Source organism: Streptomyces kronopolitis, assembly GCF_014646275.1.
In the GTDB taxonomy this organism is placed as follows: domain Bacteria; phylum Actinomycetota; class Actinomycetes; order Streptomycetales; family Streptomycetaceae; genus Streptomyces; species Streptomyces kronopolitis.
The window spans coordinates 56343-169424 of the sequence record NZ_BMND01000007.1 but is presented as its reverse complement, the minus strand read 5'-3'; the positions used below and the strand labels follow the sequence as shown (position 1 = coordinate 169424).

General features: G+C 72.0%; 99 protein-coding genes, 3 tRNA genes and 3 pseudogenes (2 of these 105 running past the window's edge). 59 read left to right on the top strand and 46 right to left on the bottom strand.

The window, feature by feature from the left end; genetic code table 11:
• Positions 1 to 861: the 5' portion of an aldo/keto reductase gene (locus IEY78_RS11330; RefSeq protein WP_189097529.1), read on the bottom strand. Its footprint begins 156 nt before the window's first position; the window shows 861 of its 1017 coding nt (coding positions 1–861); its start codon is at positions 859 to 861; the stop codon falls past the left edge of the window.
• A 7-nt stretch (positions 862 to 868) separates the two neighbouring features.
• A complete protein-coding gene (locus IEY78_RS11325) occupies positions 869 to 1357 on the bottom strand; it encodes a MerR family transcriptional regulator (protein WP_189097528.1) in 489 nt (162 codons plus the stop codon).
• A gap of 181 nt (positions 1358 to 1538) precedes the next feature.
• Here IEY78_RS11325 and IEY78_RS11320 point away from each other — a divergent pair, with 181 nt between their 5' ends.
• Positions 1539 to 2360, top strand: coding sequence for a serine hydrolase domain-containing protein (locus IEY78_RS11320; protein WP_189097527.1), 822 nt, complete (start codon positions 1539 to 1541; stop codon positions 2358 to 2360).
• A 53-nt stretch (positions 2361 to 2413) separates the two neighbouring features.
• Here IEY78_RS11320 and IEY78_RS11315 read toward each other — a convergent pair whose 3' ends face one another.
• Complete coding sequence (locus tag IEY78_RS11315; RefSeq protein ID WP_189097526.1) at positions 2414 to 3091, bottom strand: pirin family protein; 678 nt, start codon at positions 3089 to 3091, stop codon at positions 2414 to 2416.
• A 57-nt stretch (positions 3092 to 3148) separates the two neighbouring features.
• On the opposite strand from IEY78_RS11315, the gene IEY78_RS11310 reads away from it, so the two are divergent.
• The 5 genes from IEY78_RS11310 to IEY78_RS11290 all read left to right on the top strand — a co-directional run bounded on the left by IEY78_RS11310 (position 3149) and on the right by IEY78_RS11290 (position 8145).
• The gene (locus IEY78_RS11310) at positions 3149 to 4333 is read left to right on the top strand and encodes a PucR family transcriptional regulator (RefSeq protein ID WP_189097525.1); all 1185 of its coding nucleotides are present in this window, start codon (positions 3149 to 3151) and stop codon (positions 4331 to 4333) included.
• An 89-nt stretch (positions 4334 to 4422) separates the two neighbouring features.
• Positions 4423 to 5388: an ACP S-malonyltransferase gene (locus IEY78_RS11305; protein WP_189097524.1), complete on the top strand. Its 966-nt coding sequence runs from the start codon at positions 4423 to 4425 to the stop codon at positions 5386 to 5388.
• Positions 5389 to 5401: 13 nt separating this feature from the next.
• Positions 5402 to 6448 carry a ketoacyl-ACP synthase III gene (locus IEY78_RS11300; RefSeq protein ID WP_189097523.1) on the top strand — a complete coding sequence of 349 codons (1047 nt, stop codon included), beginning with the start codon at positions 5402 to 5404 and terminating at the stop codon, positions 6446 to 6448.
• Between the two features lie 105 nt (positions 6449 to 6553).
• A complete protein-coding gene (locus IEY78_RS11295) occupies positions 6554 to 6802 on the top strand; it encodes an acyl carrier protein (protein WP_006605825.1) in 249 nt (82 codons plus the stop codon).
• A gap of 77 nt (positions 6803 to 6879) precedes the next feature.
• Positions 6880 to 8145: a beta-ketoacyl-[acyl-carrier-protein] synthase family protein gene (locus tag IEY78_RS11290; RefSeq protein ID WP_189097522.1), complete on the top strand. Its 1266-nt coding sequence runs from the start codon at positions 6880 to 6882 to the stop codon at positions 8143 to 8145.
• 102 nt (positions 8146 to 8247) lie between these two features.
• Here IEY78_RS11290 and IEY78_RS11285 read toward each other — a convergent pair whose 3' ends face one another.
• Together IEY78_RS11285 and IEY78_RS11280 are read right to left on the bottom strand one after the other, a co-directional pair.
• Positions 8248 to 9138, bottom strand: a complete 891-nt coding sequence (locus IEY78_RS11285; protein ID WP_189097521.1) for an NAD(P)-dependent oxidoreductase — start codon at positions 9136 to 9138, stop codon at positions 8248 to 8250.
• Positions 9139 to 9249: 111 nt separating this feature from the next.
• The gene (locus tag IEY78_RS11280) at positions 9250 to 9744 is read right to left on the bottom strand and encodes a DUF3145 domain-containing protein (RefSeq protein ID WP_189097520.1); all 495 of its coding nucleotides are present in this window, start codon (positions 9742 to 9744) and stop codon (positions 9250 to 9252) included.
• A gap of 321 nt (positions 9745 to 10065) precedes the next feature.
• Between IEY78_RS11280 and IEY78_RS11275 the strand changes: the two genes are divergently transcribed.
• From IEY78_RS11275 to IEY78_RS11265, 3 genes are all read left to right on the top strand, one after another.
• A complete protein-coding gene (locus IEY78_RS11275) occupies positions 10066 to 10974 on the top strand; it encodes a GDSL-type esterase/lipase family protein (RefSeq protein WP_189097519.1) in 909 nt (302 codons plus the stop codon).
• Between the two features lie 83 nt (positions 10975 to 11057).
• Positions 11058 to 12104, top strand: coding sequence for an aldose epimerase family protein (locus tag IEY78_RS11270; protein ID WP_189097518.1), 1047 nt, complete (start codon positions 11058 to 11060; stop codon positions 12102 to 12104).
• Between the two features lie 115 nt (positions 12105 to 12219).
• A complete protein-coding gene (locus IEY78_RS11265) occupies positions 12220 to 12921 on the top strand; it encodes a DUF4097 family beta strand repeat-containing protein (RefSeq protein ID WP_189097517.1) in 702 nt (233 codons plus the stop codon).
• A 50-nt stretch (positions 12922 to 12971) separates the two neighbouring features.
• On the opposite strand, the gene IEY78_RS11260 is transcribed toward IEY78_RS11265, so the two are convergent.
• Entirely contained in the window at positions 12972 to 15551 is a 2580-nt protein-coding gene (locus IEY78_RS11260) for a beta-glucosidase family protein (protein WP_189097516.1), read from the bottom strand.
• A gap of 140 nt (positions 15552 to 15691) precedes the next feature.
• On the opposite strand from IEY78_RS11260, the gene IEY78_RS11255 reads away from it, so the two are divergent.
• From IEY78_RS11255 to IEY78_RS11245, 3 genes are all read left to right on the top strand, one after another.
• The gene (locus IEY78_RS11255) at positions 15692 to 16423 is read left to right on the top strand and encodes a TetR/AcrR family transcriptional regulator (protein WP_189097515.1); all 732 of its coding nucleotides are present in this window, start codon (positions 15692 to 15694) and stop codon (positions 16421 to 16423) included.
• A gap of 235 nt (positions 16424 to 16658) precedes the next feature.
• Positions 16659 to 17933, top strand: coding sequence for a PA0049 C-terminal domain-containing protein (locus tag IEY78_RS11250; protein WP_189097514.1), 1275 nt, complete (start codon positions 16659 to 16661; stop codon positions 17931 to 17933).
• Between the two features lie 183 nt (positions 17934 to 18116).
• Positions 18117 to 19520 carry a nitrilase-related carbon-nitrogen hydrolase gene (locus IEY78_RS11245; RefSeq protein WP_189097513.1) on the top strand — a complete coding sequence of 468 codons (1404 nt, stop codon included), beginning with the start codon at positions 18117 to 18119 and terminating at the stop codon, positions 19518 to 19520.
• Positions 19521 to 19705: 185 nt separating this feature from the next.
• On the opposite strand, the gene IEY78_RS11240 is transcribed toward IEY78_RS11245, so the two are convergent.
• The 7 genes and pseudogenes from IEY78_RS11240 to IEY78_RS11210 form a co-directional block, all read right to left on the bottom strand.
• On the bottom strand, positions 19706 to 20632 hold the full coding sequence (locus IEY78_RS11240) for a ribokinase (protein ID WP_189097512.1): 927 nt from the start codon (positions 20630 to 20632) through the stop codon (positions 19706 to 19708).
• A gap of 144 nt (positions 20633 to 20776) precedes the next feature.
• A pseudogene (locus tag IEY78_RS35120) lies at positions 20777 to 22767 on the bottom strand (ABC transporter permease/substrate-binding protein).
• The gene (locus IEY78_RS11225) at positions 22757 to 24376 is read right to left on the bottom strand and encodes a sugar ABC transporter ATP-binding protein (protein ID WP_189097510.1); all 1620 of its coding nucleotides are present in this window, start codon (positions 24374 to 24376) and stop codon (positions 22757 to 22759) included. Before IEY78_RS11225 ends, IEY78_RS35120 begins: the two are co-directional and overlap by 11 nt.
• A gap of 77 nt (positions 24377 to 24453) precedes the next feature.
• Positions 24454 to 25455 carry a LacI family DNA-binding transcriptional regulator gene (locus IEY78_RS11220; RefSeq protein ID WP_189097509.1) on the bottom strand — a complete coding sequence of 334 codons (1002 nt, stop codon included), beginning with the start codon at positions 25453 to 25455 and terminating at the stop codon, positions 24454 to 24456.
• A gap of 914 nt (positions 25456 to 26369) precedes the next feature.
• Positions 26370 to 26495, bottom strand: coding sequence for a hypothetical protein (locus IEY78_RS34815; protein ID WP_268240263.1), 126 nt, complete (start codon positions 26493 to 26495; stop codon positions 26370 to 26372).
• A 480-nt stretch (positions 26496 to 26975) separates the two neighbouring features.
• The gene (locus IEY78_RS11215; RefSeq protein ID WP_189097508.1) at positions 26976 to 27404 is read right to left on the bottom strand and encodes an organic hydroperoxide resistance protein; all 429 of its coding nucleotides are present in this window, start codon (positions 27402 to 27404) and stop codon (positions 26976 to 26978) included.
• A gap of 877 nt (positions 27405 to 28281) precedes the next feature.
• Entirely contained in the window at positions 28282 to 29301 is a 1020-nt protein-coding gene (locus IEY78_RS11210; RefSeq protein WP_189097507.1) for an NADP-dependent oxidoreductase, read from the bottom strand.
• Between the two features lie 87 nt (positions 29302 to 29388).
• Here IEY78_RS11210 and IEY78_RS11205 point away from each other — a divergent pair, with 87 nt between their 5' ends.
• The 5 genes from IEY78_RS11205 to IEY78_RS11185 all read left to right on the top strand — a co-directional run bounded on the left by IEY78_RS11205 (position 29389) and on the right by IEY78_RS11185 (position 33608).
• Complete coding sequence (locus IEY78_RS11205) at positions 29389 to 29820, top strand: MarR family winged helix-turn-helix transcriptional regulator (protein ID WP_189097506.1); 432 nt, start codon at positions 29389 to 29391, stop codon at positions 29818 to 29820.
• 166 nt (positions 29821 to 29986) lie between these two features.
• A complete protein-coding gene (locus IEY78_RS11200) occupies positions 29987 to 30613 on the top strand; it encodes a hypothetical protein (RefSeq protein ID WP_373294114.1) in 627 nt (208 codons plus the stop codon).
• 186 nt (positions 30614 to 30799) lie between these two features.
• The gene (locus tag IEY78_RS11195; RefSeq protein WP_189097504.1) at positions 30800 to 31831 is read left to right on the top strand and encodes a rod shape-determining protein; all 1032 of its coding nucleotides are present in this window, start codon (positions 30800 to 30802) and stop codon (positions 31829 to 31831) included.
• A 176-nt stretch (positions 31832 to 32007) separates the two neighbouring features.
• Positions 32008 to 32415 carry a YciI family protein gene (locus IEY78_RS11190; protein WP_189097503.1) on the top strand — a complete coding sequence of 136 codons (408 nt, stop codon included), beginning with the start codon at positions 32008 to 32010 and terminating at the stop codon, positions 32413 to 32415.
• 8 nt (positions 32416 to 32423) lie between these two features.
• Positions 32424 to 33608: an RNA polymerase sigma factor gene (locus IEY78_RS11185; RefSeq protein ID WP_189097591.1), complete on the top strand. Its 1185-nt coding sequence runs from the start codon at positions 32424 to 32426 to the stop codon at positions 33606 to 33608.
• Between the two features lie 39 nt (positions 33609 to 33647).
• On the opposite strand, the gene IEY78_RS11180 is transcribed toward IEY78_RS11185, so the two are convergent.
• The 3 genes from IEY78_RS11180 to IEY78_RS11170 form a co-directional block, all read right to left on the bottom strand.
• A complete protein-coding gene (locus tag IEY78_RS11180; RefSeq protein WP_189097502.1) occupies positions 33648 to 34244 on the bottom strand; it encodes a histidine phosphatase family protein in 597 nt (198 codons plus the stop codon).
• On the bottom strand, positions 34241 to 34648 hold the full coding sequence (gene trxA / locus IEY78_RS11175; protein ID WP_189097501.1) for a thioredoxin: 408 nt from the start codon (positions 34646 to 34648) through the stop codon (positions 34241 to 34243). Before trxA ends, IEY78_RS11180 begins: the two co-directional genes overlap by 4 nt.
• Positions 34649 to 34992: 344 nt before the next feature.
• On the bottom strand, positions 34993 to 35355 hold the full coding sequence (locus IEY78_RS11170; protein ID WP_189097500.1) for a cupin domain-containing protein: 363 nt from the start codon (positions 35353 to 35355) through the stop codon (positions 34993 to 34995).
• A gap of 218 nt (positions 35356 to 35573) precedes the next feature.
• On the opposite strand from IEY78_RS11170, the gene IEY78_RS11165 reads away from it, so the two are divergent.
• From IEY78_RS11165 to IEY78_RS11155, 3 genes are all read left to right on the top strand, one after another.
• Positions 35574 to 36449, top strand: coding sequence for a glycosyltransferase family 2 protein (locus tag IEY78_RS11165; protein ID WP_189097499.1), 876 nt, complete (start codon positions 35574 to 35576; stop codon positions 36447 to 36449).
• A gap of 203 nt (positions 36450 to 36652) precedes the next feature.
• A complete protein-coding gene (locus tag IEY78_RS11160) occupies positions 36653 to 38389 on the top strand; it encodes a sensor histidine kinase (RefSeq protein ID WP_189097590.1) in 1737 nt (578 codons plus the stop codon).
• A 96-nt stretch (positions 38390 to 38485) separates the two neighbouring features.
• Positions 38486 to 39139 carry a response regulator transcription factor gene (locus IEY78_RS11155; RefSeq protein ID WP_189097498.1) on the top strand — a complete coding sequence of 218 codons (654 nt, stop codon included), beginning with the start codon at positions 38486 to 38488 and terminating at the stop codon, positions 39137 to 39139.
• 972 nt (positions 39140 to 40111) lie between these two features.
• Here the strand turns inward: IEY78_RS11155 and IEY78_RS11150 are convergent.
• Positions 40112 to 40447 (bottom strand): ArsR/SmtB family transcription factor, encoded by a 336-nt coding sequence (locus tag IEY78_RS11150; protein WP_189097497.1) that lies wholly within the window; start codon positions 40445 to 40447, stop codon positions 40112 to 40114.
• Positions 40448 to 40769: 322 nt separating this feature from the next.
• Between IEY78_RS11150 and IEY78_RS11145 the strand changes: the two genes are divergently transcribed.
• Positions 40770 to 41687, top strand: a complete 918-nt coding sequence (locus tag IEY78_RS11145) for an EamA family transporter (protein WP_229699854.1) — start codon at positions 40770 to 40772, stop codon at positions 41685 to 41687.
• A gap of 491 nt (positions 41688 to 42178) precedes the next feature.
• Here IEY78_RS11145 and IEY78_RS11140 read toward each other — a convergent pair whose 3' ends face one another.
• From IEY78_RS11140 to IEY78_RS11125, 4 genes are all read right to left on the bottom strand, one after another.
• On the bottom strand, positions 42179 to 42379 hold the full coding sequence (locus IEY78_RS11140; RefSeq protein ID WP_189097597.1) for a hypothetical protein: 201 nt from the start codon (positions 42377 to 42379) through the stop codon (positions 42179 to 42181).
• Positions 42380 to 42666: 287 nt separating this feature from the next.
• The gene (locus IEY78_RS11135; protein WP_189097496.1) at positions 42667 to 43269 is read right to left on the bottom strand and encodes a hypothetical protein; all 603 of its coding nucleotides are present in this window, start codon (positions 43267 to 43269) and stop codon (positions 42667 to 42669) included.
• A 664-nt stretch (positions 43270 to 43933) separates the two neighbouring features.
• Positions 43934 to 44296 (bottom strand): hypothetical protein, encoded by a 363-nt coding sequence (locus IEY78_RS11130; RefSeq protein WP_189097495.1) that lies wholly within the window; start codon positions 44294 to 44296, stop codon positions 43934 to 43936.
• Positions 44297 to 44523: 227 nt separating this feature from the next.
• The gene (locus IEY78_RS11125; protein WP_229699853.1) at positions 44524 to 45306 is read right to left on the bottom strand and encodes a TIGR03084 family metal-binding protein; all 783 of its coding nucleotides are present in this window, start codon (positions 45304 to 45306) and stop codon (positions 44524 to 44526) included.
• Positions 45307 to 45482: 176 nt separating this feature from the next.
• On the opposite strand from IEY78_RS11125, the gene IEY78_RS11120 reads away from it, so the two are divergent.
• A complete protein-coding gene (locus tag IEY78_RS11120) occupies positions 45483 to 46196 on the top strand; it encodes an alpha/beta fold hydrolase (RefSeq protein WP_189097493.1) in 714 nt (237 codons plus the stop codon).
• A gap of 146 nt (positions 46197 to 46342) precedes the next feature.
• On the opposite strand, the gene IEY78_RS11115 is transcribed toward IEY78_RS11120, so the two are convergent.
• Positions 46343 to 46804: a pyridoxamine 5'-phosphate oxidase family protein gene (locus IEY78_RS11115; RefSeq protein WP_189097492.1), complete on the bottom strand. Its 462-nt coding sequence runs from the start codon at positions 46802 to 46804 to the stop codon at positions 46343 to 46345.
• Positions 46805 to 47178: 374 nt separating this feature from the next.
• Here IEY78_RS11115 and IEY78_RS11110 point away from each other — a divergent pair, with 374 nt between their 5' ends.
• A complete protein-coding gene (locus IEY78_RS11110; protein ID WP_189097491.1) occupies positions 47179 to 47637 on the top strand; it encodes a hypothetical protein in 459 nt (152 codons plus the stop codon).
• A gap of 724 nt (positions 47638 to 48361) precedes the next feature.
• Positions 48362 to 48592, top strand: a pseudogene (locus IEY78_RS35115) (amidohydrolase family protein); the annotation flags it as partial.
• 688 nt (positions 48593 to 49280) lie between these two features.
• Here the strand turns inward: IEY78_RS35115 and IEY78_RS11100 are convergent.
• Both IEY78_RS11100 and IEY78_RS11095 read right to left on the bottom strand, forming a co-directional pair.
• Positions 49281 to 49703, bottom strand: a complete 423-nt coding sequence (locus IEY78_RS11100; protein ID WP_189097490.1) for a Rid family hydrolase — start codon at positions 49701 to 49703, stop codon at positions 49281 to 49283.
• Positions 49704 to 49773: 70 nt separating this feature from the next.
• Entirely contained in the window at positions 49774 to 50448 is a 675-nt protein-coding gene (locus IEY78_RS11095; RefSeq protein ID WP_189097489.1) for an HD domain-containing protein, read from the bottom strand.
• Positions 50449 to 50519: 71 nt separating this feature from the next.
• Here IEY78_RS11095 and IEY78_RS11090 point away from each other — a divergent pair, with 71 nt between their 5' ends.
• On the top strand, positions 50520 to 51500 hold the full coding sequence (locus tag IEY78_RS11090; protein ID WP_189097488.1) for a GlxA family transcriptional regulator: 981 nt from the start codon (positions 50520 to 50522) through the stop codon (positions 51498 to 51500).
• Between the two features lie 898 nt (positions 51501 to 52398).
• Here the strand turns inward: IEY78_RS11090 and IEY78_RS11085 are convergent.
• The 3 genes from IEY78_RS11085 to IEY78_RS11075 all read right to left on the bottom strand — a co-directional run bounded on the left by IEY78_RS11085 (position 52399) and on the right by IEY78_RS11075 (position 52802).
• Positions 52399 to 52472, bottom strand: a tRNA-Ile gene (locus IEY78_RS11085).
• Positions 52473 to 52651: 179 nt separating this feature from the next.
• A tRNA-Asn gene (locus tag IEY78_RS11080) sits at positions 52652 to 52724 on the bottom strand.
• 5 nt (positions 52725 to 52729) lie between these two features.
• Positions 52730 to 52802 (bottom strand) — tRNA-Asn (locus tag IEY78_RS11075).
• Positions 52803 to 53023: 221 nt separating this feature from the next.
• On the opposite strand from IEY78_RS11075, the gene IEY78_RS11070 reads away from it, so the two are divergent.
• A complete protein-coding gene (locus IEY78_RS11070; protein ID WP_189097487.1) occupies positions 53024 to 53323 on the top strand; it encodes a YtxH domain-containing protein in 300 nt (99 codons plus the stop codon).
• Positions 53324 to 53424: 101 nt separating this feature from the next.
• Positions 53425 to 54906, top strand: coding sequence for an FGGY family carbohydrate kinase (locus IEY78_RS11065; protein ID WP_189097486.1), 1482 nt, complete (start codon positions 53425 to 53427; stop codon positions 54904 to 54906).
• A gap of 129 nt (positions 54907 to 55035) precedes the next feature.
• Here the strand turns inward: IEY78_RS11065 and IEY78_RS11060 are convergent, their stop codons facing one another.
• From IEY78_RS11060 to IEY78_RS11025, 8 genes are all read right to left on the bottom strand, one after another.
• A complete protein-coding gene (locus IEY78_RS11060; RefSeq protein WP_308426871.1) occupies positions 55036 to 56190 on the bottom strand; it encodes an RNA polymerase sigma factor in 1155 nt (384 codons plus the stop codon).
• 195 nt (positions 56191 to 56385) lie between these two features.
• Positions 56386 to 58302, bottom strand: coding sequence for a DNA primase (dnaG, locus tag IEY78_RS11055; RefSeq protein ID WP_189097485.1), 1917 nt, complete (start codon positions 58300 to 58302; stop codon positions 56386 to 56388).
• A 73-nt stretch (positions 58303 to 58375) separates the two neighbouring features.
• Complete coding sequence (locus IEY78_RS11050; protein ID WP_189097484.1) at positions 58376 to 59395, bottom strand: threo-3-hydroxy-L-aspartate ammonia-lyase; 1020 nt, start codon at positions 59393 to 59395, stop codon at positions 58376 to 58378.
• 9 nt (positions 59396 to 59404) lie between these two features.
• Positions 59405 to 60691 carry an NAD(P)/FAD-dependent oxidoreductase gene (locus IEY78_RS11045; protein WP_189097483.1) on the bottom strand — a complete coding sequence of 429 codons (1287 nt, stop codon included), beginning with the start codon at positions 60689 to 60691 and terminating at the stop codon, positions 59405 to 59407.
• Between the two features lie 251 nt (positions 60692 to 60942).
• Positions 60943 to 62256, bottom strand: coding sequence for a deoxyguanosinetriphosphate triphosphohydrolase (locus IEY78_RS11040; RefSeq protein WP_189097482.1), 1314 nt, complete (start codon positions 62254 to 62256; stop codon positions 60943 to 60945).
• Positions 62253 to 63140 (bottom strand): sirohydrochlorin chelatase, encoded by an 888-nt coding sequence (locus IEY78_RS11035; RefSeq protein ID WP_189097481.1) that lies wholly within the window; start codon positions 63138 to 63140, stop codon positions 62253 to 62255. The genes IEY78_RS11040 and IEY78_RS11035 overlap by 4 nt, the downstream gene beginning before the upstream one ends.
• Positions 63141 to 63292: 152 nt before the next feature.
• Complete coding sequence (locus tag IEY78_RS11030; RefSeq protein WP_373294112.1) at positions 63293 to 64306, bottom strand: adenosine deaminase; 1014 nt, start codon at positions 64304 to 64306, stop codon at positions 63293 to 63295.
• A gap of 134 nt (positions 64307 to 64440) precedes the next feature.
• On the bottom strand, positions 64441 to 64932 hold the full coding sequence (locus IEY78_RS11025; protein ID WP_189097479.1) for a gamma-glutamylcyclotransferase family protein: 492 nt from the start codon (positions 64930 to 64932) through the stop codon (positions 64441 to 64443).
• Between the two features lie 150 nt (positions 64933 to 65082).
• Between IEY78_RS11025 and IEY78_RS11020 the strand changes: the two genes are divergently transcribed.
• Entirely contained in the window at positions 65083 to 65805 is a 723-nt protein-coding gene (locus tag IEY78_RS11020) for a SanA/YdcF family protein (RefSeq protein ID WP_373294111.1), read from the top strand.
• 27 nt (positions 65806 to 65832) lie between these two features.
• Here IEY78_RS11020 and IEY78_RS11015 read toward each other — a convergent pair whose 3' ends face one another.
• Positions 65833 to 66831, bottom strand: a complete 999-nt coding sequence (locus IEY78_RS11015; protein WP_229699851.1) for a trypsin-like serine peptidase — start codon at positions 66829 to 66831, stop codon at positions 65833 to 65835.
• 1 nt (position 66832) lies between these two features.
• Complete coding sequence (gene cutA, locus IEY78_RS11010) at positions 66833 to 67198, bottom strand: divalent-cation tolerance protein CutA (protein ID WP_189097478.1); 366 nt, start codon at positions 67196 to 67198, stop codon at positions 66833 to 66835.
• Positions 67199 to 67475: 277 nt separating this feature from the next.
• Between cutA and IEY78_RS11005 the strand changes: the two genes are divergently transcribed.
• On the top strand, positions 67476 to 67841 hold the full coding sequence (locus IEY78_RS11005) for a cupin domain-containing protein (RefSeq protein ID WP_189097477.1): 366 nt from the start codon (positions 67476 to 67478) through the stop codon (positions 67839 to 67841).
• 105 nt (positions 67842 to 67946) lie between these two features.
• On the opposite strand, the gene IEY78_RS11000 is transcribed toward IEY78_RS11005, so the two are convergent.
• Positions 67947 to 68735 carry a sulfite exporter TauE/SafE family protein gene (locus IEY78_RS11000; protein WP_189097476.1) on the bottom strand — a complete coding sequence of 263 codons (789 nt, stop codon included), beginning with the start codon at positions 68733 to 68735 and terminating at the stop codon, positions 67947 to 67949.
• Positions 68736 to 69111: 376 nt separating this feature from the next.
• Between IEY78_RS11000 and IEY78_RS34810 the strand changes: the two genes are divergently transcribed.
• The 3 genes from IEY78_RS34810 to IEY78_RS10985 all read left to right on the top strand — a co-directional run bounded on the left by IEY78_RS34810 (position 69112) and on the right by IEY78_RS10985 (position 73128).
• Positions 69112 to 72315 carry a beta strand repeat-containing protein gene (locus IEY78_RS34810; RefSeq protein ID WP_189097475.1) on the top strand — a complete coding sequence of 1068 codons (3204 nt, stop codon included), beginning with the start codon at positions 69112 to 69114 and terminating at the stop codon, positions 72313 to 72315.
• A gap of 248 nt (positions 72316 to 72563) precedes the next feature.
• Positions 72564 to 72719 (top strand): DUF7196 family protein, encoded by a 156-nt coding sequence (locus IEY78_RS10990; protein WP_189097474.1) that lies wholly within the window; start codon positions 72564 to 72566, stop codon positions 72717 to 72719.
• A 121-nt stretch (positions 72720 to 72840) separates the two neighbouring features.
• The gene (locus IEY78_RS10985; RefSeq protein WP_189097473.1) at positions 72841 to 73128 is read left to right on the top strand and encodes a hypothetical protein; all 288 of its coding nucleotides are present in this window, start codon (positions 72841 to 72843) and stop codon (positions 73126 to 73128) included.
• On the opposite strand, the gene IEY78_RS10980 is transcribed toward IEY78_RS10985, so the two are convergent.
• Complete coding sequence (locus IEY78_RS10980; RefSeq protein WP_189097472.1) at positions 73092 to 73406, bottom strand: hypothetical protein; 315 nt, start codon at positions 73404 to 73406, stop codon at positions 73092 to 73094. The genes IEY78_RS10985 and IEY78_RS10980 overlap by 37 nt on opposite strands.
• 154 nt (positions 73407 to 73560) lie before the next feature.
• Here IEY78_RS10980 and IEY78_RS10975 point away from each other — a divergent pair, with 154 nt between their 5' ends.
• The 17 genes and pseudogenes from IEY78_RS10975 to IEY78_RS10900 all read left to right on the top strand — a co-directional run bounded on the left by IEY78_RS10975 (position 73561) and on the right by IEY78_RS10900 (position 91821).
• The gene (locus tag IEY78_RS10975; protein WP_189097471.1) at positions 73561 to 74391 is read left to right on the top strand and encodes a helix-turn-helix domain-containing protein; all 831 of its coding nucleotides are present in this window, start codon (positions 73561 to 73563) and stop codon (positions 74389 to 74391) included.
• Positions 74388 to 74471, top strand: a pseudogene (locus tag IEY78_RS35110) (DUF397 domain-containing protein); the annotation flags it as partial. The gene IEY78_RS10975 and the pseudogene IEY78_RS35110, both read left to right, overlap by 4 nt.
• A gap of 57 nt (positions 74472 to 74528) precedes the next feature.
• Positions 74529 to 74807, top strand: coding sequence for a DUF397 domain-containing protein (locus IEY78_RS10970; protein ID WP_373294121.1), 279 nt, complete (start codon positions 74529 to 74531; stop codon positions 74805 to 74807).
• Positions 74808 to 74835: 28 nt separating this feature from the next.
• Positions 74836 to 75795 carry an NAD-dependent epimerase/dehydratase family protein gene (locus IEY78_RS10965; RefSeq protein ID WP_189097469.1) on the top strand — a complete coding sequence of 320 codons (960 nt, stop codon included), beginning with the start codon at positions 74836 to 74838 and terminating at the stop codon, positions 75793 to 75795.
• Positions 75796 to 75883: 88 nt separating this feature from the next.
• On the top strand, positions 75884 to 77551 hold the full coding sequence (locus tag IEY78_RS10960) for an NAD-dependent malic enzyme (RefSeq protein WP_189097468.1): 1668 nt from the start codon (positions 75884 to 75886) through the stop codon (positions 77549 to 77551).
• Complete coding sequence (fumC, locus tag IEY78_RS10955) at positions 77548 to 79005, top strand: class II fumarate hydratase (RefSeq protein WP_189097467.1); 1458 nt, start codon at positions 77548 to 77550, stop codon at positions 79003 to 79005. Before IEY78_RS10960 ends, fumC begins: the two co-directional genes overlap by 4 nt.
• 105 nt (positions 79006 to 79110) lie before the next feature.
• The gene (locus tag IEY78_RS10950; protein ID WP_189097466.1) at positions 79111 to 81120 is read left to right on the top strand and encodes a glycoside hydrolase; all 2010 of its coding nucleotides are present in this window, start codon (positions 79111 to 79113) and stop codon (positions 81118 to 81120) included.
• A gap of 146 nt (positions 81121 to 81266) precedes the next feature.
• Positions 81267 to 83921, top strand: coding sequence for a nitrite reductase large subunit NirB (gene nirB, locus IEY78_RS10945; RefSeq protein ID WP_189097465.1), 2655 nt, complete (start codon positions 81267 to 81269; stop codon positions 83919 to 83921).
• A complete protein-coding gene (nirD, locus tag IEY78_RS10940; RefSeq protein ID WP_189097464.1) occupies positions 83918 to 84346 on the top strand; it encodes a nitrite reductase small subunit NirD in 429 nt (142 codons plus the stop codon). Before nirB ends, nirD begins: the two co-directional genes overlap by 4 nt.
• 180 nt (positions 84347 to 84526) lie before the next feature.
• A complete protein-coding gene (locus IEY78_RS10935) occupies positions 84527 to 85471 on the top strand; it encodes an oxidoreductase (RefSeq protein ID WP_189097463.1) in 945 nt (314 codons plus the stop codon).
• A gap of 212 nt (positions 85472 to 85683) precedes the next feature.
• A complete protein-coding gene (locus IEY78_RS10930) occupies positions 85684 to 86484 on the top strand; it encodes a maleylpyruvate isomerase family mycothiol-dependent enzyme (RefSeq protein WP_189097462.1) in 801 nt (266 codons plus the stop codon).
• Between the two features lie 465 nt (positions 86485 to 86949).
• Positions 86950 to 87114: a hypothetical protein gene (locus IEY78_RS10925; RefSeq protein WP_189097461.1), complete on the top strand. Its 165-nt coding sequence runs from the start codon at positions 86950 to 86952 to the stop codon at positions 87112 to 87114.
• A gap of 270 nt (positions 87115 to 87384) precedes the next feature.
• Positions 87385 to 88644, top strand: coding sequence for an ABC transporter substrate-binding protein (locus tag IEY78_RS10920; RefSeq protein WP_189097460.1), 1260 nt, complete (start codon positions 87385 to 87387; stop codon positions 88642 to 88644).
• A complete protein-coding gene (locus tag IEY78_RS10915; protein WP_189097459.1) occupies positions 88641 to 89651 on the top strand; it encodes a carbohydrate ABC transporter permease in 1011 nt (336 codons plus the stop codon). The genes IEY78_RS10920 and IEY78_RS10915 overlap by 4 nt, the downstream gene beginning before the upstream one ends.
• Positions 89652 to 89678: 27 nt before the next feature.
• Positions 89679 to 90515 (top strand): carbohydrate ABC transporter permease, encoded by an 837-nt coding sequence (locus tag IEY78_RS10910; RefSeq protein WP_189097458.1) that lies wholly within the window; start codon positions 89679 to 89681, stop codon positions 90513 to 90515.
• 36 nt (positions 90516 to 90551) lie between these two features.
• Positions 90552 to 90692: a hypothetical protein gene (locus IEY78_RS10905; protein ID WP_189097457.1), complete on the top strand. Its 141-nt coding sequence runs from the start codon at positions 90552 to 90554 to the stop codon at positions 90690 to 90692.
• Positions 90693 to 90870: 178 nt separating this feature from the next.
• Complete coding sequence (locus tag IEY78_RS10900) at positions 90871 to 91821, top strand: TauD/TfdA dioxygenase family protein (protein ID WP_189097456.1); 951 nt, start codon at positions 90871 to 90873, stop codon at positions 91819 to 91821.
• A 56-nt stretch (positions 91822 to 91877) separates the two neighbouring features.
• Here the strand turns inward: IEY78_RS10900 and IEY78_RS10895 are convergent, their stop codons facing one another.
• The 5 genes from IEY78_RS10895 to dusB all read right to left on the bottom strand — a co-directional run bounded on the left by IEY78_RS10895 (position 91878) and on the right by dusB (position 100567).
• The gene (locus tag IEY78_RS10895) at positions 91878 to 92723 is read right to left on the bottom strand and encodes an ArsR/SmtB family transcription factor (RefSeq protein WP_189097455.1); all 846 of its coding nucleotides are present in this window, start codon (positions 92721 to 92723) and stop codon (positions 91878 to 91880) included.
• A gap of 567 nt (positions 92724 to 93290) precedes the next feature.
• Positions 93291 to 94559 (bottom strand): hypothetical protein, encoded by a 1269-nt coding sequence (locus IEY78_RS10890; protein WP_189097454.1) that lies wholly within the window; start codon positions 94557 to 94559, stop codon positions 93291 to 93293.
• A 417-nt stretch (positions 94560 to 94976) separates the two neighbouring features.
• Complete coding sequence (ppdK, locus tag IEY78_RS10885; RefSeq protein WP_373294120.1) at positions 94977 to 97757, bottom strand: pyruvate, phosphate dikinase; 2781 nt, start codon at positions 97755 to 97757, stop codon at positions 94977 to 94979.
• Between the two features lie 527 nt (positions 97758 to 98284).
• Positions 98285 to 98869, bottom strand: coding sequence for a MarR family winged helix-turn-helix transcriptional regulator (locus IEY78_RS10880; protein WP_189097452.1), 585 nt, complete (start codon positions 98867 to 98869; stop codon positions 98285 to 98287).
• A 570-nt stretch (positions 98870 to 99439) separates the two neighbouring features.
• The gene (gene dusB, locus IEY78_RS10875) at positions 99440 to 100567 is read right to left on the bottom strand and encodes a tRNA dihydrouridine synthase DusB (protein ID WP_189097451.1); all 1128 of its coding nucleotides are present in this window, start codon (positions 100565 to 100567) and stop codon (positions 99440 to 99442) included.
• Between the two features lie 150 nt (positions 100568 to 100717).
• Between dusB and IEY78_RS10870 the strand changes: the two genes are divergently transcribed.
• A complete protein-coding gene (locus IEY78_RS10870; protein ID WP_189097450.1) occupies positions 100718 to 102172 on the top strand; it encodes an MFS transporter in 1455 nt (484 codons plus the stop codon).
• A gap of 42 nt (positions 102173 to 102214) precedes the next feature.
• Here the strand turns inward: IEY78_RS10870 and IEY78_RS10865 are convergent, their stop codons facing one another.
• On the bottom strand, positions 102215 to 103117 hold the full coding sequence (locus tag IEY78_RS10865; RefSeq protein ID WP_189097449.1) for a helix-turn-helix transcriptional regulator: 903 nt from the start codon (positions 103115 to 103117) through the stop codon (positions 102215 to 102217).
• 101 nt (positions 103118 to 103218) lie between these two features.
• Here IEY78_RS10865 and IEY78_RS10860 point away from each other — a divergent pair, with 101 nt between their 5' ends.
• From IEY78_RS10860 to IEY78_RS10850, 3 genes are all read left to right on the top strand, one after another.
• The gene (locus tag IEY78_RS10860; protein ID WP_189097448.1) at positions 103219 to 104745 is read left to right on the top strand and encodes an MFS transporter; all 1527 of its coding nucleotides are present in this window, start codon (positions 103219 to 103221) and stop codon (positions 104743 to 104745) included.
• 167 nt (positions 104746 to 104912) lie between these two features.
• Positions 104913 to 105917: an aldo/keto reductase gene (locus tag IEY78_RS10855; protein ID WP_189097447.1), complete on the top strand. Its 1005-nt coding sequence runs from the start codon at positions 104913 to 104915 to the stop codon at positions 105915 to 105917.
• 284 nt (positions 105918 to 106201) lie between these two features.
• Positions 106202 to 106783 carry a TetR/AcrR family transcriptional regulator gene (locus IEY78_RS10850; RefSeq protein WP_189097446.1) on the top strand — a complete coding sequence of 194 codons (582 nt, stop codon included), beginning with the start codon at positions 106202 to 106204 and terminating at the stop codon, positions 106781 to 106783.
• Positions 106784 to 107011: 228 nt separating this feature from the next.
• Here IEY78_RS10850 and IEY78_RS10845 read toward each other — a convergent pair whose 3' ends face one another.
• A complete protein-coding gene (locus IEY78_RS10845; protein ID WP_189097445.1) occupies positions 107012 to 108394 on the bottom strand; it encodes a glycine--tRNA ligase in 1383 nt (460 codons plus the stop codon).
• Positions 108395 to 108606: 212 nt separating this feature from the next.
• Here IEY78_RS10845 and IEY78_RS10840 point away from each other — a divergent pair, with 212 nt between their 5' ends.
• From IEY78_RS10840 to IEY78_RS10815, 6 genes are all read left to right on the top strand, one after another.
• Complete coding sequence (locus tag IEY78_RS10840) at positions 108607 to 109569, top strand: metal ABC transporter substrate-binding protein (protein WP_189097444.1); 963 nt, start codon at positions 108607 to 108609, stop codon at positions 109567 to 109569.
• A 31-nt stretch (positions 109570 to 109600) separates the two neighbouring features.
• Positions 109601 to 110380: a metal ABC transporter ATP-binding protein gene (locus tag IEY78_RS10835; protein WP_189097443.1), complete on the top strand. Its 780-nt coding sequence runs from the start codon at positions 109601 to 109603 to the stop codon at positions 110378 to 110380.
• A complete protein-coding gene (locus IEY78_RS10830) occupies positions 110380 to 111279 on the top strand; it encodes a metal ABC transporter permease (RefSeq protein WP_189097442.1) in 900 nt (299 codons plus the stop codon). The genes IEY78_RS10835 and IEY78_RS10830 overlap by 1 nt, the downstream gene beginning before the upstream one ends.
• Before the next feature lie 131 nt (positions 111280 to 111410).
• Positions 111411 to 111839: a Fur family transcriptional regulator gene (locus IEY78_RS10825; protein WP_189097441.1), complete on the top strand. Its 429-nt coding sequence runs from the start codon at positions 111411 to 111413 to the stop codon at positions 111837 to 111839.
• Between the two features lie 329 nt (positions 111840 to 112168).
• Positions 112169 to 112525, top strand: coding sequence for a WXG100 family type VII secretion target (locus IEY78_RS10820; protein ID WP_189097440.1), 357 nt, complete (start codon positions 112169 to 112171; stop codon positions 112523 to 112525).
• A gap of 139 nt (positions 112526 to 112664) precedes the next feature.
• Positions 112665 to 113082, top strand: the beginning of a protein-coding gene (locus tag IEY78_RS10815) for an NlpC/P60 family protein (RefSeq protein ID WP_189097439.1). The gene runs 644 nt beyond the window's last position; the window shows 418 of its 1062 coding nt (coding positions 1–418); its start codon is at positions 112665 to 112667; its stop codon lies beyond the right edge, outside the window.

Genomic DNA, 113082 nt, shown 5'->3' with positions numbered 1-113082 from the left:
GATCGGTACGACGGCCAGACCGTGCGCCGCGGCCTGATGCTGCACCCAGGCCAGGGCGATCTGGCCGGGTGTGGCGCCGTGCGCCCGGGCGATGTCGCGGACCGGCTCCAGCAGCGCGGCGTTGGCGGCCGCGTTGTCGCCGGTGAAACGGGGCTGGGTGCGGCGGAAGTCGTCCGTGGTCAGCTCCTTGTCGGCGCTGACGAACGCGCCGGTGAGGAAGCCCCGGCCGAGCGGGGAGTAGGGGACGAGGGCGACGCCGAGTTCGGCGGCGGCCGGCACCGCGCTCTGCTCCACGTCCCGGCTGAACAGCGACCACTCGGACTGCAGCGCCGTGATCGGGTGCACGGCGTGTGCCGCGCGCAGCTCGGCGCCGGTCACCTCGCTCAGCCCCAGGTGCTTGACCTTGCCCGCGGCCACCAGCTCGGCCATCGCGCCGACCGACTCCTCGATCAGGACATCGGGGTTGCGCCGGTGCATGTAATACAGGTCGATCGCGTCCACGCCCAGGCGCCGCAGGCTGCCCTCGACGGCCTCGCGGATGTAGGCCGGGTCGTTGCGGATGACGCGCTTCGCCGGGTCCTCGGGGTCGGCGGAGATGGCGAACTTGGTGGCGAGCACGACCTCGTCGCGGTGCGCCCGCAGGAACGGGGCGAGGAACTTCTCGTTCTCCCCCATTCCGTACATGTCGGCGGTGTCGTAGAGCGTGACGCCCAGCTCCAGGGCCCGCTCCAGCGTGACCCGCGCCTCGTCCGCGTCCGTCGGGCCGTAGGCGAAGCTCATGCCCATGCAGCCCAGGCCCTGCACCCCGACCCGGGGACCGCCGGTGCCCAGCTCGACCGTTTCGATCTTCTTGCCGCTCATAGGGACCTCAGCACCTCTCGGACGCCCGCCGGGCGTCGCCGTAAATGTCGATCTTGTAGTCGAGGACGTCCAGCGTTCCCCGCAGCTCGGCGATCCGCTGCCGTACGTCTTCGCGGTGCGCGGTCAGCAGCTGCTCCCGCGCGGCGAAGGTGCTCTCCCCGGCCCGCACCAGCTCGGCGTAGCGGACCATGTCCGCCACCGGCATCGCGGTCAGCCGCAGCTTGGCCACCAGGTCCAGCCAGTCCAGATCGCGGTTGCTGAAGCGCCGCTGCCCGGTGTGGGTGCGGTCCACGTGCGGCATCAGGCCGATCCGCTCGTACCAGCGCAGGGTGTGTGCGCTGAGGCCGGTGTGCTCCGCGACCTCGCTGATCGTGTAGCGGTCGCGGCCGGTGGGCCGCGGGTGCGGCGGCGGGTTGTGGCAGCCCCGCGCCGTCGCCGGCCGCCGGCCGGCCGTGCTGGCGCCACTCGTGACCGGTGCGCTCTGCGTGACCGTCATGCCGCGTCTCCCCTGCTCGCCGGATGTCCCCCGGCCTCTCGCCGGGTGCCTCTCGACGTCTTCAACGCTAGAGACTTCGAGTGCACTCCAGGCAAGAGCGATCTTGACCGGGATTTGGGACGGCGCGGGCGGACGGCGGGCGGACGGCGGGGCCGTGCGGGCACCCCCTAGGCTCGTGGGCATGCAGAGCCTGCGGATGATCGAGAACTGGCCGGTGCCCACCGCTGCGGCCGCCGTCGTGCGAGCCGACGGCTCGGTGGCCGGCGCCTGGGGCCCCCTGGAGCAGCGCTTCCCGCTGGCGTCCGTGACCAAGCCACTGGCCGCGTACGCCGCGCTGGTGGCCGTCGAGGAGGGCGCGGTCGAGCTGGACGAGGCGGCCGGGCCCCCGGGCTCGACGGTGCGTCATCTGCTCGCCCACACCTCGGGCCTGGCCTTCGACGAGCCGCGCAGCCTGTCCGAACCGGGCACCCGCCGCCTCTACTCCAACGCCGGTTTCGAGGCGCTGGGGGATCACATAGCCAAGGCGACCGACATCCCCTTCGCGCAGTATCTGCACGAGGCGGTGCTCGCGCCGCTCGGCATGTCCGCGACCGACCTGGCCGGCTCGCCCGCCAAGGACGCCGTCTCCACGGTCGCCGACCTGGTCCATTTCGCCGCCGAGCTCCAGTCGCCGCGGCTGCTCGCACCGGAGACGCTCACGGCGGCGACCCAGGTGGTCTTCCCCGGGCTGACGGGTGTGCTGCCGGGCTTCGGCCACCAGAAGCCCAACGACTGGGGGCTGGGCTTCGAGATCCGCGACGGCAAGTCGCCGCACTGGACCGGCGCCACGTCCTCCTCGCGCACCTTCGGGCACTTCGGGCAGTCCGGGACGTTCCTGTGGGTGGACCCCGACGCCCGCGCGGCCTGTATCGCGCTGACCGACCGGGCCTTCGGGCCGTGGGCGGCGGAGGTGTGGCCGCAGCTGACCGACGCGGTGCTGGCCGAGCTGGCCCGGCCGGCCTGACCCGCACCCGGGCGCGGGCCGGGGCGGCGCCTGACGCGGGCGGCGCCGCGGCCTCACCCGCGCCCCGGCTCCGCCCCCATCTCCCACACCAGGCACTCCGCGCCCGCGCCCGCCAGCCCCTTCAGCTCCAGCCCCGCACCGCCGGTGATCCGCGCCGCGTCCCCGGCCCCGAGGTCCTGGGACCCGAGCCGGACGGCGCCGCGCACCACGTGCACATAGGCCCGTGCGGCGTCCGGGACGGCGGTGCGCTCACCGTCGGCGAGGCGGCGCAGATGCAGCAGCGCACCGGCCCGCGGCACCGCGTACGGGGTGCCGTCGGCGATGCCGCGCACCACCTCGTACGCGGGCTCACCGCCGAATTCGAGCGGCGCCAGCCACATCTGGACGAAGCGCAGCTGCCCGTCGCCGTGGTTGCGCTCCGCGTGCCGGACGCCGTCGGCCGCGCTGAGCCGCTGGAGATCCCCCGGACGCACGGTGGTCTCGTGGCCGGCCGAGTCGCGGTGGGTCAGCTCGCCCTCCACCACCCAGGTCACGATCTCCATCTCGCGGTGCGGATGCTCGTCGAAGCCGGCGCCCGGCGCCAGCCGCTCCTCGTTGCAGGCGATCAGCGCCCCGAAGCGCAGATTGTCCGGGTCGAAGTGGGCGCCGAAGGAGAACGCGTGCCGTGACTCGATCCCCGCCTCCGGCTCGCCGCCGCGATAGCGTTCCTCGGCCCTGCGCACCTGAATCATGGGCCCACCGTAGCCCCGCCCCCGCACCTCCTCGCCCCGATAGTGCAGGCTTGTCCCGTGTCTGAACCCGCATCGCGCGACGCGCACCCGCACTCGGCGACCCTCCGGCGTCTGGAGAATTCGTCCGGCACGCTGGCGGCCGCCGCCATCGCCCGCATGGACGCCACCCTGCCGTGGTACCGCGCGATGCCCCCGGAGAACCGTTCCTGGATCGGGCTGGTGGCGCAGGCCGGCATCGCCGCGTTCACCGAGTGGTTCCGGCATCCGGAGACCCCGCAGGCGATCAGTACCGACGTCTTCGGCACGGCGCCGCGCGAGCTGACCCGGGCGATCACCCTGCGGCAGACCGTGGAGATGGTCCGCACCACGATCGAGGTCATGGAGTCCGCGATCGACGAGGTCGCGGCGCCGGGCGACGAGAACGTGCTGCGCGAGGCGCTGCTGGTCTACGCCCGGGAGATCGCCTTCGCCACCGCCCAGGTCTACGCCCAGGCCGCCGAGGCCCGCGGCGCCTGGGACGCCCGGCTGGAGTCGCTGGTGGTCAACGCGGTGCTGTCGGGCGAGGCCGACGAGGGCGCCGTCTCGCGCGCCGCGGCGCTGGGCTGGAACTCCCCCGAGCACGTGTGCGTGGTGCTGGGCACCGCCCCCGACGGGGACAGCGAACTGACCGTGGAGGCCATCCGGCGGGCCGCCCGGCACGCCAAGCTCCAGGTGCTGACCGGGGTGCTGGGCTCGCGCCTGGTGGTGATCGCGGGCGGCTCGGACAATCCGCTGAAGGCCGCGAAGGCGCTGATCGGCCCGTATGCGGCCGGTCCCGTGGTGGCCGGTCCGGTGGTCTCCGACCTGCTGGCCGCGACCCGCTCGGCGCAGGCCGCGGCGGCCGGGCTGCGGGCGTGTGCCGCCTGGCCGGACGCGCCGCGGCCGGTGCTCGCGGACGATCTGCTGCCGGAGCGCGCGATGGCCTCGGACCCGGTCGCGCGCGACCAGCTGGTGGAGGAGATCTACAGACCGCTGGAGGAAGCGGGCTCGGCGCTGCTGGAGACGCTGAGCGTCTATCTGGAGCAGGCGAGCAGTCTGGAGGGGGCGGCCCGGATGCTCTTCGTGCACCCCAACACCGTGCGCTATCGGCTTCGACGTGTGACCGACGTCACCGGCTGGTCACCCTCCGATGTGCGCTCGGCGTTCACCCTCCGTATCGCGTTGATTCTGGGGCGCCTGGCTGACGGTGAGGCGCAACTCTAGACTTTTGTCGGACACCAACAATTACCCCGATGGTTCTTCGTCCTTGTCCCCACGGGCGGGCGGAACCACCCACAAGAGAGAGTGTGAGGGTGCTCGTACTCGTCGCTCCCGGCCAAGGCGCTCAGACGCCCGGCTTCCTGACTCCCTGGCTCGACCTCCCCGGTGTCGAGGACCGGCTCCGTGCCTGGTCGGACGCCATCGACCTGGACCTGGTCCACTACGGCACGAAGGCCGACGAGGAGGAGATCCGCGACACCGCGGTGGCGCAGCCGCTGCTGGTGGCGTCCGCCCTCCTCTCCACCCGGCAGCTCTTCGCGACGACCGACGCGGTCGCCGCCGAGGTCGGCGCGGTCGCCGGCCACAGCGTCGGTGAACTCGCCGCCGCGGCGCTGGCCGGCACCCTCACCGACGAGACCGCGATGGCGCTGGTGCGCCGGCGCGGCCAGGCGATGGCCGAGGCCGCCGCCGTCACCGAGACCGGCATGGCCGCGCTCCTCGGCGGCGACGAGGCCGTCGTGCTCCCGCATCTGGAGCAGCTGGGCCTGACCGCGGCCAACGTGAACGGCGCGGGCCAGATCGTGGCCGCGGGCACCGCCGAGCAGATCGCCGCCCTGGTCGAGAACAAGCCGGAGGGCACTCGCCGGGTCGTACCGCTGAAGGTGGCCGGCGCGTTCCATACTCACCACATGGCACCTGCCGTCTCGGCCCTGGAATCCGCGACCGCCCAGCTGGCGGTCGCCGATCCGCGCACCCGTTACGTCTCGAACAAGGACGGGCAGGCGGTCTCCTCGGGCCAGGAGCTGGTGCGGCGGCTGGTGGGCCAGGTGGCCAACCCCGTGCGCTGGGACCGGTGCATGGAGACCTTCAAGGAGCTGGGCGTGACCACGCTCATCGAAGCGGCTCCCGGTGGCACTCTCACCGGCCTGGCCAAGCGCGCACTGCCCGGCGTGCGGACCCTCGCCCTCAAGACGCCCGACGACCTCGACGCGGCACGCACGCTGATCACCGAAACGACGTCAGCCGCAGCCGCGGCGGGCTCCGCACCGGCCGAATAGGAGTCCGAAGCGCATGACCTCGAAGATCAAGCCCTCGCAGGGCTCCCCGTACGCACGGATCATGGGCGTGGGCGGCTACCGCCCGACCCGTGTGGTGCCCAACGAGGAGATCCTCAAGCACATCGAGTCGTCCGACGAGTGGATCCGCTCGCGGTCCGGGATCGCGACCCGCCACTGGGCGGGTCCCGAGGAGACCGTCGCGACCATGTCGGTCGAGGCGTCCGGCAAGGCGATCGCCGACGCCGGCATCACGCCCGAGCAGATCGGCGCCGTGATCGTCTCCACGGTCTCGCACTTCAAGCAGACCCCGGCGATCGCGACCGAGATCGCGCACCGTATCGGCGCCGGCAAGCCGGCCGCGTTCGACATCTCGGCGGGCTGCGCCGGCTTCGGCTACGGACTGACCCTGGCCAAGGGCCTGGTGACCGAGGGCTCGGCGGAGTACGTCCTGGTCATCGGCGTGGAGCGGCTCTCGGACCTGACCGATCTGGAGGACCGTGCGACGGCCTTCCTGTTCGGTGACGGCGCCGGCGCGGTGATCGTCGGCCCGGCCAAGGAGCCGGCCATCGGCCCGACGGTCTGGGGCTCGGAGGGCGACAAGGCCGAGACCATCAAGCAGACCCTCGGCTGGGACGTCTACCGCTCCACCCCGGTACCGGGAGGCGACGCCCCCGAGGGCCGCCCGGCCCCGGAGGAGATCCGCTACCCCGCCATCACCCAGGAGGGCCAGGCGGTCTTCCGGTGGGCGGTGTTCGAGATGGCGAAGGTCGCCCAGCAGGCGCTGGACGTCGCCGGCGTCAGCCCGGACGACCTGGACGTCTTCATTCCGCACCAGGCCAACATGCGGATCATCGACTCGATGGTGAAGACTCTGAAGCTGCCGGAGAGCGTGACGGTCGCCCGCGACGTGGAGACCACCGGCAACACCTCGGCCGCCTCCATCCCGCTCGCCATGGAGCGGCTGTTGGCGACCGGTCAGGCCAAGAGCGGCGACACCGCGCTGGTCATCGGCTTCGGGGCGGGTCTCGTCTACGCCGCGACGGTCGTTACCCTCCCCTAGGCAAGATCTGCGCAACGCCGGATGTCCTCGGATGTACCGGTCGTCGCAAGGATCTTCACCGCAAGTAACCCAGTTTCCTCACAAAATGACCGAAGGAGCGCCATCATGGCCGCCACTCAGGAAGAGATCGTCGCCGGTCTCGCCGAGATCGTGAACGAGATCGCCGGGATCCCCACCGAGGACGTCCAGGTGGACAAGTCCTTCACCGACGACCTGGACGTCGACTCGCTGTCCATGGTCGAGGTCGTCGTCGCCGCTGAAGAGCGCTTCGACGTGAAGATCCCGGACGACGACGTCAAGAACCTCAAGACGGTCGGCGACGCGACCGACTACATCCTCAAGCACCAGAGCTGATCCAGCTCCCGCGCATGTCGCCACCCCGCGGTGGCGCCGTCGATTCAGACCCCTCTACCCGTGGAGTAAGAATTCCCGTGAACGCGACCAATCGCACCGTGGTCGTCACCGGTATCGGCGCAACCACACCGCTGGGTGGCGACAGCGCTTCGACCTGGGAGGCCATGCTCGCCGGACAGTCCGGCGTCAGCAGCCTCGACCAGGACTGGGCGGCCGACCTTCCCGTCCGGATCGCCGCACAGGCGGCCGTGGACCCGTCGGAGGTCCTCCCCCGGGCGCAGGCCCGCAAGCTGGACCGCTCGGCGCAGTTCGCGCTGATCGCGGCCCGTGAGGCCTGGGCGGACGCCGGTTTCACCGCCAAGGCCGGCGAGGACACCTCGGTGGACCCCGACCGCCTCGGCACCGTCATCGCCTCCGGCATCGGCGGCGTGACCACCCTGCTCGGCCAGTACGACGTGCTCAAGGAGAAGGGCGTCCGCCGCGTCTCCCCGCACACCGTGCCGATGCTGATGCCCAACGGCCCGTCCGCCAACGTCGGCCTGGACGTGAACGCCCGCGCCGGTGTGCACACCCCGGTCAGCGCCTGCGCGTCCGGCTCCGAGGCCATCGGCTACGCCATCGAGATGATCCGTACGGGCCGTGCCGACATCGTCGTCGCGGGCGGCACGGAGGCGGCCATCCACCCGCTGCCGATCGTGGCCTTCGGCAACATGATGGCGATGTCGAAGTCCAACGACGACCCGCAAGGCGCCTCCCGGCCCTTCGACACCGCGCGCAACGGCTTCGTCATGGGCGAGGGCGCCGGCGTCATCGTCCTGGAGTCGGCCGAGCACGCCGCCAAGCGCGGCGCCCGGGTCTACGCCGAGGCCGTCGGCCAGGGCATCTCCGCCGACAGCCACGACATCGTGCAGCCCGAGCCGTCCGGCAACGGCATCGCGCACGCGCTGCAGAACCTCCTCCAGGCCACCGACCTCGACCCGGCGGAGGTCGTGCACGTCAACGCGCACGCCACTTCCACGCCGCAGGGCGACCTGGCCGAACTGAAGGCGCTGCGCAAGGTCTTCGGCGACGACGTCGACCACATGGCGGTCTCCGCCACGAAGTCGATGACCGGCCACCTCCTGGGCGGCGCGGGCGGTATCGAGACGGTTGCCTCGATCCTCGCGCTGTACCACCGGGTGGCTCCGCCGACGATCAACCTCGACGAGCTCGACCCGGAGGTCGACGGGGACATCGTCCGCGGCGAGCCCCGCAAGCTGCGGGCCGAGGGCCGGATCGCGGCCCTGAACGACTCGTTCGGCTTCGGCGGCCACAACGTGGTCCTGGCCTTCCGCTCCGTCTGAGGCACCCTCAGCACCCGTAGCGGGCCCGCCCGGTGAGCAATCACCGGGCGGGCCCGTCGCGGTTTCTCCGCCGTCTTCTCGGCCGCCTTCTCAGCCGTCTTCTCAGTCGTCGAAGCCGGCGTAGTAGGCGGCCGAGGCGTCCTTGTCGCCGTGGCCCTGCTGCTCGGCGCGGCGCAGGCGCTCCGCGGCCGCCGCCAGCAGGTCCACGTGGACGCCGGCGTCCCGGGCGGCCTCGGTGATGAGCCGGGCGTCCTTGCGGGCTGCGGAGACGGTGAAGCTCGCGGGGTAGTTCTCGGACAGGATCAACTCGGATTTCAGCCGCAGGTACGGCAGATCGAGCGCCCCGCCGGCGACCGCGGCGAGGAAGTCGCGCGGGTCCACCCCGAGCCCCTTGGCGAGCGCCAGAGACTCACCCGTACCGCTGATGACCGTGAGCACCCAGGTGTTGACGACGAGCTTGAGGCGGCTCGCCGCGCCGTCGGCGGCGTCCTCGCCGACCCACCGGGTGCTGCTCCCGACGATGCCGAAGATCCGCTCGGCGCGCTCGCGCACGTCCTGCGGTCCGGCCGCCAGGATCGTCAACTCCCCCTTCTCCGCGGGATCCTTGGTGCCCAGTACGGGAGCGTCCACGAACCGCAGCCCGTGTTCCGCGGCGAACCCGGCGAGCGGGGCGAGCCCTTCGGTTCCCACCGTGCCCATCTGGAGCCACAGCGCACCGGACGGCAGCGCGGGGGCGGCCTGCCGCAGCGCGTCGAGGGCCGCTGGCCCGTCGAGCAGCATCGTGAGGACCGCGTCGGCGCCGTCCACGGCCTCGGCGGGGGTGTCGGTGACGCGGACCCCATCGGCGGCCAGCGGTTCGGCCCGGGCGCGGGTGCGGTTCCAGGCGCGGACGTCCAGACCGGCCCGGGCGAGGTTGCGGGCCATCGCCGCGCCCATGATTCCGGTGCCGAGCACCGCCACGGAGCGGATGTCGGAAGCGTTGTTGTCAGCCATGCCGGCACGCTAGGGCGTGGAGTGCACTCCAAGGCAAAGGCCGGCGCGTGTCGGGCGACACCCGGCGGTGCGCCGGGCGGACCGGGCCCGCGAGAGACCCTGGGACACGCCCTAGACGACCTGGTGCAGCCAGCGGACCGGGGCGCCCTCGCCGGCGTACCGGAACGGCTCCAGTTCGTCGTCCCAGGGCTTGCCGAGGAGCTTGTCGACCTCGGCGGCCAGCTCCGTCTCGCCGCGCGCGGCGCGGGCGACCGCGGCGCGCAGCCGGTCCTCGGGGATCAGGATGTCGCCGTGGATGCCCGTGACAGCATGGAAGATGCCCAGGTCGGGGGTGGAGCTGTAGCGCTCGCCCTCGGCGCCGGGGCAGGGCTCGGCGGTCACCTCGAAGCGCAGCAGATGCCAGCCGCGCAGCGCCGAGGCCAGCTTGGAGGCCGTGCCGGCCTCGCCCTGCCACGAGAACTCGGCTCTCCAGGTGCCCGGGGACGCCGGCTGGCGGATCCAGTCGAGATTGACGCGCACGCCGAGGACGCCCGCCACGGCCCATTCAACGTGCGGGCACAGTGCGCGCGGAGCGGAGTGGACGTACAGAACTCCACGTGTCGTCACCGGGACCTCCAGTGCGGTTCGAGGTTCGCCTTCCCCAGCGGCCTCGTGCCCGTTCCGGTTGCGGCCGGGACAGTTGTCATTCTGCCCCAGTGGTCACTTCGGCACCAGCGTGCTGGTGACCTACAGTAAACACCATTAGGCGGAATTTGCCGCAAATGGGACAGGAAATGACGTGATGTAATTTGTCTGTGCCGACTGCACTTGCCACGTTGGGTCACCGCCCGGCAGGCACGGGGCAAAGCTACCGCGCGGCGCCGGTCGGGTGGTGACGTACCGTCGGTACCCGAAGAGATATCACTCGCACGCCGGAGGGGACAGGGGATGACGCAGATCAATCGGCCCTTGCGCCCCCGCCGTCACTCCCTTTGCCGGTTCCCCTCACGTACCGTCGCCGCGGCCTCCGCGCTCCTGCTCGCCCTCACCGGCTGTAGCGCCGACGGCTCGGGGGCACACTCCGGCGCGTCGGGCAAGCGGCACGGCAGGCACGCACCCGTCTGGCGCACCGACCCCGGCTCGATCGCGGCGCTCGGCGACTCCATCACCGCCGGCTTCGACGCCTGTACGGTGCTCGCCGACTGCCCCCGGGTCTCCTGGGCCACCGGCACCGACCCCGCGGTCGACAGCCTCGCCCGGCGGCTGGTCGACCGGCCCGCCACCCACAGCTGGAACTTCGCCCGGACCGGTGCGCTGATGAGCGACCTGCCCGAGCAGGTCGCCTCGGCCGTCCGCCGCAAGCCCGAGCTGGTCACGGTCCTGATCGGCGCCAATGACGCCTGCCGCGTCAACGAGGCGGCGATGACGCCCGAGTTCCGCTTCCGGGACGACTTCGAGCGGTCCATGCGGCAGCTGCGGCGCGCCCTGCCGCACACCCAGGTGTATGTCGCGGCGGTGCCGGACCTGCTGCGGCTGTGGTCCGAGGGGCGCAAGAACCCGCTCGGCAAGCAGGTATGGAAGCTGGGCCTGTGCGGGTCGATGCTGCGCGATCCGGACGATCTGACGAAGGCGGCCCAGGACCGGCGGGCGGGCGTGCAGCAGCGGGTGAAGGCGTACAACTCCGCGATGGCGCAGGTGTGCGGCAAGGATCCGCTGTGCCGGTTCGACCCGTCGGTCTTCGACTACCGCTTCACGGGGCGGCAGTTGAGCACCTGGGACTGGTTCCACCCCGGCGCCCGCGGCCAGAAGGAGCTGGCGGCGCTGGCGTACCGGGTGGTCACCCGCCCGGGGCGGTAGCGCCCTCGGGGTGACCGTTCAGCGGGCTGTCGGCCGGTGGGCGACGGTCGGCAGGGGCGTCCGGCGGGCATAGGCTCACGGGCATGACGACGCAGGTCAGCAGGGAACCCTTCGGCGCGCTGGAGGACGGCACGCCCGTCGAGCGCTGGACCCTGGAGTCGGAACCGGGCGGACTGCGGGTACGCGTCCTGACGTACGGCGGGATCATCCAGACCCTCGAGGCTCCGGACCGGGACGGGACCCGGGCACAACTGGCCCTGGGATTCGGGGACCTGGCCGGGTACCTCGCGCACGGCGGGTCGCACTTCGGCGCGCTGGTCGGGCGGTACGCGAACCGGATCGCCGGGGCGGCCTTCCCGCTCGACGGCAGGACGCACCGGCTGGCGGCGAACGACGGGCGGCACAGCCTGCACGGCGGGCCGCGCAACTTCTCCCGGGTGGTGTGGGACGCCCGGCCGGTCGACGGCGGCGTGGAGCTGCACCGCGTCAGCCCGGACGGCGAGGAGGGCTTTCCCGGCGCCCTGGACGTGCGGGTGGCCTACACCCTGGCCCCGGACGGTGCGCTGCACCTCGTCGCGCGGGCCCGGACCGACGCACCGACCGTCGTCAACCTGACCAACCACACCTACCTCCATCTGGGCGGTGCCGGCAGCGGCCCGGCGACCGGCCATGAGCTGCGGCTGGCGGCGTCCCGGTACACGCCCGTCGACGGCACCGGCATCCCGCTGCCCGGCGGGCCCGCGGACGTGGCCGGCACCCGCTTCGACTTCCGGGCGGCGCGGGCGGTGGACGGCGGCTACGACCACAATTTCGTGCTCGACGGCGGGACCGTGGCGGCGCCGCGCACGGTCGCCGAGCTGTCCGACCCGAGGTCGGGCCGGGTGCTGGAGCTGGCCACCACCGAGCCCGGCCTCCAGCTCTACACCGCCGACCACCTCGACGGGACCCTGACCGGCAGCTCGGGGGTCCCCTACGGACCCCGGGCCGGACTCGCCCTGGAAACCCAGCACTTCCCGGACTCCCCCAACCGCCCGGACTTCCCCTCTACCATGCTGCGCCCCGGCGCGTCCTACCGGACGCACACCGTGTACCGCTTCTCGGCGCGTACGCCGGGCGGGGGAGCCCCCTAGGTCGAAGGTCATCCTGTGCGGCGACGCGCGGCGGGGCGCGAGGACGGCACGATGAATGCCGACCGGCGCTCCGGTCCGCTCCTCGTCCGCCGACTGTCCTGGGAGATCCGACACCATGGCCCGCCTCCGTGCTCCTCATCTGCTTCTGTCCGGTGCGGCGTCGGTCGTGCTGGTGGTGGCGGGCTGCTCGCTGCCGGACTACGGTCCGACGAAGACGGCGCAGCGCACGTACTCCGTGGCGGGCACGGTCGGCGCGCTGTCGGCGACCACGCACGGCGGGGACATCGAGATCGTGCCGGTCGACGGCGGCGGCCCGGTCCGGGTGACGGAGAAGTACCGCTACAACGACCGCAAGCCGAGCCCCGCCCACACGGTCAAGGACGGCCGGCTGACGCTGAAGGCCGCGGAGTGCGGCATGGGGCGCCGCTGCGAGGTCGACTACCGCGTACTGCTGCCGCGCACCGCCGCGGTCGATCTGCGCACCAGCGGCGGGGACATCACCCTGCGCGGCACCCGGGGCGCGATCACCGCGGAGACCAGCGGCGGCGACGTCAAGGCCACGGACTGCGCGGCGCGCTCCGTGCGGGCGAAGACCAGCGGCGGCAATGTGGACCTCACGCTGGCCGCCGCGCCCGACGAGGTGTCGGGCCGCACCAGCGGCGGCAATGTCACCATCCGCCTCCCGAAGGGGTCGTACGCGGTCGACGCCTCGACCAGCGGCGGGCACCGCAAGGTCGCCGTGCCGGTGGACGGGCGCTCCGCGCACAAGGTGACGGCGCGCACGAGCGGCGGTGATGTGGCGGTGGTGACCTCATGAGCGACCGGCGGGGACGCGCCAGGTGGGCGGCGCCCCCGCTCCCGGGCCGGTCAGCCGACGGTGACCTCCGCCGTCAGCCAGCGGTCCGCCACGCTGCGCGCCGCCTCGACGAGGTAGACGCCCTTGACCCGTCGCCAGCCGTCGGCCGCCTCGCTCGGCCGCGCGCCGTCTCCGCTCGCCGCGGGGCCTTCCGACTCGGAGTCCCAGACCGCGAAGGCCCGGTCCGGCAGCGGGATCTCGGCCTCCGCGCTCTCCCCCGGGCCGGCCTCGACGACGGCGAAGCCGGCCAGCCAGCGCTCCGGCCGCTCGGGTGCGTCCGGGGCGGCGTCCGCGGTCGGCGCCAGGTAGATCTGGACGACCTCGCGGCCGGGCCGGTCGCCGGCGTTGCGGACCCGTACCCGCACCGAGTCGGGGGTGGTGTCCAGCGACTCGTACTCCCAGTCGGTGTAGCCCAGCCCGTGGCCGAAGGGGTAGGCGGGGGCCGCGTCGGACCGCTGCCAGGCGCGGTAGCCGATGAACACTCCCTCGGAATAGTGAAGTTGACCGCCATCCGGGGTGACGGCGGTGACCGGGGCGTCGGCCAGGCGGGCCGGCCAGGTGGTGGGGAGCCGCCCGCCCGGCTCGTGGGCGCCGAGCAGGACGTCGGCCAGCGCCGCACCGGCCTCCTGGCCGGGGAACCAGCTCAGCAGCACGGCCGGGACCTGCTCGCGCCACGGCAGCTCCACGGGCGAGCCGGCGTTGACGACCACGACGGTGTGCGGGTTGGCGGCGGCGACCCGGGTGACCAGCTCGTCCTGGCGGCCGGGCAGGCGCAGATCCGCGCGGTCGAAGCCCTCGGACTCGACCTCTTCGGTGGTGGCGACGACCACGATCGTGACATCGGCCTCCTCGGCGGCGCGGACCGCCGCCGCGATCCGGGCCTCCGCGTCGGGCCGCGGCGGGTGGTGGCCGAGGGCGAAGCGCAGCCCGTCCAAGCTCTCGCCCGGGTCCGCGCCGCCCGGCACGAACCGCAGGGTGACCTCGACGGGCGCGCCCGCCGGCAGCTCCGCGGTCACCCGCCGCTCGGCGGGGCGCATGAACGCCTCGAAGGGGTCGTCGCTCGCCGGCGCGCACCGGTCGTCGAAGAGGACCGCACCGCCGACGGTCAGCCGCAGTCGGCCGGTGCCGGAGACGGCGAAGGTGTGACTGCCGCCGCACTGCGGGAGGTAGCTGCCGGTCAGCTCGACGGCGTGCAGGGTGTGCCGGGTGACGCCCTTCGGGAAGCGGCCCAGCACCTGCACCTCGCCGTCGGACTGCGCGGCCTCGGCGAGGAGTTGGCCGTCCGCGTCGAGGTAGCGGGCGGACAGCGTGAAGCCGTCGCGGGCGTGGGGCACCCGGGTGCGTGCCTCGGCGCCGGCGGCGTAGGTGACCTCGACGCCCTCGGGCAGTGCGGCGCGCAGCCCCTCCAGCGGGGAGACGACGGCCTCGGGGAAGACGGTCGCGGAGCCGCCGCCGAGCACCCGGGCGTCCTGCGCGGCCGCCCCGATGACCGCGACCCTGCGCAGCCCCGCGCCGTCCAGCGGCAGCGCCCGCCGCGCCCCGGCCACGGGCTCGTTGCGCAGCAGGACGCAGCCGCGCCGGGCGAGGTCGCGGGCCACCTCCCGGCCGTCGATGCCCCCGGGGGCCGCGGACGGGCCCACCGCGGGCGGCACCCCGTCGAGACACCCCGTGCGGGCCGCGAGCAGCAGCACCCGGCGCACCGCGTCGTCCACCTCGGACTCCGCCACCTCACCCGTACGGACGACCTCCGCCAGGGGCGCGCCGTAGACGGTGCGGGGTCCGGGCATCGCCACGTCGAGGCCGCCGCGCAGCGCGCGCACGGTGTCGCGGGCGGCCGTCCAGTCGGAGACGTTGCAGCCGTCGAAACCCCATTCGCCGCGCAGCACGCCCTGCACCAGCGCGCGGTGCTCGGTCATGGTCGTGCCGTTGACCTGGTTGTAGGCGGTCATGACGGCCCAGGGGCGGGCGTTTTCGACGAGGTGCTCGAAGGGCGCGAGATACAGCTCGCGCAGCGGGCGCGGGGCGATCCGGTTGTCGACGGTGAACCGGTCGGTCTCGGCGTCGTTGCCGACGAAGTGCTTGACCGTCGCGGCGACGCCGCCCTCCTGCACCCCGCGGACATATCCGGCGCCGATCACGCCGGTGAGCAGCGGGTCCTCCGAATAGCACTCGAAGTGGCGGCCGCCCAGCGGGGAGCGGTGCAGATTGACGGTCGGCGCCAGGAGGACGTGCACGCCCTTGCGGCGGGCCTCCTGCGCGAGGAGGTGGCCGGCCCGGCGGGCGAGTGCGGGGTCCCAGGTGGCAGCCAGTGCCGTCGGGCCGGGCAGCGCCACGGAGGGGTCGGCGGCGCTCCACTCCCGGCCCCGGACCCCGACCGGGCCGTCCGACATCACCAGCGACCGCAGCCCGATCTCCGGCACTGCCGGCAGGGTCCACATGTCCTGGCCGGACAGCAGGCGGACCTTGGTGTCGAGGTCGAGTGCGGCGAGCGCTCGCTCCACCGCGGCGGCGTGGTCCCGGGCGCGGCCGTCGGCGGGCGGGCCGGCGTCGGCGGTGGCACCGGCGAGCCCGTGGGTCTGGTCATCGGTCATGCGGTTCTCCGGTGTTCCCTGAGTGGTCGTGCGGGCCCCCTTTCCGGATTCTGACCCGCTCACCAGGCACGCGGTAGGGACCGTTACTTTTCCGATACATCAGCCGTACGGGATCTCCACGCGAGGGATACGCTCGGCCGGTGACTGCACGAGACCAGGACGGATCCCGCGACGGCAGACCGGGCGCGCCCCGGACCGGCGGTGGCGGCCGGGAGGCCCGGCGCCTGGAGCGGCGCGAGGCCATCCTGGAGTCCGCGATGGAGCTCATCGCGGAACGCGGCTACCGCCGCACCACGCTGGCCGCCGTCGCCGAGCGGGCCGGACTGACCCAGCAGGGGCTGCTGCACCACTTCCCCACGAAGGAACTGCTGCTGATCGGCGTGCTGGAGGCGCGCGACCGCTGGGACCTGGCCTCGGCCGCCGCGGCGTCCGGCAGCCGCACCGACACGCTCGCCGCCCTCGTCGACTACAACGCCACCCGCCCCGGCATCGTGCGGACCTACACGGTGCTGTCCGCCGACAGCGTCACCGAGGACCACCCCGCCCGCGCCTTCTTCGAATCCCGCTTCCGCTCGGTACGCGCCTCGCTGGCCGAGGCGCTGCGGGCGGAGTGCGGCGACACCCTGCCCGGCGGCCTGACGCCCGAGCGGGCGGCGCCGCTGATGGTCGCCGTACTGGACGGACTCCAGCTGCAATGGCTGCTGGACCCCCAGGAGGTGGACATGCCGTCGGCCTTCCGGGACTTCCTCGCGCTGCTCGGGCGCGGGGAGCAGGAGTCCGGCGAACGGGGTGGGGAGCCGGGGGACGGGGGAGCCGACGGGGCGGGTGGCAAGGGGGGCGATGGGGTGGGCGGCGGGGCCGTGTCGGGCTAAGGAGGGAGCCGGGTCGACGGGACGGGCATGGGACCGCGTTGGACTGAGGACGGAGCCGGGACGACAGGACGGACGGCGGGACCGCGTCGGGCCGAGGACCGAGCCGGGACGCACGGGACCGCGTCGGGCTGAGGACGGAGCCGGGCCGACGGGGGGGGCTCACCGCCTCGTCTCCGTAGTGGCGTCGTACCTAGGGCCTCTACCGCCCCGCCCCGGGCACCGCTTTACTCACCCCATGAGACGCATACGTACCAGGATGGGCGCGCTCGGTGTCGCGCTGCTGGCCGCCGTCCCGCTGTCGCTGGCGGCGCCGGCCCACGCGGCCACCGCGCCGGACACCACCGTCGAGGAGGGCCGGCTGACACAGGCCGCGCCGCAGGAGATCCTCCGGCGCAGCGGATTCGACGCCTGGGCAGGGGAGTTCGGGGCCGGGCTGGCGCGGGCGACGGCGTACGCGCAGGCCCTGCGCTTCACGGAGGACGAGGGGCGGGCGCTGTGGAGGCGGGCCGTGGACCGGGCCCAGGGACGCGGCCCGGACGGCGGCGATCTGAGCCGGGACGACGACCGGCCGCTGTACTGGGCGCGGCTGAGCATGACCAGGCAACTGCGGACGTGGCAGCCGGACTTCCCCCTCAGCGGGGCGCGCCGCGCCGCCCTCCTCGACGCGCTGGAGCGGGGCTCGCGCGGACAGGACTCGATCGATCTGCCGGCCGGACCGCACGTGCGGCGCATCGTGGTGACCGGATTCGACCCCTTCCAGCTGGACGACGACGCACGCCGGAGCAACCCCTCGGGCGCGGCGGCGCTCGCCCTGGACGGGACCACCGTACGGACCGCCTCGGGTGAACCGGCCCGGATCGAGACCGCCGTCTTCCCGGTGCGCTGGGACGACTTCGCGCAGGGCACGGTCGAGCGCACCCTGCTGCCGCACTTCCGCAGTGGGCCGCGGCAGGCCGACCTGTTCACCACCATCAGCCAGGGGCGGCCCGGGCGGTTCGACGTCGAGCGGACCAACGGGGCCTGGCGGGGCGGCTATCCGGACAACGCGCGGGCCTCGCGCACCGAGACCGTGCCGATTCCGGCGGGGGTGCCGACCGTGCGGCCGCAGCCGCAGTGGACGGTCACCAGCCTGCCGTACACCCGGATCGTGGCCGCCGGCACCGGTCCGTATCCGGTGGTCGACCACACCGCCGTCACGGAGATCCCGGCGGGCGCCACCACGCCGGTGGAACGGCCGGACGGGCCGACCGCGGGGTCCACGGCGCGTGCGGGCGGCGGCGGGGACTATCTGTCCAACGAGATCGCCTATCGCGCGACGCTGCTGCGGGACGCGGTGCGGCCGTCGCTGCCGGGCGGGCATCTGCACACCCCGGTCCTGGAGTTCGGCCCCGGCAACACCGATCCCTCCGGCCAGATCACCGACCCGGTGTTCGTCCGCAACCGGGTCGCGATCACCGGGCAGGTGCGGGCGATCCTGACGGTGGCGGCGTCGGAGGGCGCGCGGGGGTAGGCGGAGGGGCGGGCGAGCGAGTGGCCGGTTGACCGTCGGGGGCTGGTTGTCAGTCGAGGGCCGGTTGGCCGTCGGGCCGGTTCTCCACAGGGTGCCAACTGCCCGCCGCGGCACGGTTGTCCACAGCGGGCCGGTTGTCCACAGGCTCGCCCGCCCCGCGCCGGATCCGGGCATCATGGGCGAATGATCATTGCTGCCGCGCAATTCGCCCCCGTGCCGGGCGACATCGACGCCAATGCCGCACGGATGGCCGCGCTCGTCGCCGAGGCCGCCGACCGGGGCGCCGGTCTGGTGACGTTCTCCGAACTCGCCCTGACGCACTACGACCTGCGTCTGATAGCCGCCGACCCGGTGGGGATGACGGTCACGGAGGACGACGCCCGGCTGGCGCCCGTGCGCGAGGCCTGCCGGGCGGCCGGGATCGCGGCGGTGGTGAACGCCGCGGGCCGGGCCCGCGAGGGCGCGGCCGGGCCGACGATCTCCTCATTCGTCCTGGGTCCGGACGGCGCCCTGCTCACGCGGTACGACAAGCTCCATCTGTCCGCCGAGGAGCGGAAGGTCTTCACACCGGGCACCGCGGACGGCCGCTTCTTCCTCGGCGGGATCCGCTTCGCGCTCGCCACCTGCCTGGACAGCAGCTTCCCCGAGGTGCCGGCGCGGGCCGCGGCGGACGGCTGCGGGGTCTATCTCGCCAGCTCCTTCCACGACGCCACCGAGCGCGTGGAGCGGTATGCGGAGCTGGCGCGGGACAGCGGGCTGCAGGTGCTGCTGGCCAACGGCACCGGCCTCGGCAGCTGCGGCCCGGGGTGCGGCCTCAGCGGCGGCTGGCTGCCGAGCGGCGAGCGGGTGGCCGCGGCCGCCGAGTGGCGCGGGCCCGCGGCGGGGATACCGGGCGACGGGGCGGAGCTGGTGCTGAGCGATGCCCGCGACCGCATCACGCTGATGGCGGACCCGGCCGTCGCCGCGATACCCGTCAAGGAGTGCGGTGAGCCGCTGGTGGACATCCGGACGGCGGCGCCCGCGCTGCGGGTGGCCGACGACCGGCACGACGTCCGGGGGCACTTCGCGCATCTGCGGCAGGGGGTGGTGCAACGGCTGCTGGCGGCCCAGGAGTTGCTGCCGGACGGGCTGCGGCTGCGGATCGTCGAGGGCTACCGTCCCCCGGCACTGCAGCGCCGCTACTTCGAGGAGTACGCCGACGAGCTGCGGGCCGCCTTCCCCGACCGGGATCCGCAGCGCCGCCACCAGGACGCCAGCCGCTATGTCTCCCCGCCCGGGATAGCCCCGCACAGCGCGGGCGGCGCGGTGGACCTCACCCTGATCACCGCGGACGGCACGGAGGTCGACATGGGGACACCGATCAACGCCTCCCCCGAGGAGAGCGCCGGCGCCTGCTACACGGGCGCACCGGAACTGACGCCCACCGCCCGCACCCACCGCCGGGTGCTGAGCGCCGCACTGACCGCGGCGGGCCTGGTCAACTACCCGACGGAGTGGTGGCATTGGTCCTACGGCGACCGCTACTGGGCACTGGCGACCGGCGCGGACCACGCGCTGTACGGCCCGAAGGAACTCGCCGGGCGGTGAGGCCGGAGCGGGCCGACCGGCGTCCCACGGGCACCGGCCCGCGCCACGCCGGAGCCAGCCCTGCGTGCTTCCGGCACCGCCCCGCGCCGCGCCGAAATCAGCTCTGCGCCCTTCCGGTGCCGACCTGCACAGCCCTGGTGTATCAGCCCTGTGCCCCTACGGTGCCGCCCCGCACCGCCCTGGTGTCAGCCCTGCGCCGGTGTCTCCGGCACCTCGGCCGTCAGCTCCGCCAGGGTCGGGTAGGAGGGCTGGGCTCCCGGCTTGGTGACGGCGGCGGCACCGACCCGTACGGCGAAGCGCGCCGCCTCGGGCAGGTCGTCGCCGCGGGCCAGGCGGGTGGCGAGGGCGCCGGTGAAGGCGTCACCGGCGCCGGTGGTGTCCACCGCCTTGACCCGCACGCCCGGGATGTCCTCGCTGCCCGAGGCGTCCAGGACCAGCGCGCCGTCGCCGCCGAGGGTGACCACGACGGAGCGGGCGCCCTGTTCGCGCAGCGCCCGCGCCCACTCGGCGGGGCTGCCGTCGGCGTGCCCGGACAGCTGCCGCGCCTCGTGCTCGTTGACCACCAAAGGGTCGGCCACCGCCAGGAGTTCGGGGGCCAGGGCCGCCTCGGGAGCCGGGGAGGGGTTGAGGACGACGCGGGTGCCGGCCCGCTCGGCGGCCGCGGCGGCGGCCACTACCGACTCCATGGGGATCTCCAGCTGGAGGGAGAGCACCGAGGCGGCGGCGATGGTGTCCTGCGCGGCCGCCACGTCCTGCGGGGAGAGGGCGGCATTGGCGCCGGGCGAGACCACGATGCTGTTGTCGCCGTCCGGGTCGACGATGATCATCGCGGTGCCGCTGCGGGCCGCGGCGTCCACGATGACCGGGCCGACATCGGTGCCCGCGGCGCGCTGCGCGGCCAGCAGCATCTCGCCGAAGGCATCGCCGCCGACCCGTGCCAGCAGGGCGGTGCGGCCGCCGATCCGGGCCGCGGCGGCCGCCTGGTTGGCGCCCTTCCCGCCGGCCGATTCGACCAGGTCCGTGCCGCGCACGGTCTCGCCCGCGCCGGGCCGCCGGTCGACCCGCACCGTCAGATCCGCGTTGGCCGAACCGACCACCAGGACGTCATACATGCACCGCTCTCCCACTTCTCGCCGTTCTCCCACTTCTCTTCGCTCTCCCACTTCTGCTCCACTCCCCCGGTTCTTCACCGCTGTAGTGGCCCGCCGCCCGTCACCGGGCAAAGGACGACGGGCCACGGGCCAAGGGCCGCCGGCTCAGCCGCCGAACCGCGCCGCGTTCTTGTCCGTCACCAGCACCACCGGCACCCGGACCGACTGCGGCAGCTTCTCACCGCGGGCCGCCTTGAGCGCCCAGTCCACGGCCTGTTTGCCGAGGAGTTCGGGCTGCTGGGCGACGGTCGCGGTCAGCGTGCCGTTGCCGACCGCCTTGACGCCGTCCGGGGTGCCGTCGAACGCCACCACCTTGACGTCCTTGCCGGAGCGGCCGCCCAGCGCCTTGGACGCGCCGAGCGCCATCTCGTCGTTGGCGGCGAAGACCCCGTCGACGTCGTGGTGCGCCTGCAGCATGTTGGACATCACGTCCATGCCCTTGGTGCGGTCGAAGTCCGCCGGCTGGCGGGCCACGACCTGGATGCCGGGGTACTTCTTGATGCCCTCCTCGAAGCCCTGGCTGCGCTCCCGGGCGGCGGAGGTACCGGCCTGGCCTTCCAGGAAGGCCACCTTGCCCTTGCCGCCCAGCGAGTCGGCCAGCGTCTTCGCGGCGAGCCGGCCGCCCGCGACGTTGTCGGAGGCGATGGTCGAGCCGACCGTGCCGCCGTTGACGCCGCGGTCGATGGAGATCACCGGCACCTTCGCCCGGTTGGCGACGCCGACGGCCGGGACGGCGGCGTCGGAGTCGACCGGGTTGATGATGGCCGCCTTGACGTTCTGGCTGGTGAACGTCTCCATCTGGTTGATCTGCTGGGTGGGGTCGTTCTGGGCGTCGGTGATGTTGATGTGCAGACCCCGGGCGTCCGCCTCGTCCTGTGCGCCCTTCTTGATGCCGACGAAGAACGGGTTGTTCATCGTGGACAGCGCCAGCCCCAGGTCGGTGTTGCCGCCGCGGTCGCAGCCGGTCAGCGCCAGGGCGGCGGTCGCGGCCAGCGCGGCCACCAGCGCCACCGCCGTCCGCTTTCGGGAGCCCGCCCGGGCCGTCGTCCCCGAGGTCCCGGAGCCCCTGCGGGCCGTCGTCCGCGCCGTCATCGCGCGCTCCGGCGGCGCAGCGTGTCCAGGAGCACCGCGAGCGCGATGACCAGGCCGGTGGCCACCTGCTGCCAGAACGCCGAGACGCTCAGCAGGTTGAGGCCGTTGCGCAGGACGGCGAGGATCAGGGCGCCGATGAGGGTGCCGGAGGCCTTGCCGGAGCCGCCGGAGAGGCTGGCCCCGCCGATCACGACGGCGGCGATGGCGTCCAGCTCGTAGCCGGTGGCGGCCTGCGGCTGGGCGGAGGTGAGCCGGGCCGCGAGCACGATGCCGGCGACCGCCGCGAACAGGCCGGACAGTGCGTAGATCACGAGCTTGCGGCGCTTGACGTGGATACCGGAGAGCCGGGCCGCCTCCTCGTTGCCGCCGATCGCGAACATCGCGCGGCCGGAGTACGTACGGGCCAGGATCAGCGCGGCGACCAGCCCCATCGCGATCATGACGAGAACCGGCACCGGCAGCCAGCCGCCGAGAGTGTCGCCGAGCGCGCCCACCGAGCCGGGGAAGGCGATCGGCGAACCGCCGGAGATGACCAGGGCCAGGCCCCGCCCGACCGAGAGCATCGCCAGCGTGGCGATGAAGGCGGGCAGTTTGCCGTAGGCGACCAGCGCCCCGGAGATCAGGCCGGAGACCGCGCCGACCGCCAGGCCCAGCAGCACGGCCAGCCACACCGGCAGGCCCTCCCCGGTGGCCGCCCAGGCCACCACGGTGGCGGAGAGCGCGGCGACCGAGCCGACCGACAGATCGATGCCGGCCGAGACGATCACGAAGGTGACGCCGAACGCGAGGATCGCGGTGACCGACGCCTGGACGCCGACATTGAGCAGGTTCTGGCCGTTGAGGAAGTCCCTGGACAGCACGGCCATCACCACGACCAGGGCGATCAGGCCGCCGAGCGGCCCGTTCCTGAGCACCGCCCGGCTCAGCCACGGCGCCAGGCCGTCCCGCTCCGGTGCCCGTCCCACCGCCTCGGCGGCTGCTCCTGTCTTCACCTCAGTGGACATCGGAGCCCTCCATCGCGCTCTCGTCGTTGTGCTGCGTGCTCTTGGGGTGGTCGGGCGCCTGGAGCGCCAGCTCCATCACGGCGTCCTGGGTGGCCGCCTCGGCCGGCAGCTCACCGGCCAGCCGGCCCTGCGACATCACCAGCACCCGGTCGCTCATCCCGAGCACCTCGGGCAGATCGCTGGAGATCATCAGCACCGCCCGGCCGGACGCCGTCAGTTCGTTGATGAGCTGGTAGATCTCGACCTTGGCGCCGACGTCGATGCCGCGGGTCGGCTCGTCGAGGATCAGCAGCCGGGTGTCCGTCAGCAGCCATTTGCCGATGACGATCTTCTGCTGGTTGCCGCCGGACAGGGTGCGGGCGCTCTGCCCCAGACCGCTCATCCGGACCTTCAACTGCGCGGCGACGGCGGCCGCTTCGCGCCGCTGAGTGCCCCGGTCGACCAGCCCGCCGCGGGTGTCGCGGTCGAGCCGGGCGAGGGTGAGGTTGTCCTGGAGGGACGCGTCGAGGACCAGGCCCTGGCCCTTGCGGTCCTCCGGTACGAGGCCGAGCCCGGCGCGCATCGCGGCGCGCACATCGCCGCGGGCCAGCTCCTTGCCGTCGATCTCGACGGTGCCGGCGTCATAGCGGTCCACCCCGAAGATCGCCCGCACGACCTCGGTACGGCCCGCGCCGACCAGCCCGGCCAGGCCCACGACCTCACCGGCCCGCACCTCGAAGTCGATGCCCTCGAAGACCGGTCCGGCCGCGGCGCCGCGCCGGGTCAGCCCGCGGACCCGCAGCACCGGCGCGCCGGGCTCGTCCGGGCGCTGCCGCGGGTACTGCTCGGCGATGTCGCGGCCCACCATGAGCCGGATCAGCTCGTCCTCGTCGGTGGCGGCCGGCACCTCCCGCACCGAGCGGCCGTCGCGCAGGACGGTGACCCGGTCGCCGAGGATGCCGATCTCGTCGAGGTGGTGGGTGATGAAGATGACGCCGACGCCGCCGTCGCGCAGCTCACGGACGATCTCGAAGAGGGTCTCGACCTCCTCGGAGGTCAGCACCGCGGTCGGCTCGTCCATGATCAGGACGCGGGCGTCCAGGCTGAGCGCCTTGGCGATCTCGACCATCTGGAGGCGGGCGATGCCCAGTTCGCCGACCGGGGTGTCCGGGGACACGTCCAGCCGCACGCGGCGCAGCAGTGCGGCGGCGCGCGTCCGCATCGTCTTCTTGTCGACCAGCCCGAGCCGGTTGCGCGGCTGGCGGCCCAGGAAGATGTTCTCGGCGACGGTCAGCCCGGGGACGAGGTTGAACTCCTGGTAGATGGTGGCGATGCCGAGCCGTTCGGCGTCCTGCGCGGAGCGGATGTGCACCTCGTGCAGGCCCTCGCGGGTGCCGTCCTGGCCGCCGTCGGCGAGGAGCCGGCCCTCGTCGGGGCGGTGGGCGCCGGAGAGCATCTTGATCAGGGTGCTCTTGCCCGCACCGTTCTCGCCGAGCAGGACATGCACCTCACCGGCGCGCAGGGTCAGATCCACGCCGTCCAGCGCGCGCACGCCCGGGAACGACTTCGTCACCCCCTCCACGCACAGCAGTGGGCGGCCGCCCGGTACGTCGTCCTTGACGCCGGTCATGCGCTGCACCTCTCTTCTTCGGATGGGTTGCTCGGGGGGTGGGAATCGTGGACCCGGCGGCGCACCGCCGACCGGGCTCAGGGGGTGGGGGGCTCGCCGCAGGAGCGGCGGGGGACCAGGTGGGCCGGGAGCAGTACCGAGTCGGCGGGCCGGCCCTCGATCCGGGCCAGCAGGGTGTGCACGGCGGCCCGGCCCAGTTCGCGGGTGGGCTGGGCGATGGCGGTCAGCGGCGGATCGGTGTGGGTGAACCACGGCACGTCGTCGTAGACCACCAGCGCCACGTCGTCCGGGACCCGCAGCCCGCGCGCGCGGAGCTCGTCCATCGCGCCCAGCGCCATCAGGTTGTCGGTGGCCAGCACCGCGTCCGGCGGCTCGGGGAGATCGAGGAACGCGCTCATCACCCGCCGGCCGCCGGTGTGCTGGAGGTCGGGGGTGCTGCCCACCCGCTCGTCGGGCAGCGCGAGGCCGTGCGCGGCCAGCGCCGCACGGAACAGCGCGAGGCGCTCCTCACCGGTCGGGGTGCCGGCCGGGGCGACGATGATCGCGGGCCGACGGCGGCCGAGGGCGGCGAGGCGACCGGCGAGTTCGGTGAGGGCTGCGCGACCGTCGGCGCGTACGCAGGGGGCGTCGATGCCGGGCACGGAGCGGTCCAGCAGGACCAGCGGGGTGCCGGAGGCGACGACCTCGCGGAGCATCGCCGAGCCGGTACCGGCCGAGCTGACCAGCAGGCCGTCGATCCGGCGGTCGAGCAGCGTACGGATGTAGTCGTCCTGCTGCGCGGGACGCTCGCCGGCGTTGCCGATGACCAGGCTGTAGCCGAGGCTGCGGGCCTCGTCCTCGACGGCGTCGGCAAGTTCGGTGAAGAACGGGTTGGTCAGATCGCTGATGATCAGCCCGAGCGCGCCGGTCCGTGCGGTGCGCAGCGCGCGGGCGACGTTGTTGGGGCGGTAGCCCAGCTCCTGCACCGCGGCAAGCACCCGCTCACGGGTCTCGGCAACCGGGCTGCGGCCGTTGAGGACCCGGGAGACCGTGGCGACGGACACTCCTGCCCGCTCCGCCACATCCTTGATGTTCGCCATGGCGCCGTTGCCATCCTGTCCGTGCGACCGCCCAGCGGCCCGGGGGCCGACAGCGCAAGATCGGAGGTGTAATCGATTTCTTGGGGAGGTGCGAGGGCCTACGAAATCGATTACATGGCGGGTGCGTCAATACGGGGGTGTTGTTGCCTGCGTCACATGGGGGGTGGTTGTTGGGGTGGGTGGGTGTTGGGGGGCTTGCGTGTCGGGGGTGCTCGTACATGGAGGGTGGGCGTGGGTCGCGGGTGGGCGTTGCATCGCGGGTGCTCGCTTGTCGAGGGTGCGCGTACGTGGCGGGGGCTGCGTGTCGGGGGCATTACGTCGCGGGGGGGCGCCGCGCGTCGCGGGTGCTCGTGTATCGAGGTGCTCGTACGTCGCGGGGGCGCGCTTCGCGGGTGCTTGCGAATCGAGGGCTTCGTACGTCGCGGGCGGGCGGGCGTCGCGGGTCCGCGCTTTGCGAGGGCGCACGTACGTCGAAGATGGCCGCACATCACGGGGTGCCCGCGTATCGAGGGTGGCCGCACATCAAGGGTGCTCGCCTATCGAGGTCTTCCGAGTAGGGACCATCACACAGCGGCGGCACATCAAGCGGTCGCCGGGACCCACATCACGCACTGGTTGAGCACGTCACGCGTTGGCCGGGTACGTCACGCGCTGGTTGGGCACGTCACCCGGTGATCAGGTACATCAGGCGGTCACCAGGCCACCACGCGCCGAGTGGGCACATCACGCGGCGGCCGAGAAAATCACACGGTGGCCGGTCACAACACACGGCACTCGGACACCTCCCGCCGCAGCCGCGCCGGAACGGTCCGGGGCTGCCGCCGGAGATCTACCGAGCCCGGGCACTCCCCCGTTGACCTACCCGCCTCAACGGCGGGCACCGGCCGTGTCCGGACCCTCTGGGGCAACCCGGCTCAGCGGATGAACTGCCCCACACACGCGACGATCGCCACACCCAGGCCCAGCGCGCCGATGATCACCTGCCATCTGTCAGACGGCGCCCACCGGTCGCTCTCCTGCTCCGTGTCCTGATCGTCCATCACTCCTCCTCGCTCCTCCGGACAGGCCCCGGAGACCAGGGCCCCCACCGGCCGGCAGCCGGTGGAGCTGTGGGGAGGAACGTGGCGAAGCCCCGTAAGAATAGCGCGAGTTGACCCCACGTCCACGGAAATCAGGCGCGCACACCAAGGCGCACACCTTGACGGGACCGTAGGACGGCGGACTGCGTGGGTGCCACCCCCGAAATGCACCAGCCGCAGGCCCCGACCGCCTCGACCAAGGCGCCTACGGCGGAGCCAAGGCGCAGTGCAGCGAGACCACGCAACTGCACCAGGGGCCGCCGCCTCCGACGCACGAGCCACCCGCACCCAGGTCACACCCCGGCCGGATCCCACACCGAACGCACAGAGCCGCACCCCGTAACGGGACGCGGCTCCTGCTGCGACAGCACCGACGACGTCAGGCGTCAGGCGTCAGGCGTCAGGCGTCAGATAACAGGTGTCAGACAACAGCCATCAGGCTCAGGCGACGGTCAGCTTGACGTCGATGTTGTCGCGGGTGGCGCGGGAGTACGGGCACACCTGGTGCGCCTTCTCCACGAGGTCCTGGGCGGTGGCCGCGTCGACGTTCGGGATCTTGGCGGTGATCTCGACCGTGAGGCCGAAGCCGCCATCGGGGGTCTTGCCGATCCCGACCGCGGCGGTGACCCGGGAACCGGAGACATCGACGTTCTCCCGGCGGGCGACGACGCTGAGCGCACCCTGGAAGCAGGCGCTGTAGCCGGCCGCGAAGAGCTGCTCCGGGTTGGTGCCGGCGCCACTGCCGCCCTGCTCCTTGGGCGGGTTGACGACCACGTCGAGCTTGCCGTCGTCACTGGCGACGTGGCCGTCACGGCCGTTCTCAGCGGTGGCGACGGCGGTGTAGACGACATCGACGGACTGGATGGACATACCGAATCCTCCTGTGGTTCGCCGCGACTCGCGCCCACGGATCGCGACGGCGTGCCGCCGAGCCTAACGGGCCGGGGCGCGAGCCTGGCGGGAAAGCCACGCGATTTCTTCGCCCCCTTCCCCTCCCCCGCCCCACCCCGCCACCTCACCCAACAAAAGCCGTCGCCAGAGCACGCGCCCGTCAGACGATGCCCCCGCCAGACGACAACGCGCCCCTCAGACAAAGCCGCCGCCAGACGACAAGCCATCCGTCAGACAACGCAACCGCCGGCCGAAGCCCCCATCAGACAAAACGCCGGCCCTACGAGACACCCGCCGTACGAGGCCAAGCCAGGCCAAAGCCACCCTCGCCCCAAGGCATCCTTCGCCCCAACGTCACCCTCGCCCCAAGGCATCCTTCGCCCCAACGTCACCCTCGCCCCAAGGCATCCTTCGCCCCAACGTCACCCTCGCCCCAAGGCATCCTTCGCCCCAACGTCACCCTCGCCCCGAGGCATCCTCCGACCCGACGCCACCCTCGACCAAAGCCACACCCACGCGACCTACGCCGTCGTCAAACACCCCACGGCAAGCCATCGCCCCACCCGGCCGAAGCCATCACCAAACAAACCCCGCACCCCAACGCTCCAGCCGAAGCCCCTCAGCCGAACTCACCCCCAGCCACCCCGCGCCGAACCCGCCCCCCGACCGAAGCCCCTGCCAAACGAACCCCCGGATCCCAACGCCCCCTTCAGCCCAACTCACCACCGCCCCCGACCGAAGCCATCACCAAACGAACCCCCGTCCCCCACGCCCCACTCACCCCAACTCACCACCGCCCCCGACCGGAACCATCACCATCAGCCGCCCCGGCCGGGGCCCAGCGTCCAACGCCCCGTCAGTCCTCGAGGCTCACGATCATCTTTCCGGTGTTCTCGCCGCGGAGCAGGCCCAGGAAGGCCTCGACGCCGTTCTCGATGCCGGAGACCTTGGTCTCGCCATACTTCAGCTCGCCGGAGCGGATCCAGGCGGAGACCTCCTCGACGAACTGCGGCTGCAGTGCGGCGTGATCGCTGACCAGCAGGCCCTGGAGGCGCAGCCGCTTGCCGATCACCATGGCGAGGTTGCGCGGTGCCGGGGTCGGCTCGGTGGAGTTGTACATCGAGATCATGCCGCAGATGGCGGCGCGGCCATGGACGTTGAGGGAGCTGATGGCCGCCTCGAGGTGGTCGCCGCCGACATTGTCGAAGTAGACGTCGATGCCGTCCGGCGCGGCCTCCTTGAGCTGCTCGCGGACGTCGCCGTTCTTGTAGTTGAAGGCGGCGTCGAAGCCGTACTCCTCGACCAGGACCCGGACCTTCTCGTCGGAGCCGGCCGAGCCGACGACCCGGGAGGCGCCCTTGAGCTTGGCGATCTGGCCGACCTCGCTGCCCACCGCACCGGCCGCGCCGGACACGAAGACGGCGTCGCCCTCCTTGAAGGAGGCGACCTCCAGCAGCCCCGCGTAGGCGGTCAGGCCCGGCATGCCGAGCACGCCGAGGTACGCGGTGAGCGGGGCCAGCGACGGGTCCACCTTGGCGGCGCGCTTGGCGTCCACGACCGCGTACTCGCGCCAGCCGAAGCCGTGCAGCACATGGTCGCCGACCGCGATGGAGTCATCGCGCGAGGCGATGACCTCGCCGACCGCGCCGCCTTCCATCGGCTGGTCGAGCTGGAAGGGCGGGACGTAGGACTTCACGTCGTTCATCCGGCCGCGCATGTACGGGTCGACGGAGAAGTGCTTCGTACGGACGAGGATCTGGCCCTCGCCGACCTCGGGCACCGCGGCCTCCCGCAGCGCGAAATCCTCGGGGGTGGGCCAGCCGTGCGGGCGGGCGACGAGGTGCCATTCGCGACCGGTCGTGGGCAGTGCGGACATAGCTCGATCCTCCAAATGCTTCAGATGATGAAACAATCATGCGCCTCGATATTTCATGTTGTCAAGCAATTGGGTATCCTGGTGTGCATGACACCGTGCGCAGACTCCTTGACCGTCGAGGTCGTCGATCTCATCGGCACCGTCGTCGCCCGTTACTACGAGGAGTACGAGCACGCCGCGGCCGAGCACTCCCTCACCGGCGCGCAGGCCCGGGTGCTCAGGCTGCTCTCCCTGGAACCGCTGCCGATGCGCAAGATCGCCCAAAGCCTGAAGTGCGAGCCGTCGAACATCACCGGCATCGTGGACCGCCTGGAGTCCCGCGGCCTGGTCGAGCGCCGCCCCGATCCGGCCGACCGCCGCGTCAAGCTCGCCGCCCCGACCGACGAGGGCGCGCGCACGGCCGAGGCGCTGCGTACGTCACTGAGCTTCGCGCGCGAACCCCTCGGCCGGCTGACGGTCACCGAGCGGACGCTGCTGAAGGAGCTGCTCCAGCGGATGCTCGGCTTCGTACCGGAGTGAGTGAGCGGAGGCGCGGGTTTCCGGGAGCCGCGCACAGGCCCAACTCCCCCATATCCACCGCCTCATACCTTCCGCCACCCCGAGCCCCGGCGACTCACGCGGAGAACGCAACCGCCTTCGCCCGATTCCGCAGCCGTGCGGCCCTCGGCCCCCGCCGTCCCCCACCATGTCCCTCATGAACCCCTCCCGCACCCCCGACAACGACCCGCCTCCCGGTGGCGGCGCCCCTTCCGGGCCTCCGGGGCCGGTCGCCTTCCAGCTGGTCCTGCTGCGCCGGATGGCCGACCACCACCCGGACCTGGTCGAGGACGCGCTGCGCACACTGGAGGTCTCCCGCGCCGACCTGCGCGAGGCCAACCGCCGCTGGCAGGCACGCATGCACGCCCCACGGGCGGCCGGCGGCATCCGGCCTTATCGTGCGCTGCTCGGCACCCCCGAGGCCGTCGCGCCCCGCCGGATCGGCGATCTGACCTGCGAGGCCCTGACCTGGCCGGTCCCGCTCTGGCCCGATCTGCGGTTCGAGGTCCTCACCGGCGGCCGGGGCGCCGTCTGGAACGCCTGGCTGATCCGCGCGCCCGGTGCCACCGCCCCTGACCTGCACACGACCGCGGATCTGCGGCCCTGGTCCTGCACGGTCGACGAGGTCGCCCGCGCCTTCGCCCCGGCCCGCCCCATGGAAGGCAGCGCCCCCACCCGCTGGCGCCTGGCCTGTACCGCGCCCGGCCCCGACGGCGCCCCGCGAGAGATCGTCCCCGAATTCACCTGGGGTCTGTACCAGCGACTGACCGGCTGAGGGCCCGCCGGAGCCGCGCGCCGCACCGCCTCACTCCGCTGCCGCAACCGCCCCGCACCCGTCCCCCGAGCGGACCTCCCGACAGGCGGCCGGCCGCGCACGCCCGGAGGATGGCGCTCAGCGGCTCCTGGCGAACGGGCCGCCCGCGCGCTCCGCCCACACCGGCCCATCGGGGAGGAATCACCCATGAACATCAGCCTCGCCCAACTGCGCCGCTGCTCGGCCGCCATCGACATCGGCGCCGCCCGGACCAGGGTGTATGTGAAGCACCAGGGGCTGGTCGTGGACGAACCCACCGTCGCGGCGATCAACACCCGCACCGGGGCGCTGCTGGCCGTGGGGGCGCAGGCCGAGGTGATGGACGGCCGCACCCCCGACTACATCCGGGTGGTGCGCCCGGTCTCGAACGGCACCATCGTCGACATCGACATGGCCCAGCGGCTGCTGCGCACCCTCGTCGGCGACAAGCTGCGCAAGACCTGGCGGCGGCGCCCCTCGACGCGGGCCGCGATCTGCCTGCCGCACGGCAGCGAACCGCTGGCGCAGCGGGCCGCCGTGGAGACGCTGACGGGGCTGGGCGCGCGGCGGGTGGAGATGGTCGACACCCTGGTGGCGGCCGCGGTGGGCACCGGGCTGCCGGTCGAGCAGCCCGAGGCCACCATGATCATGGTGTGCGGCGCGGGAACCACGCAGGTCGCGGTGCTCTCCCTCGGTTCGATCGTGGCCGCGGAGACCGTGCCGGTGGGCGGCAACGCCATCGACCACGCGGTCATCCAGCACCTGCGGCTGCACCACGAGCTGATGCTGGCGGGCCAGGCCGTCCGTCCGCTCCAGATGGTCCTCTCCGGGGGCGACGGTCTCACCCCCGGCTCCACGGAGGTGCACGGCCGGGACCTGATCAGCGGGATGGCGCGTTCCGTGCACGTCGACACCGAGCGGGTGCGGGACGCCATCACCACCCCGCTGACCGCGATCCTCGACGCCATCGGGGCCGTCCTGCGGCGCTGCCCGCCGGACCTGGTGGCCGACCTCGGGGAGCGCGGCATCGTGCTCGCCGGCGGCAGCGCGCTGATCCCCGGCCTGGAGCCGATGATCCATCAGGCCACGACCATGCCGGTGCACACCGCGGACCGCCCCGACATCTGTGCCGTCATGGGCCTCGGAGCCATGATCGAGGGCAAGGTGCAGCCCCTGCACCTCGACCCGATGGCCCCCTAGGGGCTGTCCGCAAAGCCTCTCGGGCCCGCCCGGAGTCCTGCTCAGGGCTGGGCGGCGGCCCGCCCTCCACGCGGTCCGGAAAAACCTCGGCCCGCGATGTCGAGAACCCGCGTCCGGCTCCGTCCCCGGGGTGAACGCGACCACAATGGGTCGCACCAGCACCGAGGAGAGGCACGATGGCCAAGTACCTGCTGCTCAAGCACTACCGAGGCGCACCGGCCGCGGTCAACGACGTCCCCATGGACCGGTGGACGCCGGAAGAGATCTCGGCGCACATCCAGTACATGAACGACTTCGCGGCCCGGCTCGAGAAGACCGGCGAGTTCGTCGACGGTCAGGCGCTCGCCCCCGAGGGGTCCTGGGTGCGGTACGACGGCGAGGGGCGCCCGCCGGTCACCGACGGCCCCTTCGCCGAGACCAAGGACCTCATCGCCGGCTGGATGGTGATCGACGTCGACACCCACGAGCGCGCCGTCGAGCTGGCCGGTGAGCTGTCGGCCGCCCCCGGGGCGGGCGGGAAGCCGATCCACGAGTGGCTGGAGGTGCGCCCGTTCCTGACCGCGCCGCCCACCATCACGGAGTGACCGCACCGATGGACGAGGCCCTGCTCCGGAGCCTCACGCCGGGCGTGATCGCCCTTCTCGTCCGCCGCGGAGCCGACTTCGCGGCGGCCGAGGACGCCGTGCAGGACGCGCTGGTCGAGGCGGTCCGCGTCTGGCCGGCCGGCCCTTCCCCGGGCTCTCCGCCGCGTTCGGGCCCGGGAGAACCCCTACGGGACCCGAAGGGCTGGCTGGTCACCGTGGCCTGGCGCCGGTTCCTCGACCAGGCCCGCTCGGACAGCGCCCGCCGCCGGCGTGAGGAACTCGTCGACGAGGAGCCGGCGCCCGGGCCCGCGTCCGGGGTGGACGACACCCTCCAGCTCTACTTCCTGTGCGCCCACCCGTCGCTGACGCCGTCGTCCGCGGTGGCGCTCACGCTGCGCGCCGTCGGCGGGCTGACCACCCGCCAGATCGCCCGGGCCTACCTGGTGCCCGAGGCGACCATGGCGCAGCGGATCAGCCGCGCCAAGCGCACCGTGTCCGGGGTGCGTTTCGACCGGCCCGGCGACGTCGCCACCGTGCTGCGCGTCCTCTACCTGGTCTTCAACGAGGGCTACTCCGGCGACGTCGACCTGGCCGCCGAGGCCATCCGACTCACCCGGCAGCTCGCGGCCGCGATCGACCACCCGGAGGTGGCGGGGCTGCTCGCCCTCATGCTGCTGCACCACGCCCGGCGCGCCACCCGCACCGCGCGCGACGGCAGCCTGGTGCCGCTGGCCGAGCAGGACCGCGGCCGGTGGGACACCGAGTCGATCACCGAGGGCGTGGCGATCCTCCAGGCGGCGCTCGCCCGCGACCGGCTGGGCGAGTTCCAGGCCCAGGCCGCGATCGCGGCCCTGCACGCCGACGCAGCCACCGCCGCGGAGACCGACTGGGTGCAGATCGTCGAGTGGTACGACGAGCTCGTGCGCCTGACCGACAGCCCGGTCGTGCGGCTCAACCGCGCCGTGGCGGTCGGCGAGGCCGACGGGCCGCGCGCCGGACTGGCGGCGCTCGCGGCCCTGCACGACTCACTGCCCCGCCACACGGCGGTGGCCGCCTACCTGCACGAACGCGACGGCGACCCGGCAACGGCCGCACGGCTCTACGCCGAGGCCGCCCGGAAGGCCCCCAACCTCGCCGAACGCGACTACCTGACCCGGCAGGCCGCCCGCCTCAACGCCGGGAGGGGGCGCTGAGGGGTCCGTGCGGACCGGCCCGCGGCACAGTCTCGGCCCTCACAGACTCCTGGCGTTCCAGGCCACCACCGCGGGGCGGTCGTGCTCGGTGCCCAGGACGCACACGGCCCCGGTCTCGAAGGTGAAGAGTCCGCCGGCGGCGGGCGGCAGGCCGAGGCGGCGGGCGGCCAGCACCCGCAGGAAGTGCGCGTGCGCCACCAGCGCCACATCGCCCTCGTCCGCGGCGAGCTGCGCCGCGATCCGCGCCAGCACCCGATCGGCGCGCGCCCCCACCTGCTCGGGCGACTCCCCCGGATGCGCCTCGGGCCCCTCGGCGACCCCGTCGGAGAACAGATACCAGCCGGGCCGGGCGCGGTGGATCTCGGCGGTGGTGACGCCCTCGTAGCCGCCGTAGTCCCATTCCCGCAGATCGGCGTCGATCTGCGGACGGGCGAGGCCCGCCAGTTCGGCGGTGCGCAGCGCCCGCTGCATCGGGCTGGCGTACACCGGCCCGATCTTCCGGCCCGACAGCAGCGGCCGCAGTGCGCGGGCCTGCTCCTCGCCGTCCACGGTCAGGGGCAGATCGGTCCAGCTGGTGTGCCGGCCGTCCCTGCTCCACTCGGTCTCGCCGTGCCGGACCAGAAGAAGGTCGCTCACGAGCTCTGCGCCTGCTGACCCTGTTCGCCCTGCGCCTGCTCGGCCTGCTGGGCCTCGGTGACCGACGCCCGGACCTCGTCCATGTCCAGCGCGCGGGCCTGGCCGATGACGTCCTCCAGGGCCTCCGCGGGCAGCGCGCCCGGCTGGGCGAAGACGGCGATGTTCTCCCGGACGATCATCACGGTCGGGATGGACTGGATCTGGAGGGCCTGCGCCAGCTCGGGCTGCGCCTCCGTGTCGACCTTGGCGAAGACGAGGTCCTCGTGCGTCTCCGACGACTTCTCGAACACCGGGCCGAACTGCTTGCACGGCCCGCACCACTCGGCCCAGAAGTCGATCAGGACGAAATCGTTGCCGGAGACGATCTCGTCGAAGTTGTCCTTGGTGAGCTCGATGGTGCTCATGCGTATGTCCCTGCTTCCGGTCTGTCGACGATTGTCAGTCGGTCTCCGGCTGCGGTAACGGGAACAACCCGTGACGTATTCCGCACGCCGGACCGTCCCGCACCCCTGCCCACCGATCACGTTCCTAGACATCCCGATCGGAGTGGGGATCGCCACGCCCGCGCGCCGCCTTCCACACCAGGTCCGACGGCCCCCGACGCACCTGACCGGCGCCCCTGACCGTCGGCCGGGGCGCGTCGGGGCGCGAGGCGGCGCGGCCGGGACCCGGCTGCGACCCTCGCCGCCACCGCACCCCGGCCGGCGCATTCCCGTATTCCGCTGCCACGCCCCGCAGGGCGCGGCGGCTATTCCTTCGCCTTCCCGTAGTCGGTCGCCATGGCGCCCGCGAAGTCGTACACGATGACCTGCTCGTCCCCCACCACCCAGGCGTCGTGACCGGGCGAGCAGACGAAGACGTCGCCGGGTCCCATTTCGGACTCCGCGCCGTCGTTCATCCGGATCCGCATCCGGCCCTGCACCATGAAGCAGTTGTGGTGGATCTCGCAGCTGTCGGTCCCGGCAATCGGGCCCACCGACTCCGACCAGCGCCAACCGGGCTCGAAGGTGGCCACGGCGAAGTCCAGTCCGGTGAGGTGCAGGGCTTCGAGGTGACCCCGGGGAAAGTCGCGCCGTTCATCCGGCTTGTCGACCGTTTTGACTTCCATCATGAGGGCTTCCTCCTGCCACCCCCCTGGTCCTTCGTGTCCGCCCCTGGCCCTTCCATCCGGTCCTTCCATGGTGCGCCGCGACCGCGCGCCCGGCCACCGGTGCGGCCGCCCGCCGGAGCCGCCCGGCCGGGATGTCGCCGCAGAGGTGCCGTGGCACGCGGTGGCCTCCTCCGGCGGCTAGCATCCCGAGAGGACCGCCAAGAACGGAGCATTCTTCTGTGCGTCATCTGCGCGTAGGCGTCGCCATCTTGACCATGGGGAACCGCCCGGCCGAACTGCAGGCCCTGCTGGATTCGGTCGCCAAGCAGGACCTCCAGCCGGCGCATGTCGTGGTCATCGGGAACGGCTCGCCGCTCCCCCCGCTTCCGCACGGCGCGCTGGGCGTCGAGCTGACCGACAACCTCGGCGTCTCCGGTGGCCGCAACGTCGCCCTGGACGAGCTGCGCAAGCTCGGGGACCTCGACCTGGTCGTCGACCTGGACGACGACGGCCTGCTGATCAGCAACGACGTCTTCAGCCGGCTGGCCGAACTGCACACCCGTGAGCCGACGTTGGGGATCGTGAGCTTCCGCATCGCCGACGAACGGGGCCGCACCCAGCGCCGGCACGTCCCCCGCCTGCGGGTCGGCGACCCGGCGCACGGCGGCCTGGTCACCACCTTCCTCGGCGGCGGGCACTCCCTGTCCGTGCCGATGCTGGACAGAATCGGCGGCTGGCCCGAGGAGTTCTTCTACGCCCACGAGGAAACCGACCTCGCCTGGCGGGCCCTGGACGACGGCTGGGACATCCGCTACGCCCCCGAACTCGTGCTCCAGCACCCCTACACCTCCCCCACGCGGCATGCCGTCTACCACCGCATGGTCGCCCGCAACCGCGTCTGGCTGGCCAAGCGCCACCTCCCCGCCGTCCTGGTCCCGGTCTACCTCGGCGTATGGGCACTCCTGACGGCGCTGCGCACCCGCTCCCTCCCCGGCCTCCGCGCCTGGGCCGCCGGCTTCACCGAGGGCGTCCGCACCCCCTGCGGCCGCCGCCGCCCGATGCGCTGGCGCACGGTCTGGCGCATGACGAGGCTGGGCCGGCCACCGGTCATCTGACCTTGCCGCCGCCGTCGTGAGACTTTCGTTGCTGCACCTCGCGACGAAAGGTGATGTCCTCGGCGCATGGGGCTGCTTACCGTGACCACGTGACAGGTGTGGAAGGTATGGAGCGTGCACGGCGCGCTCGGCAGGTGCCCACGGCATGGGTGCGTACGGGGCTGCGGCTGGCCGAACCGGGCAGGGCTCTCTTCGCTCCCGGGATGTGGCCGCCCAGGCGCATCGTGCTGGAATCGCTGCTGAGCGTGCTGCTGGCGACGCTTGCGGGAGGAACCGAGGCCGTGCGCGACGGGGGCGCGGTAGGGATCGCCGCCGTCGCACTGGCCGCCGGACTGCTGCTGCCGCTGCGCCGGGTGCTGCCCGCGACCGTCCTGCTGGTGGCCATCGCGGCCTCCATCCCGTGCAACGGTTTCGCGCTGCTGATGCCCGTCACGAGCTGGTCCGCCGGGCGCCGGATCGAGGGCGTCGGCAGGGCGACCGGCACCTTCGCCGTCGCATACGGCCTCAGCTTCGGCCTGGAACTCTCACGGGAGTTGCCGCAGGTCTCGACGGCTTCCGTGGTCATAGGCGCCCTGGCGACCCTGGTGGCAACCATCGTGCCCGGTCTCGCCGGCCGATACTGGTCGCAGCGCCGCACGCTGCTGGACACCCTGCGCGAGTACAACGCCCAACTGCTGCGTGAGCGCGCGATGATCGCCGGACAGGCCCGGATGCGCGAACGCCAGCGCATCGCGCAGGACATGCACGACAGCCTCGGACATCAGCTCGCCCTCATATCGGTGCACACCGGAGCGCTGGAGGTGGACCGCGAGCTGACCGGGCGACAGCGCGAAGCCGTGGGGGTGCTGCGGGAGGCGTCGGTGAGCGCGATGCGCGAGCTGCGCGAGGTGGTGGGGCTGCTGCGGGACGGCACCCACGCCCCCGAGGACGGGACCGCTCCCCCGGTCGTCGCGAGCGGCCCGCCCACCTCCGCTCCGGAGGCGAGGGGAGAGGAGGACGCCAAGTCCCCGTCGCGCGGGGTGGCAGGCATCAACCACTTGGTGGAGGCGTCCCGGAGCGCCGGTACGGCCGTGGAGCTGCGACGCTCGGGCGAGGTGCGTCCGCTCGCCCCGACCGCCGACCACGCGGCGTACCGGATAGCCCAGGAGGGCCTGACCAACGCCCACAAGCACGCGCCGGGCGCCTCGATCGCCATCGCGCTGCGCTATGAGCCGGACTCGTTGGTCGTGGAGGTCGCGAACGGCCCCGTGCCCGGGACCGCGGACGACGGCCGGAATGTGGTGAGCGGCGGCCAGGGGCTGACCGGGCTCCGGGAGCGGGCCCGGCTCGTCGGCGGCATGGTGCATGTGGGCGCCACGACCGACGGCGGCTTCCGGCTGGCGGGTGTGCTTCCGTACACGGCGCCGGAGCGCGGCGCCACCAACTCCTCGCCCGGCGACGAGACGGCGACGTTCGTCGATCCGACGGGCGACTTTCGACAGCAGATCACGGCGGGTCCGCCCGGCGAAGCTGATCCGGTCACCGACTGGAACAGATCGCCGAAGGAGCTGGCCACGGCCATGAGCGCGCAGAAGAGAAGCGGCGGGATAGCCATCGGCTGCGGGGTGGCGGCACTGCTCGCCCTGCTGCTGGTGGTCGGCGTCCTCGTCGGTGGGGCCTTCCTCCTGACCGAGGTGAACAAGGCCATGGTCGAGCCGAAGGAGTACGCGGCGGTAAAGGTGGGCCAGCCCGAGTCCACGGTGCGCAAGCAGTTGCCCGAGGGCTCCTCCGTCCTGACCGAGGGCCTGGACGACGGCGCACCACCGGTGCCCGAGGGGGCAAAGTGCCTCAGCCTGAATTCCTCGGAGCTCGGCAGCAGCTTGGAAAAGGAGCCGGTCTTCCGGTTCTGCTTCAAGGACGGCAAGTTGATCGAGAAGAGGTCCTTCGAGGTCACAACATAAGGGGCGGAACGCTCGCCGGGGGTCCGGACGGGGTGCGTGGTCGGGGATGATGGGAGCGGCCGTAGCCATCACCGTTCAAGAGGGCGCAGGAGACTCGTGATCAAGGTTCTCGTCGCGGATGACGAGCCGCTCATCCGGGCGGGTATCAGGATGATTCTCACCTCGGCCGACGACATCGACGTCGTCGCGGAGGCGGCGAACGGCCGCGAGGCGACCGAACTGGCCCGCGCCCAGCGGGTGGACGTCGTCCTGCTCGACATCCAGATGCCGGTCATGGACGGCCTGACCGCCCTCGCCGAACTCCGCCGCGCCGCCCCCGACGCACGGGTGCTGATCCTCACCACCTTCGGGGACCAGCAGAACGTGCTGCGCGCCCTGGCCGAGGGCAGCGCCGGCTTCCTCCTCAAGGACTCGGCGCCCGCGGAGCTGATGGGAGCCGTCCGGGCCGCCGCGGCCGGAGACGCCTACCTGTCACCGGGCGCCACCCGTCACGTCGTCGACTCCCTGGCATCCGGCCAGAGCACACGCCGCGCCGAACAGGCCCGCCGCCGGCTGGAGACCCTGTCGGGCCGCGAGCTGGAGGTCCTGGCACTGCTGGGCGAGGGCCTGTCCAACGCGGACGCCGGCCAACGAATCCACATGAGCGAGGCCACGGTCAAAACGTACGTGAGCCGCATCCTCGCCAAACTGAACTGCGAAAACCGCGTACAGGCCGCCCTCCTGGCCCGAGACGCCGGCCTGGGCAACTGAGCAAGCCCCGCATGCGGGTGCTGCCCAAGCCCGCCACCCTCAACCACCGGACGTCCCGTCAGCCCCCGCACGGTCGCCGGACGATAGCGCCAACAGCCTGACGGTTGGCCGAAGCGGCCCAAGAAGGCTGCGCAACCGCCTGCGCGCCACCGCGACGCCGTCCGGGCCACCGTAGAGCCACTTGATCTTGGTCTGAACGACTGAACGGGGGTCACCACACTGGTGTGGTGACCCCCGTTCTGACGCTTCCCCAGGCAGAAAGAGGCCTTCCCCTGAGTGCTGCAATGGGGCAGGTGGAACTCGACCTATCCCCGGTGACACGTCTCACCTGCGGCTTCGCCGAAGAAGCCGACATTCCCATCCCATTCCATCCTGCTGCGCCCTACTCGATCCTGCTGGATCCAGTGCGGTTAGGTAATCGCCACACCACTTCCCCCGGCAGACGCCGCTCCTGGCGAGACGTGCCTACAGCCCATGGCCTGCCGAGCCATGCGTGCAATTGGATGACCACGCAGTTCGAACGGTCTCCTCCGGAGCAGCTCACGTTCTGTAGTCACCGGGGACGGGGAGCCTTGGCCCAGCTGCGACGCGCGAACAGCACCAGCCTGGCCTTCCCTTGGGCTTCCACCATGGCGCTGGCTCAAACCGGCAGGATCCACCGTGACGGATACAAAGAGTCCAGTAATAGCCTGGGGCCACCGACATCACATGCACCAGCAGTACAACGCCGGAACGGTGCCCCAGGCCACAAAGGCTCCATGGGCCACTACTGCCCTGCTGAACCTGCAACCTAATCGAAGGGCATTACGTCCGAATCGCTGAATTTAAGTAAAAGCAACTCACCGCCTTCCTGAAACCGCAGCCCACGGCCTGTGATCCCCGCGCATGCGGGGCTGGTCCCGTCTATCCGCCCCTGCGGCAGCTCGTGGCTGAGTTGTCCCCCGCATGCGGGGATGGCCCCCGACACGCAACTTAGGCGGCGCGGAGGGCCAGGGCGAGGAGGCCGGGGAAGCGGGCGTCGAACTCTTCGCGGCGCAGGCGGTTGAGCCGTTTGGTGCCCTGGTCGCGCTGTTCGACGAGGCCGGCGTCGCGCAGGACGGAGAAGTGGTGGCTCTTGGCGGCTCTGCCGACGGATACGTCGAAGTTGCTGCAGCTGAGCGTCCAGTCGGGGTGTTTCGCAAGAGTGCAGATCAGATGCATGCGCACCGGGTCCGCGAGCGCGGCCAGGGCGGTGAGCAAGGGGACGTCGTCGGGGTGGGTGTGCACGGGAGCCGGTCGGTGTCCTGTGGCTCCAGCCTGCTCCGGCATCTCTCAGCCCCTCCGCGGCCCGCACTTGCTTGCTGAATGTTCGATCCTCATCTTACATTGCTCATGTTCGATACCGGTTGAACATCCCCCGATGGGCTGGCAGTTGATGTCGTCGGCCGCCCATAAACGCCATGGCCCGGGCAGCCCCATGCCCGGGCCCCGAACCGCGGACGGAGAAATGCAACAAAGAACTGCGGCCCGAGGATTCTCCGCCGTCGCGGGCAAGGTGCCCGCGCCCTGTCTCGTACTGGCCGGAGTGAGCGGGATCCAGTTCGGAGCAGCGCTCGCCCCCAGCGCCTACCCCCAGGCAGGAGCCGCCGGCGTGGTGTTCCTGCGCCTCCTCATCGCCGGCCTGATCCTCTGCGTGCTGTGGCGCCCGAGGTGCCAAGCACTCAAGTCGGCCAAGGGAGCCTGGAAGACCGTACTCGCCGCCGGAACGCTGCTGGCCGGACACCACATCGCCTTCTTCGAAGCCGTCAACCACATCCCGCTCGGGATCGTCGCCACGATCGAATTCCTCGGCCCCTTCGCCATCGCCCTCGCAGGCTCCCGCCGTGCTCTCGACCTGCTCCCCGCATGCCTGGCAGCAGGAGGCGTACTCCTGCTCGGCGGCGGAGACAGTACCTCTCTGCCCGTGGTCGGCCTTGTCCTGGCCGTAGCGGCAGCCTGCTGCTGGGCCGGATACATTCTGGTTTCCGCCCGCATGGCCACCCGCCTCAGCGGCGGCCAGGGCTTGGCCGTGGCCATCGCCTGGGCGGCGCTGCTCAGTGCCCCCTATGGCATCGTGCACGCCGGCTCCGGCCTGCTTGACCCACACGTCCTGTGGGTGGCGGCCGTCGTGGCAGTCGTATCCAGCGTGCTGCCATACTCGCTCAACCTGGAAGCCTTGCGCCGGATTCCGCCGCGCGTCTTCGGCGTCCTGACGAGCCTGGAGCCTGCCGCAGGCGCCCTTTTCGGCCTGCTCGTCCTTGGCCAGCACCTCGACCGGTCACGGTGGCTCGGGATCGCCACAGTCGCCTGCGCCTCCATCGCCGCCACCTGCCTGCGCCCCGGAAAACGCAGGATTTCACGCGTCCGAGCAACGAGCGGCTCTCTCCCCGAGAAGGGATCCGCACGGAACGGGGCCGGCATCCCGAGCACGACCGATAAGGCGACAATGCATTCCCCTGACCGGTCATCCGGCAACGTCGAAGATCTTCATGCCTCAAGTCCTCGACATGATCCAAACGAGAGGCCCTAGTGGTCCCCGCGCATGCGGGGCTGGTCCCGCCACCAGCGCCACCCGCCCACCCTCAACCACCGGACGCCCCGTCAGCCCCCGTACGGCCGCCGACTTACCCAAGCCCCCGGAGAACCTCCCCACCGGCCACCGACGGGCACGGAAGACCAAGACCACCAAGGGCACCGGCGGCGTCAAGTTCAGCGTGAGGTCCACCGCTGTGGTCACCGGTCCATCCGCGCACAGCAACGCGCCGGTCCGGTTCAACGGCGTGCCCCCGCGCACGGACGGGCAGTCGAAGAAGCCGTTCCGGACGGGTGACGCCACCGCGGGAACGCTTCCCGCCGGACGCCGGCGTGCAGCGGACTCGTTCCCCCACGGCCTTCGTGCCGGCCATGTGCTTCTTCGGTCGGAGCACAGGACCGGACGAAGGCCGTGTTCACGTCCCCGGAATCCTCGTACGAGCGATCAGGTTCGAGGAATCGTTCGAGGTCAGGCTGTCTAGAACAAGCTCAGCGCATCCACTCGATGTAGAAGTTGGGGAGTCCGGGCTGGGGGGCGCTTTGGCAGGTGGCCTCGTGGTACTTGGGGTTGAGCGGCAGGTCACTCTTCACCTGGTCGACGCACTGTTGGAAGGAGTCGAACGACTCGCCACCGACCTGCACCCAGCCGTCATTGGGCTGGGTGTCGGCGAAAGCGGTCGTGGCTGTCAACGGCATGGTGACGGCTGCGGCACCCACGGCGAGACCGAGAGCGATACGAGTGCGCCAGGACTTCATTCATTCCTCCATTGGTTGCTTCGGGTCGTTCTCCGCACAGCTCTCCTGGAGAGACGCTGCGGCCGAAAACCGCCTGAGCTGTGCGTCGTTCACCGGGTGGTGAGCTTTTCCGGCCAGTGCTGTCCGAGGACCGGGGCCCTCGGACAAGCTGGTCGGCACGTCCCCGCACCGGTAGAGCGGTGAGCGGTCCATGGGGCGCGTATGGCGCGGGGTGCGAGGGCTTACGGGTGGTACTTCTCCTCGACCGTCTCGGCTGCGCCGGACTTGGTGCTCATGGTGACGCGGACGGTCACGCTGCTGGTCTTGGCAGCCTTCTCCAGCTGGTCCACGGTGCACTTCGAGGTGCCGTAGCCGTCCTGGCCGATGGACACGCTGCCCGAGTCGTCCGAACAGATCGCGGCCGCGCCGAGGATCTTCGTGGCGTTGGCGACGAAGAACGCCTGGTCCATGCCGCCGCCCTGGGGCTTGACGATCAGCTTGCCGGGCGCAAGGTACTCCAGCTTGCCGACGAGCGTGCGGTGACTGCCCGCGTGGGCGACGCCGCCCCCGGCGGTGGCCGACGCCCTGGTGGACTTGGCGCTCTGACCCTGCGAGGCGGAGTGGGACAAGGAGGAGCCGCTCGTGTGCTGGGCCGGGGCCGCGGCCGAGGCGTGCTGCGAGTCGGACGCGGTCGAAGTGCTCGCGGAGCCGACGGCGCTCGCCGCCCCGGAGCCCTGCCCGCAGGCCGTGAGCCCCATCCCCAGCGTCGCCGCGGCGACAATGGTGGTGGCGATGCGGCGGCCGGCGCGCCCGCGGAGGCAGGTGGTGAGGGTGGCGGTGTTCATCGTGGATTCCTGTTGCTCTGTTCTCTGGTTCGCTCCCGGACAACCATCACCTTCGTAGACCGGGTTGGCGTTCTGCTAACGGACCACTAATGCGGTGCAGCGACCCACCGCAGCGCGCTTGTCTCCGACCGCATCAGCATCGCCGGCCCTGGCGTTCAGGTATGACTGCCTCGATCAGCCCACGTACCGAGGACCACTACGGCGAGGAGAGGAGGAAAGGAAGAGGGGCCGCTCGCAGAGGAAGACTCGGGGACGTTCCTCAGAACGACATCGAACTGAGCTGAACCGGATTTTGTAGCGGCCCCGCAGCCCGGCATGTCGCCTCGGCAGATGGGAGGACACAGGTCCGATGCCCGCACCACGGAAGTACCCCGACGAGCTGAGCGAGCGAGCCGTCCGCAGAGTCCGGGCCTCCGTGTCCAGCCGCTACGACGAACGGCTCATCGAGGCCGGCGCCACCACCTCCGTCGGCTCCGTAGCCGACAGCTACAGCAACGCGATGACCGCCACGGTTCGGGATCGGCACGCCTCCCGCCGGTTCCCCGCACCCGCGGGGTTGGTCCCCCGGTACCCGCGGTGTCGCACACCGATGCACAGTTACGCTTCGTAGCAGATGGAGGGAAAGAGAGCCGGTCTGCCTACGAGGGCCCGGGCACGGCACCACTCACGGCGAATTCACGTCGCGGTATCGGGCAAACACTGCGTCCCGCTCCCGCTCCCAGCTCCAGTCCGGGTCCCGACGGCGGAACTCACTAACGGCCAGCTCGAAGAATTGGTCGGACGGCTTCTGGCTGGATCCATTGACCACCAGTGCCGACAGCATCGGCTCGGGACCGGTGCTGTCCTGGCGGCATACGTCCGCCAACAGGAGCGACATCATCCGGCCGTGGTAATGCACCCGGTGCTCAGGTGCCACGGCCGTGCTCAGCGACTTGTAGGTGTCGGTCCTGCCCTCTCGGGCCCAGCTCTTCAGAACCCCCACCATGGCTTCCAGCGCGGCCATGTAGTCCACGTCCCCGTGCTGCATGCGAGCCCCCTCCACCTCAACTGGGCGCCACGGTAAGCGCATTGCCCACTCGCCGGGATATGTGACTCTGCCCGCAGGCCACCCACCACCCCCGCCACCGGCCCGTCTGGGCATCGGCCGCCGCCAACAGCAGGGTCTTCATCGGCAAGATCGGCTGGTCCCAGGAGACCGAGAAGTCTCGCCTCAGGGCTCAGGCGGAGAGCATGACCAGCCACCCCGACAAGCTTTCAGAGGAAGACGCGGGCCACCTCCAGCCACTTCTGTGCGTCCTCGCCGGTCGCCGTCAAGTCGGTCTCGGACCAGGGGCGACGCCGGGTGACACACAGGCAGAAGTCCATGGCGCTGCCCTGTACCCGTTGCGCGGCAGCCTCGGGCCCCCACACCCACGTCTGCCCGTCAGATGCTGTCAGCTCGACGCGGAAGGGGGCCGCCGGCTCAGGCAGTCCGACGGCGGCGAAGGACAGCGCCCGTCCCAACACCCCCAGCGAGGCCACGTGCTGCAGTCGATCCGTCGGGCGGTGCGCCACGCCCGCAGCATCGAAGACATCCTGTCCGTGTGCCCAGGTTTCCATCAGACGAAGGGGCACCATCAGGGCCGGGGTCACCTTCGACATATACCAGGGGAAGGCGTGGTCCCATGGCGTATCGAGCAGCGCCGCCGCCAGTTCCGCTCGACCGGCCCGCCACTCGTCCAGAAGTAGCGACCGCGGTTTGACCGCTCCCGCAGCGGCGGCCTTGTCGGCATACCCGCCGCCTTCGGCTTCCGCCCGCCCAAGCTCGGCGCTGAACGCGTCCGGAGCGCGTAGGGCGCTGAGTGCGTTTGCGTCCGACCACGCGAGATGGGCTATCTGGTGGGCGACCGTCCAGCCCGGTGCCGGTGTCGGTAAGGACCAGTCGTGCAACTCCGTGACCAGGACGTCGAGATCATCACCCTCAGCCACCAGCGCGGCCAGGACACCGGCGTCATCCACCTCGGGGACGGCAAGGTCGTAGTTCAACATGTAAGCCATGATGCGCTTCCCTGAGGTCAGCGGAGGCGAAGTGCGCGGGCAGACCCCGATGTCGCCAGAGTCTGCCCACTCGATGGCGGGCTCGCCGCACCACGGACCACCACGCTTTAGCTCCTCGGGCGTGTATCGAAAGCATTTTCCAGGAGATCGTCAGGCTGCCCGGCTACGGTGCGGGCATGGGGAATTTCGTGCTGGTTGCAGGTGCACGGCTCGGGGCGTGGGCGTGGGGCGAGGTGGTGCCGTATCTGCGTGCGGCTGGCCACGGCGTCTATCCGTTGACGCTGTCCGGTCTTGCTGACAAGCGGGGTGTACCGGCGGGGCAAGCGACTCACGTCCAGGACATCGTTGCCGAGGTAGAACGCCAGGGTCTGCGTGACGTAATCCTGGTGGGTCACAGCTACTCGGGCATCCCGGTCGGTCAGGCCGCGGAGCGGATCGGTGACCGACTGGCCCGCGTGATATTCGTCGACTCAAGTGTTCCCACTGACGGCGAGTCGTTTGTCTCCGCCTGGCCGGACGGCGGGGCGGCAGTGAAGGCATCGATCGCCGAGAACAGAGGATTTTGGCCGCTCGCGCCAGCTGCTCATTACGACGGCGAAGGTCTCACCGATGAGCAGATCGCACGCCTCGTACGTGGCTCGACGCCTCACCCAGGTGCCACGCTGACCGAGCCCGCTGTGCTGGCGGGGCCGCTCGGTGAACTTCCGGCCACATACGTCCTGTGCGTGATGCCGGGGGCCGAGCCTGACGACGCCGAAACCGACGAAGAGGTGGCCGAGCTGCTGAACAGCGAGCGCTGGCGGCTGGTCAAGATGGACACCGGCCATTGGCCGATGTTCTCCCAGCCCCGCGAGCTGGCGCAGATTTTCCTCAATGCTGCCGTGCAGTGAGAGCACCTCCATGCCTGCGGGCTTGTTTTGGACGCGCTTGATGCGTGCTGGCCACAGCCCTTCGCCGATGGCCGCTATGAGGATGGTCGCCTCATGGCGGCCATCAACGAGTGGCTGTGAGCAGCGCATTCGAACGACGCCCCGCGCTACCCCAGCCACACCCCATCCCGCATCACGACCCTGCCACGCAGTTCCGGTACTCCGCGCCAGGCACGCACAGTCCGCGGTGCCACGCGCAGGTACAGGAAGGGGGTCTCTTCCGTACGCGGATCCCAGCCGAACTTGTCCGCGAACGCATCTGCGGAATCCTTTGGTACTTCCCGCGCGGGATAGCATTTTGCCTCCCCTTGCAGCAGCACCACGTCGAAGGCATCCGGCAGCGCCAGCCGTACGCGCGGTTCCTTGCGCACATTGCGCGCGGTCGCAGAATTCGCGCCGGTACACATCCACACTGCCTGTCCGTCCCACAGAAACCACAGTGGCAGCTGATGCGGGCCGTGGTCGGGGTGGGCCGTCGACACCCACATGTCGCGCTCTGAGCCAAGCCGCTCCAGGCTGTCCCGCCTGCGCTCTGCCGTGGTGCGGCGAATGATCTCCGTAGCTCGCATGGGCGCCGACCTTAGTCAGCAAGTTCACGGTGCGCATGGGGCGCAGGCCCTAAGCCTGCAGGCGGACCATCGCGCCCAGGTACCCACCAAGAGCGACAACATGGCGGACAGAACGCGTCACAGCAGGGAGCTGGAACCGACACCCAAGGCGCCAGGACATTCGAAACACGGCCTAGCTCGCGTTGTGATCTTCGTCACCGGAAAAGAGATCAAGTTTCCGATTTCTTTACGTTACGATGACTCCGCCTTGGTCGGGTGGATCGTCCGATCGGGGAGCAAATAGGGGGAAGAAACACGCGGGGGCCGTTAAGTTTGGACGCCTACCGGCGATCCCGCATGCCCCTTCCCCCATGGGACTACAAGGGGAATTGTACGTGAGTCACGAGCGTTTACGCATAGCCGCAGCCACGACGATGGCGGCGGTCGCCATCGGTGTCGCTGCGCCGGCAGCGACTGCCGCAACGATGTCGTCGTCCGGGCTGCCCGCTGCCCAGGAAGCCCAAGTGACGGAGTCCCTTGCGGCCTTGCTCGAAAGTAAGGCGCCGGAGGCCAGGGCGTTCTTGTCGCTCTTCTCTGCCGACGAAATAGCCGAGTTCAAGCGGGCGGCAGACACCGCCCCTTCCAAGTCTGGCCCGCAGGCGCTGGCAGCCCCGAACTGGGGAAAGATTTGGAGCGCCCTGAAGAAGATCGGCGGCTTCACCAAGGCTGTCGGAGGGAAGTACGCCACCTTCAAGAACTGGGTCGACAGTCGTCCTTGGTACATCAAGTACCTCATCAAGGGCCTGAGCCCTGGCCTGACCCTGTACGACATCTGGTGGCACTTCAATCACTGAGTGACCGGAGTTGCATAGTCGTCCGGGCCCGCGGCTCCACGCTGCGGGCCCGGGTGGTTGAACCTTACGTAGAGGGGACTTCCAATGAAAGAAGCCGCTGAGACCCCCGCCGGTAACGCTACGGAAGGTACCTGGGCGATCCCTCTACTGGTACTCATACCCGTGGCCGTCATCGGGATGGTGACCGACCTGTCCACGGTCTGGCGCGTTGTCTCTTGGATCATGTGGAGCTTCGCGGCAGTGTTGACGTTGGTGGAGTGGATACAGGTGCTGCGGTACGGGGTGAAAGGCGCACGCGGTTGGTCCGCCTGTGTACTCACACACTGCGTGCTGGTCTGGCAAATGGCTCACCTAGTTCTCAATTGGTGAAGGTGTATAGCGCCTTACAAACTCCGCTTCTTACGGGACGGCCCTTAGCTCGATGGGTTCCGTACCACCAGAGTGCCTGTTGGCGTTGGTCGACGAGCCCGGCCTGACCGGTTGAAACCTCCGCCTGACCCGCTGAGGTTCACGCAAGGGCCCCGACCGTCAACCTGCCCCCGCGGGACGGCAGTCGGGGCCGATTTTTTTGCATGTGCTCTGCATCGCTCGGAATCGGCGCGCGCTGTGTCTCAGTACAGCTCCCGCATCGCGCACATGCCCCCGCGTAGGATCACGGCTCCCGCCACCAGAACCAGCGCCATGGTGATGTCTGGCGAGACATGCAGTCGTGAAGAATACTTTGATCTTCCGGTGCTTCTTCCCCGACACGCACGGCAGCGACGCCATCGAAACCGTAGGCCTCAACAACGCCACCTTCGAGAGGCACTGTCCTCGCATTGGCTCAACGTGACCCCGCACCAGGCAGATCGCTGCTGAGCATGTCGGCCACTTGCCCGACGACGTGGCGTGCAAGCTTCTTCGCGGCAATCCGATTCGTATGCTGAACCTGCCCTTCGGACAAGACCTCAAGTAGGCCGGAACGGGTCGAGTGGCACTAACAAAACGGACTCGGGCCCGGACTGTTCCCGCTCACTGCGGTACGGTCCGGGTCCGAGTCCGTTGACGAACAGTTCTCCCTCATTGGAGATCCAACGCCCGTCCGTGTGAACGCTGTTCCTCCGGCTGCTGGTTCTGGACGGCGGGAATCTCCAGCAGCGGACACGCCAGCTTCCGTGCGGCTTCCCGCCCCGGCCGCACCCGACGTGGCACCGTGCCTGGCCATCTGTACGGCTATCAGCTCGCACACGGTGTGATCCCGTGTCTCGGCTGGGGCGACGACAACCCCACCGTCTGCCACACCTGCGACGACCATTCCTGCCAGCGCCCTGAGCACCTACGCCTTGGGACGCCTGCCGAGAAATCGGGCCGAGTGGCTGGCCCGCCGGAAGGACCCAGGGAGCCCTCTGGCTGATCTCCGCGGCCCTGCCGTACGGTCACGCGCCATCGCAGCTGCGATCCGCGCCGGCCACGAACGCGGAGAGCATGAGCCCGAAGTTTTCGCGCGTATCGAGGCAGCCATCGCCGCAGGCAGGTCGCTTGGTCTGTGGTGACAGCTCTCTCTGCCATGTCGCGAACGCCTGGCGGGCCGACGATCTCCATGACGGGCTCCACGTCCGCTATGACGGGCTCCTGGGGCCGGGAGCGAGCCCAGGAGCGGCGGTCTACCGGGACGCGTCGGGATACGCGGCGGTCGCGCGGACCTCGACAAGGAGACCCGGGCTGGCGAGGCCGCTGACCCCGATGATCGTCCAGGTCGGGTAGGGCGCTTCGACGAGGTGCTGCTTGGCCTTGATGAATCCGGGCAGGTGCCGGCGGATGTCGACGTGGTAACTGGTGACGTCGACGAGGGCGGACATGTCGAGGTTCTCCATCCGGAGGATCTCCTCGATCTTCCGGACGGCGATTTCGGTCTGCTCCTCGATGGTGTCCGGGATGGTTCCGTCGGCGCGGCGGCCGATCGTTCCGGCGATGAACAAGAGGCCGTGCGCACGCACCGCGGCGGAATAGCCGAAGCTTGCGAAGGCGTTGGTGGTCTCCCCGAAGACCGCGTTGTTCTCGGGGATCTCGACGGTGTGGACGGTCATTTGCGGCGCTTCCTCTTCTTTGTCGAACCTCTGTTGACTTCTTTGTTGACGGGTCGTGGACCCCGTCGAGTCAGTCGCCCCAGCGGGACGAACGGCCGGTGTGCTCCAGCCGGGTCCGGCCGAAGGTCTGGCGTTCGCGCAGGAGTTCGCCGGGGGTCGTGTACCGGGGCGCGTTCTTCGGGCCTTTCGCGGCCTGCGCGACGATCGCGTCGGTGAGTGAACGGATCATGTCCAGCCGTGGATAGGCGGCGTGCATGGCGTCGGCCTGCTCATCGGTGACCGCGTCGAGGTGGTCGGCGCCCGCCGGGCCTCCGAAGTCGAGGGCGACGCCTTCGCGGACGAGCACGCACAGCGTGCCGCGGCGTTCCGCGATGCCCGGAGAGGTGTGCAGGGCGATCGCCTGCCAGACCTGGTCGGCGTCGGCCGTGGACATCCCCTCTTGGATGAGGAATTCGGCGGCCCGGTCGGCGCCTTCGACCTCGAAGCGCTGCCGGTGCGGGCCGTCCGACGCCAGGCCGAGGTCGTGCATCGCGCACGCGGCGAACAACAGGTCGTCCCGGTAGTCGTGGCCGACGGCCAGGCCGAGGCGGCCGGCGACCAGCCGGGCGAAGAGGTAGCTGCGGATGCTGTGGTTGAAGACGGACGGCGTTTCCACCGGCCGGATGAGGTTCGTGACGGCGTCGGCAAGGGGTGTGCTGGGCAGCGCGATCGGGTCGGCGGTCGCCTCGCGTGTAGGTCCGGTCATGTCCTCAGCCTGGCCGCGACCGCCCTGACCTGGCGAGAGGCAATAATGCCTTACCTCGTTAGAATCTTGCCATGGCAGCCCATCGAGTCGCGGTCCTGGCGTTGGACGGGGTCACCCCGCTCGACCTGGCGATCCCGACGCAGATCTTCACCACCCGGCCGGAAACCCCCTACGAGATGACCCTGTGCGCGTTGGACACGAAGGTGGCCACCACCGCGGGTTTCGCACTGCTCGCCGAGGGAGGCCTGGAGCAGGTGCGCACCGCCGACACCGTGATCGTGCCGGGGTTCGAACCGGTCCTCTCGTTGCCGGACGCCGTGCTCGACACACTGGCCGAAGCCCGCGACCGAGGCCGGCGTGTGGTGTCGATCTGCACGGGCGCCTTCGCGCTGGCCGCGGCGGGCGTACTGGACGGGCTGCACGCCACGACCCACTGGAAGCACATCGACGACTTCGAGCGGGAATTCCCGGCCGTCACGGTCGACCGCGACGTGCTCTACGTCGACGAGGGCGACGTGCTCACCTCGGCCGGGGTGTGCTGCGGCATCGACCTGTGCCTGCATATCGTGCGCCGCGACCTGGGCGCGGAGGTGGCCAACCGGATCGCCCGCGGTCTCGTCGCGGCCCCGCACCGCGACGGCGGGCAGGCCCAGTACGTGCCGGCTCCCGTCGCGGTGGCAGGCGAGGCGTCGCTGTCCGGTACCCGTGGTTGGGCCCTGCACCGGCTCGGCGAACCGCTCACGCTGCGCGTGCTTGCCCGGCACGCGGGCCTCTCGCAACGCACCTTCATGCGCCGTTTCACCGAGGAGACGGGCACGACCCCGTTGCAGTGGGTACTCAACGCGCGGCTCGGCAGGGCACGGGAACTGCTGGAAACCACGGACCTCTCCGTGGATCAGGTGGCGCGGGACTGCGGGCTGGGCACGGCAGCCAACCTGCGGCTGCACTTCCGGCGCACGCTGGACACCACCCCCACCGCCTATCGCCGCACCTTCACCCACTCGACGTCGCGGGGTCCTGTCTCGTCACCGGCAGCCCCGCGCACGGACTGAGGACGGCCACCACGACCTCTATGCTGGCGAATCGTCAGGACGGAGTCGGGGGTGCATGGCACACCACCAAAGCCTCCGCGCGAGCCTGTTCGAACGCCCGAACAACGGCCGACCTGGTGACTCCCCGAGCATGTGCCTCGGTGCTGCCGTGAGGGCGGAACTCGGTGTGGAACTCGGCGGCCCGCGTCGTGAAGCCGTCGGGCTCGAACTCCCATGTGGGCGTGGGACACCCTGGAGTGCCAGGCGCCCCCTTCAGGGGCCGTGAAGACGAGGTCTGACGGATTCTTGCCCAGGCAGCGCCGCTGGAACAGCTGAACCTGATCAGGCGTGAGGACCAGGGTCCGCCGTGACTTCTTCGTCTTCGGGGCGCCGAGGAACGTCCCGCCCTCGCCCCGCCGCTTCCACGCTCGCTGCACGCGGAGCGTCGACCTCTTTTGCGCCCGCAGCAGGGCGTACGCCTCGGGTTCGAGGAACACCTCGTCGTCCGTCTTCGGCGCGTACGCCCGGCGCACCGTTCCCTGGGGATGGAGCGGCCGGGCCTGCTCTTGTGAAGGTCAAGTGTCCGCTCACTGACCTGGTCGCGCGTGAGCCTGGCCCCCCCGGGTCCGAGAGCCTTGCCCCACCCGGGTGGCCATTGCTGTCCGTGACCGTTAGCCAAGTCACGGAAGCGTTCCGCCGGTTCAGCTCGTCGAAGAGTTCGCTCTGCCGGTCCCCCGTACGGGAGCCCGGGCTCGCCACGTCCCCGTGCAGGAGAGGTCTGCGGACCGCGCCTCATGGGCCTTGAAGGGCGCCATCAGGGTGAGCCTGCGGGGCCTCGGTGTGGCGACGGTGTGGCGATGGCCTCGCCGGCGCTAGCCTGGTGGCGATCTTTCCGCAGGTCACGGGGATTCAGTTGTAGTGGGGCGGGTGGGACTCGAACCCACGGCCGACGGATTATGAGTCCGCTGCTCTAACCGGCTGAGCTACCGCCCCCCACGGCGCGTCGCGCACATTTGTGCGCGCCGTCTGCCGCAGCATAGCCGCTCATACGATCTGCTGCCCGTGAGGGCTGCCGTCCGGCGACCACGCACGTTCAAGAGGACCGCGATCGCCCGGGGTTCGGTTCCATGGCACAAGAAAAAGGACCCCTCGCGGGGTCCTCGTTCTCTCTGCTCCCCCGACTGGACTCGAACCAGTAACCCTCCGGTTAACAGCCGAATGCTCTGCCAATTGAGCTACAGGGGACCGAGCTCCCCCGACTGGACTCGAACCAGTAACCTGCCGGTTAACAGCCGGCTGCTCTGCCAATTGAGCTACAGGGGATTGCTCTGTGTGCCTCGAATGCACCGCTGTCCGGGGGAACCGGACGGCGCGCGCTCGCTGCGACACATACATTAGCGCAAGCAGGGGGGTGCTCCGCCAATCGGTATCGCCGGAGGTCACCTCGGGTGATCTCCGGCCCCGGAGGGTAGGCGCGCGGCACAGCCCGGCACTCCGGTGCGTACCGGCACCGGACGGGACCGACGAGAGGGAAAGGTGGAGCCATGCGCTACCGGCTCACGTTCATCGCGGGTCTGGCCACCGGGTACGTGCTCGGCGCACGAGCCGGCCGGGAACGGTATGAGCAGCTCCGCAAGGCCGCCCAGCGTGTCACCCAGAATCCGGCGGTCCGGAACACCGCCGAGTCAGCGGCGCTGACCGGGCGGGACGCGGCGTCGAAGGCCTTCGGGACGGTGTCGGCCAAGGTCGGGGAGCGGATGCCGCAGGCCGTCACCGACCGGGTCCGCGCACTGCGCGAGCAGCGCGGCTCCGACCAGGACGACTGGGGCACGAGCAATACCTGAGCCGGCCGGACGCGGAGCCCGGCCGGGGCGGCCATGGGCCGTGCCCGGCCGGGAAACCCTGGCTCTTTCCTTATCCGTCACATGCGGCATCATCTAAAGCCATGGGGATAGTCGCCGGATTGGACAGTTCGTCCGAAAGCACACGGATCGTGGTCTGCGATGCGGACACGGGTGCCGTGATCAGGCAGGGCTATGCGCCGCACCCTGTCGAGAAGGGGCCCGAGGCCGATCCGCAGGCATGGCTGGTTTCCCTGGGTGAGGCGGCCGGCAACGGGCTGCTCGAAGGGGTGCAGGCGATCGGGGTCTCGGCGCAGGCGCACGGCCTGGTGCCGCTGGACGTCGAGGGCAACCTCGTGCGGCCCGCGCTGGTGGGCAACGACAAGCGGGCGCAGAGCGCGGCGGCGGATCTGATCGACTCACTCGGCGGGCGCAGCGCCTGGGCGCAGGCCGTCGGGGCGGTGCCGCAGGCGACCCATCCGGTGACGAAGATGCGCTGGCTGGCGCGTACAGAGCCGGCGCACGCGGCGCGGATCGCGGAGATCATGCAGCCGCAGGACTGGCTGGCGTGGCAGCTGCTGGGGCGTCCCGCCCGGCGGACCACGGACCGCGGCGGGGCCTCGGCGACCGGGTTCTGGTCGACGGCGACCGCGACCTACCGGCCGGATCTGGTGGAGCTGGCGCTGGGCCATCAGGTGCGGCTGCCGGAGGTGCTGAGCCCGTCGGGGACGGCCGGGTTCACCCCGGAGGGGCTGCTGATCTCGGCCGGTACGGGCGAGACGATGGCGGCGGCCTTCGGGCTCGGCGTCGGGGAGGGCGACGCCGTGGTGTCGCTGGGCGCCTCGGGGTCGGTGTTCGGGATCCATCACGAGGCGCTGGCCGACCCGACGGGGACGATCACCTCGTTCGCGGACGCGACCGGGCGGCATCTGCCGGTGGTGCACACCAGCAACGCGGTGCGGGTGCTGCGCGGTGCGGCGGAGCTGCTGGGCACGGACCTGGAAGGGCTGTCCGAGCTGGCGCTGAAGTCGTCGCCCGGCGCGTACGGCATGGTGCTGCTGCCGTATCTGGAGGGTGAGCGGACGCCGCATCTGCCGCACACCGCGGGGTCGTTGCACGGTATGCGGCGGGAGAGCATGAAGCCGGAGCATCTGGCGCGGGCGGCCGTGGAGGGCATGCTCTGCGGGCTCGCGGACGCGCTGGACGTGCTGCGGGGGCGCGGGGTGGCGGTGCGCCGGGTGTTCCTGCTGGGTGCGGCGGCGGATCTGGGCGCGGTGCAGGCGGCGGCTCCGGGGCTGTTCGGGGTGCCGGTGGTGGTGCCGCAGCCGGGTGACTACGCGGCGCTGGGTGCGGCGCGGCAGGCGGCCTGGGCGTGGGGCGTGGCGCACGGCACGCTCGCCCCGGCGCCGGGCGCGGAGGCCGGGCCGGGCGGCGGGGCGCCCTGGATCGATCCGCCGCAGTGGCCGGCGGCGGCGAGCCAGGTCTTCGAGCCGGGTGAGGAGCTGCCGGTGGGCCGGGCCGTGCGCCAGCAGTACATGGCGGTGCGGGACGAGGCCTATCCGGGGGCGTTCCAGCGGGAGGCGTGAGGCCGGGGCGGTCCCGTAACGCCGAGGCCGTCCGTACGCCGGGGCCGTTCGTATACCAGGGCGGTCCGTACGCCGGAGCGGCCGTGCACCGGGGCAGCCGCGCGCCGGGGCGGTCCGGGCTCCGCGGCGTCAGTCCAGGTAGCCGCGGAGCTGGTCGGCGAAGGCGTGGTCGCGGAGTTTGTTCAGCGTCTTGGACTCGATCTGCCGTATACGTTCGCGGGTGACGCCGAAGATCCGGCCGATCTCCTCCAGGGTGCGGGGGCGCCCGTCGGCGAGGCCGTAACGGAGCTGGACGACCTTGCGCTCGCGCTCGCCGAGGGTGGACAGGACCGCGTCGAGGTGCTCACGCAGCAGCAGGAACGCGGCGGATTCGACGGGTGAGGCCGCGTCGCCGTCCTCGATGAGATCACCGAGGGCGACGTCCTCCTCCTCGCCGACGGGGGCGTGCAGCGAGACCGGCTCCTGGGCGAGCCGGAGGACCTCGCTGACGCGCTCCCCGGTCAGGTCGAGATGGGCGGCGACCTCCTCGGGGGTGGGCTCGTAGCCGCGTTCCTGGAGCATCCGGCGCTGGACCCGGACGACGCGGTTGATCAGTTCGACGACGTGGACCGGGACGCGGATGGTGCGGGCCTGGTCGGCCAGGGCGCGGGACATCGCCTGGCGGATCCACCAGGTGGCGTACGTGGAGAACTTGTAGCCGCGGGCGTAGTCGAACTTCTCGACGGCGCGGATCAGCCCGAGGTTGCCCTCCTGGACGAGGTCGAGCATGGTCAGGCCGCGGCCGACGTAGCGCTTGGCGACGGAGACCACCAGGCGCAGGTTGGCCTCGATCAGGCGGCGCTTGGCCATCCGGCCCAGGACCACCAGCCGGTCGAGGTCGACGGCGAGGCGGGAGGAGAGGTCGGGGGTGCTGGTGAGCTTCTCCTCGGCGAAGAGGCCGGCCTCGACGCGGCGGGCGAGTTCGACCTCCTCGGCGGCGGTGAGCAGCGGGATCCGGCCGATCTCGCGGAGGTACTGGCGGAAGAGGTCGGAGGACGGGCTGCCCGCCTCGGTGCGCGGCGCCGGCTCGGGGATGATCTCCTCGACGATCATCTCGGCGGCGGGGGGTTCGGCCTGCTGCGGCACGGTGGGCGGCTGCGCGGCCTGATCCTTGACCGGTTCTTCGGCGGCCTGCGCGTCGGCGAGGGTCTGGCTCTGCACGGGGGCGACCTCCAGGGTGATCGCTGCTGAGGCGGCAGAAAGGTCGGGCACGGTTGCGGCCGGGCCGCCGTCCGTCCCGTACATCGAGAGCGGTTCCGCGGAGGTTCGGGGTGGGGTGCGTCCGGGCCCGCCGCGCTCCGAGGACTCAGGCACCGCTTCTCAGTGTGGAGTACGACACGCGCCTGCCACGAGGGGCGTGCGAGCACTTTTTGAGTCCGTTCCGTGACCGGACGGCTACGGCGGGGTGAGCGCGGCGGGCTCCGGGAGCCCGATCGGGGACTACAGGGCGGCGGCGCCGCGCTCGCGCAGGGTCTTGCCGTACTGCTGGAGGACCCACAGCTCCTGGAGCATGGCGGCGGAGCCCGCGTGGTCGCCCTGGGCCTCGCTGCGGCGGGCGGCGCCCTCCAGATCGGCGATCCGGGCGTCGACGGCGGCGATGCGGACGGTGGCCAACTGGACGCCGGCGTAGGCCTCGTCGGGGTCCCGGCGGGTCAGCAGGGGTTCGACGGCGAGCTCGGTGACCATGGCGCGGACGGTGTCGTCGGGGGCGGCCTCGCGGACCCGGGGGACGTAGGACGGGTCGGCGGCGCCGGCCGTGGCACCGCCGGCGTCCTCGATGCACTGGCGGACGACGGCGTAGGGCGGGGCGGTGAACTCGTCGGCTCCGTAGGCGTCGAAGGCCGGGGAGACCAGGTCGGGGCGTTGCAGCGCGAGTTTGAGGAGTTCGCGCTCGACGCGCCGGGCGGGGCTGCGGAGGTTGAGCGCCGGGCCGCGCGGGCCGGCGGGGCGGGCCTGCTCGGGGGGCGCGGCCTGGCCGTGGCGCTGCTGCGGGCGGGACTGATCGGGGCCGGCGTCGCGGCCGCGTTCGCGGGCCCAGCGGGCGAGCTGGCTGACCCGGCGGACGACGAACTGGGTGTCGAGGATGCCGAGCATGCCGGCGAGCTGGACGGCGGATTCGTGCTGGATGGAGCTGTTCTTGATGCGGGCGACGATGGGGGCGGCCTCGTCGAGGGCGGCGGCGCGGCCGACGGTGGTGTCGAGGTTGTGCCGGGACGCGACATGGCGCAGCGCGAACTCGAAGAGCGGGGTGCGGGATTCGACGAGGTCGGCGACGGCCGCGTCGCCCTTGGCCAGGCGCAGATCGCAGGGGTCCATGCCGCCGGGGGTGATGGCGATGGAGGTCTCGGCGGCGAACTTCTGGTCGTCCTCGAAGGCGCGCAGGGCGGCCTTCTGGCCCGCGGCGTCGCCGTCGAAGGTGAAGACGACCTCGGAGCCGGAGTGGTCCATCAGCAGCCGGCGGAGGATCTTGATGTGGCCCTCGCCGAAGGACGTGCCGCAGGTGGCGATGGCGGTGGTGATGCCGGAGAGGTGGCAGGCCATGACGTCGGTGTAGCCCTCGACGACGACCGCGCGGCTGGTCTTGGCGATCTCCTTCTTGGCGAGGTCGATGCCGTAGAGGACATGGGACTTGCGGTAGAGGGGGGTCTCGGGGGTGTTGAGGTACTTGGGACCGTTGTCGTCCTCGCGGAGCTTGCGGGCGCCGAAGCCGACGACCTCGCCGGCGATGTCGCGGATCGGCCACATCAGGCGGCCGCGGAAGCGGTCGATGGGGCCGCGGCGGCCCTCCTGGGAGAGGCCGGAGAGGACCAGCTCCTGGTCGCTGAAGCCGCGGCCGCGCAGGAAGCGGGTGAGGTGGTCCCAGCCGGCCGGGCTGTAGCCGAGGCCGAAGTGCTGGGCCGCGGACTGGTCGAAGCCGCGCTCGGCGAGGAAGGCGCGGGCGATCTCGGCCTCGGCGCCGTCCAGCTGCTCGGCGTAGAACTGCGCGGCGATCTTGTGGGCCTCGACCAGGCGGGTGCGCTCGCCCTGCTGGCGGCCGGGGGTGTAGCCGCCCTCCTCGTAGCGCAGGGTGATGCCGGCCTGGGAGGCGAGCCGCTCGATGGTCTCGGCGAAGGAGAGGTGGTCGATCTTCATGATGAAGTCGACGGTGTCGCCGCCCTCCTGGCAGCCGAAGCAGTGGTACAGGCCCTTGGCCGGGCTGACGTGGAAGGACGGGGACTTCTCGTCGTGGAAGGGGCACAGGCCCTTGAGGTTGCCGCCACCGGCGTTGCGGAGCTGGAGGTACTCGGACACGACGGCGTCGATCGGGACCGCGTCCCGTACCGCCTTCACATCGTCATCGTTGATCCTGCCTGCCACGCGTGAATTCTACGGCCGGGGTCGGACACTCCGGGCCGCCCGCCCCCCGCGGCGGCCGTCGGCGTCCGCCGCCTCACCCCATGAGCTCCAGGAACCGCTCCAGGCCGATGTTGCCGCCGGAGACGATCACGCCGATACGGCGCGGGCGGGAGGGGCTCCCGGGGACCTCGACGCGGCCGGCGAGCAGGGCGGCCAGCGCGGCGGCCCCGCTGGGCTCGGTGACGATCTTCAGGCGTTCGAAGGCCAGCCGCATGGCCGCGCGGATCTCGTCGTCGCTGACCAGGACGACCGAGTCGAGCAGCCGCCGGTTGACGGCGAAGGTCAGGTCGCCGGGCCGCTCGACGGCCTGGCCGTCGGCGATGGTGTGCGGGACGGGGATGGTGACGGGGTGGCCGGCGGCCAGGGAGCGCAGGGTGTCGTCGCCGGCCGCCGGCTCCACGCCGATCATGCGGATGCCGGGGGCCAGCGCGGTGGCGGCGAGGGCCGAGCCGGCCATCAGCCCGCCGCCGCCGATCGGCGCGAGCAGCGCGTCCAGCGGGCCGGTCTCCTCGATCAGCTCCAGGGCCGCGGTGCCCTGGCCGGCGATGACGTGCGGATGGTCGTACGGCGGGATCAGGGTCAGGCCGCGCTCCTCGGCGAGCCGGCGGCCCAGGGCGGTGCGGTCGCCGGTGTAGCGGTCGTAGCGGACGATCTCGGCGCCGTATCCGGCGGTGGCGGCCGCCTTCGATTCCGGGGCGTCCTCGGGCATCACGATGACCGCGTGGCTTCCCAGCTCCCGGGCGGCCAGCGCGACGGCCTGGGCGTGGTTGCCGGAGGAGTAGGCGGCGACCCCGCGGGCGAGCTGCTGCGCGGACAGCCGGGACAGGGCGTTGTAGGCGCCGCGGAACTTGAAGGCGCCGACCCGCTGGAAGTTCTCGCACTTGAGGTGGATCTCGGCGCCGGCGAGTGCGTCGAGGGTGCGGGAGCGCAGCACGGGCGTGCGGTGTGCCACGCCCGCCAGCCGCCGGGCGGCGTCCCGGACGTCGTCGAAGGTGACGACGTCCGGGACGTCGGTGCTGCCGGGGCCGGTGGGATCGTCGGGGCTCGCTGTCATGGCCGCACGCTACGGGAGCAGCGCGGTCAGCGGCACGTCCGGATCGGCCAGCGCGCCGGGCTCCAACGGGGCGCCGGAGCGGATCAGTTGCCCGAGGGTGTCGGCGACGTCCGGGACGTTGACGTTCATCCCGGCGAGCAGCCGGCCGTCCGCGTCGAGCCAGAAGGCGGTGAACTCCCGCTTGGCGACGTCCCCGCGGCAGACGACCTGGGCGTACGAGCCGGGCGGGGCGTGGCCGGTGTACTCCATGGCGACGTCGTACTGGTCGGAGAAGAAGTACGGGAGGCGGTCGTGGCCGGCGTCCTGGCCGAGCATGGCGCGGGCCGCGGCCGGGCCGCCGTTGAGGGCGTTGGCCCAGTGCTCGACCCGCAGGCGGGTGTCCGCGGGGGCGTCCTGCGCGAGGGTGAGGGGGGCCGCGGCGACGTCGCCGGCGGCGTAGACGTACGGGTCGGAGGTGCGCAGCGAGGAGTCCACCGCGATGCCGCCGCCGCTCGTGCCCGTGCGGTCGACGAGGTCGAGCCCGGCCTGTTCGGCGAGCGCGGTGCGCGGGGCGGCGCCGATCGCGGCGAGCACGTCGTGCGCGGGGTGCTCCTCGCCGTCGTCGGTGCGGACCGCGAGCACCATGCCGTCCTGTCCGACGATCTCGGTCAGTTCGGCGCCGAAGTGGAAGCGGACGCCGTGTTCGCGGTGCAGATCGGTGAACACGCCGCCGAGTTCGGGGCCCAGGACGCCGTGCAGCGGGGTGGGAGCGGCCTCGACGACGGTCACCTCGGCGCCGTAGGAGCGGGCGGCGGCGGCGACCTCCAGGCCGATCCAGCCGGCGCCCGCGATCACCAGATGCCCGTTGTCCCGGCCGAGCGAAGCCAGCACGCCGCGCAGCCGTTCGGCGTGCGCGAGGCGGCGCAGGTGGTGCACGCCGGCCAGGCCGGTGCCGGGGATGTCCAGGCGGCGCGGTTCGGCGCCGGTGGCCAGCAGCAGCCGGTCGTAGACGATCAGGGTGCCGTCGCCGAGGCGGACGGTCCTGGCCTCGGGGTCCAGATGGACGGCGGGCTGGCCCAGGTGGAGTTCGATGTGCGCCTGGGCGTACCAGGCGGGTTCGTGGACGAAGACGCTGTCGCGCTCCTCCTTGCCGAGCAGGTACCCCTTGGAGAGCGGGGGGCGCTCGTACGGGTGGTCGCGCTCGTCGCAGATCAGGATCACCCGGCCGGTGAAACCCTCCGCGCGGAGCGTCTCCGCGGCCTTCGCTCCGGCCAGGCCACCCCCGACGATGACGAACGTCTGGTGTGCGTCGACCACTTGCTTCCTCCTCGTTGCGGTGCCGTACGTCCGCGTCCGCGTCCGTGAACGCCCCCGATGTCCCCCCGGTTCCTCTCCCCCGTTGATGTGCTGGGCGCCGCCGAGGTTCCCGTTCGCCGCCGATCGGGGTGTGCCGTGGTGCCGTGGCCCGGTGTCGCTGTGCGCTGTTGTCAGGGTGCTCCGTTCGAGGACGGCCGGGTCCGAGCGTCCCGCACGGAGCGTGAGGGCGGAAGAGGGGCTTTCCCCCAGGGTCACCCCCGGTTCGCCCCGCGGTGACCGGGCGGCCGGGTGAGACGGGCGTGCAGCGAGCGGGCCGAGGTGTCGGTCAGGGCCGCGATCTGGTCGATGACGGCACGCATCCGCGCGGTGTCGTCGGGGGCCGAGTCGAACAGCGAACGGAACTGTGGATCAAGGCCGTCGGGGGCGCGGGCGAGCAGCGCCTCGGCCAGTTCGGCGAGGACGACTCGCTGGTCGGCGCGGAGCACTTCCTGGTCGGGGCGCTGCATGACGTACCGGTCGGCGACGGCTTTCAAAACGGCGCATTCGAGCCGGGTTTCGTCCGGAACCACCAGCTCGGCCCCATAGCGGGTGAGCCGTCCGCTGCCCCACTGGGCCCGGGTGGCGGTCTCGGCGGCCAGGCAGAAGCGGCCGATCAGCTGGCTGGTGGCGTCCTTGAGGCGGGCCTGGGCGAGCGCGGAGCCGTCGTAGCCGTGCGGCCACCACTCCTGTTCCAGCAGGCGGTCCAGCGCGGCGGCCAGCTCCGCGGGGCCGGCGCCGGGCGCGTAGCGCTCACCGGCGACGGCGAAGATCTCGGCGCGTTCGGCGTCCGCGAGCAGGAGGTTGGGGTCCAGGTGTCCCGCGTGCAGGCCGTCCTCGACGTCGTGCACGGAGTAGGCCACGTCGTCGGACCAGTCCATGACCTGCGCCTCGAAGCTCTGCGCCCCGTCGGGCGCGCCCTGCCGGAACCACGCGAAGACGGGCAGGTCGTCGGCGTAGACCCCGAACTTCGGGGAGGCGGGGTCGGCGGGGTGGGTGCCGCGCGTCCAGGGGTACTTGGTGGCCGCGTCCAGGGCGGCGCGGCTGAGGTTCAGCCCGACGCTGACCGCCGTGCCGTCCTCGGCGGGCACGAAGCGCTTGGGCTCCAGGCGGGCCAGCAGCCGCAGCGACTGGGCGTTGCCCTCGAAGCCGCCGCAGGGTGCGGCGACCTCGTTGAGGATCTGCTCGCCGTTGTGGCCGAAGGGCGGGTGGCCGAGATCGTGCGCCAGGCAGGCGGTCTCGACGAGGTCGGGGTCGCAGCCGAGGGCGGCGCCGAGTTCCCGGCCGACCTGGGCGCACTCCAGGGAGTGGGTCAGCCGGGTGCGCGGGCTGGCGTCCCAGGCGTGGGTGTGTCCGCCGGGGGTGACGACCTGGGTCTTGCCGGCCAGCCGGCGCAGCGCGGCGGAGTGCAGCACCCGGGCGCGGTCGCGCTGGAAGGCGGTGCGCCCGGGCCGTTTGTCGGGCTCGGTGACCCAGCGCGCGATGTCGGCCGAGGTGTAGCCGGGGATGGTCGGTCGTGTGCCCGTCATACCGCGACGGTAGCCGCCCCGGTGCTCTCGTCGTCGCATCCGGTGGGTGCGAGCAGCACCTGGTCGTAGCGGTGCAGCACGAGACGGGCCAGTGCGGGGTGGTCCGCCAGGGGGGCGGCGGCGAGGCCGGGGGCGGCCTCGGCGGTGCGGGTGGCGAAGCGGCCGGGGGCGGTGAAGCAGCCGGCCACGGCGACGCGGTCGTGGCCGCGGGCGGTCAGCGCCCGGACCGCGTCGGCGACGGTGGGGGCCGCGGCGGAGGCGTAGGCGGCGCGGACCGGGAGCCCGAGCCGGGCCGAGAGCAGCTCCGCGGTGCGTTCGGTGTCGCGGGCGGAGCGCGGGGACCGGGAGCCGGCGGCGGCCAGGACCACGGCGGTGCGCGGGCCGGGTTCCCGGGGGAAGCCGGCTTCCAGGAGGCGGCCGTGGAGCGCCTCGGCGAGGAGCGGATGCGGCCCGAGGGGGGTGGCGATGCGGCCGGTCAGACGGGGGGTGTCCGCGAGGGCGGCGGGCAGGTCGTGGGTGACGTGATGCCCGCGGCCGAAGAGCAGCGGGACGAGGACGGCCTCGCCGCGCAGCCCGGCGAGGGTGTCGCTGAGCAGCGGGCGGTTCAGCTCCAGGTGCCCGAGCCGTACGGGCAGTCCGGGGCGCAGCGCGCGGACCCGGTCGAGCAGCGCCCGGACGGCGGGCAGGGCGCGGGGGTCGCGGCTGCCGTGGGCGACCGCGACGAGGGTGGGGGCGGGCGGCCGCGCGGAAACCGGCCCGTGCAGCCGGACCCCGCGGAGCCGCCTGCTGAGCTGCGCGGCGATCTCGGCGGCCAGCTCCCCCGTGCCGACGAGGGGCGCGACCGGGGCGGGGCGGGAGGCGGGGTGCGGTATCGGCGCCGTCATGAAGGGAGCGTGGCAGCGGGGCGTTGCGGTGCCGTTTCCCGGCCGCGACGTTCGTGTTCCGTCGGGCTGCCAGCGGCGGCGGCCCGCCGGGCGGGACGGGCGGCCGAGGTCGGCGCCCCGCCGCCCGTGCCCCGGCGCCACCACCGTCCGCGCTACGCCCCGTGCGCGTCCACGTCCCGCAGATGCCGCGCGCGGGCCGCCTCGTCGAGGAAGGCGGCGCGGAAGGAGTTGCGGGCCAGGGTGCGCAGGGTCTCCTGGTCGAGGCCGAGGGCGTCGCGTACGGCGCGGAAGTTGTCCTCCGCGTAGCCGCCGAAGTAGGAGGGGTCGTCGGAGTTGACGGTCACCAGCAGCCCGGCGTCGAGCATCGCGGGCAGCGGGTGGTCGGCGAGGTCGTCGATGACCCGCAGCCGGACGTTGGACAGCGGGCAGACGGTCAGCGGCACCTGGTCCGCCACCAGGCGCGCCACCAGCTGCTCGTCCTCCATGCAGCGCACCCCGTGGTCGATCCGGTCCACGCCGAGGATGTCCAGGGCCTCCCACACGTAGGCCGGCGGCCCCTCCTCACCGGCGTGCGCCACGCACTTGAGCCCGGCCTCCCGCGCCAGCGCGAAGACCTCCCGGAACTTCGACGGCGGGTGCCCGACCTCGGCGGAGTCCAGGCCGACGGCGGTGAGGCGGTGCAGGTGCGGGCGGGCCGCCTCGAAGGTCGCCAGGGCCGACTCGGCGCTCTCGTCGCGCAGGAAGCACATGATCAGGCGGGTGCTGATGCCGTAGGCCTCCTCGGCGCCGTCGAGCGCGCGGGCCAGGCCGTCGATGACGGTGCCGATCGGGACGCCGCGGGCGGTGTGCGCCTGCGGGTCGAAGAAGATCTCGGCGTGCCGTACGCCCTGCTCCTTCGCGCGGGCCAGGTAGGCGTGCGCGAGGTCGGCGAAGTCGTCCTCGGTGCGCAGCACGGCCATCAGCGCGTAGTAGAGGTTCAGGAAGGACTGGAGGTCGGCGAAGGAGTAGGCGCGGCGCAGCGCGTCCTCGTCGGCGTAGGGCAGTTCGATGCCGTTGCGCCGGGCGAGCGCGAAGGCGAGTTCGGGCTCCAGGGTGCCCTCGATGTGCAGATGCAGCTCCGCCTTGGGCAGCGGCGCGGGGGCGGGAGCGGACGGGGAGGAAGGCACGCGGGTCACACCTGTTCTGCGGTACGGGAAAACGACGGGGAACTACAGCGAACTGCGGGGTACTACGGGGAACGGACTGCCAGGAACTGCGGGAAAGCGGACGGGGGTCCTCCGCCGGGGCGGAGTCGTCCAGGTTAGCCGGGGTGCGGCGGGCGGCCGCGGCGGCGCCCCGGACCGGCCGGCGGCCGCCCGTGTTCCGCCCGGGTGCCGCGCCAGTCGCCGCCGGCGAGCGGGGAGGCGGTGCTGCGCAGGCGGGCGGCGAGCGGGGCGGCGGCAAGGTAGACCCAGGCGCGGACGGTGCGGCCGTCGGCCAGCACCGCGTCGACCGGCACCCGCTCGTAGAGGTTGTCCGGGGCGCCGGGGACATGGCCCTCCAGCCGGTCCAGCACCGCCCGCACCTCGTCGTAGTCGGCGTCCCGGGGCCGGACCAGATCGCCGTGCACCACCGCGTCGGCGGGCCCGGCCGTCGCGTACGGGTATCCGGGGCCGTCGTAGAGCAGGGCCCCGCGGATGTGGGCCGGTTCCTCGGCGGCGGTGCGGCCGCGCAGGGTCCGGGCGTGGTTGGCCTCGCCGGGGCGCAGCGTTCCGTAGACGAAGAACGGCAGCCGCTCGGGCTCGGTGGTCATGGGGGTTTCCTCTCCGGGACGCGGTCTCCCCCGGCCACGATGCCAGGCCGCCGGTGCAACCGCCGACCCGTCGCCGGCGTCGCAGCCTGCGGGATCACGGACGGGCACGATCGGATACGCGAGCGGCGACGCGGGGCGGGACGGGCGCAGATGCGGGAGCCGGAGCCGGTGCGGCGAATACGGCAGCAGGTGCGGCGGATACGGCAAGCCGGGCGGCGGCTGCGGCCGCCGCGGACCCGGCGGGGCCAACGCCGGGCGTTCCAGGCCGTGGTGGCGCTGACGGTGCTGGCGCTGGCGCCGGCGACCTGGCTGAACGCGACCGCGGGGCCGCGGGTGCGCACGGTGGCGGACGCGCCCGCCGCGCCGGTCGCTCTCGTCTTCGGCGCGGGCCTGTGGAACGGCGAACCGTCGCCGTATCTCGCGCACCGGCTGGACGCGGCCGCCGCGCTGTACCACCGGGGCACGGTCCGCGCCGTCCTGGTCACCGGCGACAACAGCCGGCGCGACTACGACGAGCCGGACGCGATGCGCGGCTATCTGCTGCGGCACGGCGTCCCGGCCCGCCGGATCGTCAGCGACTACGCGGGCTTCGACACCTGGGACTCCTGCAGCCGCGCCCGCCGGATCTTCGGTGTGCACCGCGCGGTGCTGGTCAGCCAGGGCTTCCACATCCGGCGGGCGCTGGCGCTGTGCGGCGCGGCCGGGGTCGACTCCTACGGGGTCGCCGTCGCCGCGAAGCACGATGTGACCTGGGCGTACGGCGGTGTCCGGGAGATCCTCGCGGCCGGAAAGGCCTCGCTGGAGGCGCTGTGGCGGCCCGATCCGCACTTCCTGGGGCCGCGGGAGAAGGGGGTGACGGAGGCGCTGCGGTAGGGACCGCGCGCCGCCGCCACCCCGGGTTCAGCCCTTCGTCGCGCGGGCGTAGAGACTGAGGATCTTCGTTCCGAAGTACGGGCTGTAGCTGGTCCGGTCGTTGTCCGGGCCCTTGGGGCCGCCGCCGTTGAGGCCGCCGATCAGGCCGATGACCCGGCCGGTGCGGCTGTCCTCGTCGTAGTCGCTCAGCCAGGGGCTGCCGGAGGTGCCGCCGTAGAACCCGCCGCAGTCCATGCGCAGTTGGCGGGTGCCGGACAGCCGGCTGGTGCGGGTGGCGCAGCGCACGGCCCGGTCCTGGGGGTCGTTGCGGACGTTGGGGTAGCCGATGACGGTCACGTCGTTGCTGTAACCGGGCGTCGGGCCGAGGGTGTTGCCGCCGGTGACGTCCTCGACGCGGCGGCCGTCGTCATCGGGGGCGACGGTGGCGAAGGCGAAGTCGAGGTCCGCGCCGTCGCCGCTGGTACCGCGCCCCGGGTAGGCGAAGGTGTCGTCTATCGCCCACACCCCGTAGGGCTGGGTGGTCGCGCCGGAACGATACTGCGGGACAAAGGCGGCGCGGGTGCCCGGATGGCAGTGCCCGGCGGTGAGGATCAGATTGCCGTGCGGACTGTGCACCACGCTGGCGGTGCAGTGGTGGGCGCGGGCGTCCCCGTCGACGGAGAACAGCACGCCGATGGACGGGATGCCGTCGAAGTGCCGTGCGGTGGCGGCGCGTCTGGCGGAGTCCGGGGCGGACTTGGCGGCCAGGGCGGAGGTACGGGCGTGGGGCCCGGTGGGCGCGGCGGCCGCCATCCGCTCCGCCGTCCAGTAGGCGGTGGCGTCCCGGCTGGTCCAGTTGGCGCCGGTGGCGGGGTGCTCGGCCTCCGGCGCCTGCTGCCGGGTGCCGTCGACGGCGTGTCCGAAGGGCGCGGTGGCCAGGCACACCGCGAGGCCGACGGCGGCCGTCGCGCCCCTGCGCCACCGGCGGTTGCGGCGCCGCTGCTCGGCTCGGGTCATCCGGTGGTTCCCCGTGTGGTCGTGCTGCACGTCAGCTCGTCTCCTTGGTGACCCAGGACAGATACCCGGCGCCACCTCGGGTGACGGGGGTGGCGATGATCTCGGGGGTGTCGTAGTCGTGTGCGTCGAGGAGATAGGCCTCCAGCGCCTCGTAGCGCGCTTCGGCCGTCTTGAAGAGCACCTGCCATTCCTGGCTGGTCTCGACCGCGTTGTCCCAGCGGAACACCGAGGTCACCGGGGCGCCGATCTGGGCGCAGGCGGCGAGCCTGCCCTCGATCGCGCCGCGGGCCAGTCGCCCGGCCTTGGCTTCGCTGTCGATGGTGGTCATGACGGTCAGGAACCGGGCCTGCCGCCCGGTGGGGTCGGGCACGTCGTTCGGGTCACTCGGGTCGGCCACGTTGCGCATCCTTCGCGGTGGGGGGACGGGACGGTGGGGCCGCACCGGACAAGCACGCCTGTCCGATGGCGCCGGACCGCAATGCATCGTACGGACCGACATGATCATCCCGTAAGTGACTTGGCCCGCCCGGCGCGGGTTGCACCCGGACGCCGCTGCGCACCCGCCGCGGAGGTCCGGCCCGGCGCGCGCGAACTCCCCGGTTGCGCGGCTTCGTGCACCGGCAACGATGGAAGGGGAGCCCGGCCCGCCGGTCCGCACGCGAAAGGCCCGCATCATGGACGACCTCAGCGCACTCGCCCGCCAGCAGCTCGACGACGCCCGGGCCTCCGCCCACGGGCGCAGCGGCCATCTCTTCCTGCACGACGGCCCGCTGCGGCAGAGCGTGATCGCGCTGATCGCCGGCACCGTACTGGACGAGCACAACGCCCCTCCGGCCGCCAGCCTCCAGGTACTTCACGGGCGGGTCCGGGTGACGGGGTCCGGCGGCGGCCAGGAACTGACGGCCGGCCAGGTCGCCATGACCCCGCGCGAGAGGAACGGCCTGATGGCCCTCGACGACGCGGCGGTGCTGTTCACGGCCGTCACGGAGATTCCGGACGGGGAGCACCGGCGGCCGACCGCGGCGGTGGCCGGGGCATAGCGGCCTGCGGAGCGCCGCACCCGGCCTCCCGGCCCGTCTCCCACCTTCCGAGTTTTCACGCTTTTCTGAACGTTATGTACTCTCGCGGGCCCGGTCGGCGTCCGGTCAGCCCGCCAGCCACTGGTCGAAGGCGAGCTTGCACAGCAGCGCCACGACCACGACCACCAGCACCCCGCGGACGAAGCCCGCGCCGCGCTTGAGCGCCATCCGGGCGCCCGCCATCCCGCCGGCGAGGTTGAACAGCGCGAGCACACCGCCCAGTTGCCACAGCACGGTGCCCTGGATCGAGAACATGGTCAGCGCGCCGATGTTGGTGCAGACGTTGACGACCTTGGCGGTGGCCGAGGCGGTGACCAGGTCCATGTGCAGCAGCGCGGCGAGCGCGAGGATCAGGAACGCGCCGGTGCCGGGCCCGATCAGGCCGTCGTAGAAGCCGATGCCCAGGCCGGCGACGAGGACGGCGGCCGCGATCCGCCGGGCGGTGACCGGGCCCGAGGGCGCGGGGGCGGTGCCGAAGCCGGGGCGGACGAGGACGAAGACGAGCACCGCCAGCAGCACGACCATGATCAGCGGCCGCAGCACCGCGCTGTTGATGCCCGCCGCGAAGAACGCCCCGCCCAGCGATCCGGCCATCGCGGCCAGGCCGATCCGCAGCGCCGTCGGGACGTCGATCGGGGTCTTGCGGACGTAGGTGACCGCGGCCGCGGAGGTGCCGACGATGGCGGTGGACTTGTTGGTGGCCAGCACGTAGGCGGCGGGCGTGTGCGGGAGACCGACCAACAGGGCCGGGAGCAGCAGCAGTCCGCCACCACCGACCACGGCATCGATCCAGCCCGCCGCGAGGGCGGCCAGCGCGAGCAGGGACAGCGTGAACAGCGATATGTCAGCGGGCACCCGGTGATCCTAGGGACCGCGCGCCGCGACGGGGGAAGATCCGGCCGCCGGACACTCGGGAGGCGCGCCCGTCACCAGCGGGAACGCCCGCCGCATCCGGCCGGAGCCGGTACCGCACCACGATGCGCGCTGCGCCGATCAGGCTAATTCGCTCCCCAACTGTGGTGTGCCGTCAGGGCGGTCACTTCAATCGGTGCTACCGACGGTGGGGTGCCCATCCCCTGTCGGGGGACCAGGGACAACTGCCGTCATGCGGCGATTTTGTCCTGTTCTTCAGGGCACCCCCCGGCAGGCGAACGCGTGCGGGGAGAGTTCTTCCCCTGGCGTGCAGCAGCCCCCACCTCCCTCGTGGAGCCTTCGAAAGGGGCTGTCCAACATGGCACTCGCTCTCACCCTCACACCGTCTTCTGTTGCGGTAGGGGCGTCCTTCACGGCCGCGGTCACCGGTGCCGCACCGGCAGAGGCGATCACCTTCACCTACGATGCGGCGGCGCCGCAGACAGTGCTCGCCGACATCTCCGGGAACGCGTCCGTCACCTTCACCGCGACCACCCCGGGAACAGTGGCTGCCGCCGGTCCGCTCAGTGGGGCCGCGACCGCCACCCTGTCCATCACCGCGGGGACGGACTGCGTGGTCACGCTGACCTCGTCGCCCGCCACCCCGACCGCGGGCCAGCCGGTCACCCTCACCGCCACCGTCACCTGCAACGGCGACGCCGTACCGGGTGCGACGGTCGTCTTCGCCACGGCCGCCGGATCCCTGGGCGTCGGCATCACCGACGGCACCGGCACCGCCAGCGTCACCACCAGCGTGCTGCTCCCCGGCGTCAACCTCATCACGGCCACCGTGATCGCCGCCACCACCACCTGTGTGTGCATCGGCATCTTCGCGAGCGCGAGCGTGACCGTCGCCGCCGCGTCGAACTGCGTGGTTACCCTGACCTCGTCGCCCGCCACCCCGACCGCGGGCCAGCCGGTCACCCTCACCGCCACCGTCACCTGTGACGGCGCCCCGGTGAACGGCGCGACGGTCGTCTTCGCCACCACCTCCGGATCCCTGGGCGTCGGCGTCACCGACGCCCTCGGCACCGCCAGCGTCACCACCAGCGTGCTGCTCCCCGGCGTCAACCTCATCACGGCCACCGTGATCGCCGCCACCACCACCTGTGTGTGCATCGGCGCCTTCGCGAACCTGAGCGTGACCGTCGCCGCCGCATCGAACTGCGTCGTCACCCTGACCTCGTCGCCCGCCACCCCGACCGCCGGCCAGCCCGTGACGCTGACCGCCCACGTCACCTGCGACGGCGTTCCCGTGCCGAACGCGACAGTCGCCTTCGCCACCACCGCCGGGTCCCTGGGCGTCGGCGTCACCTCTCCCCTCGGCGACGCCACGTTGACCACCAGCGCGCTGCCGGTCGGGGCCACCGTCGTGACGGCCACCGTGATCGCCGCCACCACCACCTGTGTGTGCATCGGCATCTTCGCGAACGTCACCGTGAACGTCGCCGCGCCGGTCAACTGCGCCGTGACCCTCACCTCGTCGCCCGCCAACCCGGCCGTCGGCCAGCCGGTCACCCTCACCGCCCACGTCACGTGCGGCGGCGCCCCGGTCGCCGGCGCGACGGTCGCCTTCACCACCACCGCCGGGAACATCGGAGTGGGCACCACCGACGCCTCAGGCAACGCCACAGTGACCACGAGCGCGCTGCCCGCCGGTGCCACCGTGGTGACGGCCACCGTGGCGGCCGCCACCACCACCTGCACGTGCGTCGGGATCGCGGCGACCACGACCGTGAACGTCACCGCGCCCACGAACTGCGTCGTCACCGTCACCTCGTCGCCCGCCAACCCGACCGCCGGCCAGCCCGTGACCCTCACCGCCACCGTCACCTGCGGCGGCGCCCCGGTCAGTGGCGCGACCGTCGTCTTCTCCACCAGCGCCGGAACCGTCGGCGTCGGTGTCACCACCGCTGCCGGCACCGCCACCGCGACCACCAGCGCGCTGCCGGTGGGCGCCACCGTGGTGACCGCCGCCGTGGTCGCCGCCACCACCACCTGCACCTGCGTCGGCATCTCGGCGAACGTGACGGTCACCGTCGCGCCCGCGCAGAGCTGCGCCGTCACGCTGACCTCGTCGCCGGCCACCCCGACCGCCGGGCAGCCCGTGACCCTCACCGCCACCGTCACCTGCGGCGGCGCCCCGGTCAGTGGCGCAACGGTCGTCTTCTCCACCAGCGCCGGGAACGTCGGCGTCGGCGTCACCAACGCCTCCGGCACCGCCACCACGACCACCAGCCTGCTTCCCGCCGGCGCCAACGTCGTGACGGCCACCGTGGCGGCAGCCACCACCACCTGCACCTGCGTCGGCGTCTCCGCGACCACGACCGTGACCGTCGCGCCCGCGCAGAGCTGCGCCGTCACCCTCACCTCCTCCCCCGCCAACCCGACCGTCGGCCAGCCGGTCACCCTCACCGCCACCGTCACCTGCGGCGGCGCCCCGGTCGCCGGCGCGACGGTCCTGTTCAGCACCACCAGCGGACCCATCGGCGTCGGCGTCACCAACGCCTCCGGCACCGCCACCACGACCACCAGCCTGCTCCCCGCCGGCGCGACCGTGGTGACCGCCACCGTGGCCGCCGCCACCACCACCTGCACCTGCACCGGCGTCTCCGCGACCACGACCGTGAACGTCACGCCCCGGCAGAGCTGCGCCGTCACCCTCACCTCGACCCCGGCCAACCCGACCGTCGGGCAGCCCGTGACCCTCACCGCCACCGTCACCTGCGGCGGCGCCCCGGTCGTCGGCGCGACGGTCCTGTTCACCAGCACCTCCGGACCCATCGCGATCGGCGTCACCACGGCCACCGGCGCCGCCACCGCGACCACCAGCCTGCTGCCCATCGGCGCCAACGTCGTCACGGCCACCGTGATCGCCGCCACCAGCACCTGCACCTGCCTCGGCAGCAACGCGACCACGACGGTGACCGTCACCGCGCCGCAGAGCTGCGTGGTCACGCTGGCCTCGACGCCCGCCAACCCGGCCGTCGGCCAGCCCGTCACCCTCACCGCCACCGTCACCTGCGGCGGCGCCCCGGTCGTCGGCGCGACGGTCCTGTTCAGCACCACCAGCGGACCCATCGGCGTCGGCATCACCACTGCCGCCGGCACCGCCACCGTGACCACCAGCCTGCTGCCCGCCGGAGCCAACGTCGTCACGGCCACCGTGATCGCCGGTACCAGCTCCTGCACCTGCACCGGCGTCCTCGCGACCACGACCGTGAACGTCGGCCCGGTGTCCGGACTCGTCGCGCACCCGGCCTGCTACCGGCTGGACTTCCCGGTCCCGCTGTCCGCGCACGCCACGTTCAGTGCGAGTGGCGCGACCCCGGGTTCGACGGTCACGTTCCGCCTGGGCGTCGCCCCCCTCCTCGGCCCCGTGGTGTGCACCGCCGTGGCCGACGCGAGCGGCAACGCCAGCTGCACGGCCACCCTCACCCTCGCGCAGCTGGCCTACGCCACCTACACCGCCACCAGCGGGACGCAGACGTCGACCAACGTCCTGCTGCCCTGCCTCCTGTGACCGCCCGGCGCGCATGCGGCACAGCCGGCACCGTGCCGCCGCCCGCCTGAACCCGTGACACCGGCCCAGGGTCGCTGAGCGGCCCCGACACCACAGCCGTCCCCCGTAACGCAACTACGGGGGACGGCTGTAGGGCCCCAAGGATAGGCCTCCACGAACGGCCGGCGGGCGGTCGACACCCGCACGCCGGCCCGCACCTCACGACCCCGCACAGCACGACCCCGCACCTCACGACAAGGAGACAGGACATGGCCTGCAACTGCGGCGGAGACCGTCAGAGCATCACCGTCTACCAGCTGTTCCTGCCCGATGGCACCGTGCGCCAGTTCCCCACCAAGCAGGAGGCCGACGCCGCCAACGAGCGCGCGGGCGGCACCGGCACCGTCGTCACCATCGGCCAGTAACCACCTTCGCCCCGACGCGAGCGGAACGCGCCGGTCACGGCCGGGCCGCGGCGAGCACCTTCGCCGCGGCCCGGCGGTCCGGCTTCCCGGGGAACTCACGGTGAGAGGACGGACCTTCCCCATGCACCTCGCAGAGTTTCTGCTTTCCCTCGGCGCCACCTGCCGCCTCACCCGATTCATCACGAAGGACACCCTCGCCGCCGGCTTCCGCATCTGGATCGCCAACCGCTTCGGCGACGACTCCAAACCCTCGTACCTGGTCAGCTGCAGCTGGTGCACGAGCATCTGGGTCGCCGCCGCGATGACCGCCCTCACGCACTGGGCCGGTGGCAGCCTCGCGCTGCAACTCGCCACCACCGCCCTGTCGCTCTCCTACGTCGCCGGGCTCGCCTCGCGCTGGCTCGACTGAACATCGGCGCAGACCAGGCGCGCACCCCGGCTCACCGCGACCCGGTGCACCGCCATCAGCGCCTCGGTCAGCTCGACGGTCAGCAGCTGAAGCTCCCCGGACGTCCACCCGCGCCCCGCGAGCACGCACCGCGCCTCGGCGATGAGATCGACGGCCGAGGCGAGCTGTTCCTCCTCGACGGTGTCGGCGACCCGGGACACGTACCCGGACCCGATCACGAAGCACGGGTTCCCGTCCGGGCTCGACCACGGCAGCAGCCGCGCGACAGGATCGGCCATCTCCTCAACTCCCTACTGATGGACACCTGGTGTAGTCAAATCGTCACTGGAACAACGCGACGGGCAATAGAATCGGGGTGCTTGAGTCAGCGGCACTCAAGCCTGCGACCTGCCGCGCCCAGGGCGCGCGCTCCCATCACAAGAGGTCAAAGCGTTGGACGAGACGACCCCACCCGAGCACTTGAATCCGCTACAGCGTTTCGGCCGTGACGTCAGACAGGTACGCCTGGCCCGCAAGCTCACCCAGAAGCACCTGGGCAAGGCCACGGGCTACTCCGAGGGGTACGTCAGCAAGGTCGAGTCCGGCACGATGCTGCCCCGCCCGAGCGAGAAGTTCGCCAAGGGCTGCGACACGGTCTTCGGCACGGGCGAACTGTTCGCCGGCCTGCTGCGACGGATCGACGAGGGCGACCACCCGAGTTGGTTCGTGCCGTATCTGAACCTGGAGCGGAAGGCTTCGCGGATACTCGATTATTCGGCGAACGTGGTGAAGGGAATCCTTCAAACGGATGGCTACTCACGGGCCCTCTTCCAGGGGTACTTCTCCCGTGAGGACGAGGATGCCATTGAGGCCAAGGTCGCCGCCCGATTGCGGCGCCGCGACGTATTCGACCTGAACACTCCTCCCTTCCTGTGGAGCATCCTGCACGAGGCGTGCCTACGAACGATCGTGGGAAGCGCCCAAGTCATGGCCGGTCAGCTTGAGTTCCTGCTGGCGGCGGCCGCTTCACCGCACATCAAGCTTCAAGTGATGCCGTTCTCGGCAGGTGCTCCGGCAGCATCCACGAGACCGTTCACCGTGCTGCGTTTCCCGAACTCCCCCACGGTGCTCTACACCGAGACGCGGGTAGGAGGCAGGATGCATGACTCCGCACAAACGGTCGACGCAGCTTTGGACGATTATGATTTGCTCAGGGCGCACGCGTTGTCCCCGGACCGGTCAGTCACCCTGATCAAGACTCTGCTGAAGGAGTACCGCGCATGAGTGCCGGCTTGGATCTCGCCGCTGCCGAATGGATCAAGTCGTCCTACAGCGACGCCAACGGTGGCCAATGCATCGAGTTCGCCCGCGACTTCACATGGATCAAGTCCTCGTACAGCGGTGGCGACGGCGGCCAGTGCCTGGAGTTCTCCCCCGACCTGACCTGGGCCAAGTCCTCGTACAGCGATGGCGACGGCGGCCAGTGCGTCGAGTTCTCCCGCGATCTCGCCTGGGTCAAGTCTTCGTACAGCGACGCCAACGGCGGTGACTGCGTCGAGTTCTCCCCCGCCCTCACCGAGATCCACGGTGTCGTCCCCGTCCGTGACTCCAAGGACCCCGAGGGTCCGGCGCTGGTCTTCCCGGCGGGTGGCTGGACCTCGTTCGTATCGGCCGTGAAGAGCGGGGAGTTCGCCGCCTGAGCGACGGCTCCCGGATAGCGTCGGCGGGATGCGCATTCTCGTTCTCGGCGGTACCTCCTTCGTGGGCCGCGCCATCGTGGAAGACGCCCTGCGCACCGGGGCCGAGGTCACCCTGTTCGGCCGGGGCAGGACCGGGACGGAGCTGTTCCCGGAGCTGACCCGGCTGATCGGGGACCGGGACACCGGCGACTACACAGCACTGGGCACGGGCAGTTGGGACGCGGTCGTGGACGTCAGCGGCTATGTCCCGCGGCATGTCGGGCAGGCGATGGACGCGCTGGGCGACCGGGTCGGCCGGTATCTGTTCCTCTCCAGCCACGCCGTCTACCGGCGCAAGGGCGTGGGGCCCGGCTCCGACGAGGACACCCCGCGCCGCCCGCCCGTCCGCGACACCGAGGAACTGACCGAGGCCACCTACGGGCCGTGCAAGGTGGCCTGCGAGGACGATGTGCGGGCGCGGTACGGCGCGCGGGCGACGATCGTGCGGGCCGGGAAGGTGGCCGGGCCGCACGATCCGTCGGACACGTTCACGTACTGGGTGCGGCGGGCCGCCCGCGGCGGACGGGTGGCGGTGCCCGCCGACCCGCGGCAGCCGGTGCAGATCATCGACTCCCGGGACCTGGCCCGGCTCGTCGTGCGGCTGCTCGCCGACGACCGTCCGGGTGCCTTCCACGCGGTGGGTCCCGACGAGCCGGTCACGCTCGGCGGGCTGATCGAGACCTGCGCGCGGGCGGCCGGCAGCCGGGTCGAGGTCGTACGGGTGCCGGACGACGCGCTGCCGCTGTTCTTCCCCCTGGTGCGGGACGACTGGGCGACCCAGCAGCGCAGCCCGGCCCGGGCGCGGGCGGCGGGGCTGCCCGCGACCCCGCTGGAGGTGACCGCGGCCGATGTCCTGGCCTGGGACCGGGCGCGCGGTGAGCCGCCGCTGACGGCGGGGTTCAGCCCCGAGGAGGAGCGGGCGCGGCTGGCCCGGCGGGAGGGGCCGTAGGGGTCATCCGTTCGGCACTCCGGGCAGGCGTCCCGTGGGCCGTCGGGGCAGGGTGAAGACGGGTCGATCTCACCGAGGAGCTGCCGCCATGTCCCAAAGGTATCCGGAGATTCTGCTTGACGCCCTGCACAACCGGGGGACGGCCTTCACCACCTCGGAGCGGGCGGAGCTGGGTCTGGCCGGGCGGCTTCCCGACGCGGTCCTCACCCTGGACCAGCAGGCGGCACGGGCGTATGCGCAGATGCGCAACCAGCCGGACGACCTGGCGCGGAACGTCTATCTGGAGCAGCTGCACGACCGCAACGAGACCCTCTACTACCGGCTGCTGACCGACCACTTGGCCGAGCTGCTGCCGGTGGTCTACGACCCCACGGTGGGCGAGGCCATCAAGCGCTACAGCCACGAGTACCGGCGGCCGCGCGGGGTGTACCTGTCGATCGACCGGCCGCAGGACCTGCGCCCGGCCCTGGCCGACCTGGGGCTGGGCCCGGACGACGTGGACATGCTGGTGGTCACCGACGCGGAGGAGATCCTCGGCATCGGCGACTGGGGCGTCAACGGCGTCCAGATCTCGGTGGGCAAGCTCGCGGTCTACACGGCGGCGGCCGGACTGCACCCGGGCCGGTGCATCCCGGTGGTCCTGGACGTGGGGACGGACAACGAGACGCTGCTCAACGACCCCCTCTACCTCGGCGTCCGGCACAGCAGGACCCGTGGCAAGGCCTACGACGACTTCGTCGCTTCCTACCTCGCCACGGCCTCCGAGCTGTTCCCCCGGGCGCTGCTGCACTTCGAGGACTTCGGGCCCGGCAACGCGCGCCGCATCCTGGAGCAGTACAACGGCCGCTACCGGATCTTCAACGACGACCTCCAGGGCACCGGCGCCATCACGCTGGCCGCCGCGATGTCCGCGCTGCGCGTCACCGGGGTCCCGTTCAAGGACCAGCGCGTGATCGTCTTCGGGGCCGGGACCGCGGGCGTGGGCATCGCCGACCAGCTGGTCCAGGCGATGGTCCGGGACGGGCTGGCGCAGGACGAGGCGGTCCGCCGGGTGTGGCTGGTGGACAAGCAGGGACTGCTCACCGACGACATGCGGGACCTGCGGGACTACCAGCGGACCTACGCCCGGCCCGCCGCCGAGGCCCGGCAGTGGCAGGGCAGCGGCGCCGGTCTGCTCGCCACCGTGCACCAGGTGCACCCGACCATGCTGATCGGCACCTCCACGGCGGCGGGGGCCTTCACCCGTGACGTGGTCACCGCGATGGCCGAGCACGTGGCGCGCCCGATCATCTTCCCGCTGTCCAACCCGACCGAGCGCATCGAGGCGATGCCCGCCGACATCCTGGCCTGGACGCGGGGGAAGGCGCTGACCGCGTCGGGCATCCCCGTCGACCCGGTGGAGCTGGACGGCGTGCGGCACGTCATCGGGCAGGCCAACAACGCGCTGCTCTACCCCGGCCTCGGGCTGGGCATCCTGGTCTCGCGGGCCCGGCGGGTGACGGCCGGGATGCTGCTGGCCGCGTCCGAGGCGGTCGCGGCCCAGGCGGAGGTCGGCACCCCCGGCGCCTCCCTGCTGCCGCCGGTGACGAATCTGCGGGCCTCCTCGGCCACCGTCGCGATCGCCGTCGCCCGGGCCGCCATGGCGGAGGGCGTGGCCGACGCGAGCCCGGACGACCTCGTCCAGGCCGTGCAGGACGCCATGTGGCAGCCCACCTATCCGCATCTCAACGGCAACGGCCACCGGAGCACCTCGTGAGCGGCCGGGCCACCACGGCGCAGGCCCCGGCGGTGCACTACGTACCGATCGGCATCGACGCCACCGGCACCCGTACCGAACACGACTCGCTGGGCGCCGTCCAGGTGCCCGCCGACCGCTACTGGGGAGCGCAGACCGAGCGCTCGCTGATCCACTTCTCGATCGGTGACGACCGGATGCCGAAGGCCGTCTACCACGCCTACGGGCTGGTCAAGAAGGCGGCGGCCGAGGTCAACGGGCGGGCGGGCCGACTGGAGCGCTGGCGGGCCGAGTTGATCGCGAAGGTCTCCGACGAGGTGATCAGCGGCGCCCTGGACGCCCACTTCCCGCTCTACGTCTGGCAGACCGGCTCCGGCACCCAGAGCAACATGAACGTCAACGAGGTCATCAGCAACCGGGCCATCCAGCTCCTCGGCGGGACCCTCGGCTCCCGGGAGCCGATCCACCCCAACGACCATGTGAACATGGGCCAGTCGTCCAACGACACCTTCCCCACCGCCATGCATCTGGCGACCGTGGCGGCCCTCACGGACCAGCTGCTGCCGTCCCTGGCGCCGCTCCAGCAGGCGCTCGCCGACAAGGCCGCGGCCTGGCACGACGTGGTGAAGATCGGCCGTACCCACCTCCAGGACGCGGTGCCGCTCACCGTCGGTCAGTCGTGGTCGGGCTACGCGGCCCAGCTCTCCGCGGCCATCGACCGCATCAAGGCCACCCTGCCGGAGCTGTACGGCGTGCCCATCGGCGGCACCGCGGTCGGCACCGGGCTCAACGCGCCCCCCGGATTCGCCGAGGAGGTCACCGCCCAGCTGGCCCGGCTCACCGGGCGGCCCTTCGTCCAGACCCCGAACCGCTTCGCGGCGCAGGGCGGGCTGGACGCGATGGTCGCGGCCTCGGCCGGGCTGCGGGCCGCGGCCGTGGCGCTCATGAAGATCGCCAACGATCTGCGGTGGCTCGCCTCCGGCCCCCGGGCAGGCCTCAACGAGCTGCTGCTCCCGGCCAATGAGCCGGGCAGCTCGATCATGCCCGGGAAGATCAACCCCACCCAGTGCGAGGCCATGGTGATGGTCTGCATCCAGATCATCGGCGAGGACACCGCGGTGGCCTTCGCAGGCAGCCAGGGCAACTTCGAACTCAACGCGATGCGCCCGATCATCACCAACAACGTGTTGCACGGCGCGCGCATCCTCGCCGACGCTTGCGAGAAGTTCCGCGTCTACTGCATCGAGGGCGCCGAACTGCACCGCGCGCAGATCGACGAGAACGTCTCCCGCTCCCTGATGCTGGTGACCGCGCTCAGCCCGGAGATCGGCTACGACAAGGCGAGCGAGATCGCCCACCGGGCCGACCGCGAGGGCACCGGCCTGCGCGACGCGGCCCTGGCCACCGGCTATCTCACCGCGGCGGACTACGACCGGATCGTCAACCCGCGGCGGATGGCGGGGCTTTCGGACTGAGGCAGGGGCACGGGAGGGTGCGTCGGAGGGGGCTGACGGCCGCCCGGACCGTGCCCGTGGGGAGTTCTTAGAACCCTCTTAGACCTGATGCGTATTCAGTTCCCCATGAATCCCAACCCCCTCCACAAGACCACCGGACGCCGGCGCCGCACGCGGGTGCTCGCCGGCTCCCTCGCGCTGGCCGCGACCACCGTGGGCGTCGTCGGATACGGCGTGGCCAGCGCCGGCACCACGGAGGACGACCGCCTCGCGCTCCCCGTCGACGGCGGCACCGCCTTCGTCGACACCGGCTCCCTCGCGGTGACCGCGCGCACCGGCGGCGGGCGGCAGCTGGTGCTGTCCGAGGCGGCCGCGGGCGGGCTCGGCACGCCCGGCCCGGTGACCCGGACGGACAACGGGGCGCGGTGGAGCTACCCCGACAAGGGCCTGCGGGTGACGGCGAGTTCGGAGCGCGGGCGGCTGCGGATCACGCTGACGGCGGACCGCGACGAGTCGGTCGACTGGCCGGTGACCGGCACCGACCGGGCCGCCTCCGCCGTGCAACTCCCGCGCGGCGAGGGACTGGACATCCCGGTCAAGGACGCGTTCTGGAACGCCGGACCCGAGACGGGCGGACTGGCCGGGAGCAGCGTCGACGTGGGCGAGGGCCTCTCGATGCCGCTGTGGGGCTACTCGCTGGGCGGGGCGGACGGCAAGGGCGGCAGCGGCGTCAGCTACCTCACCCCCACCGACCTCGGCACCTCGCTGGGCTTCGCCTCCACCGGCGGCCGGCTGCGCACCACGGCCACCCATGCCTTCGACGCCGGTGAGGGCACCCGCGACTACGAGGTCTCCTTCGCGCTGACCGACGGCAACCCCGTCGCCCCCGCCGCCGACTACCGCTCCTACCTCTCCCAGCACGGCCAACTCGGCAGCCTGCGCCAGAAGATCCAGCAGAACCCGGCCGACGAGAAGCTGCTGGGCGCCTTCCACGCCTATGTGTGGGGCGACGCGCGCAAGGCCGCCGGGGTCAACAAGCTGAAGAAGCTGGGCGTGGACCGGATGTGGCTCGGCTACGACGCCGACGACAACCCCATGAACGCGCAGGCGGTGCGGGCCGCCAAGGCGGCGGGCTACCTCGTCGGCCCGTACGACACCTTCGCCAACGGCCAGGACCCCCAGAAGGCCGACAGCCCCACCTCCCGCTGGCCGGACCGGGTCTACCCCGACTTCTGCGTCCGCAAGGCCGACGGCACCCCGCAGACGGGCTTCGGCAACCGCGGCTGCTACCTCAGCTCGCAGGCCTTCGAGAAGGCCGAGACGGGCAAGCACTACCTCGCCGACCGCACCCGCACGATGGTCGCCGACGGCGCGGACAGCTACTTCCTCGACGTGGACGCGACGGGCGAGGTGTTCCGCGACCACACCGAGGGCCATCAGATGACGAAGGACGGCGACCGGAAGAACCGCCTGGCCCGGATGGAGCGGCTGTCGAAGAACCTCGTCCTCGGTTCGGAGAGCGCCCAGTCGTGGGCCAACAAGGTCCTGGCCTACAACCACGGCGCGGCCACCCCGGTCGACGACCGCCTGTGGAAGCTGGAGAAGGACAAGGAGACCTGGGGCGGCTACGCCCCCGCGAACGCTCCGGGCGCCTTCTTCAAGCCGGTGAAGCTGCCCCGCGACATGGCCACCGCCATGTACGACCCCAAGTACCGCGCGCCGCTGTACGAGACCGCGCTGCACGGCTCGCTGGTCAACGCGGAGCGCTGGGAGCTGTCGTACGACAAGCTGCCGGAGCAGAAGACCGACCGGGCGCTGCTGGCGATGCTCTACAACACCCCGCTGAACTACGTCCTGGACGGCCCGACGCTGGAGAAGAGCGGCCCGGAACTCGCCGCGCTGCAGAAGTACTTCTCGCCGCTGCACCGGGCCGCCGGCACCGAGCAGCTGACCTCGTTCCGCTGGCTGACCGGCGACCGCAGCGTGCAGCGCACGGTCTTCGGCGACGGCAAGCTGACCGTCACCGCCAACTTCGGCAGCACCGCCCACGACGGCCTGCCGGGTGGCTGCGTGGACGCAAAGCTGGACACCGACCGGCAGGCCCGGCGGCTGTGCCCGGCCAAGCTGACCGGCTGAGCTGCTGACCGGCTGAGGGGACGCGGGCGGCCGTCCCCCGCGGCGGTCGCCCTCACACGGCGGCCGCCGCGCCACTGAGGGCAGCGTTCCGCCCGGGAAACAGCGCGGATGCGGGCGGGTAACAGCCGCGCCCCAGGCTGAGCGGCATGACCTCGATGCCGCCGCCCCCGGATGCCGCGCCCGGCACCACCGCCACCCCCACCCTCGTCCTCGTCGGCCACGGCATGGTCGGCCAGCGCTTCCTGGAGGAGCTGGCCGACCGCGGCGTCACCAGGCGGGCGCGGATCGTGGTGCTGTGCGAGGAGCCCCGCCCGGCCTACGACCGGGTCCAGCTGACCTCGTACTTCGCCGGACGCACCCCGGACGATCTGAGCCTGGCCGACCCGGAGTTCCTGGCCCGGCACGGCATCGAGCTGCACCTGGGCGACCCGGCCACCGCCGTCGACCGCGCCACCCGCACGGTCACCGCCCGCTCCGGGCTGACCGTCCGCTACGACACCCTGGTGCTGGCCACCGGCTCGTACCCGTTCGTGCCGCCGGTGCCCGGCAAGGACAGCGCGGGCTGCTTCGTCTACCGCACCCTCGACGACCTGCTGGCCATCGAGGAGTACGCCGCGGGGGCCCGCACCGGCGTGGTGGTCGGCGGCGGGCTGCTGGGGCTGGAGGCGGCCGGTGCACTCAAGGGACTCGGGCTGCGCACCCACATCGTGGAGGTCGGCCCGCGGCTGATGGCGCTCCAGGTCGACGAGGGCGGCGGCCGCGCGCTGCGCCGCACCGTCGAGGAGAGCGGCCTCGCGGTCCACACCGGCGTCGGCGGCACGGAGATCGTCGCCGACGAGACGGGCGCGGTCACCGCCATGGACCTGTCCGACGGCTCCCGCGTCGACACCGACCTGGTCGTCTTCTCGGCCGGGGTGCGCCCCCGCGACCGGCTCGCCCGGGACTGCGGGCTGCCGGTCGGCGAGCGCGGCGGCATCGTCGTCGACGAGCGGTGCCGCACCGCCGATCCGGCCGTGTACGCGATCGGCGAGTGCGCGCTGGCCGCCGACGGCCGCGTCCACGGCCTGGTCGCCCCGGGCTACGACATGGCGCGGGTGGCGGCCGGCGACCTCGCCGCACGGCTCTTCGGCGACACCCGGCATCCCGGCGGCTTCACCGGCGCCGACCTGTCCACCAAGCTCAAGCTGCTCGGTGTGGACGTGGCCTCCTTCGGCGACGCGCACGGCACCGCGGACGGCGCGCTGGACGTGGTCTACGCCGACGCCCGCAGCGGCGTCTACAAGAAGCTGGTGATCGGCCCCGGGGGCGAGCTGCTGGGCGGCGTCCTGGTCGGCGACGCCGAGGCGTACGGCATGCTGCGCCCGCTGACCGGCACCGTGCCGCCGCTGGCACCCGAGCAGCTGGTCCTGCCCGCGGGGGTCGCGGCCGGGGGCGGCGGCGCGCTCGGCCCCTCCGCGCTGCCCGACGAGGCGGTGCTGTGCAACTGCCACAACGTCACCAAAGCCACCGTCCGGGCCGCGGTCACCGAGCACTCCTGCACCACCCTGCCCGAGGTCAAGACCTGCACCAAGGCCGGTACCGGCTGCGGCAGTTGCGTCAAGTCGCTGACCGCGGTGGTGCACGACGAGCTGGCCGCGGCCGGCGCCACCGTCGACACCGGGCTGTGCGGCTGCTTCCCGCACACCCGCGCCGAGCTGTACGAGATCGTGCGCACCCGGCGGCTGACGACCTTCGCCGAGCTGCTGGACGCGCACGGCCGGCCGGCCGCCAGGCACGGCGACGGCTGCGAGGTCTGCAAGCCCACCGTCGGCTCGATCCTCGCCTCGCTGGCGCCCACGGTCGGCGCCGGCGGCTATGTCCTCGACGGGGAGCAGGCCGCCCTCCAGGACACCAACGACCACTTCCTCGCCAATCTCCAGCGCAACGGCTCGTACTCGATCGTGCCGCGGATCCCCGGCGGCGAGATCACCCCGGAGAAGCTGATCGTGATCGGCGAGGTGGCCCGGGACTTCGGCCTGTACACGAAGATCACCGGCGGTCAGCGGATCGACCTGTTCGGCGCCCGGGTCGAGCAACTCCCGCAGGTCTGGGCACGGTTGGTGGACGCCGGCTTCGAGTCGGGGCACGCGTACGGCAAGGCGCTGCGGACCGTGAAGTCGTGCGTGGGGCAGACCTGGTGCCGCTACGGCGTCCAGGACTCGGTCCGGATGGCCATCGATCTGGAGCTGCGCTACCGCGGGCTGCGCTCCCCGCACAAGCTGAAGTCCGCGGTCTCCGGGTGCGCCCGGGAGTGCGCCGAGGCCCGCGGCAAGGACTTCGGGGTGATCGCCACCGCCCAGGGCTGGAACCTCTACGTCGGCGGCAACGGCGGCGCCGACCCGCGCCATGCCGGGCTGCTCGCGCAGGACCTCTCGGACGCCGAACTGATCCGGCTGATCGACCGGTTCCTGATGTTCTACATCCGCACCGCGGACCGGCTGGAGCGCACCTCGGCCTGGCTGGAGCGGATCGACGGCGGCCTCGACCACGTCCGCGAGGTCGTCGTGGACGACTCCCTGGGCCTCGGCGAGGAGCTGGAGTCCCTGATGGCCGCGCATGTCACCCACTACCGCGACGAGTGGGCCGAGACGCTCGCCGATCCCGAGCGGCTGGCCCGGTTCGTCTCGTTCGTCAACGCCCCCGACGTGCCGGACCCGACCGTCCGCTTCACCCCGGAGCGCGACCAGGTCAAGCCCGATCTGACGTTGCTGGCCGGCCCGACCCTGCCCGTTCGGACCCTGGAAGGGACCTCCGCCCGATGACCGCTCCCACCACCGAGCACCACGCCGCCGCGCCCGCCGATGGCCCGCACTCCCCCGCCGCCACCGGCCGCCCGGCCTCCGGCCCGGTCGAGATCCACTGCCCCGCGGCCGGCTGGCTGCCGGTCTGCGGGCCGGAGGCCCTCCTCCCCGGGCGCGGCGTCGCCGCCCTGCTGCCCGACGGCACCCAGGCCGCGCTGTTCCTGGACCGCGGCGGCCGGATCCACGCGATCGGCAACCGCGACCCGTTCACCGGCGCCCAGGTCCTCTCCCGCGGCCTGACCGGCTCGGCCGACGGCCGCCCGTTCGTGGCGTCACCGCTGCTCAAGCAGCGCTTCGACCTGCTCACCGGGGACTGCCTGGACGATCCGTCGGCGTCGGTGCCGGTGTATCGCGTACGGGTCCGCGGCGGGGCGTCGGCCGGTTGAACCCGCCGCGCCGCACGACAGCCGCTCCGAGGGCGAGTGACCGGGCGGGCGGATGACTGGGGCGGAGGGCCGGCCGGGCCGGCGGCCGGGGCCGGTGACGCCTGGTCACTTCCACCCCTCCGGCCCCAGCTCTCCCGGCCCACGACGTACTCTTGGTGCCCCCTACGGAGGAGTGCAGGCGTGACCCGGTGGAACACCAGCCACATCCCCGACCAGACCGGCCGCTCCGCGGTCGTCACGGGCGCGAACAGCGGCATCGGCTATGTCACCGCCCGTGAACTGGCCCGACGCGGCGCCCGTGTGCTGCTGGCCTGCCGCAGCGAGTCGCGGGGCATCGCCGCGCTGGACCGGCTGCGGTCCGAGGTCCCCACCGCCGAGGCCGAGTTCCGGCCCCTCGACCTGGCCGATCTGACCTCCGTACGGGACTTCGCCGCCGCCCTCGACGACTTCGACGGCGACCGCCTCGATCTGCTCGTCAACAACGCGGGCGTGATGGCGCTGCCGTACCGCACCACCGCCGACGGCTTCGAGATGCAGTTCGGCACCAACCACCTGGGCCACTTCGCGCTCACCGGTCTGCTGCTGCCCAAGCTCCTGGCCACGCCCGGCGCCCGGATCGTCACCGTCTCCAGCATGCTGCACCTGCTCGCCGACCTCGACCACGACGACCTCAACAGCGAGCACTCCTACCGCCGCTGGATCGCCTACGCCCGTTCCAAGAGCGCCAATCTGCTCTTCGTCCACGAGCTGTCCCGGCGGCTGGCCGCGGCCGGCTCGCAGGTCGTCGCGGCGGCCGCGCACCCCGGATACGCCGCCACCAATCTCGCGACCGCGGGCGTCCGGATGGAGGGCCGTACCTCCGCCGAGCGGACGGTCGAGCTGGTCAACCGCGCGATCGCCCAGTCCCCGGACGGCGGCGCCCTGGGCACCCTCTGCGCCGCCACCGCCCCGCACATGCGGCCGGACTCCTTCATCGGCCCGCGCAGCGGCCTGCGCGGCGCCCCCGCCCAGTCCCTCCGCGCCCCCTGGACCAGGAACCACGCCAACGGCGAGCGACTGTGGACCGCCTCCGAGCAACTCACCGAGGTGCACTACGACTTCTCCCGGCGCTCCATGACCCTCTGAGCGGGGCCCGTCGGTGGGCACCGCACCCGGGGCTCACTGACTGGCACCGCACCCGGGCCCACCCACGGCACCACACTCGGGCCCGCCGGAGTCACCGCACCCGTCCCCACCAGCGGCGGGACGCCACCGACGGCCGCGCGGGGTCGCCGCCACGGCCGCCCACCCGCCCACGGTGACGCCGGATTGTCGGTACCGCCCCCTACCGTGACGTCATGACGTCGACCATGGAGTACGACAGCCACTGCGCCGAGATCGTCACGCAGTCCGGGCTGCTCGCGTCCTGCCTCCGGGAGGAGGGCACCGACCTCACGACGACGGTGCCGTCCTGCCCGGACTGGAACCTCGCCCAGCTGCTCCGCCATCTGGGCGAGGCCCACCGCTGGGTCGAGGAGATCGTGCGCACCCGGGCGGCCCGGCCCCCGGCCGACACGGCCCTGCGCGACCTGCCCCGCGAGACCACCCGGACCCCGGCCGACCTCGCCGACTGGCTCACCGAGGGCGCGGAACTCCTCGCCGCCACCCTCCGCGCCACCGATCCGGACACCCCGATCTGGACCCCGCTGCCCTCCGGAAGCCCCCGCTTCTTCGCCCGCCGCATGGCCCACGAGACGGTCATCCACCGCGCCGATGCCGCCCTCACCCTCGGCGCGGACTTCACCGTCGGGCAGCCGGCGGCCCTCGACGCCCTCGACGAGTGGATGGAACTGGGCTCGTTGCCCGAGATGTTCGACTTCCACCCCGACCGGCGCGCGCTCCTCGGCCCCGGCCGCACCCTCCACTTCCGCGCCACGGACACCCCGCCGGACGCGGCCGCGAACTGGCTGGTCGACCTCACCGGCGACACCCTCGCCTGGCGCCGCGCCGACGAACCGGCCGCCGTCTCCGTCCACGGCCCGCTCACCGACCTCCTGCTCCTCCTCTACGGCCGCCGCCCCGCCGACAGGGACACCTTCGAGATCACCGGAGATACGGAACTGCTGGAATTCTGGCTCTCCCGAGTCCTGTTCGGCTGAGCCACCACCCGAACGGTCACCGTGTGGCACAGGGACGCCATTCAGGCAGTCCTCTCACGACCATTCACGCCCGAAAGCCCCTGAATCCGGCCGATTCAGGGGACGGCGACACCGACCACCTCGTGAGCGGCGGCCTGCCGCAGGCGTGCACGCCGCCGACCCTCGCGGTCCAGCGCCGCGAGAGCGGTTGCCCGCCCGGACCGGTAGGAGTTCATCCGGTCGCAGAAACGGCTACTGTCATCAGGGGGATACTTCTTGCAGGTCGTGCGACGTGCGGACCGCCGTTGGGCGCACCGCATCTCGTCGCGGCAGCTGCCGAGTGCTCCGCGTCGCAGCCGGCTTCGTCGCCGCGGTGTCCGACGGCCGTCCCAGGCCGGGCCGCCGCCGGAAACGACCGGGGCGCGCGGCACCGGAAACGACTCCCCCCACCACCCTGCCCCGTGCAGCCATGAAACCGGAGACCCCATGAACCCGTCCCTGCCCCGCCCGGCCAAGCCCGACTACACGTCGGTGTTCAAGGAACCCGCGTACCCCGGCGGCGAGCCGTACAAGAGGCCCGAATACGACGACGAGGAGGCAGTCGGCGGCGCGCCGGTCCGACCCGGTTCCGACGTGACCGACGAGCGATAGAGCGAGAAGGCGAAAGAGCAAGAGAGCAAGAGAGCGAGAGGGCGAGAGACCGCGGACGCGGTCTGCGCCGACAGTCGGTTCCGCACCGGCGGCCAGGGTGCGAGCGCACGTCGCCGCCGGAAGGTCCGCCTCCCCCGGGCGGCCGACGCGGCTCGGGGCCGGATTCGTCGGGATGCCCTGCGCGTTGCCCGGCCGTGCGGCAGAGTGGACGGTCGCACCGTCGGTGATCGGTGATCACCGCGAGGTTACGACCGCAGGGGGCGACGTGCCATGACGGAGATCGACAGACGGCGACTGCTGGCGGCCGGCGGCGGCGTCGCCCTGGCCGCGGCGGTGGCGACGGCCTGCGGGTCCAACACCGGTCGCGGTGGCGGCGGTTCGGGCCCGGCGATCAGCCAGTGGTACCACCAGTACGGGGAGCCGGGCACCCAGCAGGCCGTGCGGCGGTACGCCGCCGCCTACCGGCAGGCCGAGGTGCGGGTGCAGTGGCGGCCGGGCGACTACGACCGGCAGACCGCGGCCGCGCTGCTCACCAGCTCGGGGCCGGATGTCTTCGAGGTCAACGGGCCGCTGCTGGACCAGATCCGGGGCGGTCAGGTGGTCGATCTGACCGCCGAGGTCGAGCCGGTGAAGGACGACTTCCACCAGGCCGCGCTCGCCCCGAAGATCTGGCAGGACAAGGTCTGGGGCATCCCGCAGACCGTCGACATGCAGCTGCTCTACTACCGCAAGAGCCTGTTGAAGGAGGCCGGGGTCCGGCCGCCGCAGACGCTCGACGAGCTGGTGGACGGCGCGAAGAAGCTCAGCGGCAAGCAGACCAAGGGCCTGTTCCTGGGCAATGACGGCGGGGCCGGGGTGCTCAGCGGCACGCCGCTGTCGGCCGCGGGGCTGAGTCTGATCGGCGCGGACGGCAAGGCCGGGTTCGACGATCCGGCGGCGGCCCGGGTACTGGGCAAGATCCGGCAGCTGTACGCGGATGAGTCGCTGCTGCTGGGCGCGCCCACGGACTGGTCCGACCCGGCGGCGTTCATCCAGGGGCTGACCGCGATGCAGTGGTCCGGGCTGTGGGCGCTGCCGCAGATCAAGAAGGCGCTGGGCGACGACTTCGGGGTGCTGCCGTTCCCCGCGGACGGGAGCGGAGGGAAACCATCCGTTCCGGTGGGCGCCTACGCCTCCGCGGTGAGTGCGCACAGCACGCACATCAAGGAGGCCAAGGCCTTCGCCACCTGGCTGTGGGTGGACCGCACGGATTTCCAGCAGGACTTCGCGCTGTCGTACGGCTTCCACATCCCGGCCCGGATCTCGCTGGCGAAGAAGGCCGCGCGGCTGCGGGAGGGCCCGGCGGCAGACGCGGTGCGGTTCGCCACCGATCACGGCACCGCCGAACCGCTGTTGTGGACGACGGCGGACCGTACCGCCTACCAGGACGCGCTGAGCCGGATCATCAAGGGCGGCGCGCATCCGGAGAGCGAGCTGAAGAGCGTGGTGCGCACGGTCAACGCCGAACTGAAGCGGGTCGGGAAGAAGTGACGGAGGGGACGGAGGGGGTGGCGGCGGCGGTCGTCGCCCCGCAGCGCCCCGCGGCCGCCGCGCCACCGGCCGACCCGCGCCCCTCGTTCGCCGCCCGGCTGCTCGGCCCCCAGCGGCGGAACCTGTGGTTCTGGGTCTTCGTCGGTCCGTTCGTCCTGGGGCTCGGGCTGTTCACCTATGTGCCGCTGGTGTGGAGCGTCTACCTCAGCTTCTTCGACGCGCACAACACGGTCAGCCCGTCCGGAGCGGACTTCGTCGGGCTGGGCAACTACACGGCGATGCTGCACGACGCGTCCTTCCTCGGCAGCCTGGGCACGTTCGCGCTGTTCACCGCGTTCATCGTGCCGGCCACGTACGCGCTGTCGCTGTCTCTGGCGCTGATGGTCGGCCGGCTGCGCCGTGCCCAGGCGTTCTTCCGGTCGGTGTTCTTCCTGCCGACGGCCTGCTCGTATGTCGTCGCGGCGGTGATCTGGAAGCTGTCGATCTTCAACGGGGTGCGGTTCGGGCTGGCCAACACCGTCCTGGGATGGTTCGGCGCGGACCAGACCGCCTGGCTGTCGACCACCGATCCGCCCTGGTACTGGCTGGTGATCGTGACCGTACGGCTCTGGCTGCAGGCGGGGTTCTACATGATCCTGTTCCTGGCCGGGCTCCAGCGGATCCCCCCGCAGCTGTACGAGGCGGCGGCGGTCGACGGGGCGCGGCCCGGCTGGCAGACCTTCCGCCACATCACCTTCCCGCAGTTGCGCGCCACCTCCGTGGCGGTGGTCCTGCTGCTGGTGATCAACGCGTTCCAGGCCTTCGACGAGTTCTACAACCTGCTGAGCGACGCCCGCGGCTATCCGCCCTACGCCCGGCCGCCCCTGGTCTACCTGTATTACACGGCGCTCGGCCGGGATCAGAACCTCGGGCTGGGCAGCGCGGGCGCGGTGATTCTGGCCCTGCTCATCGCGGTGGCGACGGTGGTGCAGGCCCGCTGGTTCGGCCTCGGCCGCAAGGAGGAGTGAGCACCGTGGAGCACTCGTGGAGCACCCATGCATGACGCGCTGACCAGGGCCGGGCGTGCGCTGCGGCGGGTCGTCCTGATCGCCCTGGCGCTGCTGTTCCTGATCCCCTTCTACCTCCTGGTGCGCAACGGTCTGGCCACCGAGCAGGACATCACGGCGCCCGACTGGACCTTTCTGCCGCACTCCCTGCACTGGTCGAACCTCACCGAGGTCTTCCGCGATCCGGACCTCCCCCTGGGGCGGGCGCTGCTCAACTCCACGCTGATCGCGGTGTCGACGACCCTCGGCACGGTGCTGCCGGCCTCCCTCGCGGGCTACGGCCTGGCCCGCATCCCCTACCGGCACGCCAATGCCGTCTTCTACGCGATCCTGGGCACGCTGATGGTCCCGGCGGCCGTGACGTTCGTGCCGAGCTTTGTGCTGGTCTCGACGCTCGGCTGGCTCTCCACACTGCGCGGTCTGGTGATCCCGACCCTGTTCAGCGCCTTCGCCTGCTTCGTCTTCCGGCAGTTCTTCCTGGGCTTCCCCAAGGAGCTGGAGGACGCGGCGCGGGTCGACGGGCTCGGCTACTGGCGGACGTACTGGCGAATCGTGGTGCCCAACGCCCGGCCGGTGTTCGCCGCCGTCGGCACCCTCGTCTTCATCGGCGCCTGGAACGCCTTCCTGTGGCCGCTGGTGATCGGGCAGGACCAGGAGTCCTGGACGGTGCAGGTCGCGCTGTCCACGTTCACCACCGCGCAGAACCTCGATCTGCATGAGCTGTTCGTGGCCGCTGCGGTGTCCATCGCCCCGCTGGTCGTGGTGTTCCTGCTGCTCCAGCGGTACATCGTCGCGGGGGTGGAGCGCAGCGGGATCGACGACTAGGCGTCGGCGGGCGACGTATGAGGTACGGTGCGTGGTATGAGCACGCAGTCGGACGTCCGCGAGGTGGAGCCGCTCCTGCGCGCGCCCCGCGGCGAGTGCGCGCCCCGCGGTATGAGCTTTCTGCGCCGCCGCGGCCGGGTGGGTTCTCCCCCGGCCTGTTGTCTCCCCACGGCCTGACCGGCTGAGCACCGACCGTCCGCGCGACGGACGGTCCGGTCCCGCACCCCGGCCACCCCTGACGAACCGGCCCCTGGCCATCGCCGTCCAGCCCACCGCCGGTCGCCCCACGGCCGCATCCCCGCGCCCGCGGCGCTCCCCCACCCTTCACACCTCCCCCTCGCCCCTGGAGGATCCGTTGACGACCACACCCCCGACGACGACCGCACCCCTGCCGCCCGTCCTGCGCCCCCACCGCATCCCCGCCGACGGCCTGTACGAAGGGCGGCGCATCCTGCGTCGTACGCCTGACGACTGGACGGAGCGGCCGTACGAGCGGTTCGAGGTCATACCGCAGGCAGCCACCATCGGGGCCGAAATCCGTGGACTGGACCTGTCGCGCCCGCTGTCCGGCGCGCTGCGCGCGGAGCTGAACCGGGCGCTGCTGGAGTGGAAGGTGCTGTTCTTCCGCGCGCAGCATCTGGCCTCCGGGGAGCAGCGCGAATTCGCGCGAAATTGGGGGCAGCTGGAGAGCAATCCGTTGCTGGCGCGGGGCGATTCGAAGGATGTCGTACGGTTCGACAAGGCGGCCGGCGGCGCCCCGACGTTCGAGAACGTATGGCACACGGATGTCACGTTCCGAGAACGTCCGGCCATGGGTGCGGTGTTGCAGCTGCGCGAGGTCCCGCCCGCGGGCGGCGACACGCTCTGGGCCGATATGGCGGCGGCATACGACAATTTGCCTGGGCAAATCAGGGAGCGCATCGAGGGGGCGCGGGCGGTGCACGACTATCTCCCGGGCTTCGCGCGCTTCTGCACGGCGGCTCAACTGGCGCCATTTCAGGCCGAGTTCCCGCCGGTGGAGCATCCGGTGGTGCGCCGGCACCCGGAGACGGGGCGGCGGATGCTGTTCGTCAACGCGTCCTTCACCACCCGGATCACCGGCCTCGACGAGGCGGCGAGCGACCGGCTGTTGCGGCTGTTGTTCCAGCAGGCACAGGTGCCGGAGTTCCAGGTGCGCTGGCGCTGGCAGGCCGGGGACATCGCGTTCTGGGACAACCGCGCCACCCAGCACTATGCCGTGAACGACTACGGGTCGCACCGCCGGGTCGCCGAACGCGTCGCCATCGCGGGCGATCGCCCCCACTGAGCGGTCCCGGCGCGCCTGCCGCACGCCGCCCTCACGTCACGGCTGCCCGCTCCGCCTCACCGCAACCGCTCGTACGTCGCCTCCTCCACCGAGCGCGCGCCGCGCAGCAGGGCGGCGCCCAGCGGGGTGAGGGTGTGCAGCACGGCGTTGCCCTGCCGCAGGGTGAGCAGCAGCCCGGCGTCGCGCAGCACGGTCGCGTGCTGACTCGCGGAGGCCAGTGAGACATCGGCGCGGCGGGCGAGTTCGCTGGTGGTGCAGCCGACGCCGATCCGCTGGAGGATCGCGGAGCGGGTCTGGCCGACCAGTCGGCCCAGCGAGCGCTCGGGCGGGGCCTCCGGGGTCAGCCGCGCCACCGGATGCTCCACGGGGTACACCAGGACCGGCGTGAGGTCCGGGTTGTGGAAGGTGACGGGGGTGCGCCGGCAGAAGTACGACGGCAGCAGCAACAGCCCCCGGCCGCCCAGATGGAGATCGCGGTCCACCGGGTAGTCGCACTCCAGGACCGGCGAGCGCCAGCGCATCATCGGCGGCAGCGAGGCCAGCAGCCGGTCCGCCCCGCCGTCGAGCAGCGCCCGGCCGCGGGTGGCCCGGTCGGCCTCTATTCGGCCCTGCACGCGCGGCCAGTACGGGGCGACGGCCGCCTCGTAATAGCGTTGGAGAAGCCCGGCGAGCCGGCCCAGGACACGGGTGTCGCCCTCCGCCAACTCCCGTATCCACGACGGGAACGGGCGGGACGCGGCGGCGAGCCGGGTGAGTTCCTCGTGCAGCCGGACGGCCGGGGTCTCGCGGAGCGCGGCGAGCGCGTCCGTCATGCCGAGCAGGCCTTCGGCGGGCGTCAGGAAATCAGGGAAATAGCCGCGCGTGGGCACCAGGGGTGCCAGCAGACGCGCTTCGCCATTCAACCTTCCACGTGTTTCCGATCGCCATTTGCCGAACGCCGAATCGTCCCGTCGGTCGCGCAGCCGGTGAAAGCTTAAGACGGTCTCCCACAGTGCGTCCGGGCGTGCCGCAATGCGCACACGGGCCAGATCGAGTCCACTGAAATGGACGCGTAACACCGAACCCCCACCTCTGGTTTCCTCAGTCGGCCCCCGGCACGCCTGAGTATGCACGCCAACACGCGCGGTTACCATGCCCTTTTGGCCAGACTTGAAAGTGCTCGCGCCACCGGGCGGCCGGCGGGAATGCTTGTACTCAATTCGACGGCGGCGCGGACGGACCGGATTGCTCGATCCCGTGGGGGGTGATGGGCAAGGAACCGGCCGCTCGCCAGCCCCGTTGAAGGCCGCACCCCGCGCCGACCGGGGTGACGGCAGCTCCCGAGGGGGGAGTCCGGAGAAAGGCGAGGGCGGCACCTCCGCACAGGTGCCGCCCTCGTTCGGATGTCCTGCGGGAACACCGGACCGACGGGCCCTCCACGTGTCGTGGGCCGTACGGCAGGCGCTCCCGCAACCCGGAGCCCGCTCAGCTCAGTTGGCGCTCCCGGCCCCGCGGTGACGGCGCGCGGCGACGACCGCCCCGGCACCGAGCAGTACGGCGGCGCCGCCCGCCAGACCCAGCTGCGGCACGGCGGGCGAGGAACCGGTCGCGGCCAGGCTGCCGCCGGTCGCCGGGGCCGACGCCGGCTCGGCGTGCGCGCCCTGCGGCGCGACCCCCTGCGGCTTCGACGCCGGACGGTCCCGGTCCGCGGCCTTGCCGGGCTTCGCGTCACCGACCGTGCCGGGCTTGCTGCCGGCCGGCAGCACCGCGAAGTCGTAGCGCTTCATGGGGCCGAGGATGCACGGGTGGTACGCGTCGGAGGCGTCGCCCGCGAAGAGGGCGAGGGCCTTGGTGGCCGGGGTCTTCGCCCCGAGGGCCATCCGCAGCTTCACGTCGGTGTGGGCGCCGGGCTTCATGGCCGTGACGGGGGCGATGTGGGAGCCGTCGGTCGCCAGCGTCCGCCAGTCGGAGCCGTCGGACCACTGCACCTTGATGAAGTGCTGCTGGTCGTTCTTGGCGAGCAGCCGGAAGAACACGAACGGGTCCACGTCCAGCGTGCGGTCGGTCGCGTTGGCCACCGTGAAGGAGAAGTCGACCGTGGTGCCGGCGACCACCTTCGCCGGCAGGTGCTTCGCGAGGACGGTCAGGCCCGGCACGCGGACGCAGTCGCTCGCGGCGGCCAGCGCCTTGTCGGCCGCCTCCTTGGCCACACGGGCGTCGACCGCGGCCTTCTGGACCCTGCCCCACTCCCGGAGGGCCGCGACCCGGGCGTCGTCCCACGCGTCCCGGGCCACCTTGCGCGCGCGGTCCGCGTTCGCCTTGGCATCGGCGGCGTGCGTGGCCTCGGCCTCGGCCGCGTCGAGCGCCTCCTGCGCCTTGGCCTTCCCGGCCTCGTCGGTGGCCGCGTCCAGGGCGGCCCTGGCGTCCGTGACGGCCCGGTCGGCCGCCGCCTTGGCGGCGTCGGCGGCCTTGACCGCCTTGTCCGCGGCGAGCACGGCCGCCTTGAGCGGATGGGTGTCCTGGTCCAGGGCGTTCATGGTGGCGTCGATCTTCGCGCGCCCGGCCTTCTCGGCGGCGACCGCGTCCTCGTACGCCTTCTCCGCGTCGGCGGCGGCCTTCTTGAGCTCGGCGAAGGTCGGCTGCTGCCGGGTCTGCGCCGGGGCCTTCGGGGCGGCGAACGCGGAGCCCGCGGAGAGCAGGACGGCCGGTGCGGTCACGGCGGCGACGGCGGCGGTCGCGAGGGTACGGCGAAGGTTCACTGGTGCCTTTCCCGAGGGAAGTAAGGAGAGTCCGCCGCACGGGCATCGCTCATGCGTGCGGGATGCATGTGATCTTATGACCGACATACGGCCCCACAGCAACGGAAAATGCACCGGCCACGGGCGGCCCCCTTCGCACCCCGGACGGGCAAACCGGGGCAAGGCCGAGCAGTTGCCCGCTTTCCCGCAGGTTTTTCTGTGATCTACCCGACGGGGAACCCCGGGCTCCTCTTCAACTCCCCCGCGCCGCCCCCGCTTTGCCCCGCACACCACCGAGGGCGGCACCTCCGCACAGGTGCCGCCCTCTTTCGGTGCCGGAGCCGACAGCCGGGCGGTGAGGGTTTGGTGCCCGGCCGGCGGCTCCGGTGGTGTGTGCGGTCACCGCGGGCGCGCGCGGCGCCCGCGGTGACCGGTCGGTCAGCGGCTGTCGCTGCCCTTCGACTCGGCGGCCGCGCGGCCCGCCTCCAGCCGTGCGACCGGGATGCGGAACGGCGAGCAGGAGACGTAGTCCAGCCCGGCCTCGTGGAAGAAGTGCACCGACTCCGGGTCACCGCCGTGCTCACCGCAGACACCGAGCTTGAGGTCCGGGCGGGTGGCCCGGCCGGCCGCGGCGGCGTTGCGGACCAGCGAGCCCACGCCGTCCTTGTCGATGGTCTCGAACGGGCTGACGCCGAAGATGCCCTTCTCCAGGTAGGCGGTGAAGAAGCTGGCCTCGACGTCGTCGCGGCTGAAGCCCCAGACCGTCTGCGTCAGGTCGTTGGTGCCGAAGGAGAAGAAGTCGGCCGACTCGGCGATCTGTCCGGCCGTGAGGGCGGCGCGGGGCAGCTCGATCATCGTGCCGAGGGTGAGCTTGAGGTTGACGCCGTGGGCCTTCTCGACCTCGGCGATGACCCCTTCGGCCTCCTCGCGGACGATCTCCAGCTCCTGGACGGTGCCGACCAGCGGAATCATGATCTCCGCGCGCGGGTCGCCCTTGGCGTTCTTGCGCTCGGCGGCCGCCTCGGCGATGGCCCGCACCTGCATCGCGAACAGGCCGGGGATGACCAGGCCCAGGCGCACCCCGCGCAGACCCAGCATCGGGTTCTGCTCGTGCAGCTTGTGCACGGCCTGCAGGAGCCGCAGGTCGTTCTCGTTGGCGTCCTTGCGGGCCTCGGCGAGCGCGACCCGGACCGACAGCTCGGTGATGTCGGGCAGGAACTCGTGCAGCGGCGGGTCCAGCAGCCGGACCGTCACCGGCAGCCCGTCCATCGACTCGAACAGCTCGATGAAGTCGGCCTTCTGGAGCGGCAGCAGCTGGCTGAGCGCGGCCTCCCGGTCGGTCTCGGTGTCGGCCAGGATGAGGCGCTCGACCATCTCGCGGCGCTCACCGAGGAACATGTGCTCGGTGCGGCACAGGCCGATGCCCTGGGCGCCGAAGCGGCGGGCGCGGGCGGCGTCCTCGGCGTTGTCGGCGTTGGCCCGCACGCGCAGCCGGCGCACCCGGTCCGCGTACGCCATGATCCGGTGGACGGCCTTGACCAGCTCGTCGGCGTCATCGGCGCCGGCGTGCATCCGGCCCTCGAAGTACTCCACGACCGGGGACGGCACGACCGGCACCTGGCCGGCGTAGACCTTGCCGCTGGAGCCGTCGATGGAGACGACGTCGCCCTCCTCGATGACGGTCCCGTCCGGGGTCGTCATTTTGCGGGACTTGGTGTCGACCTCCAGCTCCTCGGCGCCGCAGACACAGGTCTTGCCCATGCCGCGGGCGACGACGGCGGCGTGCGAGGTCTTGCCGCCGCGGGAGGTGAGGATGCCCTCGGCGGCGATCATGCCGTTGAGGTCGTCGGGGTTGGTCTCCCGGCGGATCAGGATGACCTTCTCGCCGGAGCGCGACCACTTGACGGCGGTGTACGAGTCGAAGACGGCCTTGCCGACGGCCGCGCCCGGGGAGGCGGCGATCCCGCGGCCGATCATCTCGGACTTCGCGCCGAGGTCGAAGCGGGGGAACATCAACTGCGCCAGCTGCGCGCCGTTGACCCGCTGGAGGGCCTCGGCCTCGTCGATCAGGCCCTGGTCGACGAGCTGGGTGGCGATCCGGAAGGCGGCACCGGCGGTGCGCTTGCCGACCCGGGTCTGCAGCATCCACAGCTTGCCGCGCTCGATGGTGAACTCGATGTCGCACAGGTCCTTGTAGTGCGTTTCGAGCGTCTCCATGATCTGCATCAGCTCGTCGTACGACGCCTTGTCGATGTTCTCGAGGTCGGCGAGCGGCACGGTGTTGCGGATACCGGCGACGACGTCCTCACCCTGCGCGTTCTGCAGGTAGTCGCCGTAGACGCCCTGCTGGCCGCTGGCGGGGTCGCGGGTGAAGGCGACACCGGTGCCGGAGTCCGGGCCGAGGTTGCCGAAGACCATGGAGCAGACGTTGACGGCCGTGCCGAGGTCGCCGGGGATGCGCTCCTGGCGGCGGTAGAGCTTGGCGCGGTCGGTGTTCCACGAGTCGAAGACCGCGCGCACCGCGAGGTCCATCTGCTCGCGGGGCTCCTGCGGGAAGTCCCGGCCGGTCTCCTTGGAGACGACGTCCTTGAAGTGCGCGACCAGGTTCTTGAGGTCGGCGGCGTCGAGGTCGATGTCGACGCGGACGCCCTTGGCCTTCTTGGCCTCCTCCAGCGCCTCCTCGAAGAGCTCGCCGTCGACGCCCAGCACGGTCTTGCCGAACATCTGGATGAGGCGGCGGTAGGAGTCCCACGCGAAGCGCTCGTCGCCGGCCTGCGCGGCGAGGCCGGAAACCGACGCGTCGGAGAGGCCGATGTTGAGGACGGTGTCCATCATGCCGGGCATGGAGAACTTCGCCCCGGAACGCACCGACACCAGCAGCGGGTCGTCGGCCTGGCCGAGCTTCTTGCCCATCTTCTGCTCAAGGGCGTCGAGGTGCGCGGAGACCTCGGCACGCAGTGCCGCGGGCTCGCTGCCGCTGTCGAGGTAGACCTTGCAGGCTTCGGTGGTGATGGTGAAGCCGGGCGGGACGGGAAGTCCCAGGTTGGTCATCTCGGCAAGGTTCGCCCCCTTGCCGCCCAAGAGGTCCTTGAGGTCCTTGTTGCCCTCGGTGAAGTCGTACACGAACTTCGCGGAAGAAGGCTGGGTTACGTGGGGATCTTGTGTTTCCGGCACGGCACTGACTCCTCGCCGACGGGCTGCCCTGACGGCGAGGAACATACCCAGATCGAAGGCGTATGGGTACGTCCACTTGGTCGACATACCCGTGTAACCAGTCGTCCGCCACCAGATCGAAAGTGATCATGCGTTTGGCGCACACTTCATTACCTGAATGCACCACTCCGGTGCGTAGTGAAATCTTGAAAGTGTGCTACCCACAGCAACACTTGTGTTCATCACTCGAACGGATCAAGCGTGGCACCCGGTGCCACCATTGGAGAGATGGAGCCCTGCGCGAGGTGCTCATCTGAGCGCACCCCCTATCAGGGGTGGCGAGAATCACGCGCTCATGTGTGACCGGGTTCCATCATTTGGACCCCTTCGCGGGCTACGTGATCAAGGAATGCGTCCACCGAGGCGCGGGGCCGCGCGCGTACGGCGGGCCGGTCGCCCCGCACCCCGGCCGCCCGTTGGTCCGGATCTGCCCCGCTCTCGACCGCTCTCTCCGTCCTGTCCTCGCCGCACCACGGGGCACCCGGTGTCAGGATCGGGCCATAGTCCTCGGCCGCGGGTTCCCGCCCCGTCCCCTACGGAGCGCCCTGCCCCTTGGCGCGCCGCCCGCTGCGCCGGGGCCGGGGCTGTGCGCCGTCCAGCAGCTCCAGCCGCCGCTCCGCGCCGCGGGTCTCGACCTGCACCACGACCCGGCGCAGCAGATCCGCCAGGTCCAGGGCCTCGTCATCGCTCAACGCCTCGGTGACGAAGACCTCTTCGGCGTTGAACTCCGGGAGGATCCGGGCCATCAGCCGCTCCCCCTCGGGGGTGGGCGCGAGCAGCGCGAGCCGTCCGTCGGCCGGGTGGGGTTTGCGCTCCAGCAGGCCACGGCTCTGCAGGGTGCGGGCCACGCCGGTGAGCGTGCCCTTGGAGATGCCCGCCTCCTGCGCCACCTGGCGGGTCTCCCGCTCGCCGCCGGCCCAGACCACCCACAGCACGACGAAGGCGGTCCAGGTCAGCTCGGCGTCGCGCAGCACGGAGTTCTCGAAGTGCTGGCGTACTGCGGCCGCGGCGCGGTAGATGTTCGCCACCGCGGCCATCTGCTCATGGCGAAGGGGGATGTCCGCGATCTTGGCTCGGACCGCCTTCTCCGTGTCCGCGACGGAACGGTGCCCGCTCACCACAGCATCACCTCGGTGTCCTCCGCGACCCGCCCGCCGCCGTGCCGGGCGCCGGATGCGGCCGTGCGCCGTCCGGTCCGCCGCACGGGTTCCCGTACGGAGCCAAACGGTAGCGCGGTGCGACCGGCCGGGACGTGTACCGGACAGCGGAATGCCCCGAATGGCCCTGTCCGCGGGCCCAGTTGGGGGAGGAAGGGGCGGGAGGGGCCGATGGGTCGTACGGTGCCGGCCCCCGTGCCGGCACCGGACGACGCCCGGCCGACGGACCGGGCACACCCCGGCCCGCCCCCTCCGCACCGGCGTCAGCCTGAGGCCTCCCCTAGGGGGAGGCTCAAGCCGGCGGCCGGTGCGACACGGCAATGGTGCGACACGGCGGCGCGGGGCGCCTCGGCATCGAGGAGGAGAAGCGGACGCCGCCCTCCATCATTCGGGGGAGGACGGCGGACGGAGACGGCGGGTGGGCCCGCCTCGCCCAGCGGGCCGCGCGGGCCGCCGCGGCCCGCGCCCGTCCCGTCTTGGTGGCCCTCCCAAGTCGCCGCTTCACACGGGGAGTCGGGCAGCCCGGCCGGGTCAGCCGCCCGAGGTGTCCAGCTCGGCGTCCGCGTCCACGCCCGCGCAGTCGTACGGGTCGTCCAGCCAGCCGTCGGGCAGGACGACGCGGTTGCGGCCGGAGGTGCGGCCCCGCGGGCCGTCGGCGCCCAGCGGCCACGGCTGGTCGAGGTCCAGCTCCGACAGCAGCGCGTCCAGCTCGTCGAGGGAGGAGGTCACCGCGAGGCTGCGGCGCATCTCGGAGCCGATCGAGAAGCCCTTGGTGTACCAGGCGACATGCTTGCGGAAGTCGATCACGCCGCGGGTCTCGTCACCGATCCACTCGCCGAGCAGCGTGGCGTGCCGCAGCATCACCGCCGCGACCTCCTTGAGGGTCGGCTGCGCGTAGGTGCCGGTCCCCTCGAAGGCCGCCACCAGATCGCCGAACAGCCAGGGCCGCCCCAGGCAGCCGCGGCCCACGACCACGCCGTCGCAGCCGGTCTCGCGCATCATCCGCTGCGCGTCGTCGGCCGACCAGATGTCGCCGTTGCCGAGCACCGGGATCTCGGGGACGTGCTCCTTGAGGCGGGCGATGGCGTCCCAGTCGGCGGTGCCGCCGTAGTGCTGGGAGGCCGTGCGGCCGTGCAGGGCGACCGCCGTGATGCCCTCCTCGACCGCGATCCGTCCGGCGTCGAGGAAGGTGAGGTGATCGTCGTCGATGCCCTTGCGCATCTTGATCGTCACCGGCAGCGACCCCGCGTTGGCCACCGCCTCGCGCAGGATCGAGCGCAGCAGGTGCCGCTTGTACGGGAGCGCCGAGCCGCCGCCCTTGCGGGTCACCTTCGGGACCGGGCAGCCGAAGTTCAGGTCGATGTGGTCGGCGAGGTCCTCTTCCGCGATCATGCGGGCGGCCTTGCCGACGGTGTCGGGGTCGACGCCGTACAGCTGGATCGAGCGCGGCCGCTCGGTCTCGTCGAAGTGGATCAGCTGCATGGTCTTCTCGTTGCGCTCGACCAGCGCCCGCGTCGTGATCATCTCGCTGACGAACAGGCCCTTGCCGCCGCTGAACTCCCGGCACAGCGTCCGGAACGGGGCATTGGTGATCCCGGCCATGGGCGCGAGGACCACGGGCGGCTGCACCGCGTGCGGACCGATCTGCAGGAGAGTCATGGCGGCGATACCTTCGGCTTTCTTCGGCTTCCGTTGGCGGGGCGGTCGGGCCGCGGCCCCCGGGGGCGGCCGCTGCGACCTCCCATTGTCCCGCACCGCGCGAGTGGCCCCGCCAGGACCGTCCCACACCGATCGTTGTAGCGTTCAAGGATGTCTGAGCTCGGGCGTCGACGGCGTCTTCTGGTGCTGGCGATCTGCTGTATGAGCCTGCTGATCGTCAGCCTCGACAACACCATTCTGAACGTCGCCCTGCCGTCCATCCAGCACGAGCTGCATGCCTCGGTCTCCGGTATGCAGTGGACGATCGACGCCTACACCCTGGTCCTGGCCTCGCTGCTGATGCTGGCCGGCTCCACGGCCGACCGGCTGGGCCGGCGGCGGGTCTTCCTGGTCGGGCTGGTCGTCTTCGCGGTCGGCTCGCTGCTGTGCAGCCTGGCGCCCGGGCTGGGGTGGCTGGTGGTCTTCCGGATGGTGCAGGCGGTCGGCGGCTCGATGCTCAACCCCGTGGCGATGTCGATCATCACCAACACCTTCACCGAGCCCCGGGAGCGGGCCCGCGCCATCGGGGTGTGGGGCGGGGTCGTCGGCATCAGCATGGCGGCCGGGCCGGTGGTCGGGGGGCTGCTGGTGCAGACCGTCGGCTGGCGCTCGATCTTCTGGATCAACGTCCCGATCGGCGCGCTCGCGATCTTCCTGACCCTGCGCTACGTCCCCGAGTCGCGCGCCCCCAGGCCCCGCCGGGTCGATCCGGTCGGCCAGCTGCTGGTGATCACGCTCCTCGGCTCGCTGACGTACGCGATCATCGAGGCCCCGGACGCCGGCTGGACGTCGCCGCAGATCCTGGTGTTCGTGGTGGCCGCGCTGGGGTCCCTGGCCGGTCTGCTCTTCTACGAGCGGCGCCGCGAGGAACCCCTCATCGATCTGCGCTTCTTCCACAGCGCGCCGTTCAGCGGGGCCACGGTCGTGGCGGTCTGCGCCTTCGCCGCGCTCGCCGGCTTCCTGTTCATCAACACGCTGTATCTGCAGAACATCCGCGGGCTGTCCGCTTTGGACGCCGGGCTCTACATGCTCCCCATGGCCGGGATGACACTGATCTTCGCGCCGGTGTCGGGCCGGCTGGTGGGCAGCCGTGGGCCGCGGCCCTCGCTGCTGGCCGCCGGCACGGCCATGACTGCCAGCGGGGTGCTCTTCGCGGCCTTCGGCGCCCAGTCGGCCAACCCGCTGCTGTTCACCGGCTACGTCCTGTTCGGCATCGGATTCGGCCTGGTCAACGCGCCGATCACCAACACCGCGGTGTCCGGTATGCCGCGCGCCCAGGCCGGGGTGGCCGCCGCCGTGGCCTCCACCAGCCGGCAGGTCGGGCAGTCGCTCGGCGTCGCGGTGATCGGCGCCGTACTGGCGAGCGGGGCGCATGCCCACGCCACCACGGACGCCTTCCTCGCGGCCGCCCGCCCGGCCTGGTGGATCATCGCGGGCTGCGGCGCGGCCGTGCTGCTGCTGGGCGCGGTGACGACGGGCCGGTGGGCGCGGGAGACGGCCCGCCGTACGGCGGCGCTGTTCGACGACGGTCCCCGGGGACAGGACACCGCGGACGCCCGCCCGTAACGGGGCCGGGCGCCCTCTCCTCCCCTACGGCGGCCGCCCGCCTCACCCGGCGGCGAGCGCCGTCAGCTCCGCCAGCTTCTCCAGGCGCGTGCGGGACGTCTCGTCGACGGGGGTGTAGGACATCAGCTTGGGGCCGGGGTTGGGCCCCGTCCACAGGCTCGTGGCGGACAGTTCGAGCACGCCCACCCAGGGGTGCCGGAAGACCTTGACCGACCCCATGGGGCGGATGACCTCGTGCTGCGCCCAGATCTCCCGGAACTCCGACGACGCCTCCATCAGCCGCGCCAGTAGCGCCTTCCACGCCGGCTCCGCGACATGCTCGGCCATCGACGCCCGGAACTTGGCGGCCATCACCCGCATCGTGGCGTCCAGATCGACCACGCGCGACCGCCACTCCGGGTGGGTGAACGCCAGCCACATGCAGTTGCGGTCCTCCTCGGGCAGCGAGTCGAGGTCGCACATCAGGCGGCTGTACGTGCGGTTGTGGGCCAGGATGTCGTACCGGCCGTTCTGGACGACCGCCGGGAACGGGTCGAGCTGCTGCAGGACCTGCCGCAACGCGGGCGGCACGCCCGTGCACTCGCTGCCGGGCATCGGGTCCACCGCCCCGGCCAGCGCGAACAGATGGCTGCGCTCGGCGCGGTCGAGCAGCAGCGCACGCGCCACCGCGTCCAGGACCTGCGGCGACACATGGATGTCCCGGGCCTGTTCGAGCCACGTGTACCAGGTGACCCCCACGGCGCCCAGCTGTGCGACCTCTTCCCGGCGCAGCCCGGGGGTCCGGCGGCGGGTGCCCCGGGGCAGCCCGACCTGTTCGGGGGTGATCCGCTCCCGCCGGCTGCGCAGGAAGGCGGCCAGCTCGGCCCGGCGGGCGTCGTGGTCGCGCGGGGCGGTCACGGCACCGGCACCTGTGGCAGGCTGCGTGGCGGTCACGTCCAGGGTCATGGCTCCAGCCTGCCGCATCCCCGAACCGGTTGCCAGGTAGAGCTGGTACCAGGATAAAGACACTCTGGTACCCGGCTGGGCGGTCGGCGATCGTCGAGTCCGTGAGCACTACGCCAGCACAGACGACCACCACGAAGGCCCCGGCCGCGCCGACCGCGGCACCCGCCACCCCCGAGACCGCACCCCCGCCGTCCGGGGCCGCCTCCGCGGCGACGCCCGCGCCCGGCCCGCGGCAGCACCGCACCCCGCCCCTGCTGACCCCGCTCGGCCTGCTGACCGTGCTGCTGGGGGCGGCCCTCCCGCTGATCGACTTCTTCATCGTCAATGTCGCCCTGCCGACCATCGACGCCGATCTGCGAGCCGGCCCGGCGATGCTGGAGATGGTGGTGGCCGGCTACGGCGTCGCCTACGCCATGCTGCTGGTCCTCGGCGGCCGGCTCGGCGACATGGTCGGCCGCCGCCGGCTGTTCCTGTGGGGGCTGGCCGCCTTCGGCGTGACCTCACTGGCCTGCGGCCTCGCCCCGGACGCCTGGACGCTGGTGGCCGCCCGGATCGCCCAGGGCGCCGCGTCCGCGCTGCTGCTGCCGCAGGTCCTGGCCACCATCCAGGCGACGACCACCGGCAAGCGGCGGGCCAGGGCCCTCAGCCTGTACGGCGGTACGGCGGGGGTCTCCAGCGCCGTCGGGCAGGTGCTCGGCGGACTGCTGGTCTCCGTGGACCTGGCCGGGACCGGCTGGCGCGCGGTGTTCCTGGTGAACGTCCCGATCGCCGCCGCGGCCTGGCTGCTGGCCGCCCGTACGGTGCCCGAGACCCGCGCCCCGCACCCGACCCGGGTGGATGTCCCCGGCACCGCGCTGCTCGCCGCCACGCTGATCACGCTGCTGCTGCCGCTGACCGAGGGCCGGGCGGCCGGCTGGCCGCTGTGGTCCTGGATCCTGCTGGCGGTCTTCCCCGTGGCCGCCACCGCGTTCGTGCGCGTCGAGCGCCGGGCCGAGCGCGCGGGCCGGACGCCGCTGGTGCCGCCGTCGCTGCTGCGCATACCGTCCGTGAACAGCGGACTCACCATGATCGTCCCGTTCACGCTGGGCTTCGGCGGCTTCATGTTCGTCATCGCCGTGGCGCTCCAGAACGGCCTGCACTACGGCCCGTTCACGGCCGGGCTGTCCCTGGCGCCGCTGTGCCTGACCTTCTTCGTCGCCTCGCTCGCCGGTCCGCGGCTGGTGCTGCGGTTCGGGCGGCGGGTGGTGCTCGCCGGCTCGATGATCCAGGGCACCGGGCTGATCCTCCTGGCGCTGACCGTGTACGCGGGCTGGCCGGGGATCTCGGTGGCCGCGCTCGCGCCGAGCATGGCGGTGCTGGGCTTCGGGCAGGGCATGGTGCTGCCGGTCCTGCTGCGCATCGTGCTGAGCGAACTCCCGGCGGCGCAGGCGGGCGTGGGCGGCGGGGTCATGGTCACGACCCAGCAGTCCGGGATGGCCCTGGGCGTGGCCACCCTCGGCACGCTCTTCCTGTCGCTGCTGCCCTCCGTCGGCATCCGCGACGCGCTGCTCGCCGCCCTGCTGACCCAGCTGGCCATCGTCGCGGGCACCACGCTGCTGGCCCTGCGGCTGCCCCGCACCCTGCGCTGACCTGCGCCGGAGCGCGCGGAGAGGGGGAGGGGACGAGAGGTCGCGGAGGGCTCACCCACTCTAACGACTGACAGATATTGAAATCTGTCAGTCGTCATGTCATCGTGGGTACGCGGCCGCACGGCAGCGCGGCCGCCCGCCCCTCCCCCTCTCGTCAGGAGCACGCAGTGCAGACCCGCACCTTGGGCACCACCGGCCCGCAGACCCCCGCCCTCGGCCTCGGCTGCATGGGCATGTCCGCCCTCTACGGCGACAGCGACCGCGCCGAGTCCCTCGCCACCGTCCACGCCGCCCTCGAAGCGGGCATCACCCTGCTCGACACCGGCGACTTCTACGGCATGGGCCACAACGAACTACTGATCAACGAGGCGTTGCGCACCGCCCCTGCCGCGGCCCGCGAACGGGCGCTGCTCAGCGTCAAGTTCGGCGCCCTGCGCACCGTCGAGGGCGGCTTCAGCGGCTACGACGGGCGCCCGAAGGCGGTGAAGAACTTCGCCGCCTACTCCCTCCAGCGCCTCGGTGCCGACCACATCGACATCTACCGGATCGCCCGGATCGATCCGGACGTCCCGGTAGAGGAGACCGTCGGCGCCATCGCCGAGCTGGTCGAGGCCGGGCACGTCCGGCACATCGGCCTGTCCGAGGTCGGCGCGCACACCCTGCGCCGGGCCGCCGCCGTCGCCCCGATCTCCGACCTCCAGATCGAGTACTCCCTCGTCTCCCGGGGCATCGAGGAGTCGATCCTGCCCACCGCCCGCGAACTGGGCATCGGCATCACCGCCTACGGCGTCCTGTCCCGCGGCCTGATCAGCGGCCACTTCAGCCGCGAGCGCACGCTCGCCCCGAACGACTTCCGCGGCCGCAGCCCGCGCTTCCAGGGCGAGAACCTCGACCGCAATCTCGATCTGGTGGACGCCCTGCGCAAGATCGCCGAGCAGAAGGGCGTCTCGGTCGCCCAGATCGCCATCGCCTGGGTGCTCTCCCGGGGCGAGGACATCGTCCCGCTGGTCGGCGCCCGCCGCCGCGACCGCCTGACCGAGGCGCTCGGCGCCCTGGATGTCGCCCTGGACGACGGGGATCTGGCCGCGATCGAGCGTGCGGTCCCGCCCGGCGCCGCCGCCGGCGACCGCTACCCCGCCGACCAGATGGCGCACCTGGACAGCGAGCACTGACCGCGCGGCGGCCGTGACCACCGGAGCCGGGTGTGACCGCCGGAGCGGGTCGTGACCACCGCAGCGGGGTGTGACCACCGCAGCGGCCAGGGCGCACGGCCAGGTACCGTCCGTACGTACCCGGCGCACGGATCCGGTGGACGGACGCCCCGGCGGCCGCCGCCGTCACCCGGCACGGCATCCGCGCGGGACCCGCACGGCACCCGCCGTGTGCCGCCCCGCCGAGTGCCTCCCGGAACCGGTCGCCCGGCCCCGTCCCGCCTCCCGAAAGGCCGACCCGCCCCATGCCGCCCGAAACGCTGACCCCCGAGCGCATCCTCGAAGCCACCGAGGAGGTGCTGCGCCGCTACGGCCCGGCCAAGGCCACGGTCGTGGATGTGGCGCGCGCCCTGGGCGTCAGTCACGGCAGCGTCTACCGCCACTTCCGCACGAAGGCGGCGCTGCGGGAGGCCGTCACGGCGCGCTGGCTGGACCGGACGAGCCGGCAGCTGTCGGTCATCGTCACGGAAGAGGGCCCGGCCCCGGAGCGGCTGGACCGCTGGCTGACCGCCCTGTTCGAAGCCAAGCGGCACAAGGCCGGTGACGACCCCGAACTCTTCGCCACCTATATGACGTTGATCGGCGAGAGCGGCGGCGTGGTCGACCGCCATGTCACGGATCTGGAGGCCCAGCTCACCACCCTCATCGAAGCCGGGGTCAGCCAGGGCGCGTTCCACACCCCGTCCCCGGCGACCACCGCCCGCGCCGTCTTCGACGCCACCGGCCGCTTCCACGACCCCTGTTACGCCGCCGAGTGGTCCCGCCCCGGCATCGCCCACGACTTCGACGCCGTCCGCGACCTGGTCCTGCGGGGCCTGCGCAGCTGACGTCCGGACCACGGAACCGGGCCTGCCCCGCGCACCGGCTGTGCCCGCACACCGACCCCACACCCCCGGCCACAGCCCCGACACCAAGGCCCCCGGGCCCCAACCCCCGGCCCCCGCACACGCACACGCACACGCAAAAGCGCCGACCGAGCCCGGAAGTTCCGGGCCCGGTCGGCGCCTGAGAGCACCGGGGGCGGCGCCGGAGGTCCGGCGCCGCCCCGCGAGCGACTAGCAGCCGAGCAGCCGCGCGCCCAGGTAGGCCTGGATCTGGTCCAGGCTGACGCGCTCCTGCTTCATGGTGTCGCGCTCACGCACGGTCACCGCGTTGTCGTCGAGGGTGTCGAAGTCGACCGTGACGCAGAACGGGGTGCCGATCTCGTCCTGGCGGCGGTAGCGGCGGCCGATCGCGCCCGCGTCGTCGAACTCGATGTTCCAGTTCTTGCGCAGGTCCGTGGCCAGCCCCTTCGCCTTCGGCGACAGCTGCGGGTTGCGGGACAGCGGCAGCACCGCAACCTTGACCGGCGCCAGGCGCGGGTCGAGCTGCATGACGGTGCGCTTCTCCATCTTGCCCTTGGCGTTGGGCGCCTCGTCCTCGATGTACGAGTCGAGCATGAAGGCGAGCATCGCGCGGTTCACACCGGCCGCCGGCTCGATGACGTACGGAGTCCAGCGCTCGCCGGCCTCCTGGTCGAAGTAGGAGAGGTCCTGGCCGGACGCCTTGGCGTGCGCGGACAGGTCGTAGTCGGTGCGGTTGGCCACGCCCTCCAGCTCGGAGAACTCGGTGCCGCCGAAGTTGAAGCGGTACTCGATGTCAGCGGTGCGCTTGGAGTAGTGCGAGAGCTTCTCGGCGGGGTGCTCGTACCAGCGGATGTTCTCCTCGCGGATGCCGAGGTCGCGGTACCAGTTCCACCGCTGCTCCATCCAGTACTCCTGCCACTGCTCGTCCTCGCCCGGCTTGACGAAGAACTCCATCTCCATCTGCTCGAACTCGCGGGTCCGGAAGATGAAGTTGCCGGGCGTGATCTCGTTGCGGAAGGACTTGCCCATCTGCGCGATGCCGAACGGCGGCTTCTTGCGGGAAGTCTGCTGCACCTGGGCGAAGTTGGTGAAGATGCCCTGGGCGGTCTCGGGGCGCAGGTACGCGACCGAGGCGGTGTCCTGGGACGGGCCGAGGTGGGTGGAGAGCAGGCCGGAGAACTGCTTGGGCTCGGTGAAGCTGCCCTTGTTGCCGCAGTGCGGGCAGTTCAGGTCGGCGAGGCCGTTCGCCGGGAGCTTGCCGTGCTTGGCCTCGTACGCCTCTTCCAGGTGGTCGGCGCGGAAGCGCTTGTGGCAGGAGGTGCACTCGGTGAGCGGGTCGGTGAAGGTGGCGACGTGGCCGGACGCCTGCCAGACCTCGGGGGCCAGGATCACCGACGAGTCGAGACCGACCACGTCTTCGCGGGAGGTGACCATGGCGCGCCACCACTGACGCTTGATGTTCTCCTTGAGCTCGACGCCCAGCGGACCGTAATCCCAGGCAGCCCGGGAGCCGCCGTAAATCTCACTGCAGGGGTATACGAAGCCACGGCGCTTGCTCAGGCTGACGATGGTATCGATCTTGTCGGCGGCCACGGTGCTCTCTTCATTACGACGACGAACGATGAATGGGCGGTGCCCTGTCGTCTCACTGAGGGGGTGGTGGTCAAGAGACGGCTGGGCGAATAGTTCAGGGTACCGGCGGCCGTACCCCCTGGATCAAATCGGTTCCGGCCCCACTGTCGCCCCGCTCACACCGCCCCGGCTGTTGTTGACAATCGTTTCCACTTTTGTTGAAAATGAGTGTCATGAACATACGCCGTCACATATCCACCGCGACTCTCGCCGGGGTCTCGGTGCTCGGCCTGCTGGCCCTCTCCGCCTGCTCCCCCGCGAGCGGCGCACACACCGAGGACGGCAGGCTGCGCGTGACAGCGTCCTTCTATCCCATGGAATTCCTGGCCCAGCAGATCGGCGGGAAGCACGTCGAGGTGACCGACCTCACCAAGCCCGGCGTCGAGCCGCACGACCTGGAGCTCACCCCGAAGCAGACCGCCCAGCTCGGCGAGTCCGGCGCGATCGTCTACCTCAAGGGCCTCCAGCCCGCCGTGGACGACGCCGTCGCCCAGTCCGGCGTCAAGCACGTCGCCGACGCCGCCTCCTTCACCCCCCTGGAGAAGCACGGCACCGAGGTCGACGGCCACCACCACACCACCGGCGACAACCACTCGCACTCCGAGGCCGAGGGCGGCAACGACCCGCACATCTGGCTCGACCCCGTGAAGTACGCCGAGGTCGCCAAGGGCGTCAACAAGACCCTCGCCCAGGCCGACCCGGCCCACAAGGCCGACTTCCAGAAGAACACCGACGCACTGGTCAAGAAGCTGGACGGCCTGGACAAGGACTTCCGGGACGGGCTGAAGAACCGTTCCTCGGACACCTTCCTGACCACCCACGCGGCCTTCGGCTACCTCGCCGAGCGCTACGGCCTGACCGAGGAGGCCATCAGCGGCCTCGACCCGGAGTCCGAGCCCAGCGCCCACCGCATCAGGGACCTGCACACCCTCGCCACCCGGCACCACGTCTCCACCGTCTTCTTCGAGACGATCGCCAACCCGGCCACCGCCAAGTCCCTGGCCGGCGATCTCCACCTGAAGACCGATGTCCTCGACCCGCTAGAGGGGATCACCGGCAAGAGCCGCGGCAAGGACTACTTCGGTGTGCAGCGCGCCAACCTCGCCGCGCTCCAGAAGGCGCTCGGCAGCAAGTGACGACACCGCACCGCACGCGACGGAGGTCACCATGAACGATCCGCTCCCCGAGCCGGTCATCGACCTGCGCGACGCCACCGCCTCCCTGGGCGGCCGGCCCGTATTGCGCGGCATCGATCTCACCGTCCGTACGGGCGAGGTCGTCGCGCTGCTCGGCGCCAACGGCTCCGGCAAGTCGACCGCCGTCCGGTCCGTGATCGGCCAGGTCCCGCTCACCGGCGGTGAGCTGGCCCTCTTCGGCACCCCGTTCCGGCGGTTCCGGGACTGGGCCCGGATCGGCTACGTCCCGCAGCGCACCACCGCGGCCGGCGGGGTGCCCGCCACCGTCCGCGAGGTCGTCACGGCCGGCCGGCTGGCCCGCACCAAGCTGGGCATCCTGCGCAAGGCCGACCGGGCCGCGGTGCACCACGCCCTGGAGCTGGTGGGCATGGCCGACCGCGCCAAGGACTCCGTCAACGCGCTCTCCGGCGGCCAGCACCAGCGGGTGCTGATCGCCCGCGCGCTGGCCGGCGCACCGGAACTGCTGATCATGGACGAGCCGATGGCCGGCGTCGACCTGGCCAGCCAGGAGGTGCTCGCCTCGGCCCTGCGCGAGCAGGTCGGCCGCGGCAGCACGGTCCTGCTGGTGCTCCACGAGCTGGGCCCGCTGGAGCCGCTGATCGACCGCGCGGTGGTGCTGCGCGACGGCTGCGTGGTCCACGACGGCCCGCCGCCCGAGGCCGTGGGCCAGCACGCGCTGCCCGGCCATGACCATGTCCACCCGCACGCCGACGCGGCCGCGGAACCGATCCGGACGGGGCTGCTGACCTGATGGAAATCCTCGACTACGCCTTCATGCAGCGGGCGTTGATCGCCGCCCTGATCGTCGGCGTCACCGCCCCCGCCATCGGCATCTACCTCGTCCAGCGCCGCCAGGCCCTGATGGGCGACGGCATCGGCCATGTCGCGCTCACCGGCGTGGGCCTGGGCTTCCTGCTCAACACCAGCCCGGTGTGGGTCGCCACCGCCGTCGCCGTCGCCGGCTCCGTCGTCATGGAGCTGATCCGCTGGTACGGCAAGACCCGCGGCGATCTCGCGCTGGCCATGCTGTTCTACGGCGGCATGGCGGGCGGCGTGATGCTGATGAACCTCTCCGACGCGGGCTCCAACGCCAACCTCGGCACCTACCTCTTCGGCTCGATCACCACCGTCTCCCCGCAGGACATGACGACGATCTATGTGCTGGCCGCCCTGGTGCTGGCCATCACGATCGGGCTGCGCCGCCAGCTGTTCGCCGTCTGCCAGGACGAGGAGTTCGCCCGGGTGACCGGTCTGCCGGTGCGGCTGCTCAATCTGCTGGTCGCGGTCACCGCCGCGGTCACCGTCACCGTCGCCATGCGTGTCGTCGGGCTGCTGCTGGTCAGCGCCCTGATGGTGATCCCGGTTGCGGCCGCCCAGCAGATCAGCCGCAGCTTCGCGGTCACCTTCGCCACGGCCGTCGCCATCGGTGTGGCGGTCACGGTGACGGGTACCACCACCTCGTACTACGTCGATGTGCCGTCCGGCGCGACGATCGTGCTGTTCGCCATCGGCCTGTTCGTGATCTTCACCGCGCTCGCCGCGCCGCTCGCGAAAAAGCGCGCAAGGGCTGCCGCTCAGGCCTCCCGCGGGTGCACCCTGGAAGTACCCGGCAGCCGCGGCGCCACGGACGATGTGAGCGTGGCCGGATGAGCAGGGCAGCGAGGCGTCGGCGGGCGCAGACAGATGTACGTGTAAGCGTTCCCCCGGGGGGCCGGCCATCACCTGGCACAATGGCAGGACGCACGTGCAGGGGGAAGACCTGACGTCCTAGGGAGGCAACGGTGGCGACGAGCGCGGGATCTCCGGTACGCGGCCGGTCGACGCGGCAGCGGACCGCGGTGTCGGCCGCACTCGACGAGGTCGACGAGTTCCGCAGTGCACAGGAGCTGCACGACATGCTCAAGCACCGGGGCGACTCGGTGGGGCTGACCACCGTCTACCGGACGCTTCAGTCGCTCGCCGACGCCGGCGAGGTCGACGTGCTGCGCACCAGCGACGGCGAGGCGGTCTACCGCCGGTGCAGCACCGACGATCACCACCACCATCTGGTGTGCCGGAGCTGCGGCAAGGCCGTCGAGGTCGAGGGCCCCGCGGTGGAGAAGTGGGCGGACCAGATCGCCGCGGAGCACGGCTTCCGCGACGTCGCGCACACCATCGAGATCTTCGGGACCTGCGGGGAGTGCGCGGCGGGATCCGGCGACGAGCAGTAGCCCTCGGACCCGCAGCACGCCAGGGGCACCAGGCCGGGGCCGTCCCCGGAACCGATGACCAGCCGATCGGGCCGCTTCCGCGAGGAGGCGGCCCTTTTGGCGTCCCGGGGCGGAGGCCGTAAGGGGGTCGCAAGGGGGCCGGCCGCCTCCGGATTCCGCTACCTGCCCGGTTGCCCCGCCCTGCCCCGTCCCGCACGGGTTCCTGACCGCCTGGCCCCGTTCCGTTTCCCCCTCTTCCTCCCCACTCGGGAAATCTGTCAGGTACACGCTGGTGCTACCCTTGACGGGCCATCAGCGCGGATTGCCCGCGCACACCACGGGGGGTAGGAATGGGCGTTCTCGGCGAGCTCTGGGACGACGGCACGAAGCTGGTCGGCGATGTGGTCGAGGTCGGCAAGGACGTCTTGATGGCGCCGGCCGAAATCGCGCACTGGGCGCTGACCCAGATGTTCGGCGGCGGTGAGGCGGATCTGCAGAAGATCTCGGCCGAGCTGAAGACGCTGAGCAAGGAGCTGGACGGTCTGACCAAGGAGATCAACACCACCCTCGGCAAGCTCACCTGGCACGGCCCGGCCTCCGACGCCTTCGTCACCGTCGCGCACGGCCGCGTCAAGGAGATGAACCAGATCTCCGACGATCTGGGCACGCTGGGCGACTCGGTCGACCGGCTCTCCAAGGTCTACTGACAGACCTTCACGCGCTCTTCGGGCCCGGCCTCTCCGGAGCCCGCATCCACACCACCGGCACACCCGGCGCACCCGTCACACCCGGGTCCGGCATGCCGGATTCTTCGCGATTCACCATCACTTCACGGGGGTTGTTCGGATGGCAGGCGACACATTCGGTGTCGAGACGGCGGAGCTCGCCAAGATCGAGAAGGACTGGCACGCGGTCAGCCGCCGCATGGCGGAACTCAACGCGCAGCTGGGGCAGATCAAGGAGACGCTGGTCACCGCGGCCTCGATCGACCTCGCCGCGGCACCGCTGGCCTCACTCCCCGGCTTCGGCATCGCCTACCAGGTGCTCGCGGACGTGAAGGAGATCGCGGAGGTCAGCAAGCGCCTTGAGGAGAGCAAGAAGAAGCTGCTCGGGGAGTTGGCCGGGGACGCCGAGAAGATCAAGAAGGTCAAGGCCGAGTACGAGGCCAACGAGAAGAAGATCGAAGACGCGCTGAAGAAGATCCACCACCGCACCCGGCACGACTCCCCCGCCCCGCCCGGCCACACCGGCGGCGGAGGCGGCG

What these genes read in the sequence shown, in the direction of transcription:
- IEY78_RS10990 (WP_189097474.1), top strand. Translation starts at nt 72,564, where the DNA reads ATGGCCTGCAACTGCGGCGGAGACCGTCAGAGCATCACCGTCTACCAG.
- IEY78_RS11040 (WP_189097482.1), bottom strand. Translation starts at nt 62,256, where the DNA reads ATGACGGGCACACGACCGACCATCCCCGGCTACACCTCGGCCGACATC.
- IEY78_RS10950 (WP_189097466.1), top strand. Translation starts at nt 79,111, where the DNA reads ATGAATCCCAACCCCCTCCACAAGACCACCGGACGCCGGCGCCGCACG.
- IEY78_RS11070 (WP_189097487.1), top strand. Translation starts at nt 53,024, where the DNA reads ATGCGCTACCGGCTCACGTTCATCGCGGGTCTGGCCACCGGGTACGTG.
- IEY78_RS11120 (WP_189097493.1), top strand. Translation starts at nt 45,483, where the DNA reads ATGGGGAATTTCGTGCTGGTTGCAGGTGCACGGCTCGGGGCGTGGGCG.
- IEY78_RS10820 (WP_189097440.1), top strand. Translation starts at nt 112,169, where the DNA reads ATGGGCGTTCTCGGCGAGCTCTGGGACGACGGCACGAAGCTGGTCGGC.
- IEY78_RS11060 (WP_308426871.1), bottom strand. Translation starts at nt 56,190, where the DNA reads ATGTACGGGACGGACGGCGGCCCGGCCGCAACCGTGCCCGACCTTTCT.
- IEY78_RS11150 (WP_189097497.1), bottom strand. Translation starts at nt 40,447, where the DNA reads ATGCCGGAGCAGGCTGGAGCCACAGGACACCGACCGGCTCCCGTGCAC.
- IEY78_RS10965 (WP_189097469.1), top strand. Translation starts at nt 74,836, where the DNA reads ATGCGCATTCTCGTTCTCGGCGGTACCTCCTTCGTGGGCCGCGCCATC.
- IEY78_RS11135 (WP_189097496.1), bottom strand. Translation starts at nt 43,269, where the DNA reads ATGAACACCGCCACCCTCACCACCTGCCTCCGCGGGCGCGCCGGCCGC.
- IEY78_RS11170 (WP_189097500.1), bottom strand. Translation starts at nt 35,355, where the DNA reads ATGATGGAAGTCAAAACGGTCGACAAGCCGGATGAACGGCGCGACTTT.
- IEY78_RS11200 (WP_373294114.1), top strand. Translation starts at nt 29,987, where the DNA reads ATGTCCCTCATGAACCCCTCCCGCACCCCCGACAACGACCCGCCTCCC.
- IEY78_RS11195 (WP_189097504.1), top strand. Translation starts at nt 30,800, where the DNA reads ATGAACATCAGCCTCGCCCAACTGCGCCGCTGCTCGGCCGCCATCGAC.
- IEY78_RS11320 (WP_189097527.1), top strand. Translation starts at nt 1,539, where the DNA reads ATGCAGAGCCTGCGGATGATCGAGAACTGGCCGGTGCCCACCGCTGCG.
- IEY78_RS11275 (WP_189097519.1), top strand. Translation starts at nt 10,066, where the DNA reads ATGACGCAGATCAATCGGCCCTTGCGCCCCCGCCGTCACTCCCTTTGC.
- IEY78_RS11115 (WP_189097492.1), bottom strand. Translation starts at nt 46,804, where the DNA reads ATGCGAGCTACGGAGATCATTCGCCGCACCACGGCAGAGCGCAGGCGG.
- IEY78_RS11300 (WP_189097523.1), top strand. Translation starts at nt 5,402, where the DNA reads ATGACCTCGAAGATCAAGCCCTCGCAGGGCTCCCCGTACGCACGGATC.
- IEY78_RS11185 (WP_189097591.1), top strand. Translation starts at nt 32,424, where the DNA reads ATGGACGAGGCCCTGCTCCGGAGCCTCACGCCGGGCGTGATCGCCCTT.
- IEY78_RS11020 (WP_373294111.1), top strand. Translation starts at nt 65,083, where the DNA reads ATGCGGGAGCCGGAGCCGGTGCGGCGAATACGGCAGCAGGTGCGGCGG.
- trxA (WP_189097501.1), bottom strand. Translation starts at nt 34,648, where the DNA reads ATGAGCACCATCGAGCTCACCAAGGACAACTTCGACGAGATCGTCTCC.
- IEY78_RS11025 (WP_189097479.1), bottom strand. Translation starts at nt 64,932, where the DNA reads ATGACCACCGAGCCCGAGCGGCTGCCGTTCTTCGTCTACGGAACGCTG.
- IEY78_RS11270 (WP_189097518.1), top strand. Translation starts at nt 11,058, where the DNA reads ATGACGACGCAGGTCAGCAGGGAACCCTTCGGCGCGCTGGAGGACGGC.
- IEY78_RS10925 (WP_189097461.1), top strand. Translation starts at nt 86,950, where the DNA reads ATGAACCCGTCCCTGCCCCGCCCGGCCAAGCCCGACTACACGTCGGTG.
- IEY78_RS34815 (WP_268240263.1), bottom strand. Translation starts at nt 26,495, where the DNA reads ATGGACGATCAGGACACGGAGCAGGAGAGCGACCGGTGGGCGCCGTCT.
- IEY78_RS11100 (WP_189097490.1), bottom strand. Translation starts at nt 49,703, where the DNA reads ATGACCGTCCACACCGTCGAGATCCCCGAGAACAACGCGGTCTTCGGG.
- IEY78_RS10830 (WP_189097442.1), top strand. Translation starts at nt 110,380, where the DNA reads ATGGAAATCCTCGACTACGCCTTCATGCAGCGGGCGTTGATCGCCGCC.
- IEY78_RS10840 (WP_189097444.1), top strand. Translation starts at nt 108,607, where the DNA reads ATGAACATACGCCGTCACATATCCACCGCGACTCTCGCCGGGGTCTCG.
- IEY78_RS11035 (WP_189097481.1), bottom strand. Translation starts at nt 63,140, where the DNA reads ATGACGGCGCCGATACCGCACCCCGCCTCCCGCCCCGCCCCGGTCGCG.
- IEY78_RS11090 (WP_189097488.1), top strand. Translation starts at nt 50,520, where the DNA reads ATGGCAGCCCATCGAGTCGCGGTCCTGGCGTTGGACGGGGTCACCCCG.
- IEY78_RS11050 (WP_189097484.1), bottom strand. Translation starts at nt 59,395, where the DNA reads ATGACAGCGAGCCCCGACGATCCCACCGGCCCCGGCAGCACCGACGTC.
- IEY78_RS10865 (WP_189097449.1), bottom strand. Translation starts at nt 103,117, where the DNA reads ATGACCCTGGACGTGACCGCCACGCAGCCTGCCACAGGTGCCGGTGCC.
- dusB (WP_189097451.1), bottom strand. Translation starts at nt 100,567, where the DNA reads ATGACTCTCCTGCAGATCGGTCCGCACGCGGTGCAGCCGCCCGTGGTC.
- IEY78_RS11065 (WP_189097486.1), top strand. Translation starts at nt 53,425, where the DNA reads ATGGGGATAGTCGCCGGATTGGACAGTTCGTCCGAAAGCACACGGATC.
- IEY78_RS11210 (WP_189097507.1), bottom strand. Translation starts at nt 29,301, where the DNA reads ATGTCCGCACTGCCCACGACCGGTCGCGAATGGCACCTCGTCGCCCGC.
- IEY78_RS11295 (WP_006605825.1), top strand. Translation starts at nt 6,554, where the DNA reads ATGGCCGCCACTCAGGAAGAGATCGTCGCCGGTCTCGCCGAGATCGTG.
- IEY78_RS10835 (WP_189097443.1), top strand. Translation starts at nt 109,601, where the DNA reads ATGAACGATCCGCTCCCCGAGCCGGTCATCGACCTGCGCGACGCCACC.
- IEY78_RS10850 (WP_189097446.1), top strand. Translation starts at nt 106,202, where the DNA reads ATGCCGCCCGAAACGCTGACCCCCGAGCGCATCCTCGAAGCCACCGAG.
- IEY78_RS34810 (WP_189097475.1), top strand. Translation starts at nt 69,112, where the DNA reads ATGGCACTCGCTCTCACCCTCACACCGTCTTCTGTTGCGGTAGGGGCG.
- IEY78_RS11190 (WP_189097503.1), top strand. Translation starts at nt 32,008, where the DNA reads ATGGCCAAGTACCTGCTGCTCAAGCACTACCGAGGCGCACCGGCCGCG.
- IEY78_RS11325 (WP_189097528.1), bottom strand. Translation starts at nt 1,357, where the DNA reads ATGACGGTCACGCAGAGCGCACCGGTCACGAGTGGCGCCAGCACGGCC.
- IEY78_RS11215 (WP_189097508.1), bottom strand. Translation starts at nt 27,404, where the DNA reads ATGTCCATCCAGTCCGTCGATGTCGTCTACACCGCCGTCGCCACCGCT.
- IEY78_RS11125 (WP_229699853.1), bottom strand. Translation starts at nt 45,306, where the DNA reads ATGGCTTACATGTTGAACTACGACCTTGCCGTCCCCGAGGTGGATGAC.
- IEY78_RS11260 (WP_189097516.1), bottom strand. Translation starts at nt 15,551, where the DNA reads ATGACCGATGACCAGACCCACGGGCTCGCCGGTGCCACCGCCGACGCC.
- IEY78_RS11130 (WP_189097495.1), bottom strand. Translation starts at nt 44,296, where the DNA reads ATGCAGCACGGGGACGTGGACTACATGGCCGCGCTGGAAGCCATGGTG.
- IEY78_RS10910 (WP_189097458.1), top strand. Translation starts at nt 89,679, where the DNA reads ATGCATGACGCGCTGACCAGGGCCGGGCGTGCGCTGCGGCGGGTCGTC.
- nirD (WP_189097464.1), top strand. Translation starts at nt 83,918, where the DNA reads ATGACCGCTCCCACCACCGAGCACCACGCCGCCGCGCCCGCCGATGGC.
- IEY78_RS11225 (WP_189097510.1), bottom strand. Translation starts at nt 24,376, where the DNA reads ATGACCGGCGTCAAGGACGACGTACCGGGCGGCCGCCCACTGCTGTGC.
- IEY78_RS11315 (WP_189097526.1), bottom strand. Translation starts at nt 3,091, where the DNA reads ATGATTCAGGTGCGCAGGGCCGAGGAACGCTATCGCGGCGGCGAGCCG.
- nirB (WP_189097465.1), top strand. Translation starts at nt 81,267, where the DNA reads ATGACCTCGATGCCGCCGCCCCCGGATGCCGCGCCCGGCACCACCGCC.
- IEY78_RS10870 (WP_189097450.1), top strand. Translation starts at nt 100,718, where the DNA reads ATGTCTGAGCTCGGGCGTCGACGGCGTCTTCTGGTGCTGGCGATCTGC.
- IEY78_RS11250 (WP_189097514.1), top strand. Translation starts at nt 16,659, where the DNA reads ATGAGACGCATACGTACCAGGATGGGCGCGCTCGGTGTCGCGCTGCTG.
- IEY78_RS11205 (WP_189097506.1), top strand. Translation starts at nt 29,389, where the DNA reads ATGACACCGTGCGCAGACTCCTTGACCGTCGAGGTCGTCGATCTCATC.
- IEY78_RS11245 (WP_189097513.1), top strand. Translation starts at nt 18,117, where the DNA reads ATGATCATTGCTGCCGCGCAATTCGCCCCCGTGCCGGGCGACATCGAC.
- IEY78_RS11265 (WP_189097517.1), top strand. Translation starts at nt 12,220, where the DNA reads ATGGCCCGCCTCCGTGCTCCTCATCTGCTTCTGTCCGGTGCGGCGTCG.
- IEY78_RS10920 (WP_189097460.1), top strand. Translation starts at nt 87,385, where the DNA reads ATGACGGAGATCGACAGACGGCGACTGCTGGCGGCCGGCGGCGGCGTC.
- IEY78_RS11285 (WP_189097521.1), bottom strand. Translation starts at nt 9,138, where the DNA reads ATGGCTGACAACAACGCTTCCGACATCCGCTCCGTGGCGGTGCTCGGC.
- IEY78_RS11240 (WP_189097512.1), bottom strand. Translation starts at nt 20,632, where the DNA reads ATGTATGACGTCCTGGTGGTCGGTTCGGCCAACGCGGATCTGACGGTG.
- IEY78_RS11160 (WP_189097590.1), top strand. Translation starts at nt 36,653, where the DNA reads ATGTGGCCGCCCAGGCGCATCGTGCTGGAATCGCTGCTGAGCGTGCTG.
- IEY78_RS11095 (WP_189097489.1), bottom strand. Translation starts at nt 50,448, where the DNA reads ATGACCGGACCTACACGCGAGGCGACCGCCGACCCGATCGCGCTGCCC.
- IEY78_RS10930 (WP_189097462.1), top strand. Translation starts at nt 85,684, where the DNA reads ATGACGTCGACCATGGAGTACGACAGCCACTGCGCCGAGATCGTCACG.
- IEY78_RS10960 (WP_189097468.1), top strand. Translation starts at nt 75,884, where the DNA reads ATGTCCCAAAGGTATCCGGAGATTCTGCTTGACGCCCTGCACAACCGG.
- IEY78_RS11005 (WP_189097477.1), top strand. Translation starts at nt 67,476, where the DNA reads ATGGACGACCTCAGCGCACTCGCCCGCCAGCAGCTCGACGACGCCCGG.
- ppdK (WP_373294120.1), bottom strand. Translation starts at nt 97,757, where the DNA reads ATGTTCCTCGCCGTCAGGGCAGCCCGTCGGCGAGGAGTCAGTGCCGTG.
- IEY78_RS10905 (WP_189097457.1), top strand. Translation starts at nt 90,552, where the DNA reads ATGAGCACGCAGTCGGACGTCCGCGAGGTGGAGCCGCTCCTGCGCGCG.
- IEY78_RS10980 (WP_189097472.1), bottom strand. Translation starts at nt 73,406, where the DNA reads ATGGCCGATCCTGTCGCGCGGCTGCTGCCGTGGTCGAGCCCGGACGGG.
- IEY78_RS11220 (WP_189097509.1), bottom strand. Translation starts at nt 25,455, where the DNA reads ATGGCGAACATCAAGGATGTGGCGGAGCGGGCAGGAGTGTCCGTCGCC.
- IEY78_RS10985 (WP_189097473.1), top strand. Translation starts at nt 72,841, where the DNA reads ATGCACCTCGCAGAGTTTCTGCTTTCCCTCGGCGCCACCTGCCGCCTC.